Source organism: Nocardia sp. NPDC049737, assembly GCF_040674755.1.
Lineage (GTDB): Bacteria > Actinomycetota > Actinomycetes > Mycobacteriales > Mycobacteriaceae > Nocardia.
On record NZ_JBFANH010000027.1, the window covers coordinates 1 to 82,034 of the forward strand.

Annotated in this window: 81 protein-coding genes, 2 pseudogenes and 2 riboswitches; of the genes and pseudogenes, 37 read left to right on the top strand and 46 right to left on the bottom strand. The window is 65.1% G+C overall.

The annotated features are described in order from the left end of the window. The first annotated feature begins 305 nt into the window (after window positions 1–305). The 4 genes from mhuD to AB0J47_RS30735 all read left to right on the top strand — a co-directional run bounded on the left by mhuD (window position 306) and on the right by AB0J47_RS30735 (window position 2,374). On the top strand, window positions 306–620 hold the full coding sequence (gene mhuD / locus AB0J47_RS30720; protein WP_040686177.1) for a mycobilin-forming heme oxygenase MhuD: 315 nt from the start codon (window positions 306–308) through the stop codon (window positions 618–620). A gap of 65 nt (window positions 621–685) precedes the next feature. Next, window positions 686–839, top strand: a riboswitch (cobalamin riboswitch). Between the two features lie 30 nt (window positions 840–869). Continuing rightward, the gene (locus AB0J47_RS30725; protein ID WP_040686176.1) at window positions 870–1,064 is read left to right on the top strand and encodes a CbtB-domain containing protein; all 195 of its coding nucleotides are present in this window, start codon (window positions 870–872) and stop codon (window positions 1,062–1,064) included. Further along, window positions 1,055–1,843 (top strand): CbtA family protein, encoded by a 789-nt coding sequence (locus tag AB0J47_RS30730; protein ID WP_364353867.1) that lies wholly within the window; start codon window positions 1,055–1,057, stop codon window positions 1,841–1,843. Before AB0J47_RS30725 ends, AB0J47_RS30730 begins: the two co-directional genes overlap by 10 nt. 36 nt (window positions 1,844–1,879) lie before the next feature. Then, complete coding sequence (locus AB0J47_RS30735; protein WP_364353870.1) at window positions 1,880–2,374, top strand: hypothetical protein; 495 nt, start codon at window positions 1,880–1,882, stop codon at window positions 2,372–2,374. A gap of 39 nt (window positions 2,375–2,413) precedes the next feature. Here AB0J47_RS30735 and AB0J47_RS30740 read toward each other — a convergent pair whose 3' ends face one another. Then, window positions 2,414–3,109 carry a response regulator transcription factor gene (locus tag AB0J47_RS30740; protein ID WP_364353873.1) on the bottom strand — a complete coding sequence of 232 codons (696 nt, stop codon included), beginning with the start codon at window positions 3,107–3,109 and terminating at the stop codon, window positions 2,414–2,416. Beyond that, a complete protein-coding gene (locus AB0J47_RS30745; protein ID WP_364353876.1) occupies window positions 3,106–4,410 on the bottom strand; it encodes a histidine kinase in 1,305 nt (434 codons plus the stop codon). The genes AB0J47_RS30740 and AB0J47_RS30745 overlap by 4 nt, the downstream gene beginning before the upstream one ends. A 351-nt stretch (window positions 4,411–4,761) precedes the next feature. Between AB0J47_RS30745 and AB0J47_RS30750 the strand changes: the two genes are divergently transcribed. Beyond that, a complete protein-coding gene (locus AB0J47_RS30750; protein ID WP_364353879.1) occupies window positions 4,762–5,664 on the top strand; it encodes an ABC transporter ATP-binding protein in 903 nt (300 codons plus the stop codon). 14 nt (window positions 5,665–5,678) lie between these two features. Continuing rightward, on the top strand, window positions 5,679–6,515 hold the full coding sequence (locus AB0J47_RS30755; RefSeq protein WP_364353882.1) for an ABC transporter permease: 837 nt from the start codon (window positions 5,679–5,681) through the stop codon (window positions 6,513–6,515). A 38-nt stretch (window positions 6,516–6,553) separates the two neighbouring features. Here AB0J47_RS30755 and AB0J47_RS30760 read toward each other — a convergent pair whose 3' ends face one another. Then, window positions 6,554–7,165 carry a helix-turn-helix domain-containing protein gene (locus tag AB0J47_RS30760; protein WP_364353885.1) on the bottom strand — a complete coding sequence of 204 codons (612 nt, stop codon included), beginning with the start codon at window positions 7,163–7,165 and terminating at the stop codon, window positions 6,554–6,556. A 103-nt stretch (window positions 7,166–7,268) separates the two neighbouring features. Between AB0J47_RS30760 and AB0J47_RS30765 the strand changes: the two genes are divergently transcribed. From AB0J47_RS30765 to AB0J47_RS30790, 6 genes are all read left to right on the top strand, one after another. Then, window positions 7,269–7,916: an NAD(P)H-dependent oxidoreductase gene (locus AB0J47_RS30765; RefSeq protein ID WP_364353888.1), complete on the top strand. Its 648-nt coding sequence runs from the start codon at window positions 7,269–7,271 to the stop codon at window positions 7,914–7,916. Continuing rightward, window positions 7,916–8,236, top strand: coding sequence for a multidrug efflux SMR transporter (locus AB0J47_RS30770; protein WP_364353891.1), 321 nt, complete (start codon window positions 7,916–7,918; stop codon window positions 8,234–8,236). Before AB0J47_RS30765 ends, AB0J47_RS30770 begins: the two co-directional genes overlap by 1 nt. Before the next feature lie 26 nt (window positions 8,237–8,262). Then, complete coding sequence (locus AB0J47_RS30775) at window positions 8,263–8,715, top strand: SRPBCC domain-containing protein (protein ID WP_364353894.1); 453 nt, start codon at window positions 8,263–8,265, stop codon at window positions 8,713–8,715. Between the two features lie 110 nt (window positions 8,716–8,825). Continuing rightward, window positions 8,826–9,266: an OsmC family peroxiredoxin gene (locus AB0J47_RS30780; protein ID WP_040686169.1), complete on the top strand. Its 441-nt coding sequence runs from the start codon at window positions 8,826–8,828 to the stop codon at window positions 9,264–9,266. 244 nt (window positions 9,267–9,510) lie between these two features. Continuing rightward, window positions 9,511–9,795, top strand: coding sequence for an SHOCT domain-containing protein (locus AB0J47_RS30785; protein WP_364353897.1), 285 nt, complete (start codon window positions 9,511–9,513; stop codon window positions 9,793–9,795). Between the two features lie 52 nt (window positions 9,796–9,847). After that, window positions 9,848–10,645 (top strand): LLM class flavin-dependent oxidoreductase, encoded by a 798-nt coding sequence (locus tag AB0J47_RS30790; protein ID WP_364353900.1) that lies wholly within the window; start codon window positions 9,848–9,850, stop codon window positions 10,643–10,645. A gap of 56 nt (window positions 10,646–10,701) precedes the next feature. Here AB0J47_RS30790 and AB0J47_RS30795 read toward each other — a convergent pair whose 3' ends face one another. From AB0J47_RS30795 to ftsH, 20 genes and pseudogenes are all read right to left on the bottom strand, one after another. Beyond that, window positions 10,702–13,260 (bottom strand): ATP-dependent Clp protease ATP-binding subunit, encoded by a 2,559-nt coding sequence (locus AB0J47_RS30795; RefSeq protein ID WP_364353903.1) that lies wholly within the window; start codon window positions 13,258–13,260, stop codon window positions 10,702–10,704. A gap of 249 nt (window positions 13,261–13,509) precedes the next feature. Beyond that, window positions 13,510–14,448 carry an alpha/beta fold hydrolase gene (locus AB0J47_RS30800; RefSeq protein WP_364353906.1) on the bottom strand — a complete coding sequence of 313 codons (939 nt, stop codon included), beginning with the start codon at window positions 14,446–14,448 and terminating at the stop codon, window positions 13,510–13,512. A 645-nt stretch (window positions 14,449–15,093) separates the two neighbouring features. After that, on the bottom strand, window positions 15,094–15,762 hold the full coding sequence (locus AB0J47_RS30805; protein WP_364353909.1) for an anthrone oxygenase family protein: 669 nt from the start codon (window positions 15,760–15,762) through the stop codon (window positions 15,094–15,096). A gap of 137 nt (window positions 15,763–15,899) precedes the next feature. Next, window positions 15,900–16,460 (bottom strand): FHA domain-containing protein, encoded by a 561-nt coding sequence (locus tag AB0J47_RS30810; protein ID WP_364354203.1) that lies wholly within the window; start codon window positions 16,458–16,460, stop codon window positions 15,900–15,902. A gap of 250 nt (window positions 16,461–16,710) precedes the next feature. Beyond that, on the bottom strand, window positions 16,711–17,070 hold the full coding sequence (locus AB0J47_RS30815; protein WP_040686163.1) for an Lsr2 family protein: 360 nt from the start codon (window positions 17,068–17,070) through the stop codon (window positions 16,711–16,713). Between the two features lie 115 nt (window positions 17,071–17,185). Further along, complete coding sequence (gene lysS, locus AB0J47_RS30820) at window positions 17,186–18,652, bottom strand: lysine--tRNA ligase (protein WP_364354206.1); 1,467 nt, start codon at window positions 18,650–18,652, stop codon at window positions 17,186–17,188. A gap of 310 nt (window positions 18,653–18,962) precedes the next feature. Next, window positions 18,963–19,385, bottom strand: a complete 423-nt coding sequence (locus AB0J47_RS30825; protein WP_364354209.1) for a rhodanese-like domain-containing protein — start codon at window positions 19,383–19,385, stop codon at window positions 18,963–18,965. Between the two features lie 8 nt (window positions 19,386–19,393). Beyond that, a pseudogene (locus AB0J47_RS30830) lies at window positions 19,394–19,519 on the bottom strand (cysteine dioxygenase); the annotation flags it as partial. A 174-nt stretch (window positions 19,520–19,693) separates the two neighbouring features. Next, window positions 19,694–20,134, bottom strand: a pseudogene (locus AB0J47_RS30835) (cysteine dioxygenase); the annotation flags it as partial. 179 nt (window positions 20,135–20,313) lie between these two features. Next, the gene (locus AB0J47_RS30840; protein ID WP_364353913.1) at window positions 20,314–21,108 is read right to left on the bottom strand and encodes a type III pantothenate kinase; all 795 of its coding nucleotides are present in this window, start codon (window positions 21,106–21,108) and stop codon (window positions 20,314–20,316) included. A 4-nt stretch (window positions 21,109–21,112) separates the two neighbouring features. Beyond that, window positions 21,113–21,601, bottom strand: coding sequence for an aspartate 1-decarboxylase (gene panD / locus AB0J47_RS30845; protein WP_364353916.1), 489 nt, complete (start codon window positions 21,599–21,601; stop codon window positions 21,113–21,115). A 14-nt stretch (window positions 21,602–21,615) separates the two neighbouring features. Then, window positions 21,616–22,674: a pantoate--beta-alanine ligase gene (gene panC / locus AB0J47_RS30850; protein WP_364353919.1), complete on the bottom strand. Its 1,059-nt coding sequence runs from the start codon at window positions 22,672–22,674 to the stop codon at window positions 21,616–21,618. Between the two features lie 48 nt (window positions 22,675–22,722). Beyond that, window positions 22,723–23,667: a DUF2520 domain-containing protein gene (locus AB0J47_RS30855; protein ID WP_364353922.1), complete on the bottom strand. Its 945-nt coding sequence runs from the start codon at window positions 23,665–23,667 to the stop codon at window positions 22,723–22,725. A gap of 204 nt (window positions 23,668–23,871) precedes the next feature. Further along, on the bottom strand, window positions 23,872–24,942 hold the full coding sequence (locus AB0J47_RS30860) for a DUF6779 domain-containing protein (protein ID WP_364353925.1): 1,071 nt from the start codon (window positions 24,940–24,942) through the stop codon (window positions 23,872–23,874). A 70-nt stretch (window positions 24,943–25,012) separates the two neighbouring features. Then, window positions 25,013–25,483: a DUF3180 domain-containing protein gene (locus AB0J47_RS30865; RefSeq protein WP_364354212.1), complete on the bottom strand. Its 471-nt coding sequence runs from the start codon at window positions 25,481–25,483 to the stop codon at window positions 25,013–25,015. 2 nt (window positions 25,484–25,485) lie between these two features. Then, a complete protein-coding gene (folK, locus tag AB0J47_RS30870) occupies window positions 25,486–26,022 on the bottom strand; it encodes a 2-amino-4-hydroxy-6-hydroxymethyldihydropteridine diphosphokinase (RefSeq protein WP_364353928.1) in 537 nt (178 codons plus the stop codon). Next, window positions 26,019–26,423, bottom strand: coding sequence for a dihydroneopterin aldolase (gene folB, locus AB0J47_RS30875; RefSeq protein WP_364354215.1), 405 nt, complete (start codon window positions 26,421–26,423; stop codon window positions 26,019–26,021). The genes folK and folB overlap by 4 nt, the downstream gene beginning before the upstream one ends. Before the next feature lie 23 nt (window positions 26,424–26,446). Next, window positions 26,447–27,274 (bottom strand): dihydropteroate synthase, encoded by an 828-nt coding sequence (gene folP / locus AB0J47_RS30880; RefSeq protein WP_364353931.1) that lies wholly within the window; start codon window positions 27,272–27,274, stop codon window positions 26,447–26,449. 116 nt (window positions 27,275–27,390) lie between these two features. Further along, the gene (folE, locus tag AB0J47_RS30885) at window positions 27,391–27,981 is read right to left on the bottom strand and encodes a GTP cyclohydrolase I FolE (RefSeq protein ID WP_364354218.1); all 591 of its coding nucleotides are present in this window, start codon (window positions 27,979–27,981) and stop codon (window positions 27,391–27,393) included. Window positions 27,982–28,177: 196 nt separating this feature from the next. After that, window positions 28,178–30,556, bottom strand: coding sequence for an ATP-dependent zinc metalloprotease FtsH (ftsH, locus tag AB0J47_RS30890; RefSeq protein WP_364353934.1), 2,379 nt, complete (start codon window positions 30,554–30,556; stop codon window positions 28,178–28,180). 278 nt (window positions 30,557–30,834) lie between these two features. Between ftsH and AB0J47_RS30895 the strand changes: the two genes are divergently transcribed. Further along, complete coding sequence (locus AB0J47_RS30895) at window positions 30,835–31,782, top strand: hypothetical protein (RefSeq protein ID WP_364353937.1); 948 nt, start codon at window positions 30,835–30,837, stop codon at window positions 31,780–31,782. On the opposite strand, the gene AB0J47_RS30900 is transcribed toward AB0J47_RS30895, so the two are convergent. Beyond that, window positions 31,762–32,595 (bottom strand): DUF1266 domain-containing protein, encoded by an 834-nt coding sequence (locus AB0J47_RS30900; protein WP_364353940.1) that lies wholly within the window; start codon window positions 32,593–32,595, stop codon window positions 31,762–31,764. The genes AB0J47_RS30895 and AB0J47_RS30900 overlap by 21 nt on opposite strands. 109 nt (window positions 32,596–32,704) lie before the next feature. Here AB0J47_RS30900 and AB0J47_RS30905 point away from each other — a divergent pair, with 109 nt between their 5' ends. After that, window positions 32,705–32,965 carry a DUF2277 domain-containing protein gene (locus tag AB0J47_RS30905; RefSeq protein ID WP_364353942.1) on the top strand — a complete coding sequence of 87 codons (261 nt, stop codon included), beginning with the start codon at window positions 32,705–32,707 and terminating at the stop codon, window positions 32,963–32,965. Window positions 32,966–32,976: 11 nt separating this feature from the next. On the opposite strand, the gene AB0J47_RS30910 is transcribed toward AB0J47_RS30905, so the two are convergent. Beyond that, the gene (locus AB0J47_RS30910) at window positions 32,977–34,260 is read right to left on the bottom strand and encodes a helix-turn-helix domain-containing protein (RefSeq protein WP_364353944.1); all 1,284 of its coding nucleotides are present in this window, start codon (window positions 34,258–34,260) and stop codon (window positions 32,977–32,979) included. 215 nt (window positions 34,261–34,475) lie between these two features. Between AB0J47_RS30910 and AB0J47_RS30915 the strand changes: the two genes are divergently transcribed. The 3 genes from AB0J47_RS30915 to AB0J47_RS30925 all read left to right on the top strand — a co-directional run bounded on the left by AB0J47_RS30915 (window position 34,476) and on the right by AB0J47_RS30925 (window position 38,167). Beyond that, on the top strand, window positions 34,476–36,014 hold the full coding sequence (locus AB0J47_RS30915) for an aldehyde dehydrogenase family protein (protein ID WP_364354221.1): 1,539 nt from the start codon (window positions 34,476–34,478) through the stop codon (window positions 36,012–36,014). Further along, window positions 36,011–36,853, top strand: a complete 843-nt coding sequence (locus tag AB0J47_RS30920; RefSeq protein ID WP_364353947.1) for an SDR family oxidoreductase — start codon at window positions 36,011–36,013, stop codon at window positions 36,851–36,853. Before AB0J47_RS30915 ends, AB0J47_RS30920 begins: the two co-directional genes overlap by 4 nt. Before the next feature lie 423 nt (window positions 36,854–37,276). Then, window positions 37,277–38,167, top strand: a complete 891-nt coding sequence (locus tag AB0J47_RS30925; protein ID WP_364353950.1) for a LysR substrate-binding domain-containing protein — start codon at window positions 37,277–37,279, stop codon at window positions 38,165–38,167. 209 nt (window positions 38,168–38,376) lie between these two features. On the opposite strand, the gene AB0J47_RS30930 is transcribed toward AB0J47_RS30925, so the two are convergent. Further along, window positions 38,377–39,741 (bottom strand): amidase family protein, encoded by a 1,365-nt coding sequence (locus AB0J47_RS30930; protein ID WP_364354224.1) that lies wholly within the window; start codon window positions 39,739–39,741, stop codon window positions 38,377–38,379. A 407-nt stretch (window positions 39,742–40,148) separates the two neighbouring features. Here AB0J47_RS30930 and AB0J47_RS30935 point away from each other — a divergent pair, with 407 nt between their 5' ends. The 4 genes from AB0J47_RS30935 to AB0J47_RS30950 are packed head-to-tail and all read left to right on the top strand — an operon-like array spanning window position 40,149 to window position 46,202. Next, entirely contained in the window at window positions 40,149–42,788 is a 2,640-nt protein-coding gene (locus tag AB0J47_RS30935) for a serine/threonine-protein kinase (protein WP_364353953.1), read from the top strand. Then, window positions 42,785–45,037, top strand: coding sequence for a serine/threonine-protein kinase (locus AB0J47_RS30940; RefSeq protein ID WP_364353956.1), 2,253 nt, complete (start codon window positions 42,785–42,787; stop codon window positions 45,035–45,037). The genes AB0J47_RS30935 and AB0J47_RS30940 overlap by 4 nt, the downstream gene beginning before the upstream one ends. Further along, window positions 45,027–45,434, top strand: a complete 408-nt coding sequence (locus AB0J47_RS30945; RefSeq protein WP_364353959.1) for a hypothetical protein — start codon at window positions 45,027–45,029, stop codon at window positions 45,432–45,434. The genes AB0J47_RS30940 and AB0J47_RS30945 overlap by 11 nt, the downstream gene beginning before the upstream one ends. 57 nt (window positions 45,435–45,491) lie before the next feature. Further along, window positions 45,492–46,202, top strand: a complete 711-nt coding sequence (locus tag AB0J47_RS30950) for a cyclase family protein (protein ID WP_364353962.1) — start codon at window positions 45,492–45,494, stop codon at window positions 46,200–46,202. Here the strand turns inward: AB0J47_RS30950 and hpt are convergent, their stop codons facing one another. The 4 genes from hpt to dacB form a co-directional block, all read right to left on the bottom strand. Continuing rightward, a complete protein-coding gene (hpt, locus tag AB0J47_RS30955) occupies window positions 46,203–46,760 on the bottom strand; it encodes a hypoxanthine phosphoribosyltransferase (protein WP_063042806.1) in 558 nt (185 codons plus the stop codon). A gap of 125 nt (window positions 46,761–46,885) precedes the next feature. Then, a complete protein-coding gene (gene tilS, locus AB0J47_RS30960) occupies window positions 46,886–47,884 on the bottom strand; it encodes a tRNA lysidine(34) synthetase TilS (protein WP_364354227.1) in 999 nt (332 codons plus the stop codon). A 311-nt stretch (window positions 47,885–48,195) separates the two neighbouring features. Continuing rightward, window positions 48,196–49,311, bottom strand: a complete 1,116-nt coding sequence (locus tag AB0J47_RS30965) for a zinc-dependent metalloprotease (protein WP_364353966.1) — start codon at window positions 49,309–49,311, stop codon at window positions 48,196–48,198. Window positions 49,312–49,324: 13 nt separating this feature from the next. Continuing rightward, window positions 49,325–50,710 carry a D-alanyl-D-alanine carboxypeptidase/D-alanyl-D-alanine-endopeptidase gene (gene dacB, locus AB0J47_RS30970; protein ID WP_364354230.1) on the bottom strand — a complete coding sequence of 462 codons (1,386 nt, stop codon included), beginning with the start codon at window positions 50,708–50,710 and terminating at the stop codon, window positions 49,325–49,327. A 267-nt stretch (window positions 50,711–50,977) separates the two neighbouring features. Between dacB and AB0J47_RS30975 the strand changes: the two genes are divergently transcribed. After that, window positions 50,978–51,469, top strand: coding sequence for an inorganic diphosphatase (locus tag AB0J47_RS30975; protein ID WP_364353969.1), 492 nt, complete (start codon window positions 50,978–50,980; stop codon window positions 51,467–51,469). Window positions 51,470–51,593: 124 nt separating this feature from the next. Here the strand turns inward: AB0J47_RS30975 and AB0J47_RS30980 are convergent, their stop codons facing one another. The 8 genes from AB0J47_RS30980 to AB0J47_RS31015 all read right to left on the bottom strand — a co-directional run bounded on the left by AB0J47_RS30980 (window position 51,594) and on the right by AB0J47_RS31015 (window position 56,144). Further along, window positions 51,594–52,142, bottom strand: coding sequence for a hypothetical protein (locus tag AB0J47_RS30980; protein ID WP_364353972.1), 549 nt, complete (start codon window positions 52,140–52,142; stop codon window positions 51,594–51,596). Further along, window positions 52,127–52,975: a hypothetical protein gene (locus AB0J47_RS30985; RefSeq protein ID WP_364353975.1), complete on the bottom strand. Its 849-nt coding sequence runs from the start codon at window positions 52,973–52,975 to the stop codon at window positions 52,127–52,129. The genes AB0J47_RS30980 and AB0J47_RS30985 overlap by 16 nt, the downstream gene beginning before the upstream one ends. Beyond that, window positions 52,975–53,289 (bottom strand): hypothetical protein, encoded by a 315-nt coding sequence (locus AB0J47_RS30990; protein WP_364353978.1) that lies wholly within the window; start codon window positions 53,287–53,289, stop codon window positions 52,975–52,977. The genes AB0J47_RS30985 and AB0J47_RS30990 overlap by 1 nt, the downstream gene beginning before the upstream one ends. Further along, window positions 53,289–53,906, bottom strand: coding sequence for a hypothetical protein (locus AB0J47_RS30995; protein ID WP_364353981.1), 618 nt, complete (start codon window positions 53,904–53,906; stop codon window positions 53,289–53,291). The genes AB0J47_RS30990 and AB0J47_RS30995 overlap by 1 nt, the downstream gene beginning before the upstream one ends. Before the next feature lie 289 nt (window positions 53,907–54,195). Continuing rightward, entirely contained in the window at window positions 54,196–54,495 is a 300-nt protein-coding gene (locus AB0J47_RS31000) for a hypothetical protein (protein ID WP_364353984.1), read from the bottom strand. Between the two features lie 251 nt (window positions 54,496–54,746). Next, window positions 54,747–54,965: a hypothetical protein gene (locus AB0J47_RS31005; protein WP_364353987.1), complete on the bottom strand. Its 219-nt coding sequence runs from the start codon at window positions 54,963–54,965 to the stop codon at window positions 54,747–54,749. A gap of 166 nt (window positions 54,966–55,131) precedes the next feature. Next, a complete protein-coding gene (locus AB0J47_RS31010) occupies window positions 55,132–55,506 on the bottom strand; it encodes a hypothetical protein (protein WP_364354269.1) in 375 nt (124 codons plus the stop codon). 200 nt (window positions 55,507–55,706) lie between these two features. Beyond that, complete coding sequence (locus AB0J47_RS31015) at window positions 55,707–56,144, bottom strand: DUF4254 domain-containing protein (protein WP_364353990.1); 438 nt, start codon at window positions 56,142–56,144, stop codon at window positions 55,707–55,709. Between the two features lie 517 nt (window positions 56,145–56,661). Between AB0J47_RS31015 and AB0J47_RS31020 the strand changes: the two genes are divergently transcribed. From AB0J47_RS31020 to AB0J47_RS31045, 6 genes are all read left to right on the top strand, one after another. Continuing rightward, window positions 56,662–57,543: a helix-turn-helix transcriptional regulator gene (locus AB0J47_RS31020; RefSeq protein ID WP_364353993.1), complete on the top strand. Its 882-nt coding sequence runs from the start codon at window positions 56,662–56,664 to the stop codon at window positions 57,541–57,543. Further along, window positions 57,540–57,752: a DUF397 domain-containing protein gene (locus AB0J47_RS31025; protein WP_364353996.1), complete on the top strand. Its 213-nt coding sequence runs from the start codon at window positions 57,540–57,542 to the stop codon at window positions 57,750–57,752. Before AB0J47_RS31020 ends, AB0J47_RS31025 begins: the two co-directional genes overlap by 4 nt. A 188-nt stretch (window positions 57,753–57,940) precedes the next feature. Further along, window positions 57,941–58,510, top strand: coding sequence for a DUF3558 domain-containing protein (locus AB0J47_RS31030; protein WP_364354233.1), 570 nt, complete (start codon window positions 57,941–57,943; stop codon window positions 58,508–58,510). A 9-nt stretch (window positions 58,511–58,519) separates the two neighbouring features. Then, window positions 58,520–58,897 (top strand): hypothetical protein, encoded by a 378-nt coding sequence (locus tag AB0J47_RS31035; protein WP_364353999.1) that lies wholly within the window; start codon window positions 58,520–58,522, stop codon window positions 58,895–58,897. Then, window positions 58,894–60,183: a hypothetical protein gene (locus tag AB0J47_RS31040; protein WP_364354002.1), complete on the top strand. Its 1,290-nt coding sequence runs from the start codon at window positions 58,894–58,896 to the stop codon at window positions 60,181–60,183. Before AB0J47_RS31035 ends, AB0J47_RS31040 begins: the two co-directional genes overlap by 4 nt. Before the next feature lie 237 nt (window positions 60,184–60,420). Further along, complete coding sequence (locus tag AB0J47_RS31045) at window positions 60,421–61,266, top strand: ESX secretion-associated protein EspG (RefSeq protein WP_364354005.1); 846 nt, start codon at window positions 60,421–60,423, stop codon at window positions 61,264–61,266. A gap of 31 nt (window positions 61,267–61,297) precedes the next feature. On the opposite strand, the gene AB0J47_RS31050 is transcribed toward AB0J47_RS31045, so the two are convergent. Then, window positions 61,298–62,053 carry a maleylpyruvate isomerase family mycothiol-dependent enzyme gene (locus AB0J47_RS31050; protein ID WP_364354008.1) on the bottom strand — a complete coding sequence of 252 codons (756 nt, stop codon included), beginning with the start codon at window positions 62,051–62,053 and terminating at the stop codon, window positions 61,298–61,300. Window positions 62,054–62,659: 606 nt separating this feature from the next. Here AB0J47_RS31050 and AB0J47_RS31055 point away from each other — a divergent pair. Continuing rightward, window positions 62,660–63,904, top strand: a complete 1,245-nt coding sequence (locus tag AB0J47_RS31055) for a hypothetical protein (protein ID WP_364354011.1) — start codon at window positions 62,660–62,662, stop codon at window positions 63,902–63,904. A 253-nt stretch (window positions 63,905–64,157) separates the two neighbouring features. Here the strand turns inward: AB0J47_RS31055 and AB0J47_RS31060 are convergent, their stop codons facing one another. The 3 genes from AB0J47_RS31060 to AB0J47_RS31070 form a co-directional block, all read right to left on the bottom strand. Continuing rightward, on the bottom strand, window positions 64,158–65,921 hold the full coding sequence (locus tag AB0J47_RS31060; protein ID WP_364354236.1) for an MDR family MFS transporter: 1,764 nt from the start codon (window positions 65,919–65,921) through the stop codon (window positions 64,158–64,160). Window positions 65,922–65,980: 59 nt separating this feature from the next. Beyond that, a complete protein-coding gene (locus AB0J47_RS31065; protein WP_364354014.1) occupies window positions 65,981–66,487 on the bottom strand; it encodes a MarR family transcriptional regulator in 507 nt (168 codons plus the stop codon). A 91-nt stretch (window positions 66,488–66,578) separates the two neighbouring features. Further along, window positions 66,579–67,400, bottom strand: coding sequence for a crotonase/enoyl-CoA hydratase family protein (locus AB0J47_RS31070; protein WP_364354017.1), 822 nt, complete (start codon window positions 67,398–67,400; stop codon window positions 66,579–66,581). A 163-nt stretch (window positions 67,401–67,563) separates the two neighbouring features. Here AB0J47_RS31070 and AB0J47_RS31075 point away from each other — a divergent pair, with 163 nt between their 5' ends. Then, window positions 67,564–68,037: a YbaK/EbsC family protein gene (locus AB0J47_RS31075; protein ID WP_364354020.1), complete on the top strand. Its 474-nt coding sequence runs from the start codon at window positions 67,564–67,566 to the stop codon at window positions 68,035–68,037. Window positions 68,038–68,138: 101 nt separating this feature from the next. Further along, a complete protein-coding gene (locus AB0J47_RS31080; protein ID WP_364354023.1) occupies window positions 68,139–68,690 on the top strand; it encodes a flavin reductase family protein in 552 nt (183 codons plus the stop codon). Window positions 68,691–68,747: 57 nt separating this feature from the next. On the opposite strand, the gene AB0J47_RS31085 is transcribed toward AB0J47_RS31080, so the two are convergent. Further along, complete coding sequence (locus AB0J47_RS31085) at window positions 68,748–70,070, bottom strand: aminotransferase class V-fold PLP-dependent enzyme (RefSeq protein WP_364354026.1); 1,323 nt, start codon at window positions 70,068–70,070, stop codon at window positions 68,748–68,750. A gap of 46 nt (window positions 70,071–70,116) precedes the next feature. Continuing rightward, window positions 70,117–70,230, bottom strand: a riboswitch (SAM riboswitch). Window positions 70,231–70,343: 113 nt separating this feature from the next. On the opposite strand from AB0J47_RS31085, the gene AB0J47_RS31090 reads away from it, so the two are divergent. Beyond that, a complete protein-coding gene (locus tag AB0J47_RS31090) occupies window positions 70,344–70,970 on the top strand; it encodes a LysE family translocator (RefSeq protein WP_364354029.1) in 627 nt (208 codons plus the stop codon). A gap of 38 nt (window positions 70,971–71,008) precedes the next feature. Here the strand turns inward: AB0J47_RS31090 and AB0J47_RS31095 are convergent, their stop codons facing one another. Continuing rightward, entirely contained in the window at window positions 71,009–72,430 is a 1,422-nt protein-coding gene (locus AB0J47_RS31095; RefSeq protein ID WP_364354032.1) for a DHA2 family efflux MFS transporter permease subunit, read from the bottom strand. An 81-nt stretch (window positions 72,431–72,511) separates the two neighbouring features. Here AB0J47_RS31095 and AB0J47_RS31100 point away from each other — a divergent pair, with 81 nt between their 5' ends. The 3 genes from AB0J47_RS31100 (at window position 72,512) to AB0J47_RS31110 (ending at window position 78,435) form a co-directional block, all read left to right on the top strand. Then, window positions 72,512–72,934 (top strand): MarR family transcriptional regulator, encoded by a 423-nt coding sequence (locus AB0J47_RS31100; RefSeq protein ID WP_364354035.1) that lies wholly within the window; start codon window positions 72,512–72,514, stop codon window positions 72,932–72,934. A gap of 99 nt (window positions 72,935–73,033) precedes the next feature. Further along, the gene (locus AB0J47_RS31105) at window positions 73,034–77,080 is read left to right on the top strand and encodes a Pls/PosA family non-ribosomal peptide synthetase (RefSeq protein WP_364354038.1); all 4,047 of its coding nucleotides are present in this window, start codon (window positions 73,034–73,036) and stop codon (window positions 77,078–77,080) included. Continuing rightward, on the top strand, window positions 77,080–78,435 hold the full coding sequence (locus tag AB0J47_RS31110) for a M1 family metallopeptidase (RefSeq protein WP_364354041.1): 1,356 nt from the start codon (window positions 77,080–77,082) through the stop codon (window positions 78,433–78,435). The genes AB0J47_RS31105 and AB0J47_RS31110 overlap by 1 nt, the downstream gene beginning before the upstream one ends. Here the strand turns inward: AB0J47_RS31110 and AB0J47_RS31115 are convergent. Further along, window positions 78,432–78,620: a hypothetical protein gene (locus AB0J47_RS31115; protein ID WP_364354044.1), complete on the bottom strand. Its 189-nt coding sequence runs from the start codon at window positions 78,618–78,620 to the stop codon at window positions 78,432–78,434. The genes AB0J47_RS31110 and AB0J47_RS31115 overlap by 4 nt on opposite strands. Before the next feature lie 24 nt (window positions 78,621–78,644). Beyond that, a complete protein-coding gene (locus AB0J47_RS31120; RefSeq protein WP_364354239.1) occupies window positions 78,645–79,097 on the bottom strand; it encodes a DUF2752 domain-containing protein in 453 nt (150 codons plus the stop codon). Between the two features lie 556 nt (window positions 79,098–79,653). Here AB0J47_RS31120 and AB0J47_RS31125 point away from each other — a divergent pair. Beyond that, a complete protein-coding gene (locus tag AB0J47_RS31125; RefSeq protein ID WP_364354047.1) occupies window positions 79,654–80,709 on the top strand; it encodes an alpha/beta fold hydrolase in 1,056 nt (351 codons plus the stop codon). Between the two features lie 227 nt (window positions 80,710–80,936). Then, a partial coding sequence (gene trpS / locus AB0J47_RS31130) for a tryptophan--tRNA ligase (RefSeq protein ID WP_364354050.1) occupies window positions 80,937–82,034 on the top strand: 1,098 nt, incomplete at its 3' end.

Consider the following 82,034-nt stretch of genomic DNA (forward strand, 5'->3'; position numbering starts at 1 on the left):
ACTCGCGACTTCGTCGCATGCGCTTCGACGGCTCGGACGCGAGACGGGCCGCGAACGGGTCGCTCGTAAGACTCGCTCCGTGGTGGTTGGTGATGGCGGGGCCGTTCGGCACCCGGTGCACGCATGCGGGAAGGCGAGTCCCGTGACTTCGTCGCATGCGGTTCGACGGCTCGGACGCGAGACGGGCCGCGAGCTCCTCGCTCGTAAGAGCCGTCATTGCAGAGTCTCGCAATCGACTCGCCTTCGATGGTCTGCCCCGTATGCGCTGCGGGGTGCCCGGTTGGCACGGACGTATCGTCGGAGCCATGGCTGTTGTGAAGATCAATGCGATCGAGGTTCCGGAGGGCGCGGGCCCCGAGTTGGAGAAGCGATTCGCCCATCGCGCACATGCGGTCGAGGGCTCGCCGGGCTTCCTCGGCTTCCAATTGCTGCGGCCGGTGGCCGGGGAGAACCGGTACTTCGTTGTCACCCAGTGGGATTCGGAGGAGTCGTTCGCGGCGTGGCGGGACGGGCCCGCGCGCGAGGCGCACGCCGGCGAGCGGCAGAAGCCGGTTTCGACGGGTGCCTCGCTGCTGGAGTTCGAGGTCGTACTGGACGTCGCGGCCAAGTCCGCTTCCTGAAACCGCTGGACAGACGCGGCGCGCGACTCGCCCATCCCGGCCTGGGCAAGTTGCCCGCCGTGTTGACGGCGAGTGCGAGGGGATGTCACAGTTCGAAATGACAAACGCGAGGGTGACGCGGTAATTCGGTGAAATTCCGAAGCGGTCGCGCCACTGTGTTCTTGCACCGAGTCCTTGGTGCCGGAAAGCCAGACACCGGCACCTTCGCACCGAACAACTCACGGGACGCGCATCCCTAGGAGGACTCGAATGGCTATCGCGCATTCACCGAGTCGGGCAACTGATTCACTCGGCACGCTGCTCATCGCAGTAGGCGTCGTTCTTCTCGCATTGCTCACGCTGTACCTGGTCGGCTTCGATCAGGGCGTCATCTCGCGCAGCGGGATGTATCTGCATGAGCTCATGCACGACGGACGCCACCTGCTCGGTGTGCCGTGCCATTGATCGGATCGCTCAAGACCCTGCTGCTCCGTGGCCTGCTGGTCGGCCTCATCGCCGGCCTGCTGGCTGCGACAGTGGGCTACTTCGTCGGCGAACCCAAGATCGACACCGCCATTTCTATCGAAGAAGCCAATTCCGCTAAAGAACAGGCCGCCGAGCACGCCCAGGAACCAGCCGGGCATACACACGGCGACGAGGAAGAACCGCTGGTCAGCCGTTCCGGACAGAAGTTCGGGCAGTTCCTTGCCCTCGGACTTGCCGGGCTCGCGTTCGGGGCGATCTTCGCTTCGGTCGCGTCTTTCGCGCGCCGATACACCACCTTGTCCGGACCGAAGCTCGCGCTCGGATTGGCATTGGCAGGTTGGACCGCGATCGTAGCGGTGCCGTTCTTCAAGTACCCGGCCAATCCGCCCGCCGTGGGTGAACCGGACACAATCAACCAGCGCACCCTGCTGTGGTTGGCGGCGGTGCTACTCGGACTGGCTGCGGTCGGCATCGGGCTGTACGTCTACAAACTGCTTGCCGCGCAACTCGGTACGATCCGGCTGATCGCCGGGGTCGCGGCGTTCGTGCTCATCGTCGTGCTCGGGTACATCCTGTTGCCCGGCGTCAACGAGGTGAACGACGACTTCCCGGCCGTTCTGCTGTGGCAGTTCCGTGCGACATCGCTCGGCGAGACGGCCACGCTGTGGGCCTGCCTCGGTCTCGGATTCGCGGCACTCACCGAATTCGCCACGCGCGATAGCACTCCGGTACGAGAAACGGCTGCTACCGCAGGCTGATCCGGAGTTCGGAACGCGAAAGGCAGTGTCGGTTGTATGACCGGCACTGCCTTTTCCGCACAGCCACGAACCGACCCACCGCGCTCGATTTCCGTGGCATTCATCGGACTCGTAGTAGCGCTGCTGTGCGGCGTCGGCGAGGCCATCACATACATCGCTGTGCAATTGGACCGCCCGAACGCCGATATCGGCTCGCTCGCAACAGGTCTAGCTATTCGCGGCGGCATCTATCTGGTGGTTCTCGGCGTTGCCGTCCAGATGGCGCGCGGTGCCCGCTGGGCCAAGACGGTACTCACCTTGGGCATCGGTGTGATCGGCCTGGCCTCGTTGATCATCGAACCACTGGCAGCCACGTTGTCCGCCAAGCAAATCGGCGACCTGTTCGACAACCTCACCGCATCCGCGGTGATCACCGGAACCTTCCGCACCGGGCATATCCTCGCCGTCCTGATCGCCATCCCCGCCATGTACCACCCGAGTGCCCGCCGCTACTTCCGAGGGGAAGCGAGGCAATTGGTGTCGCATAGGTAGTGGCTATCGCGCACAGGCTATTCGGTATGTGCGACAGCATTATTGCCAGCCGGGGCGGACCAGGCCGGATTCGTAGGCCATGACTACGAGTTGGGTGCGGTCTCGCGCGTCCAGCTTCATGAGGATGCGGCTGACGTGGGTGCGGGCGGTGGCGGGGCTCATAAACAGGCGCTCGCCGATTTCGGCATTGGTGAGACCCTCCGCCACCAGGGTCATCACCTCGCGCTCGCGGTCGGTCAGTTCGGTGAAGGCGGCGGGTGGGGGCTGTTTGGCATGGGCGGAGAATTCGGCGATGAGGCGGCGCGTGACACCGGGCGAGAGCAGGGCATCACCCGCGGCGACAACTCGGATAGCACGGACGAGATCAGCGGGCTCGGTGTGTTTGACCAGGAATCCCGTTGCCCCCGCGCGCATGGCCTCGAAGACGTATTCGTCGAGTTCGAAGGTGGTCAGGACGACCACCCGCACATCGGCGAGTTTCGGATCCGCAGCGATCATTCGGGTGGCGGCAAGTCCATCCAGAACGGGCATTCTGATATCCATCAGGACCACGTCGGGGGTCAGACTGCGGGTCATGCGGACGGCTTGTTCACCGTTATCGGCCTCACCCACCACCTGGATGTCGTCCTGTGCCTCGAGCAGTGCGACGAAACCGCCGCGCACAAGTGCCTGATCGTCGGCAACAAGCACCCGAACAGGCCCACCTGTCGAATTGCCGCGGGATCCCGCGTTCATCGCGCCTCCTCCTGAGCCCCCATCTGGGACGGTAGCCGAGCCACCACGCGGTATCCGCCACTCGGCCGAGGGCCGGCGATGAGCTGTCCGCCGAGGGCGTGTGCGCGCTCGCGCATGCCGAGAATGCCATTGCCGCCGCTGGCTCCGGACTTCGATTGTGTGCCGGTGGCGCGAGCATTGTCGATGGTGATCTCGACCGAATCGGCGGCATACCGGATGGTCACCGCGGCCGGCGCGCCGGGCGCGTGGCGGACCACATTGGTCAGCGATTCCTGGATGATGCGCGCCGCCGCCACATCGACGACGCTGGGCAGCTTGTGTGCGGTGCCGATAATGCGGGTGTCGACCGTGAGACCGGCCGCACGGGTGCGCTGCAGCAATGCGTCCAGGTCCTCGATGCTCGGGGCGGGACTACGTGGGGCGGGCGGGCGGGTCTCGAGGCCGTGGGCAACCGAATTGTCTTGGACCCGTTGGAATTGCGCAGGCGTGGATTCGGGGCCAGGCGCGAGGTCCGAGTCGCGCACTTCGGCCGCACCGAGCGTCGGGCCGCCGCTGCGGATCGCGTGCAGCAACGTATGCACCTCGGCCAACGCATCCTTACTCGCCGTCTTGATCGCCGCGAGCGCCGATTCGGCCTGCTCCGGCTTCTTGTCGAAGAGCTCCAGCGCCACCGACGACTGCACATTGATCAGCGAAAGACTGTGCGCCAGTACATCGTGCAGCTCACGGGCGATCGCGAGCCGCTCCTCGCTGGCCCGCCGTTCTCGCTGCGCCTCCTCATCACGACGCGCCGCCTCGGCCCGCTGTCTGCGCGCGACCAGCACTGCCTTGCGTTGGCGGATCCCCTCCGCGATCGCGACCAGTATCCCCAGCCAGGCGATCATGCCGAATGCCAGCCACGGGTCGGCCGGATGCCCGATCAGCGCGGGCAGCGGCCAGAGCAGCACGAGATAGCCGATCGGTGCGAGCGGATATGTCCACCAGCGTGATCCGACGATCGCGGCGCTGATGAATGCGATCACCAGCGAGATGAAAATCGGGCCGTAGCCGTAGCCGCACAGCAGATACACCGCACAGGTCGTGACCGTAACGAGCAGCGCGGGCAGCGGGTAGGAACGGCGTAGCAATAGCGCCACCGGTCCGATGAGCAACAGCACATAGCCGAGCCAGTCGAGCGAGTGCACTCCGGTCTGGCGCAGGTTGGCATTGCGGCCCCCGGCGACCTGGATCACCGCGACGACGAGCGCGAGTACCCAGTCCTGGACGGCCGGGCCACGTTTCGATTCCCCTAGCGCTGTCACATGTGCAGCCTATTAGCCCGGACGCGTCACGACGTCCGCCGCGCTACGTATGCTCGTCCTCCTCCCCGAATATATTTCCGATCGCGGCTGCCCACATGGTCACCTCACGGGCCGTCAGTCGAGGTGACGCCCAGGATTTGGGCATTCCCGAACCCCCTCGCTCCGCGACATTGGCGGCGCATACGCCGCGCTGGTGCTCATCGTCGGCGCCGCTGCGGTGACCGGAGCATATGCTGGGCGACATCAATCCTCGCGGCCGCTTTCACCGTCTGTTCGTATGCCGCCGTACGTACGCCGAGCATCGCCGCTCGACGGATGTGTCACCCCTGGTCGGTGGCGGATTCTCGGTGCATGACAGATTCCATCGTGGTCACCGCAGGGCTGACCAAACGCTACGGCACCCACGCAGCCGTCGACCGCGTGCATATGAATGTCGCGCCCGGCGAAATCTACGGCTTCCTCGGCCCGAACGGTGCGGGTAAGACGACCACGCTGCGAATGCTGGTCGGTTTGATCCGCCCCACCGAGGGCACCGCCACCGTTCTCGGACATACCCCCGGCGATCCGGCCGTGGTCCGCCGCATCGGCGTCCTCATCGAGGGACCCGGCTTCTATCCCTATCTCACCGGCCGCGACAACCTGCGGGTGCTCGCGAAATACCGCGGCCTCGACCGCGCCGATGTGGCGGATGCACTCGACCGCGTCGGCCTCGCCAATCGCGCCGACGATAAATTCCGCACCTACTCCCTCGGCATGAAGCAGCGCCTCGGCGTCGGCGCGGCCCTGCTCGGCCGTCCCGATCTGCTGATTCTGGACGAGCCGACCAATGGCCTCGACCCGCAGGGCATGGCCGAAATGCGGGAGCTCATTACAACTCTCGCCGGGGACGGTCACACGGTGCTGTTGTCCAGCCACATGCTCAGCGAGGTCCAGGAGATCTGCGATCGCGTCGGGGTGATCTCCGGCGGACAACTGCTCACCGAATCCACCGTCGCCGAATTACGCGGCGCCTCTTCGCTTTTACTGCGCGCCGAACCGCTGGAGGTGGCATTTCCCGCGGTACGCCGCGTGGTCGGCGAGCGCTCGGCCATGTTGACCGCGGGTGGAATTCGAATCGAGGCGGGTGCTGCCAACGCCCCGGTGGTCGCGCGTGCGGTCGTCGAATCGGGCGCGGACCTGCTGGAACTGCGGACCGACGAAAAGTCCCTGGAAGAAGTGTTCTTCGAAATGACCCGATTGGAGCCGGTGAAATGATTGGGAAAGACCTGTTGGCAAGCACGCAAGCGGAAATGCTGCGACTGCGCAAGTGGCCCGCATTCTGGATCATTCTCGGCACCTGGATCCTGCTGAATCTCACCTTTTCCTACCTCTTCAACTACCTCGCCTACTCCTCCGGCGATATGAAGACGATGTCGAACGGTGTGCCCAAAGACGTGCTGCTGCACCAGATGTTGCCCGCCGCGGTGCCGGAGGTCTTCACCCAGGGCATGGCAATGTTCGGTGGCGCGCTGATGCTCATTCTCGGCGCATTGACCATCGGTAGCGGTTACGGCTGGGGCACTTGGAAAACCGTGCTCACCCAGGGTCCGTCGCGAAACAACGCCATCGGCGGTGCGCTGGTCAGCCTGGCGGTCACGGTAATCGGGCTGGTGTGCGTCGCATTCGTGGCGGATGTCGGGGTCGCGTCGACAATCGCGATGACCCAATCGCAGTCGCTCGCACTGCCCGGCCTGGGGCAGGCGGCGAACGGAATCATCACCGGCACAGCGATTCTCGGCATGTGGACGCTGGCCGGTGCGCTGATCGGCGCGATCGCGCGCGGTCCGGCCCTGGCTGTCGGGCTCGGACTGGTTTGGGTGCTGGTGGTGGAGAATCTGCTGCGCGGCGTGGCGGCGATCTTCAGTCCGATCAAGGTGCTCACCGATCATCTGCCGGGTACGGCGGCGGGCTCGATGGCCGGTGCGATGCGGACCGTCGACGGGCCTTCGACGCCGGGTGTGCTCGATATCCTGCCGCGGGCTCAGTCGCTCGTCGCGCTGCTGGCGTACGTGGCACTGTTCGCGGCGGGCACGATGTGGCTGGTGCGGCGGCGCGATATGGCCTGATTTTCAGTAGCCGAAAACCGTTGGTGGACAGCAGTTCGTCAACGGTTCGGCGCATTCTCCGACAGTGCGGAACGGGCCAATTCGGCCAGCGCCGCCGCGATCTGCGCGGAGGTGAGGCCCCGTGTCCGCTGCTGCTGATAGACCTCGGCAGCCAACGGCGCGAGCAGCGAATCGACCATGGCGTCCGGTTGACCGACACCGGCTGCAACCAAGAGCGACCGGACGTGCGCGAACCAGAAGCCGTAGGCGCCTGTCGCGAATCGTGCGCCGCCGGTCTCGGCACCGAGCACCAAATCCGCGTGCTGGTCCAATAATTCGACCATGGCGGCATAGAACGCAGCGAGTCGTTCGGCGGGTGGCGCGCCGGGACCGAGCGGCGGCGCACCGCGCAACAACTGCTCCTGCAGTGTGCGTTCGTGTTCGTCGAGCAGTGCGACGGCGATCGAATTCGTATCCGGATAGCGGCGATACAGCGTGCCGCGCCCGACCCCCGCCGCCTTGGCGATGTCGTCCATCGTGACGGTGCGCGGATCCCGCGTTGCGAACAGTTCGGCGGCCGCGGCGAGCACCTTGGCCCGGTTGCGGGCCGCGTCCGCGCGCTCGGTCGGCGCCGCCGGATGCCCGCTGAGCAGGTCCATATCGCTGTTCATGATCCCGACTGTACTCGACATTCCATGTAACTGGACATTGTGTCCGGTTGTCCGTTACCGTATCAACCGGACAAAGTGTCCAGTTATATCTACGGGAGAAATCATGAGCACGTTGTTGCATCTCGATGCCAGCGCCCGACGTTGTTCCATCAGCCGGGAACTGAGCGCGGCATTCGCCAAGGCATGGCGCGCCGAGAATCCGGACGGCAGCTACATCTATCGCGATTTGGCTGCCGAGCCCGTGCCGTTCATCGACGAGGCATGGACCGAACTATGCGATGCCGTCCTCGCCCAACCCGGCACCGACCTGCATCGCCTCACCGAACTGATCCGCACGCCGGAACAGACCGCCGCGTGGGCGATCGTGGAGCCACTGCTGACCGAGTTGCTGGCCGCCGACGTGATTCTCATCGGCACCCCGATGTACAACTACTCGATCCCGGCCGCACTCAAGGCTTGGCTCGATCAGGTCACCTTCCCGCGGATGTCATTGGGCGACAAGCGTTTTGTCGTCGTCTCGGCGCGTGGGGGCTCCTACGCACCCGGCGCCCCGAAGGCCGCCTTCGACCACCAAGAGCGCTACCTGCGCGATTTCTTCGCGGGCCATTTCGCCGTCACCGACACCGTTTTCGTCAATGCGGAACTCGCCAACTCGAGGCAGGACCCGGCATTAGCACATCTGCGCCGCAAGCATGACGAGTCCTATTCGGCCGCAATGGAATCCGCGCGCGAGCTGGCCAAGGGGCACTGATGAACTGGATAATTCTCGGCATCGCCGGACTGGTGGAGATCATCTGGTCACAGAGCATCAAACCGACGCAGAACTTCACCCGCCCGGTCCCGACCCTCATCTGCTTCGTGCTCGGTGCGGTCGCGGTGTACCTGCTCTCGCGGGCCATGCAGACGCTGCCGGTCGGCACGGCGTACGCGGTATTCACCGGAATCGGCGCAGTCGGGGCGATCAGCCTAGGTGTGGTGATCAACAAAGATCCGATGAGCGCCGGACGGCTGCTGGCGCTGACGCTGATCCTCGGCGGCATCGTGCTGGCGCGCGTCACCAATCCGGAGTGAGCAGGTCCGGCGGTACAGTCCGAAGCATGTTCGAACCAGTGCGGGTACCCGATCTATCGTCGCGCCCCTTCAGGCTCGAGGTCGAGCGCACGATGGCCGCGCTGCCACCGGCGCTGTACCTGGCCTGGACCGAGCGGTTCGACCACTGGTTCGCGGCCCCCGGCTCGGTCCTCATGCGCCCAGTCGTGAACGCGCCGTTCTTCTTCGAGACCGACCACCAGGGCATGCGCAGCCCGCACTACGGACGGTTCATTCGTCTGATTCCGGACCAGATCGTCGAGCTGACCTGGGTGACCGGGGCCGGTGGCACCGAGGGCGCGGAAACCATGGTGACGGTCGAGCTCATGCCGATCGACTCCGGCACTCGACTTCGCTTGGCGCACGCGGGATTTGCCGATGAAGCTGCCCGCGACCGGCACTCACAGGCCTGGCCGCTGGTACTCGAGCAACTCGATCAGCACACCGACGAGCCCGCCTGACCACTGTCCACCGAGGCGCTCGATTCGGGCTGGCCTTCGCACGCGCCGCTGGGGCGGCGGGGGTAGGTTCGACTGCGAATTGTGATTCACACATCTTCGAAAGGATCGTGATGCCCACACGTACCGCGCGCACCGCTTGGACCGGAGGCCTCCAGGACGGCTCCGGACAGGTCGAGCTGGCCAGTTCCGGTGTCGGCAAGTACGACGTCTCCTTCCCCAAGCGCGCCGCCGACGATGCCGACGGCACCACCAGCCCCGAGGAACTGATCGCGGCCGCGCACTCCTCCTGCTTCGCCATGGCCCTCTCGGCCCAGATCGGCAATGCCGGCGGCACGCCCGAGAGCCTGGACGTCACCGCCGATGTGACCCTCGGCCCGGATCCGGACGGCGGCTTCCGCATCAGCGCCATCAAGCTCACCGTCCGCGGCCGGGTCTCCGGTCTGGACGCCGACGGCTTCGCAGCTGCCGCGGCCGCCGCCAAGGCGGGCTGTCCGGTCAGCAAGGCCCTCGCCGGGGTGGACAACATCACCCTCGACGCCGCCCTCGCCTGACTTCCCGGCTCCTCGCACCGCAGGTGCGAGGAGCCCAGTGGTTATGCGAGCGCATGCATACCGCCCCAGCGCATCCGGTATCGCAACCGCACACCCCACATGAGTGTGTGAGCCTGCGACAAGGGGCGCATGCTCACCAACCGTTTCGACACCCTGTAGTCCTGGCTTGTACGCACGTAGGCGTATGGCGAATGCCGTCGACAGGCCGATGTACGGGTGGGGGTATCAGGAGCAGGGTTGCGGCATGAACATTCTTACTCAACCCGAGGCCATCACCTTTTGGGCCGATCACTATGACGGCGGATGGCATCCCTGGCCGTTCTTCTGGATCTTCCCACTGCTGTTCTGGGCCGCCATCATCGTCTTCTTCGTCGCGCGGCGGCGGTTCTGGGGTCACCAGAGCGGAATCGGCGTGCTGCGTACCGCATTCGCGCGCGGCGAGATCACCGAGCAGCAATATCGGAGTCGACTTGCGGTGCTGCGCGAACGCGGAGGAAAGCCGCGCGGCGGTGAAACTCCCACCACTTGAGCCGCATTCCGCCCCAACGACCATCCGACCCGATTCACGGGAGACCACAACCATGAGCATGACCTTCGGCATCGTCATCACACCGCGTTCCGGCGCCGAATGGGCCCGCGCGGCCCAGCGCGCCGAGCAACAGGGCTACCGGACGATCCTGCTTCCGGACACCCTGAACACCCCATCCCCATTCCCGACACTCGCGGCCGCCGCCGCAGTGACCACCACCGTCCGGCTGCGTCCGAACGTCCTGGCCGCGCCCCTGCGCAATCCGGCGGTCACCGTGCGGGAAACCGCCGCACTGCAACTGCTTTCGGACGGACGATTCGAACTCGGCATCGGGTCGGGGCGACCCGATGCGAGCGCCGAGGCCGAACGGCTCGGTATGCCTTGGGGTTCGGCCGCCGAACGTCGCGAGCAACTCATCGCCACCGTGCATGCGGTTCGCGAACAGGTCGACCCGGCGCCGCCGATCATCGTCGCCGCGAATGGTCCTCGAATGCTCACTGTCGCAGCGGATTTCGCTGATCGCGTGCTGCTGGCCGCCGGACCGGACGCCACCGAATCCGATCTCGCCGAGATGGTCCGGATCGTGCGCGACAATACCGATCGCGATGTGCGCTTCACCCATCAAATGGTCGGCATCGGTGACGAACTGCCGTTCTGGTTGAGCAAGCGGCTCGGACTCACCGCGCACGGCCTGCGCGCAGCCGGCTCGGCGGGTGTGCTCGACGGCGATCCGGCCACCATCACCGAGGTGCTCGAATACCGCAGGGAGAAGTACGGCATCGATGAACTGATCGTCCCCGGCGAACTGGCCGAAGCCTTCGCCCCGGCGCTGGCCCGGTTCACGAGCTGATACGAAAAATGCCGCCCACCGGAATCCGGTGGGCGGCATCTTCTAGCCGTTGCGACTTACTCGCCAGCTGCTTCGGCCGCGGTGCCTTCGCCCGCACCCGTGAGCACGACTTCTGGCTTCTCCTCGGTCGCTGCCGCCTTGGTCAGCTTCGCCTTGCCGGTGAAGGTGAACTTGGCATTCTCGCCGGAGCCCTCCCCGTCCCAGCCTTCGACGTCGACCACGATGGTCTGACCCGCACCGATCTCGCCGAAGAGGATCTTCTCCGACAACTGGTCCTCGATCTCGCGCTGGATGGTCCGGCGCAGCGGCCGAGCGCCGAGCACCGGATCGAAGCCGCGCTTGGCAAGCAGTGCCTTGCCCTGCGGGGACAGCTCGATCTCCATGTCCTTGTTCCTCAGCTGCGTAGCGACGCGGCCGATCATCAGATCCACCATCTCCACGATCTGATCCGTGGTGAGCTGGTGGAAGACGATCACGTCGTCGATGCGGTTGAGGAACTCGGGCCGGAAGTGCTTCTTCAGCTCGTCGTTGACCTTGAGCTTCATCCGCTCGTAGTTCGAACCCTCGGCGTTGGACTGGGTGAAGCCCAGGCCGACCGCCTTGGAGATGTCCGAGGTACCCAGGTTCGAGGTGAAGATCAGCACGGTGTTCTTGAAGTCGACCGTACGACCCTGGCCGTCGGTGAGACGACCGTCCTCGAGGACCTGCAACAGGGTGTTGTAGATCTCCTGATGTGCCTTTTCGATCTCGTCGAACAAAACGACCGAGAACGGCTTGCGGCGCACCTTTTCGGTGAGCTGGCCACCCTCTTCGTAGCCCACGTACCCGGGCGGGGCACCGAAGAGCCGCGATGCGGTGAAGCGGTCGTGGAACTCGCCCATATCGATCTGGATGAGCGCGTCGTCATCGCCGAACAGGAAGTTCGCCAGCGCCTTGGACAGCTCGGTCTTACCGACACCGGACGGACCGGCGAAGATGAACGAGCCCGAGGGCCGCTTGGGATCCTTCAGACCGGCGCGTGTACGGCGGATCGCCTTGGAGACGGCCCGGACCGCATCCTCTTGGCCGATGATCCGCTTGTGCAGCTCGTCCTCCATGCGGAGCAGACGGGTCGTCTCCTCCTCAGTGAGCTTGAACACCGGAATACCGGTCCAGTTGGCGAGCACCTCTGCAATCTGCTCGTCGTCGACCTCGGCCACGACGTCCAGATCACCGGAGCGCCATTGCTTCTCACGCTCGGCGCGCTTGGCGACCAGCTGCTTTTCCTTATCGCGCAGCCGCGCCGCCTTCTCGAAGTCCTGCGCGTCGATGGCGCTTTCCTTCTCCCGGCGCGCATCGGCGATCTTGTCGTCGAATTCGCGCAGGTCCGGCGGGGCGGTCATGCGACGGATACGCATGCGAGCACCGGCCTCGTCGATCAGGTCGATCGCCTTGTCCGGCAGGAACCGGTCGTTGATGTAGCGGTCGGCCAGCGTCGCGGCGGCAACCAGCGCGCCATCGGTGATGGAGACCCGGTGATGCGCCTCGTAGCGGTCACGCAGACCCTTGAGGATATTGATGGTGTGCTCGACCGTCGGCTCGCCGACCTGCACCGGCTGGAACCGGCGCTCCAGGGCGGCATCCTTCTCGATGTACTTGCGGTACTCGTCGAGAGTGGTCGCACCGATGGTCTGCAGCTCACCGCGGGCCAGCTTCGGCTTCAGGATGGAAGCGGCGTCGATCGCGCCCTCGGCGGCACCCGCGCCGACGAGCGTGTGCAGCTCGTCGATGAACAGGATGATGTCGCCGCGGGTGTTGATCTCCTTGAGCACCTTCTTCAGGCGCTCTTCGAAGTCACCGCGGTAGCGGCTGCCCGCGACCAGGGAACCCAGGTCGAGGGTGTAGAGCTGCTTATCCTTCAGCGTCTCGGGGACCTCACCGTTGACGATGGCCTGCGCCAGACCCTCGACCACGGCGGTCTTACCGACACCGGGCTCGCCGATGAGGACCGGGTTGTTCTTGGTGCGGCGGCTCAGCACCTGCATGACGCGCTCGATTTCCTTCGAGCGGCCGATGACCGGGTCGAGCTTGCCTTCGAGGGCGGCCTGGGTCAGATTCCGACCGAACTGGTCCAGCACCAGCGAGGTGGACGGTGTCCCGGCCTCGCCGCGTGAACCGGATTCGACCGGCTCTTTGCCCTGATATCCGGACAGCAACTGGATGACCTGCTGGCGCACCCGGTTGAGATCGGCACCCAGCTTCACCAGCACCTGCGCCGCGACACCCTCACCTTCACGGATCAGGCCGAGCAGAATGTGCTCGGTGCCGATGTAGTTGTGGCCGAGCTGCAGCGCCTCGCGCAGACTCAGCTCCAGCACCTTCTTGGCACGCGGGGTGAACGGGATATGACCGGACGGGGCCTGCTGGCCCTGGCCGATGATCTCCTCCACCTGGCTACGCACACCCTCCAGCGAAATACCAAGGGATTCCAGCGACTTCGCCGCTACGCCCTCGCCCTCGTGGATCAACCCAAGCAGGATGTGCTCGGTGCCGATGTAGTTGTGGTTAAGCATCCGGGCCTCTTCTTGGGCCAGGACAACGACGCGCCTCGCGCGGTCGGTGAACCTCTCGAACATCGCTCCCTCACTCTCCTGCTCCGACATTCTGGCGTCCGACGCTTCTGTGGCGTCAGCCTGCCATGAAGCCCGGGGGTTGCGGCCCCGGACTCCACTCTAGTTGGCCGGGGATTACGCCGCCTCCAGTCCACCCTATTGGGGACCAGCGACAGCACGGTCATTCACTCATAACGTGCTTGTTGCGGGATACGTTTCCGCTCGGGTTTTGCCCTCAGCGAAATCGCCGGTCGTCGCTTCCCAGTCGTGGTGTCAGCCGGTGAACGGCGGGACGAACTCGCACGGCACCTCGCGCGCATGCCCCGGATCGAGGGCGTTGAGCACGAAGCGGGCGGTGCGGGGACTGCCCGCGATGGCCAGATGTTCGGAGTAGTCGGACGCGCAGCCGTCCTGGACGACGATATTCGTGGCATTCGGCCCGGGCACGAAGCCCGAGTCGTAGGGGACGACGATCTCGTCGAGGCTGCCCATGATGTTGGTGTAGGTGATGCCGGGAACGTAGACGCCGTCGCTGTTGAGATCCCGCAGGAAGGCCGAGTCGCGCAACAGCTCGGTGCAGGCTTCGCACAGCGAACCCGCCGCCGCGTGGAAGTAGGCCCCGGCGCCGAGCCGGTCGGCGAACGCGGCCACATCCGCACCGCCGCCCGCATTGGTACCGCGCCAGGCCGGTGCGATCGATACATATTTATCGATCTTGTCCGCCCCGCCGAGCCGCTTGGCGTAATAGTTCGGCATTACCGTGCCCTGCGAATGCCCGACCACATCCACCTTGCTCGCCCCGGTTGCCGCGAGGACCCGATCCACGAACGCACCGAACTGCACCGCGCTCTGCTCGATCGGCAGCATCCCGCCCACCGCGGAGATCGGCCACGGCAGATCGTATGCGCCATAGGTCAGCGAGAAGACGCAGTAACCTTCGTTCGCGAGCAGCGGTGCGTAGAGTCCCCAATTCGTCTGTGCCCCACCACCCGTACCGTGCGCGAGCACAACGGGATTGGGATGCTCCGCGCTGGGCCGGCACCCCCAATCATTCGAACCCGGCAGCGAGCCACCATGATTCACCAGCTCGTTCGGAATTCCGGCAAAGAAGTTGTAGTCGACCGGATACTCCGCCTGCGCAATGCCACCCGCGCCAATCCACAGCACAGCCAGCACGGCAACGACGAGCGCGGAACCGGAAACACTCCGCATGAAGACCTCCAAATCTGGAACGTGTTCCAGAACGTAGCGCAACTTATCCTCACCCGGAGGGCAGTTCGCGCAAGTCAGCCGCGAATCCAGTTCCCCTCCCGATACTCACCAGCTATGCGCCCGACAGTGTTTCGACCGCTCGCAGGGTGCGAGTTACCGGCGTCGATTCCGGAGGCGTACGGCCCTCGCGGCGAGGAGGCCTTACTGGAACACGTTGCCGTATTGGCGGGCGAGCCGACTTGACGGTGGCTCGCGGCATGCTGGTCCCGCGCTCGCGCAATTGCCGCGACCGAACCGCGCCGGCCGGTGAGCCGGCGTGCTGCCCGCCAGCCGCGCAGCAGTGCCCGATTGCCGTCCTGGTTACCGCACGGCAGGCCCGCCAGCGTCCGGTAAGGGGCCGAACTCAAAAGCACCGTTTTCGGCCCGCAGACGGCCCGTCAGGCGGTTCCCGCCGGCGCTGCGGCATCGCCCCTCCGGCGCGTGGCCCGCAGTGCGGAATTGGATGTGCCTGCCGCGTAATCGTTCGCGAGAATGTAGTCCGACCTGGCGGATTCGCAGTTCGCATACCGAAACCGCCGTCGACGAGCCGATTGCTGATCGACCCGCCGACGGCGGCATAGAACTAGCAGTTACTGCGGTCGATTCCTATGCGAGGGGATGCACACCAGTCCGCTGCGCACCGAACTGCCCGAATCCATGCTGCTGGGCCATGATCGGCGCCCGGTAGTACTGACCGGCGGTCTGCGGGCCGCTGCCCGGCACCGACTGAACGGGTGAAACCTGCTGTGCGCCAACCGAACCCGCGGCATGCGCGCGGCCGTGCTGGATGCCCGCCACGAAGAGCGCCCCGGTCAGCACCAAAAATGCCAATGTGTGCAGAATCGCACGGAGGATATTCCAACGGACCCAAGCGGATTCGAAATCGGCACGCACCTTTGCCAGATCACCGATCTGGCCCGGATCGCCCGCGGCGGCCAGTTGATCGTTCAGAGGAACATTCAATCCGGAGGTGACCGCGAAGGCGATCACATTCAGTGCCAAGGCCACACCGAGCCAGATCAAGATGGTGCGGTGTTCCTTGCCCAGGTGCAGCGCCGCCGCGAGGAAGGTGAAACCGACGGTGCCGAGGAATCCGAGCATGAACCACGGGTTGATGATGACCACATTGATCTTCTGCATCACATCGATCATCGCGCGATCATCGGTGCGGTTCAGCGCGGGCATCACCGATATCGCATAAGCGTAGAAAACGCCCGCGATCAAGCCGGTTGCGAGCGTGGCCGCCACCAGCGCGGCGAGTCGTAGCGCGAACATGAATTTCTCCTGCCTCGAAACCCGGACCTGGTCCGATTTACTCGGTCCGGCGATGTTTCAAGTACACCGGTAGCCGTCGCGACCATCCATGGTTCAAGCGCTCGGCCACCTAAGCGAGAGTCCACGCCGCTACGGCGTCACAAGTCGCGGTCGGAGATCAACCCACTCTGCATGGCCAAACCGGCCAGTCGGACTCTTTTCTGATTCTGCGGCAGATTTTCCACACCGAACTTGGCGAACAGTGCCCGCAGATGAGTCTTGATCGCATCGACGCTCAGGAACAATTCCTCGGCGATCTGTTGATTCGAAGCCGGCGACGCGAAACCAGCACCGTTCTTATATGGGCGGCACAGCGCGACCAGCACCGCGCGCTGGGTATCGGTCAGCGAGCGCAGCGTGGGAATAGTGCCGGTCGAGGTCCGCGTCGCGTCATCGACCACACCACCGAAATCGTGAAACGACACCAGCGAGGTGCCGACCCGGATCCGATCGCCCGCCATCAGCCGCCGCCGCCCGACCAGTCGTTCTCCGTTGACGAAGGTGCCGTTGCGGGACAGGCCGTCATCGACGATCGTCCAGTGCGCACCCAGATATTCGACCGCCGCATGCAGCCGCGAGACCTCCGCGTCCCAGCGCAGCGCCAGATCGGCCTGCGGGGAACGCCCGATGGTGACGCGCTGCTGGTCCGGGGTGAGCATGAACTCCTGCTGCCGACCCGAGTCATCAGTGAATCGCAACAGCGATCCGACGAAACCAGTCACTGCGCCGATACCTCATCTCTCCATACCGCCAGTGACGCTCTTCGCACAGTTCCATGGTGCCGCGTCCTGGTACCGCGAGCAAGATCGAGTCGACTGCAGACCTTCCTCATATCGAAGGCCTATCACAAACGACCGCCGCCCGGGCGTCGCACGATTCGCCCGGGCGGCAGCCCAATAAAATAAGAACTCAGCCCTTCGCGGCCTTGTTGTACGCATCGGTGATGTCGGCCGAGATACGACCCCGCGCGGACACCTTGTGTCCATTCCGGCGCGCCCACTCGCGAATTGCCGCGCTTTGTTCACGATCGATCGAGACCCGGCTCTTTGCGGCTCCGGGAGCAGCAACCGCCGCCTTGACCCGCCGCCGGCCACTCACTCGCCGAGCACTCGAAACCCACTCTTCCAGGCCGTCGCGCAGCTTCGCCGCATTTGCCGACGACAGGTCGATCTCGTACGACACACCGTCGATCGCAAACTCAATGGTCTCGTCCGCGATGGACTCACCATCGACATCGTCGATCAGGCTAACGGTGACCTTCTTTGCCATGAGATGAACGTCCTCTCGAAATCGTGCGACCCGCATACTAGGCCGATTACCCGAGGCAAGAATACCCCGAATTCGAAAAATTCCAAGACGAGGGCCGAGCTATGCAATCCGATCGTCAGCGAGCGACTGGACGCACAATTGGGAACAGTATCGTTTCCCGGATTCCCAATCCCGTGAGTGCCATCAACAACCGATCGATTCCCATACCGGTACCCGTTGTCGGAGGCATGCCGTGCTCCATCGCCGCGAGGAAGTCCTCGTCGAGTGCCATCGCCTCGTCATCACCTTGTGCGGCAAGCCGCGCTTGATCCACGAACCGCTCGCGTTGGATCACCGGATCGACCAACTCCGAATAGCCAGTTGCCAACTCGAAGCCGCGCACATAGAGGTCCCACTTCTCGGTAACTCCGGGATTGCTGCGATGCTGTCGGGTCAGCGGTGATGTCTCCACCGGGAAGTCACGCACGAAAGTCGGGGCGTAGAGCTTGTCACCGTACTGGTGTTCCCAGAGTTCTTCGACAAGTTTGCCGTGGCCGTAGCCCTTGTCCTCGGGAATTTCCAGTCCGACCCGATCGGCGAGTGCACGCAATTCCTCGATCGAAGTTTCCGGAGTCACCGAAACACCAAGTGCATCGGACAGCGACGGGTACATCTCGACCGTGGTCCACTCGCCGCGGAGATCGTATTCGGTGCCATCGGCAAGGGTTACCACCTGCGTGCCGAAGACCTCCTCGGCAACTTCCTGCACCAATTCCCGAATCATCCGCGCGGAGTCATCATAGGTGCCGTATGCCTCATAGGTTTCCAACATTGCGAACTCCGGGGAATGCGTGGAGTCCGACCCCTCGTTACGGAAGTTCCGGTTGATCTCGAAGACCTGTTCCAGCCCACCGACCACACATCGCTTGAGGAACAGCTCGGGCGCAATTCGCAGGTAGAGATCAATATCGAGGGCATTGGAATGGGTGACGAACGGCCGCGCCGCCGCACCACCGTGCAGCGTCTGCAGCATCGGCGTCTCCACCTCGAGGAAGCCCCGGCGTTCGAGCGCATTGCGCAGCGCGCGCACCACCGCGACCCTGGTCCTGGCCATTTCCCTGGCCTCGGGACGCACGATCAGATCGACATAGCGCTGCCGTACCCGCGACTCCTCGTTCATCTCCTTGTGCGCCACCGGCAGCGGCCGCAGGGCCTTGGCCGACATGGCCCAGGAATCGGCCATGACGCTCAATTCACCGGTCCGTGAGGAGATCACCTCACCGCGCACGAAAACGAAGTCTCCGAGGTCTACATCGGCCTTCCAGGCCGCCAGCGCGTCGGCTCCGACACCGTTGAGGCTGATCATCGCCTGCAGTTTGGTGCCGTCGCCCTCCTGCAGCGTCGCGAAACACAGCTTGCCGGTATTGCGCAGGAAAATGACGCGCCCGACGACACCGACCCGCAGACCGGTCTGGGTGTCGGGCTCGAGCTCCGGATAGGCGCCCCGAATTTCGCCGAGAGTATGTGTGCGCGGCACCACCACCGGATAGGCCTCACCGCCATCGGCGATCAACCGCTCGCGCTTCTCGCGCCGAATCCGCATCTGCTCCGGAACGTCGTCCGCGGCGGGCGCGGGACGGTTGGCTTGCCCCGCAGGAACCGAACCCGCGGAGCGACCGGATGAAGGCGTGTTCGGGTTGCTCACGTTCAACAACACTAGCGGGCACCGGAAATCGATTTGCGGCCCGCCCGGGCACGACCGACCGCTAACGAATCAGCCGCGCCCGGAACTGTCCTTCATGTCCTGTTTCGCGGCCTTCTCCGACACCACGAATAGCGGGCGCGCTCCGGCAATCCTACGAAAGCCATTGCGCACCCGTATGTTTCGAGATGGAAGTGGTTCGGCCAGAAATTTACAGTGTCGCCAGTGCCTCGACCTCGCGGGCGAAGTGCGGCGCGCGGACCCCGACACCGAGCAGGCCGGCCGCCTTCAATGCCTGATAGCCACCGATCACATCGGTGGCCCGATGCAGACCGAGTTCCTGCAGCGCGGCCGCGGCGAGACTGGAGGTATAGCCCTCCGAGCAGACGATGATCCATTCCACATCGTGATCGGTGGCCAGCGCCAGCCGGGCCGAACTCGACGGATCCAGCCGCCATTCCAGGACATTGCGTTCGATCACCAGTGCGCCCGGCAGTGCGCCCTCACGTGCGCGCTGCGCCTGCGGCCGGATATCGACCAGAATCGCGCCCCGATCCAGCGCCTGCGGCGTTTCGAAGGCATAGATCCGATTCAGGCGGGCCCGCGCGTTCTGGAGCATCTGATCGATGGTCAAACGGGTCATCACATATCACCTTCGGGCTGGTCGGTGAGGACTGTTCGGGAGCGCCGCAGGGTGCCGTGGCCGGTCACCTCGTAATAGGACATCGCGGTGAGCGGCGGTGAATAGGCGTGCACGCTGAGCGTCGGATCGAGCGGCCCGACGGATTCCACGGCAGTGCCGTTTCGAGCGACCTGCAAGCAGTCGCTAGCGGCGCCGTTTCGAGCGACCTGCAAGCAGTCGCTAGCGGCGCCGTTTCGAGCGACCTGCAAGCAGTCGCTAGCGGCGCCGTTTCGAGCGACCTGCAAGCAGTCGCCAGCGGCCGGTGCGCGCATCACATCGTGCACCCAGCCGATCGGGAACGAGGCCTGATCCCCCGCGGTCAGGGTGCGTCGGCGCAGTTCCGTTCCGTTCCAGCGGAATTCCGAAAGCGCGCCGCTGAGCACGGTCAATGCGCCGAGCGAGCCGGCGTGATCGTGCAATTCGGTGGATTTGCCGGGCGTCCAGCTGATCAGCCAGACATCGACCTCGTCGTCGGAAAGCAGCCGGGTGGCCCAGCGCTCATCGGTCGGCCAAATTCCATTGGCGGGCAACAGATGGTCGTAACGTCCCGCGAGTACGTCTTCGGCGCCCTCGTCGGTCAGCCGCAGCAGATCGGCGGGACGCAGGCGGGTGGGTAATGCAGAAGAGACGGCACGATCCAGCGGCGGGGTAGCCGAAAGGGCATTACGTGCGGAATTGAGCGAAAGAACGGAAGAACGCATCAGCGAATCTCCAGGAGTATGTCAACGGTCGAGGGACTTGGTCAGCCTCGAACGGTCGAGGCAGGTCAGCCTCGACAACACTCCTGGGTGCTCACGCGGGAATACACGGGAGCGAGTGTAGCAGTGCCGAAACCGGCGGCAAAGTGGCCGGTCATGCGCGAGCACCCCGGGCAGGCATATCAAGCGCCCTTACGGCGCTGATTGCGCTCGTAGACCAGGCGCAACCCGGTCAATGTGAGATGCGGCTCGTGGTGGTCGATGGTCTCCGATTCCGGCACGATCAACGGCGCGGTGTGGCCGGTCGCGACCACCGCGACATCGTCACCGGCGAATGCGTCGAATTCATCGCGAATCCGATCGATCAGGCCGTCCACCAAACCGGCGAAGCCGAATATCGCACCGGATTGGATGGCCTCGACGGTGTTCTTGCCGACCACCGAACGCGGCCGCGCCAACTCGACCCGGCGCAATGCGGCGCGCTCGATGAGCGCCTCGCCGGAGATCTCCACACCCGGCGCGAGCACACCACCGAGAAACTCGCCCTTGGCCGATACCAGATCGACGGTGGTGGCCGTACCGAAATCCACGACAATCGCGGCCGTACCGAAACGATGATGGGCGGCAAGGGTGTTCACGATGCGGTCCGCGCCGATTTCCTTGGGATTGTCCACAAGTAGCGGAATACCGGTTCGCACACCGGGTTCCACCACCACATGCGGCACGTGATCCCAATAGCGAGTGAGCATCGATCTGATCTCGCGCAGTACCGGCGGCACGGTGGACAACGCCGAAACCCCGACGATCTCCTCCACCTGCTCACCGACCAATCCGCGCACCTGCATGGCGAATTCGTCCGCGGTCAGCAGCGGATTGGTATGTATCCGCCAGTGCCGCACCAACTTCGCGTGATTACCACTGCCCGAGAACAATCCGAGCTCAATGCTCGTATTCCGGACATCGATGGTCAGCAGCATCGGCTCAGGCGTGAGCGACGGACACGGCGGCGGCAGCCCGCGTAACCACGGAGGGCCCCGGGAACGCCGCATCGGGCACAGCGGTCAGCGAGCGCGGGGTGACCAGACCGGAACCCTCCGGGGCATGCGCCGGATCGGAACCGAGATCGGTCGCACGATTGTGCTCGTCGACGAATACGACCTTCGGGGCGTATTCCTTCAGCTCCGCCTCGTCCATCATGCCGTAGGCGATCAGGATGACCAGATCACCGGGATGCACGAGATGGGCGGCGGCGCCATTGATTCCGATGACACCCGAACCGCGCTCACCGGCGATCACATAAGTCTCCAAGCGGGCGCCGTTATCGATATCGACAATGCAGACCTGCTCACCCTCGAGCAGATCGGCGGCGTCGAGCAGATCCTGGTCGACGGTCACCGAACCGACATAGTGCAGATCGGCATGGGTCACCGTGGCGCGGTGGATCTTCGACTTCATCATGGTGCGCAACATCGCTGTCGCCCTTCCTAAATATTGGCCTGGGCAGGCTGGGAGTCGGTCGCGGCGGTGCGCGAATCGGGGAGTGTGGGGCCGCCAGCGACTGCTTGCAGGTCGCTCGAAACAACGTCGCTCGACACAACGTCGCTCGACACAACGTCGCTCGACACAACACCGCCACCATCGACGGGCGCGCCGAGTGCGACGGCGGTGTTGTCGATCAAGCGGGTCGAGCCGACCTTGGCGGCGACGAGCAGGCGCGCATTGCCGTTCGCGGGGGCGGGGCCGAGTGCGGACGAGCGCAATTCGAGATAGTCGACATCGACACCGGGAGCCGCGTCGAGCACTGCGCGGGCCGCGGCCAGCACGGCATCCGCACCGAGCGCGCCGGCATGCCGACCCGCGGCCAGCGCCGCCGACAGGGCCAGTGCCGATTCCCGTTGTGCCGCATCGAGATACCGATTGCGGGAAGACAGTGCGAGGCCGTCGTGTTCGCGAACCGTCGGCAACGGGACGATCTTGACGTCCATATTCAGATCGCGCACCATCTGGCGGATCAGGGTGAGCTGCTGATAGTCCTTCTCTCCGAAGAATGCCTCGGTCGGGCGCGCGATATTCAGCAGCTTGGCGACCACGGTCAGCATGCCCGCGAAATGCGTCGGGCGGCTGGCACCTTCGAGCTCGGCGCCGATCGGACCGGGATGCACGGTGGTGCGCGGGCCGTCCGGATACATATCCGAGGCGCTCGGCGCGAATACCAGCTCCACGCCCTCCTTGCGCAGCAATTCGACGTCTGCGTCGAGGGTTCGCGGGTATTTGTCCAGATCCTCGTTTGCGCCGAACTGCAGCGGATTCACGAAAATCGAGACGATGACCACCTGATTGGTCCGCTTGGCCCGGCGCACGATCTCGAGATGCCCCTCGTGCAGTGCGCCCATGGTTGGTACCAGGCCGACGGTACGTCCGACGCCGCGCAGGGCCTTGGAGACCGCGGCGATCACCTCGGGATCGTGGTGCACCGTCAGCTCGCCGCGCCGATACGCGCTCTGCTCGATATGGCGCTCTCCGGGCCCTCCGTGGTTACGCACGCCGCCTCCTCCGGGCCCGTCGATCGCGCCGGGAAAACTTCGGATCCATCATCGGCCTCCCTCCAGCAGCTCGATCAGAGCCGGATTGGTCTTGGCGCGCTCGGCCGTGCGCAGCGACATGGCGCGATAGCCCGCGGCCAAGCGGGTATCGACGGCGGCCATGGCGCTCAGATGTGCGGCAACGGCATCCGCATCACCACGCGCCACCGGACCGGTCAGCGCGGACTGACCGCGGCGCAGGGCGTTGTCGAGGGCGGCCGAGGCCAATGGGGCGAGCAGACGTTCAGCCAGACCGTTCGGTTGATCGTCGACGATCTGCTGGCCGAGCAGGCCGGGGCCAGCGAGTGCGGCGCGTAATGCGTCGACCGCGTCCAGCACCACCGTGACCAGGTGATTACTGCCGTGTGCGAGTGCGGCGTGATAGAGCTGGCGATTCTCTTCCTGCACCCGAACCGGCTCGCCGCCCATCTCGATCACCAGCGATTGCGCGATGGCGAAGCCGATTTCGTCGGCGGCGGTAATGCCGAAGCAGGCATTGCCGAGCCGGGCGACGTCCTCGTCGTGTCCGGTGAAGGTCATGGCCGGATGGATGGCCAGCGGCAATACGCCACGCTCGGCCAGTGGAGCAAGCACGCCCACACCATTGGCGCCAGAGGTATGCGCGACGATGGTGCCGGCGCGGACCACATCCGCGGATACGAGCCCGCGCACCAGCCCGGGTAGTTCGGCATCGGGTACCGCGAGCAGCAGCAATTCGCTGCGTGCGGCCACCTCCTCGACCGGCAGGATTTCGGATTCGGGTAGTCGCGTGCGGGCCCGATGCACCGAGGCATCGGAAATGGCAGCCACGCCGAACACCACGTGTCCGGCGCGCTCGAGCGCCGCGCCGAGTGCGGAACCGACGCGTCCCGCCGAGACGATTCCCACCGTCAAGCGTGCAGGCGCGGGGTCACCCGAAGCAGCGTTGTCAGGGTTGACGCTTCTCGAGGTCAACGTTGTCCTCTCGATGTCGTTCCAGTCCCGGACAGCCGGGTACCAGACGTTACGCACCGAGAATATCGGCCCATCCTTCGCCGATGCCACGGGGCACCCGCGTGATTTACACCGCAGTGTTGGATTTGCTCTGTCTTTTGGCAGCGCCTTCGGCGCCGCGTGTTCGCAGCCAGGGAGTGCGTGGCCCTCACCGCTCGCGCCGGATCAGCGTCCGGTACGGCGTCCGTTTTCTTCCGACTGCAGGTTGGCCATGATCTCGGCCACCGAAAGTCGACGCGACGAATTGCCGGAGTCGGCTTCCGGATCGACGCGGCGACGGCGGCGGGAGGTGGCGGTGCCCGGCGGCGGGACCGTGGTCGTCGGGCGTGGGGCGGGCTCCGGATTCGGGGTCGGCTCCGGTGCCGAGAAGTCCTGCTCGGCTTCGGACGCGGTCGGCTCGGGCTCCGGCAAACGCGGCGGCACGGTGTACTCGAGCGGCTGTAGCCGCGGCGGAACACCGGTCTTATCCGGATCCTCGGTGAACGCGTCGGCCCAGCCGCCAGTGGTGGCCAGCGGGCCGGTGTCGTGCATATCGTCGACCTCGGCGTCGGTGATCTCTGAATCGACCAGATCGTCGAGATCGTCGATCTGGACGATAGCGGTCTCCGCGGTCACCGGATCGTCGAAGGGACTCGCGAAGCGTGGAGGCTCCGGATGATCCGAGTCGAAGACAGGGGTGAAGGTGCTAGGAGATTGCTGAAACGCCATGTCCAGCCAGCTGTCGGCATTCGCCGAGCTATTGTTGGCCGAATTTCCGGATGCGCTCGGCAACTCCTGAATCCGGGTCGCATCGGCGCGCAATGCGGGTCGATCCATCGGCAGATCACCGTCGAAGAGCCGCTGCAGGCTCTCCCGGAGCACGGTGAGTTCGGCGCGCAGGGCGGCCATTTCGGTCGCATCGGCACCCACTTCCGCGCGCACCCGCGCCTCGACGCCGAGCTCGTATTCGCGTCGGGCGGTCACCTCGCGTTCCAACTGGAGTTCGTACACCGTCTGCAGGTCACGGACCTTGGCCTTATCGATCGTGGCTTCCTTGCGGTACCGCGTCGCGGCCAAAGCGCCGATCACGGCCGCCCACAGCGCCGCCACCAAGCCGATCCGAACAAACTGCAGACGGTCACTGAAAACCAGGAAAACGCTGGCAACCAGACCGAGCAGAATCAATACGCCGATGAACAATTTTCCCGCGTCGTCCCGCCGTCGACGAGAGGTGCTGCTACGGGAGGGTGAAACCATGCACGCCAGGGTAGCTTGATCAGCCAGCCGCGCCCAGATTCTCGCGCAGTGATTCCGCCAGGATTATTTGCTATGTAGTTGCCGGATCATCTGAAGGATCCTCCGGAGCCCGACAGCAGTACTCCAGCCACAGTGCCGCAGCTACCAAAGCCACCCCCGCCAGCATCCCGACAATTGCGCCGGGGCTATCCGCCCCCGCCGCATTCAAGGTGTCGCGCTGTGGATAAACCCACAAAAGGAAACCCAGCCATACCCCGGCAGCAAGCGAGCCGACTTGCGCGGACGCCTTGGCCAATGCGACCGCGCGGGCCGCGGTGATCGGATGCAGCTGATGGCTGCCGTCACCGATCTGATGTTCATTGACCCGCGCGCGGATTACGAAACCGAGTGCCACTTCGATCGCGGCGACCGGATAAAGCGATGCGCCCGCGTAAATCGAGATCGGCGGGAAACTGCCATAGGCCATCCGCGTGAGCAACCACGCGATGAGGGCCGCGACGACGACATTCGCGATGAGATCGAAAATCCGGGTCGGCTTCAGTTTCACGACGCCGATCCCTCCGCGGCTGCCGGCAGCACGAATTCGGTCGGTCGGACACCCGCGCGTTCGGCCGCGTCTAGTTCGGCGAGCCAGTCGCGCACCAGCCGCACGGTGCCATCGACCTCGAGTTCCGCGTCCGGCTGCACATCCAGCCACGGGATCAGTACGAAGGCCCGCTTGTGCGCCTGCGGATGCGGCAGGGTCAATTCCGGATCGTCACTGCGACTGACCGCGCCGTCCTCGGCACACCACACCACATCGACATCGAGAGTGCGCGCGCCCCAACGCACTTCGCGCACCCGACCGGCGGCCTGCTCCAACTGCTGGCCGAAGCGCAACCAATCGTGCGGGCCGAATTGCGGATCACCGACCAGCACAATGGCATTGAGATAGTCGTCCTGTTCGACACCGCCCCACGGCGCGGTCGAGTACACCGGCGACACCGCCACCACCCGCTCCCCCAGCCCGTCGACGACGCTGCGCAGATGCGCGAGCCGATCGCCCAGATTCGAGCCGATCGACAAGACGGCGTGACTCATGCCACCACTCCCCGCTGCCGCGAGGTGACCACGCGGACATCGGCGAAGGTATGCGGAATGGGCGCGGACGGTTTGTGCACGACGACCTCGACCGACTGGATGCGTGGATCGGTCATCACATCGTCGGCGATATCGGCGACCACCTTTTCGATGAGATTGCGCGGCGGCCCCTGGATGATCTGCACGGCCCGCTCGGCGAGGGCGCCGTAGTCGATGGTGTTCGCGAGGTCATCGGTGGCCGCGGCGGCGGCGAAATCGGTCCATACCGTCAGATCGACCAGGAATTCCTGGCCGTCGCGGCGTTCATAGTCGAAGCAGCCGTGATAGCCATACGCGCGCAGGCCGCGCAGCTCGATCCGGTCGGGCTGGTGCCCACCAGCCTCCCGGCCGCTATCCCTCATCGAATCGCTGCGCGATGCTGCGGTCATAGAACGGCTCCTCGGGGGCTCTGCCTCGCAGCGCGCTGCCAGGCATCGGTCACGGCAATGGCATCGAGCGAGGCACGCACATCGTGGACGCGGACACCCCAGGCCCCGTGCAGGGCGGCCAGCGCCGACACCGTCGCGGTGGCGGTCTCCCGGCCGTCGGGCGGCCGCGGGCCGGTGGCATCGGCGAGCAGGGAGCCGAGGAAACGTTTACGAGAGGCGCCGATAAGTATCGGCAGCCCGCGGCCGACCAATTCGGGCAGCGCGCCGAGCAGCGCCCAATTGTGTTCGGCATTCTTGGCGAAACCGAGGCCGGGATCGAGCACCAACCGGGACCGGTCGACACCGGCCGCGACGGCCAGTTCCACCTGCGCGGTCAATTCGGCGAGCACCTCGGCGACCACGTCGTCGTAGTGGTCGGCCGGACCGGTGTGCCGATAGTCCGCACCCGCCCGCCAGTGCATGAGGATCCACGGAACCTCAGCCGCCGCAATGACTTTCACCATATCCGGATCGGCGCGACCACCGGAGACGTCGTTGACGACCGAAACTCCGGCCGCGATCGCCGCCTCGGCGACACCGGCCCGCATAGTGTCAACACTGGTCGGCACACCCGCGGCAACCAAACCGCGAATGACCGGAACCACCCGCGCGGCCTCGGTTTCCGGATCGATCCGCACTGCACCGGGCCGGGTCGACTCGCCACCGATATCGATGATGTCGGCGCCCGCCTCGAACAGCTCGATGCCGTGTGCGATGGCCAGACTCGGATCCAGATAGCGGCCGCCGTCGGAGAACGAATCACTGGTGACGTTCACGACCCCCATCACCACACAGGAGCGGTCACCGCTAGCGATTGCTTGCAGGTCGCTCGAAACGACACCGCGCGGCGCGACACTGCTCCGGACGGCATCGGGGGCGTGGGTCGACACCGCGCGGGGCCTCACTTCCGCAGGATCAGATCGAGGGCCTCGGCCCGCGAGGCGGCGTTGGACTGCAGCAGACCGCGCACGGCGGAGGTGGTGGTGCTGGCACCGGGCTTGCGAATACCGCGCATGGCCATGCACAGATGCTCGGCCTCGATCACGACAATGGCACCGCGCGGATCCAGCTTGCGCATGACCGCATCGGCGATCTGGCTGGTCAGCCGCTCCTGCACCTGCGGACGCTTGGCGTACAGATCGACCAGCCTGGCCAGTTTGGACAGTCCGGTCACCCGGCCGTGCGGGCCGGGAATATAGCCGACGTGCGCGACGCCGTGGAAGGACACCAGATGGTGTTCACAGGTCGAGTACAGCGGGATATCGCGAACCAGCACCAATTCCTGGTGCCCCTCGTCGAAGGTGGTGTTCAGCACCGCATCCGGCTCGGTGTAGAGCCCGGCGAACATCTCCCGATAGGCGCGGGCCACCCGCGCGGGCGTATCGATCAGGCCGGGCCGGTCCGGATTCTCGCCGACCGCGATCAGCAGTTCTCGGATCGCGGCCTCGGCTCGGGGCTGATCGAATGGGCGGCCGCTCTCCAGTGCGATCAGGTCCGGCTCGGGGCCCGCACCGTTGTACTTGACCGGTTCGTCGAACTCGTCGAAATTGCTGGCATTCGCAACGGCACCGCCGCTCCCATGCCCGGGGCCACCGACGTGATTGTTGGCCGACAATCGAGGACACCTCCAAAATCTCGGGTACGAGCAATCACCCCGCACCCAGATGGTCGAGCCTAATCGGCACGTGTCAGTGCCGACCGTTCGGTCCATCCCAATCGTGGTTCTCGCCCTCGTTATTCCCGGTGCCGTTGGCGGGCTCGTCATAGCCGTCGTTGCCCCGGCCCGGCTGACCCCATGGCTGTTGCGGCTGCGGGTAGCCGTGGCGCGGCTGCGGCTCACCCTGCCAGCCGCCGTAGCCCGGCTGACCCGACTGCTGCTGCTCGTCGCGCGGCGGCCACCCCGGGGCCGACCAACCGGCCGGAGCACCATAATCCGGCCGTGAGCCGTGCGTCGCGCCCTGTCGCGGATAAGCCGGGGAGGGGGCCTGCGGCAACGGGTAACCGGGCGCGGGCTGCTCGGGGTGACCGCCGCCGTAGCGCGGTTCCTGATAACCACCGTCCGGGTAGCCATTGGCCACGGCGGGTTCACGCTGCGGCAGCTTCGGCAGCGCCGGCGCCTGCGGGGGCCACGGCTCGCCGCGCTCGGCGGCCAGTTCGCCCGGGGTCTTCACCGGCGGCTTATCCGATGGCACGCGCTCGCCGAAATCGTTGAACGCCGTGATGCGCGGCCGCTTCTGCACCGCGGCGAGGATCTCCTCGAGATCCTTGCGGTGCAAGGTCTCCCGCTCCAGCAGTGCCGTGGCGAGCACATCGAGCACATCGCGGTACTCGTTGAGGATTGCCCACGCCTCGGTGTGCGCGGCCTCGATCAGGTTGCGCACCTCCTCATCGATGGCGCCGGCGACCTCGTGCGAGTAATCCGAACCCATGCCCATCGAGCGCCCGAGGAACGGGTCGCCCTGCTCTTGGCCGTAGCGCACCGCGCCCAGACGTGCGCTCATGCCGTATTCGGTGACCATCGCGCGCGCGATCTTGGTGGCCTGGTCGATATCCGAGGACGCACCGGTGGTCGGCTCGTGGAACACCAGTTCCTCGGCCGCGCGGCCGCCCATCGCCATGACCAGGCGGGCGATCATCTCCGAGCGGGTCATCAGGCCCTTGTCGTCCTCGGGCACCGTCATGGCGTGGCCGCCGGTGCGACCGCGGGCCAGGATGGTCACCTTGTAGACCGGCTCGATATCCGGCATCGCCCAGGCGGCCAGGGTGTGGCCGCCCTCGTGGTAGGCGGTGATCTTCTTCTCGTGCTCGCTGATGATGCGGCTCTTACGGCGCGGACCACCGACGACGCGGTCCACCGACTCCTCGAGTTGCTCGCCGGTGATCACCGCGCCGTTCTCACGGGCGGTGAGCAGTGCGGCCTCGTTGACGACATTGGCCAGATCCGCGCCGGACATGCCGACGGTGCGCTTGGCCAGACCGTCGAGATCGGCCTCCGGCGAGATCGGCTTGCCCTGCGAATGCACCCGCAGGATGGCACGACGCCCGGCCAGGTCCGGATTGCTGACCGGGATCTGCCGGTCGAACCGGCCCGGACGCAGCAAGGCCGGATCGAGGATGTCGGGGCGATTGGTCGCGGCGATCAGGATGACGCCGGTGCGATCGCCGAAGCCGTCCATCTCGACGAGCAACTGGTTCAGCGTCTGCTCACGCTCGTCGTGACCACCGCCGAGTCCGGCGCCGCGCTGGCGGCCGACCGCGTCGATCTCGTCGACGAAGATGATGCACGGGCTGTTCTGCTTGGCCTGCTCGAACAGGTCGCGCACGCGGGAGGCGCCGACACCGACGAACATCTCGACGAAGTCCGAACCGGAGATGGTGAAGAACGGCACCCCGGCCTCACCCGCGACGGCACGCGCCAGCAGGGTCTTACCGGTACCGGGCGGGCCGTAGAGCAGCACGCCCTTCGGGATCTTCGCGCCCAGCGCCTGGTAGCGCACCGGGTTCTGCAGGAAGTCCTTGATTTCGTAGAGCTCTTCGACGGCCTCGTCGGCGCCGGCCACATCCGCGAAGGTGGTCTTGGGCATGTCCTTGGACAGCTGTTTGGCCTTGGACTTGCCGAAGCCCATCATGCCGCCGCGACCACCGCCCTGCATGCGCGACATCACAAAGATGAACAGGCCCAACAAGATCACCATCGGCAGCACGAACAACAGGATCTGGGTGAACCAGCTGTCCTGTTTGACCACGGTGTTGAATGGTGCGCCGGACTTCTGTACGGCATCGAAGACCTGGTTGGAGGTCTCACTGCCACCGGGATACTTGGCGATGACCTTCTTCGAGCCCGAGGTGGCGTCGTTCCCGTTGTTCAGCTCGATGCGCAGCTGCTGCTCGCGATCGTCGATCTGGACGTTCTTGACGTTGCTCTTGTCGTTCAGCTGACTCAACGCCACCGAGGTATCGACGCTCTTCCAGCCGCGCGTGTCATTGCCGAAATAGCTGAACGCATAAATCACGAGCAAAATGCCCGAGACTATGGCCAGGGTGCGAAACACAGTCTTGCGGTTCATAGAGCTTAGGCCGGGCGGCCAGTCCTTTCCGGGTGTCTCCGGTGCATGCCTAGCGTGGCGTCGGGCGCGTCCCGTCCGGTGTTCGGATGCGGACATGCCACGTTACCGCGTACGGTCTAGTCGATACATCGCGCAGTTCGGCAGCTGGTGTAGTTCGACAGGTAAACGGTCGGGGAACGTCCGTGGTTCCCGAAGTCTCCGGTCGGGTTACGCCAAGTGGTCACAATCATGTCATGTTCGGCCTATCGTGAGCGACGACACATAAGAGCGCAGGGGGTATGGACATAGTTGAGCTACGGACACCCACAGCGATAGTGCGGCACGGCCGAGGACGACTTATCGTTCTACGCCCGGGCAGCGAGGGCGAGCGCGTCCTGGATGTGCCGGTCACCGACCTGCTCAAAGTTAGGCTGAACCGCCGGGCCGACGATGCGGTCGTCATCGAGATCTATCTGCGTTATCCCACGCCGGTGCTCACCGGCGTCCCCGCCGACCGCACACCATTACCGGTATTGATAGCCGAACACGATTTCCCCGCGGCCGCCGAAATCGTCGAGCGCATCAACGATCAGATCCGGGCCAGCCAGCGCATCGATGTGGCCGCACCCGATCTACAACCGCCCGCCCCGCAGTGGGGTAAGAGCGGGCCGACCCGAGCCGATGTCGATCGAGCCGTGCGGCGGATGGCGCCCAAGCGCGAAGCCAAGGCCGCGATAGCCGCGCTGCATCGCTACGTCACCATCGACGAATACGTGCTGGAGACCGCCATCGTGGTGGCCCATTCGCCCGCGGGCAGCGGTCCTGGCCTGCTGGCCGCGACCACCGGACGGCTGCTGTTCATCTCCATCGGCCCCGGTGACAGGTACGCGCACGAGCTACCCATCCCGGTCGTGATGTGGGCGCGCACCACCGACGGCGCGTTGACCACGCCCGGTGAGATCGGCTCGGTGCGCGGTGAGACCGGCATCGATGTGCACGACGGAAACGTCACGTTGCATTTCACCGGCACCGATCGGGCCGATACCGAGCGCGTCACCTGCGCGGTGAATTTCGCCGTCCGGCGCGATTCGGCCGACGGTGCGGCCGGTCCGTCCGATCCGGGTGTCGCCCAGCTCTATTCCGAGTGGGAATTACTGGTGGAGCGACACTCCCTTGGCATGGTCGATGACGGACAGTTCCAGCGCTACGGGCGCGGGATCCTGCGCTCACTCCCCGACGGGCACTGATTGCAATGTGATCCGCCGCCACGGGCTGGTCGGACGCAACCACAGGCGCAGCAGTTCCATGCGCCGATCCACGCCGCCGTTCTTGAGTTCGGCCAGATCCTCACAGGCCTGCCAATAGGTCCAGCCGGTCAGGTAGGCATCACCGAATTGGCGCCAATTCTGGTATTTGCGCTGGGCCAGCGGCAGTGCCCGCATCAGATAGTCCCAGGCCATCTCGGCGTCGAGATAGCCCGCGGTGAAGGCCATTCGGGCCACCGCGACCACCCGGGCCAGATCCCAGGCATGGATATCGCTGGGCAGCGGGCGGGCCAGATGTTCGGTGAAACCGATTTTGATCGCCTGCGACCAGATGTCGTAATCGCGGACCAGCGCCTCCGGATTGTCCATCCCCCGGAACGAACCGACCTGCCGCAGGAAGGCCCGATGTCGATCGGCCCGCTCACCGAACCGGTCGCGCTCACTGGCATTGATCGATGCCATTACCAACGGGTGCACCATCGCGTACAGCGGCGCGTGCATCCCTTCGAGCAGCTGCTCCATGGAGGCCTGCGCCTCGGTGCCGTCGGTGATGCCCCACGCGCCGGTGAGCGTGTCGATGGCGAGTTCGCGCCGGTCACCGAGCGGATGATCGCGCTCTGGGCCGAGCAGCAGCGCATCGTGGAAGGCATCCCAGCGCGCCGAATAGAACCCGCCGAGTGCGAGCGCGCGCAGCTCGTCATCCGATACCGCCGCGCCGGACCAGTGGTCCTCTTCCCGCTTGTCGAGCTCGTCGTAGGGGAATGTTGTCAAGGTCGGTACACCGCGGGCAGGCATACCCCCGATTGTTCACTATGGATCTTGGATGGACCTGTGTAATCGCTCGGCTTCATCGGATCTGTTTCTTGGCCTGCCTTACCTCGACAATGGGCAGTAGTGTGCTCCCATGAGTAGCAACATCACCCTCCTTCGTGGCCTGGATCCTGCGCCTACCGAGCAGGAAATCTATGCTGCCGCACTGCAGTACGTGCGTACGGTCGGTGGCGTGTCCGGCCTGAGCACCACAACCAAGGCGGCCGTGGACAAGGCGGTGAACGCCATCGCGGCAGCGACCACGCAATTGCTCGCGGATCTACCGGATGTGCGGGTCGCACCGGCCACCGAACCGCCGCTACGCCGCGATCGCGCGGTCGCGGAGAGGGAGTAGTTCGTAGCGTTTCAAGGTAGGGCGTCTGCGCCGTAGGTGGCGACGCAGGCCAGTGCGATCTCCAGCGGCAGACTGCGCGCTTCGATCGGATGGCCGAGCAGTTCCTCGATCCGCTGGATCCGATAGCGGACCGTGTTCTTGTGCACACCGAGTAATTTCGCCGTGGCCTCCGGGCTGCGATGGCTTTTCAGATATGCGTGCAGTGTTTCGCGCAGCCGTGTGGCATTGACATCACGGCCAGCCAGCGCGCGAATTTCGCGCCCGATCAGACCGCGCATGGCCGCGTCGTCAGCGCCCACCAGGTAGGCGATCTCCACCTCGCGATATGCGGTGACCCGCGCTCGATCCGCCGGAGCGCGCTCGGCGACGTGCCTGGCCGCGACGGCCTCATGATGGCTGCGCCGGAACCCGGCGGTCTGCGGCGCGGGCACCCCGAACGCGGCCCGCACCGGCGACTGCACCTGACCGAGCACCATTCGCTCGATCTCCCCCGGCACCGCCAATTCGGCGGCATGCGCGTCGTCGTCCAAACCCACCCAGGCCCACATGCCGCTCGCGCCGGAAGCGACCGAGAGCACCTGGTTACTGCCGAGCGCGGTGCCCAATCGTGTCGCCACCCGATCCAGCAAGCCGCTCGACTCACTGTCCGGCTCGCCGGTGGTCTCATCGGTCCACAGCACAAATGCCAAGTGCTGCTTGGCAAGTCGGTAGCCGAGCCGGACCGAAGCCTGGTCGATATCGAGTTCGTCACCGGCGAGCAGCGCACGCACGATTTCGGTGCGGCGGTTGAGGGCGGCGCGCATTACGCGCTCGCGTTCCTCCATGTAGGTATCGGTGAGCGTCTCCACGGAAATGCTGACCCATCGGGTGGAACGCTCGAACAGCCGCAGCATTACCGCCCGCTCGATTTCGGGTGGCGGCTGGCGTTCGTCGACGGCGTCGGTCATGTAGTCGAGCACTGCCTCCTGCCCGACATGATAAGTCCGCAGTAGTAGCCGAAGGTCGTAGCCGCGCCGGGCGAGGGTTCTGGCGAAGGCGTGCGCCTCCTCCGGCAGGGCGAATTCGATGGTGTCGCTGGTGAGGTTGGCCAGCACCACCCTGGCATGTGCGCGGGTGCTGGCGGCCAGGTCGCGACGCATATCGCGATCGGCGAGTTCCGGGATGTGCGCAATGATCGCGTTGTCGAGGCGGTCGACGACCTGTTCGAGGGCCTGGGTGCGCATGGTCTCGTAGACGTATTGGGCCAGCCAGTCGCGGACCACTGCGCTATTGGGGCTGATCCGGCCGGTGCTCATGCAATCTCCGAATTGTGCTTCGAGAACAAAAACGGCCTCATTCGTTGACAAATCGGGCCAAGAAAGTCCACCAACCTTGTGTCACGATCATAGGTCAGTGAACTGATTCACAGCGATCAGCGGTGCACAGCACAACGTAGTGGGAGAACAGCGTGACCGATACCGTGCCCGGCGCGGCCGAGAAGAAAACTGCGCGCAAGACAGCGGCCGAGAAAGTGGATCCGGAACTCATCGAGGTGCGCAACCCGGGCACCGGCGCGGTGGTCGGCACCGTGCCGAACGAGAGCGCCGCCGCCGTCGCGGCCAAGATTCGCGAATTGCGCCTGTTCCAGCCGGAGTGGGAGGCCATCGGTCCCGACGGGCGCAAGAAATGGCTGCTCGCGCTGCAGGACTGGATCATCGACAACACCGAGCACCTGGCGGATGTGCTGCAGGCCGAGGCGGGCAAACCACGGGTGGACGCGCTGATCGACCCGGCCTTCTCCACTGATCTGATCGGCTACTACGCGCGCCGGGCGGGCAAATTCCTCGCGGATGACCACCCCTCGCCGCACAGCCCGCTGGCCCGGGTCAAGAAGTTGACCACGGTGTACAAGCCGTACCCGGTGGTCGGCGTGATCACGCCGTGGAACTTCCCGCTAGCCATGCCGGTCATCGACGTGATTCCGGCGCTGGCCGCGGGTGCCGCGGTGATTCTCAAGCCGTCGGAGGTGACTCCGCTTTCCGCGGTCGAATTGGCAAGAGGCTGGGCCGAAATCGGTGCGCCGCCGGTTTTCGCGGTGGTCACCGGTGCGGGCGCGACGGGTGCGGCAGTGGTCGAGAATGCCGACTACATCCAGTTCACCGGTTCGACCACGACCGGGCGCAGGATCGCCGCCGCCTGTGTCGAGCGGTTGATTCCCTACAGCCTGGAATTGGGCGGTAAGGATCCGGCGATTGTGCTGGCCGACGCCGATTTGGATCGGGCCGCGCACGGCATCGCCTTCGGCGGCATGTTCAATTCGGGCCAGGTCTGCATTTCGGTGGAGCGGGTGTATGTCGAGGCTCCGGTCTACGACGAATTCGTCGCCAAGCTCACCGACGCGGTCAAGAATCTGCGGCAGGGTCTCGACGGGCGCGAGTCCAAATACGACGTGGGCGCGCTGGCCAATGAGAACCAGGTCCAGATCGTGCAGCGGCATGTCGACGAGGCCGTCGCGGCGGGTGCCAGGGTGACCACCGGCGGTAAGCGCACCGGTGTCGGCACCCTGTTCGAACCGACCGTGCTGGTCGATGTCGACCACACCATGTCCTGTATTACCGAGGAGACCTTCGGCCCGACCCTGCCGGTGATCAAGGTCGCCGATGAGGCGGAAGCCGTTCGGCTGGCCAATGATTCGATCTATGGCCTGTCGGCCTCGGTGTGGACCGGCGATAAGGAACGCGGCGAGCGGGTGGCCCGTGCCCTCGAGGCCGGTGCGGTGAATATCAACGACGTCTTCGTCAATCTGTTCAGCTTCGCGCTGCCGATGGGCGGCTGGGGGCAGTCCGGTGTGGGTGCACGTTGGGGCGGCGCGAACGGGGTCCGCAAATACTGCAGGCAGAAGGCGATCACCACGCCGATCCTGCCGACCCAGCAGAAGGAACTGCTGTGGTTCCCGTACCAGATGCCGAAGGTGCTGTTCGGGCTCGGCGCCATGCGTGCCGCCGGCGCTCGCGGACTGCGGCGCATCGATATCGCGGCAATCCTGAAACTCAAGGGAGACAACAAGTGACCGGGGACCGAGACGCGGCGAAGATTCGCGGCAAGGTCGTCGTCATCACCGGCGGCGCGCGCGGCATCGGACTGGCCACGGCGACCGCGCTGCAGGCGCTCGGCGCCAAGATCGCGATCGGCGATATCGACGAAACCACGGTCAAGGAATCCGGCACCGCGCGCGATTTCGAGCTCTACGGGCGGCTCGATGTCACCGACCCCACCTCGTTCGAGAGTTTCCTCGACGAGGTCGAGCGCACCATCGGCCCGATCGACGTGCTGATCAACAATGCGGGCATCATGCCGACCGGCAAATTCGCCGATGAGCCGGATCAGATCACCCGCCGGATCCTGGATATCAATGTCTACGGCGTCATCCTTGGCTCCAAACTCGGACTGACGCGCATGCTGGCGCGCAAAAGCGGGCACATCATCAACATCGCCTCGCTCGCGGGCGAGACGCATATTCCGGGCCTGGCGACCTATAACGCCAGCAAGCATGCGGTGCTCGGCTTCACCGACACCCTGCGTGAGGAGTACCGGGGTTCGGGTGTCGCGTTCTCGTCGGTACTGCCGACGCTGACGAATACCGAACTCGGCTCCGGTGTGAGCGGCCCGAAGCTACTGCGTCCGGCCGAGCCGGAGGAGATCGCCGATGCGATCGCCGCGCTGATCGCCGCGCCGAAATCCAAGGTCCGGGTCACGGCGGTGGCCGGATTCCTGTCGCAGCTGGTGAATCTGCTGCCGGAGCCGGTGGCCGATGGGCTGGCCAGGGCGCTGGGTTCGAGCAATGCCTTCCTCGAGGACGTGGACGCGGCCAAGCGCCAGGCCTACGAGGATCGGGCACGCAGTCTCTGAGCGATCGATGAAGGCGCCGTGGTCGGGTCATCGACCACGGCGCCTTCGCGTTGAACGGCCTCGGGACGGCGGTTTCCGAGCCGATCGAACGAGATGGCAAACATAACAGTGACGAACATCACTATCTGCCCCGGTAGCAGCAGCACCCCCGTTGCGGGCCGGTTTCTCGACAGTGACCGACCACACTTCAGCACTCGCACGAACACATTCAGCGCCACATCGTTGCTGGTCATACGCCCAATTAACTTTGCACGCCGCGGCGCTAGTCCAGGGTGCCGGAGATTCGCCGAGTCGATGATGCAAATGACCATGACAAGCCATATGCTGTGTCTAACAAACCTGCCGACTGTTTCGGCTGCCATATCCAGACTTTCCGGCCTTAATAGGCTGGAAATTCAGGACCGATTCTGATAGCAAGGGGCTATGGACCCGCATTTGCGCGACCTGCGGTATTTCGTCGCCGTCGCTGAGGAACTGCACTTCACCAACGCCGCCCAGCGGCTGCACATCGCTCAACCCACCCTCTCGCGTCAGATTCGTCAGCTGGAACGCCAGCTCGACGTGGTCCTGTTCGACCGCAACCAGCGCAGTGTCGCGCTGACCGTCGCGGGTAAGGAACTGCTCGAAGGCGCCCGCAAGATCCTGGAGCTCTGGGAGGTCACCAACGTCTCGCTGCAGGAAGCGGGCGAGGTGCTGCGCGTCGGCATCCAGTCCGCGCTCGGCCGCGGGCTGCTCAACGATCTGGAGAGCGCGAGCGGACACCGCCTCGCACTGCACGCCGCCTCCTGGACCGACCCGTCCAGCGGTCTGGCCGGCCGACAGGCCGACCTGGCATTGGTCTGGCTTCCGCTACCCGACTCGAACCGCTACCGCTGGCAGGTGCTGCGCACCGAGCCGCGGTGGGTGCTGCTGCCGGAGAACCATCCACTGGCCGAGAACGAGACCATCGACTTCGCCGACCTGCTGGACGAGCCGTTCATCGCACTGCCCACCGAGGCCGGTGCGGTGCGCGACTTCTGGCTCGGCAACGATGCTCGCAACGGCCGTCAGCCAAAGATCGGCGCCGAGGCAGCGACGCCCGAGGACAAGCTGGAGGCCGTGAGTCTGGGCCTCGGCGTCTGCCTGCTGGCCGAGAACAATGTGCCGATGTACCGCTGGCCGGGTCTGACCGCCCGCCCCCTCGCCGGACTCGCCCCGTGCGAACTGGCAGTGGCCTGGCGCGCCGACGACAACCGACCGACCATCCTCGAATTCGCCGCGCGCGCGGTGGACGGTGGTTTCGCGGTGCAGCATCAGCCCGCGGTCGCGAGTTAGTCGCTCGTCCCGTTCACACTCCTCCCAGCCCGACGGAGCGAGCTTACGAGCGACGTTCGCGGCCCGTCTCGCGTCCGAGCCGTCGAAGCGCATGCGACGAAGTCGCGAGTCTCGACGGCCTTCGCTAGCGACTGCTTGCAGGTCGCTCGAAAGGGTCGGACGCGCGACACCAGGGGGCCGCGAACACGCAGCGCCGCAGGCGATGCAAATCAGACACAGTCGTTTACCGTTCGCTTCCAGGGGTGAATCGACTCGAGTTGCGCCGCGAGGCGCAGCAGAATCGATTCACTGCCGGGCGGTGCCGTGAGTTGAGCGGCGACCGGAGTTTTGGATCTGGGGTGCATGCCCATCGGGATCGACGCGGCGGGCCAGCCGACCAGATTCCACAGCGGTGTGAACGGTGAATACCGAGCGCTGATAACAACATTCGCGAGCCAACCCAGCATGTGCCAAGCCCTGGCCCGCGGTGGTGGCGCGGCGAGCGTCGGGGTGATCACCACGTGGTAGCGCTCGAAGAAATCCAGCAGTCGCGCCTCGACCCGGTCCACCTGGGCCGGGCGCACCAGCCGAAACCGCTGGACGAGCCGACCGAGTGCGACGTGACGGCGGGTGCGCCGCTGCAGACGTTCGGGGCGGACGAGATTCGCCGCCTCACGCGCAGCGAATGCCAACCAGCGCAGGCCGACCGAGACGAGCGATTCGCCGTAGGGCAGTGTCACCGATTCCACCAGGTGCCCTGCCGCGGCGGCGGCCGAAGCAGCGGTACGGGCCGCCGCGGTCCAGTGCCGATCGACCCGGAACAACCGGGACGGGGGCGCAACGGCCAGCCCGATGCGTAGTCGGCCCGGCGGTTCCAACTCGGCTAGGTCCGGGCGCGCGGCCAGCACGGACAGCGCGAGCGCGGCATCGCCAACCGTCGTTGCGAGCACACCGTTTTCGACCATCCCGGACCAGGAATCGACGCCTACCTCGGCGGGCACGGTATACCGTCCGGGCTTGATCCCGAAGACCCCGCAGCAGGCCGCGGGAATGCGCACCGAACCGAGACCGTCGTCGCCGTGCGCCACCGGTACCAATCCGGCCGCCACGGCCGCGGCCGAACCGCCGGAGGAGCCACCAGGGCTGCGCGCGGGATTCCATGGGTTCCGGGTGATGCGGCCCTCGCTCTCGGTCGTGCCCCACAGGCCCAGTTCGGGGACCGCCGTCAGCCCGACCACCACCGCGCCCGCGGCCCGCAGTCTGCGCACCACCGGATGGTCGGCGGTTGCCGGGCGGGTATCGGTCGCGGTGGAACCGGCGAGCGGCGCTTCACCCTCGACCGCGATGTTGTGTTTTATCGCGATGGGCACACCCGCAAGCGGCAGCAGATCCAGATCGGAACGCTGTTCGAGCGCGAGCGCCTCGGCCCGTGCCTTAGCGGAGCGGACGACCGTGAACGCATTCGTCTTTCGGTTCCCGGCGGCGATCAAATCCAGGGCAATATCGACGGATTCGATCGGCGTCAGCGAGCCATCGCGGACACTCGCCGCGATTGCCGCCGCCGGACCTCGTGACAGGCCGGATTCGCGTGGCATGCTGGAGTCCATCGAAGCATGTACGGCGTCGGTCTCGCCCACCGCAACCCCATGGGCGGCCTGCACCTCCGGGGCTTCAGCAGCCTCCGGAGCGGTGGAATCCGTCGGCGTCGGCTCCGTGGCCGCGACGCCACCGGTCGTCACGGTATTCGATTTACGGCGCTCCCGGGTCGTTCCGTGGTCGCGCTCTGCCACTTCAGCGCCCGCTACTCGCGCCGTGTTGTTCATGTGCTGGTTCTCCCCCGTCGCATGGTTGTCGAATTCGGGTGATCCGCTGTTGTGGCGCAAGTTATCATTTCGATTACTGCTCGGGGGACGATGTCGTCGGGTGTGGCGGAAATTCACGGGCACATCCACCGAACGGCCACTGCGGATACTCGACATCCGCTCAGTAGCTAGGTCCGAAAATGAGTGCTGATCCCGAAAATACGCACCGAACCGATCTCGACGCCGAGCCGACCAGAGACTGGGGTGGACCGTTGTCGCGCACCGAGAACGACGTGGTCGGGGCCTTCTCGACCGCATGGGAATCGTCGCGGCGACCACCGGAGATCGGCGACTTTCTCCCGGATGCCGAATCCTTGCGCCGGGCCGCCCTGATCGAATTGATCCGCGTCGACCTGCGACATCGCTGGATCCGCCGAGCGCCTGCGGCGCGAGCGACGGACGCGGAGGCGGTAGCGGAGCATGACCACGAAGCGCCCCGGGAGCGCCGCGAATCCAATACTGCGGCGGCGCCGCGTAAACGGCTTTTCGACTACTGCGCCGAGTTTCCGGAACTCGAACCGAGCGGCATTCCGGCCGGTTTGGTGTACGAAGAGTTCGTCATCCGACGGCACAGTGGTGAACGGGTCGATCCCAAGGATTGTCTGCGGGAATATCCGGAACAAGCGACGGAATTGCGTGTGCTGCTCAATGCCGACGATCTCGACCAGAGCACCCGCCGAGCGGCGCTCGAGGATTCGGTGCTGACGGAGTTCGCCAATACCCGCGCGGCGGCCGAACTGAGCCGAACGGTGCGAGCCGATCAAACCGTCGGACTGAACCAAACCCGGGAGTCCGATCGTAATACTGATGTGACTCGCGCCACCGTCGATGCAACCGAGGCCGCGACCGCCATTCCGACCACGATCGGTACCGGTCCGGGGAAATTCGACGCCCTCGACCGGATCGAGGTCGGCCAGTCCATCGACGATTTCGACCTGCTCACCGGACTCGGCAGCGGCGCCTTCGCCCGGGTGTTCCTGGCCAGGCAGCGATCAATGCAGCGCTTGGTGGCGGTGAAAATCTCCGCCGACCACGGCACCGAACCGCAGACCCTGGCCCAGCTCGACCACGACTACATCGTGCGCGTCTTCGATCAGCGGCTGCTCGGCTCCGATGACGCGCGCGATCCGGCCATGCGCCGACTCCGGCTGCTGTACATGCAGTTCCTGCCCGGCGGCACCCTGCTCGGGGTGCTGCGCTGGGTGCGCTCGACCCCACCGGCCGAACGCAGCGGACAACTGCTGCTCGACGCGGTCGACGCGGCCATGGAGGAGAAGGGCGAAATCCGTCCGACCGATTCCAGCGTGCGCGCCGAGATCGCCGGACTCAGCTGGCCGGAAACCGTGGCCTGGCTGGGCCGCAGAGTGGCCGAGGCGCTGGAATACGCCTCCGCGCACGGCGTGCTGCACCGCGATGTGAAACCGGCCAATATCCTGCTCACCGCCGAGGCGGTACCGAAACTGGCCGATTTCAATATCAGCTTCAGCCGCAATGTGGCCGGCACCAGTCCGGTGGCCTATTTCGGCGGCTCGCTGGCGTATATGTCGCCCGAACAGTTGGAGGCTTGCCATCCCGGCCGCGAGCGCACGGCCGAGGATTTGGATACCCGTTCCGATATCTACGCCCTCGGCGTAGTGCTGTGGGAATTGCTCACCGGTGCGAAGCCGTTCGACGATTCCACCGCGACCGACCACGGCGACGATACGGCGCTGGAGGGCATGCTGGAACGTCGCACCTCCGGGGTGGATGACGCTGCGCTGCAACGAGTTCCGGCGAACTGTCCGGCGGCTTTGCGGCGGGTGCTGCTGACCTGTCTGGAGTCGGATCGGACACTGCGCTGGGCCAATGGCGGGGTGCTGGCCAAGCAGTTCGACCTGTGCATGGACCCGAGGGCCAGGGATCTGGTCGACCCGCCGCCCGGCAGTTGGCGGCTGAAGTTGCGGTCGTGGCGGCTGGTGATCGTGTCGCTGGCCATCGGCATCCCGAATATCCTCGCCTCGGCATACAACATCCAGCACAACCAGCATCTGATCGTGGACCGGCTCCCCGAGGACGCCGGACGCACCTTCATGATCATCACCACCGTGGTGAACGGAATCTTCTTCCCGCTCGGGGCGACGCTGATCCTCTATCTGTCCCGAAGAATGCTCACGGTGCCGCACGGGCTGCGCCGCCACCGCCGCTACGATGCCGAGACGCTGCGGCTGGCCAGAGCGGATTCCCTGCTGTTCGGCGACCGAGCGGTGTGGGTGGTCTTCTCGCTGTGGGTGATCGCCGGATTCACCTTCCCGATCGCGCTGCAATTGGCGGCCGGGGACGTGCCCGCCCGCGCGGTGGTGCACTTCCTCACCTCGATCGTGGTGTGCGGCGCGATCGCGATGGCGTACCCGTTCTTCCTGGTGTGCTTCTTCATGGTCCGCTGCATCTATCCGATCTTCCTGCGGCACGGGGAGATCAGCACCGAGGACGCGGTATGGCTGCGCGGCCTGGATCGCCGCGCCAACGGATATCTGGCGGTCGCGGCCTCGGTGCCGCTGCTCGCGGTGGCGGGCGTCACCTTCCTGCCGCCCGAGGATATTTCGATGGTGATCGCCGCGGTGCGGGTGCTCTGTGTAGGCGGCATCGTCGCGTTCATCGGCTCCTACCTGCTCTTCCGGGCGCTGGAGGCCGATCTGCGTGCACTGGAGCGGGTGGTCGCGCCGGTGGATTCCCTCGACCGCGAACACATTTCTGCGGACCGGGAGCGCGGTAAGCCCGCCGTGCCGGAGCCGCGATCGTGACAGTTGCCGATTTCGCGGATCGAGGCGAGACCGACCCCATAACCAGATTTACCGAAGATTGGCAGCACTGCCTGCGTGGCGAACGGACCGACCCACCTCCGATCGCCGAGTACATCCCCGACGGCACCCAGGTGCGGCTGGCGGTACTCACCGATCTTGTCCGCATCGACCTGCGCCACCGCTGGGATCGCGAGGGCCTCGGCAAACGCATCGCCGAGTATCGCAAGGAATTCCCCGAGGTCGAGCAGAGTGCGGAACTGGTCGATCTGCTCTGCGAGGAGTTCCTGGCCCGACGCCGGTACGGCCCGCTGGAACTCACGGATTTCCTCGCCGAATATCCGGAGCTGGCGCAGCAGGTGCGCGCGCGGCTGACGGTCTACACCGACGATGACGATTCGGCCGATACCGAACGCGCCGCCGCGCTGGTCGCCGGGCTGACGCCGGGTCATCGGATCGATGACTTCGATCTGCTCACCGATCTGGGTACCGGCGCACTCGGGCGGGTCTTCCTCGCCAAGCAGCGGTCCATGCAACGCCTCGTCGCCGTGCGCCTTTCGGCCGGTTGGTCGGCCAGTGGGCACAGCATGGCGAAACTGGACCACCCAAATGTGGTGCGGGTTTTCGACCAGCGACTGGTCACCGCCACACCCGCCACGGCACCGGAGGCCATCGCATCGACCCGTCTGGTCTACATGCAGTATCTGCCCGGCGGCACGGCAGCCGGCGTGCTCGCACAGCGTCGGCGCGGCACTGCAGCCGACGGCGGCGCCCTGCTGTCGCGCGCGATCGATACGGCCATGGAGGCGAAGGGCGAGATCCGTCCGGCCGATTCGAGTGTGCGTCGCGAAATCGCTGCGCTCAGCTGGCCGGAGACGGTGGCCTGGATCGGCAGGCGACTGGCGGACGCGCTCGATTACGCCGAGCAGCATGGCGTACTGCACCGGGAAATCAAACCCGCCAATGTGCTGTTCACCGCTGAGGGCATACCCAAACTCGCCGATTTCGCCGTGCGTACGGCCGCGCCGCGATCGCTGACGAATACGATTGCGGTAGACCCGGATTCGCTGCCGTACCGCTCCCCCGAACAACTGGCCCAACTGCTCGACCCGGCTGCCCCCGCGCCGGGCCCGCGCAGCGATATCTTTTCCCTCGGCGCATTGCTGTGGGAACTGCTCACCGGCGCAGCGCCTTTCGACGATCCGCCGATGCCTACCGATCCGGACGCCCGCGCCGAAACCTTCGCGACCATGGTGCGCCTGCGCGAACACAGCATCACCGACGCGACGCTGGCGCGACTGCCCGCGGACACCCCCAGCGCCCTGCGCCGGGTGCTGCTCGGATGTCTGCAGGCGGATCCGCATCAACGCTGGAGCAACGGCAAAGTACTGGCACAGCAGTTGGATCTGTGCCTGGATCAGCGAGCCCGCGACCTCATCGACCCGCCACCCGGGAGCTGGCGGCAACGGCTGCGCGCATGGCGTATCCCGCTCGTCGTGTTGGCCGTTCTGGTGCCGAATGTGCTTGCCTCGCTTTACAATATCCAGCACTCGCGGCAGTTGATCACCAACCGGCTATCCGGGAGCGGCCAGCATCACCTCGACATCGGTACCGGAGTGGTGAACTTCGTCGGCTTCCCACTGGCCGCAGTGGTGCTGGGGTACCTCGGCCGATATCTGATCACCGTCCCACATGGGTTGTATCGCGGTGTCGATTACCCGCCGCAGACGCTGCGCCATGCCCGCACTGACACAATCCTGTTCGGTCACTGGGTGGTGCTCGTGACATTCACCTTGTGGATGCTCGCGGGGATCAGCTTCCCGGTAGTGCTGTACGGCTCCGCCGACAATGTCACCGCCGCTGATTACGCCCATTTCGTGGCCGCGCACGCGGTGTGTGGCGCAATCGCCGTGACCTACCCTTTCTTCCTGGTCACTTTTTATGGCATCCGGTGCCTCTATCCGATGTTCTTGCGGTACGGCGAGGTCGGCGATGCGGATGTGCTGCGTTTACGCCGAGTGCGGCGTCGGTGCGGCCAATATCTGACCGTTGCAGCGTCGATCCCGCTACTTGCGGTCGCGGGTGCGACGCTGCTGCCCCCCAGCGAGCTTGCACAGATCATCGTTCAGGTGCGCGTTCTGTCCATCGGCAGCATCATCGCGTTTGTCATCAGCTACCTGCTGTTCCGGGCAATGGAACGCGACTTGGATGCCTTGGAGCGGGTGATGACACCGAGCAACGTTGAGCCGTAAGAGATTCCACTCGCCGCCTGCACCACCGACCGCCGAAATCGGCGACGCGAGAGTCAACCTCACCTTCGGCTCCATCATCTTCATGCTCGAATGCCAAGCGCGGTACATCGCCGCACTGCTCACCCGAGCGGCACCGCGGGAAGCCGACACAGTCGAAGTGCGCCGAGAAATAGCGGACAGATTCGACGAGTGGCTACGCGGCCGTCTCGCCGACTCGGTCTGGTCGCGCGTCCGGAGCCCGTATCGAGATGCTTCCGGATCGGTGACCGCGCTCTGGCCTGCCACGATGACGCGCTATCTGGCGTTGACCCGGCGGCCACGGACCGGCGACTACCTGTGGAATACCCTGCCGAGCCGATCCCGCCGGTCCGCCGCGGAAGGCATGCGAACGGTATGAGAACACTCATGGGCGCTCGGTCGGCTGATACCTACGGTTTGCGACTACTCTTCCTGGATGACCGCACGGCCATTCGGACGCCTGGTGAGCCTGTCACACGTACACGACCCAGCTACTACGCCGCTGTTTCCCGGTGATCCCGAATTCCGGACCGATATTGTCGCGACCGTCGCGAACGACGGTTATTACCTGCGCTATATCCAGCAGGGCGAGCACACCGGAACCCATTGGGGCGCACCGATCCACTTCCATGCCGACGGACTGGCCGCCGACGAATTGGACCTCGACGATCTGCTGCTGCCCGCGGTGAAGATCGACGTGCGTGACCAATGTGCGAACGATCGGGATTACGCGATCGATATCGCTGATCTGCGGGAGTGGGAGGGTAGACACGGGCGGATACCCGACGGGTCGGCGGTGGTGGCCTGGACCGGGTGGGACGAGAAATGGGGTACGCCGGAATTCATCGGAACCGGCGAGAGTGCCGATCATCAACCGGGATTCGCGGTCGAGACGGTCAAATGGCTATTGCGGACCGGGCGGCTGGGGCGCCGTGGCGCGCTCGGCATCGATACGTTCGGACCCGATTTGGGGACCGACAACACCTATGAGGTGTCCAAGCTGCTGTATCGCGAGCATCGGATCAGCTTGGAATGTCTGGCCAACCTCGCCGAACTGCCCGCCACCGGCGCCTGGGTGCTGGTCGGCAGTGCGCTCTACAGCGGTGGATCCGGTTCGCCCGCAACGATATTCGCAATGCTGCCCTGATTACGCGCCGCCGTAGACCTTCGGGTCGAGGGTGCCGATGTAGGGCAGGTCACGGTATCGCTCGGCGTAGTCGAGACCGTAGCCGACGACGAATTCGTTCGGAATATCGAAGCCGACGTGCGCGACTTCCACATGGGTGCGTAGCGCGTCCGGCTTGCGTAGCAAGGTGACGACCTCGAGTGAGGCCGGATTGCGGGTGGACAGATTGCGCTTGAGCCACGACAGCGTGAGACCGGAGTCGATGATGTCCTCGACGATCAGCACATTGCGGCCCGCGATGTCCTTGTCCAGGTCCTTCATGATGCGCACGACACCGGAGGACGAGGTGGACGAGCCGTAGGAGGAGACGGCCATGAATTCCATCTGGGTGGGAATCGGCAGCGCCTTGGCGAGGTCGGTCATGAAGAAGATGGCGCCCTTGAGCACGCCGACCAGCAACAGATCGCCCTCGGGGGCGTCGGCCGGATAACGCTTGGCAATCAGCTCGGCCAGCTCCTGGGTCTTGGCCGCGATCTGTTCCTCGGTGATCAGCACCGACGCGATATCGCCCTCGTACACGTCAGTTGGTTTCCCTTCCGGTGTTGTCCGCGGCGCTCCCGGGACCCTTCGTGGTCACGCTTCGCTACCGCCTTCGGGCCCGTCGCTCGCGCCGCGGGTGCCTCCCCCGGCCGATCCATTATGTGTCATCGGCTCCCTTGTAGACGCAAAGTCAGCCTGCCATGTTCGCGCGCGGCGACCAACCTGTGTCCCGGTGTTGCGCCGCCCACCGCGACACCGCCCTGCCCGCGCCATGCGGTAATCAATTCGTCAACCGCCTGTAAATGCTTGTTGGTCAGGGCTTTAGCGCCACCGGCCAGCAACCAGGCACGGATTGCGCGGCGACGCAAGGCCGCGGGGGCAGTGGCGAGGGTCTCTATCGAGAGGGTCGGGTCATCACTCGCCGGACCGGAACTCGCGGCTCGCAATAGCTCGTCGGCCAGCGCATCCAGTACCGCACCGTCGTCGCGCAACTGTTCGGCCGTGCGCGCCAACGCCCTCGCGACCCCGCCCCCGAGCACGTCCTCCAGCAGCGGCAGAACTTCATTGCGCAACCGCACCCTGGTGAACTCCGCCGCCGAATTATGCGGATCCTCGAACGGCGTCGTACCGATATCGACACACAACTGCCTGGTCACCGCCCGCCGCACCCGCAGCAGCGGCCGCCCCCACGGATCCGCGAACGCCGCCATCCCCTGAATCGACCGTCCGCCCGAACCCCGCCCCAACCCCAACAAAACGGTCTCGGCCTGATCATCGAGCGTGTGCCCGAGCAGCACCGGCAATCCGCCCCGCGCAGCGTCGAGCGCCGCATACCGAGCTGCCCGCGCCGCCGCCTCCATCCCCCCGTCCGCACCGACCTCGACCGCCAGGACATGTGCCGACCGACACCCCAGCGCCAACGCCGCAGCCGCTGCCTCAGCCGCCACCCTGTCTGATCCCGACTGCAACTGATGATCGACAACAAGCGCGTCGACCTGATCCGCCTCCACCACGGCAGCGGCGGTCAATGCCAACGAATCCGCGCCCCCGGACAACGCGACCGCCACATCACCTGTCGGGTAATCGGCCAGCCACCCCCGCACCGCCCGCCGCACCTCGAGCACCGCCTCGGTTTCCGGCAGCCGCCGCGCATTCCCGGGCATCGCTCCCGCCGTACGGCTCATATCCGGAGACTACCGATGACCAGTGCGCTCGATCCGCCCGGCAAGCGGCCCGGCACAGCCGCCTGACCGCCACCACCACATTTCCGCACTCGCCCAGGCGACCCGTGCCGCCGCCATTGATCGCCTCGCAAAGGTTGTGTGACTTGTGCGAGGCGCTCACTGGGTATGCGACGCCGCATCGACCGAAGGTTGAGTTCATCGCCAGGGCCTTCGCGTTTGCTCGAGACGCCGACTGGTGCGAACCGAGGACCTTCGGGCGCAACGCATAGACGATCGAGAACCGCTGCGAACTATCCGAGAACGCGAGCCACCCAGCGCTCAGGGGCCTCGATTTCCGTTGCGAGAGGCAGGGTCTCGGGATTGGTCCAGATGGTGTTGAACTGGGCCATGCCGACTTGGGCCACCACGGCGTCGACGAATTTCTTGCCCCGGACGTACTGGGCAACCTTGGCATCAACGCCGAGCAGAGCGCGCAGCAGGCGTTGGAGAGGATTGGTGGGGCGTTTGCGGCGCTTATCGAAGGCGGCGCGGATTTGTTCGACGGTGGGGATGACGGCCGGGCCGACGGCGTCCATGACGTGGTCGGCGTGGCCTTCCAGCAGGGTGCCGAGCATCAGCAGGCGGTCAAGGGCCTCGCGTTGCGGTGGGGCCTGGGTGGCGCGCAGTAAGCCGACGACGCCACGGGAATTCGGGTCCGCGGGGCCGGCGCCGCGACGGCGGTCGCGCACCTCTTCGACGAGGCGGCCGAGCATATCGGCGAGCGGTTCGTCGCCGACCTCGCCGAGGGTGTCGACATTGGCGCGCATGTAATCGGCCAGCCACGGCGCGGAGGAGAACTGCACCCGGTGGGTCACCTCATGCAGGCAGACCCAGAAGCGGAAGTCGGTCGGCGAGACGCCGAGTGCGCGCTCGACGGCCATGATGTTCGGCGCGACCAGCAGCAGCGTCCCATCGGGTCCGGTGAACGGGTCGTATTGGCCGAGGATCGCGGTGGACAGGAACGCCAGCATCGCGCCCGCTTGCACGCCCGCGGGTTTGCCCGCCAGCAGGCCCTTGTCCGATGCCGGTCCGGTGCCGGTCAACTGGGCCATGGAATCGGCGGCCGCGTTGATCCAACCGGGCCGGTCTACGATCAGGGCCGATGGCACCGGCTGATCGTCGAGCAGACCGCTCACCTCGCGAACCGGCCGCTCCGCCCGCACCGATGCCTCGGCCAACTCGCTCACTACCTGCTCAGCCGAATATCGCGAGGTCCGCGGGCCGGACGGCACCAGCGCGGCACCGGTGCGCGCGGCAAGGCGCCAATCGACGGCACCGGAAAATCCGGAGCGTCTGCGCTCGGCCGGAGCGTCCGCACCCGAATTCACGGCGGGCGCGGCGCCCGATTTATCAGTGCCTTCGAACATGGTCAACCACCCGTCACGAGCATCCACAGTTACGCAGCGTGCCGGCGATGGCGTCCAATGCGGGCCGGCTCAGCTCCGGTGGCCGATCGTTCGACATCAATGCGAAGGTCAATACCCGCCCGTCGCTGTCCAGCACATAACCGACCAACGTGCTTGCCACCGAGAGAGTTCCGGTCTTGGCCCGCACCCATCCCGCGCCGCCCCGGTTCTGCGTAACATAACGGCTGCTCAGCGACCCCGTCGCACCCGCGATCGGCAAATCATCGAGCAGCGGCGCCAGCGTGGTCGCGACTCGGTCGGTTTCCGGCCTGGCCTTGGTGTTGCTCGGCTGCACGGCATTGGCGCCGCTCGGCTTCGCCGCGGTCGCGATGATCTTGTCGAGCAGTCGGGCAGGCACCCGGTCCTCGGTCGACAGGCCGCTGTTATCGCGCATCGAAAGACCGGTGAGATCGAATCCGCCCTTGCCGAGCGCGGTTTCAAGGGCGGCGACGGCCCCGGTGAACGATGCCTCGTTGCCGGACGCGACCGCGATCTCGCGGCCGATGGCCTCGGCGAGCACATTGTCGGAATGGACCATGGTGTCGCGCAGCCGGTCCCGCAGCGGCGCGGATTGCACGCTCGCCACCTCCATCGCATCGGCGGCGGCATTGCCGATCCGCACCTTGGCAGGATCGAGTCCGAGTTCGATGGCCAGGCGCTGCCCAGTCGCCAGGGCCGGAGTCGGGGTGCGCGGCGAGTACTCCACCAACGGGTCGAGGCGGCCGCCGTCGAGCATTACCGGATCCATCGGCGCGATCGAACCCTCACCGATATCGACCGGATCCCAGCCGGGCGCCATGGGCGGGCCGGAATACGCGGAAGTGTCGACCACGATGGTGTCGGCGATCCGGCCGGAGTCCTTGATTTGCGACACCAGATCCGACAGGCGCGGCCCGTTCGGGTAGTACCCCTTGCCGTCGGGCTGCGCGGTCAACGTCGGATCGCCGCCGCCGACCAGCACCAACTCATTGGGCGCGGAACCGGCGACGACGCGGGTGGTCACCCGATGATCGGAGGGCAAGGTGAGCAAGGCGGCCGCAGTGGTGAGGGTCTTGGCGGTGGACGACGGGATCATCGGCTTATCGGATTCGGCGCCCCACAGCACGGTCGCGGAGTCCGCGTCGGTCACCTCACCGGCGAACGCACCGAGATCGGGATTGGCGACCACCCCCGCGAGCGCGGCGGCGACACCGGCCGGAGTCGGCGCGGGCGCATTCGACGGCGCGGGCTCAACCTGTGGAAGCGGTTTCACCGGCGCGGGCGGTGCGGCAATGGTGAGCCCGCGGTGCCGGAATGCCTCGGTCCACGGCTTGACCGCGATCACTACACCTACCCCGGTACCGAGCAACACGGCCAGCATGAACGCGACGCCGATCCAGATAAAGCGGCGTCGCTTGGCGGCCGAGCCACCGATATTCCTGTTGCTGCCACCCACCACGTGCCCGCCGTCCTCCGTCTCGTTTCGCCCGACCGTCGCACAGTCGCCGGGGCGACCCACCTACCGCACCCAAGTGCCCGCGGACCACACTATCCTCGTTCCGGCACCGTTCCCCCCGAACACCTGTCGAGTCGGCGTTCCGACGACCGCACGGCGACAGTCCCACAGAAGCATCAGTAAGGAGATGGCGTGGAGTTCGACGTCACCATCGAGATCCCCAAGGGTTCTCGGAACAAGTACGAGGTCGATCACGAGACCGGTCGGGTCCGGCTCGACCGCTTCCTTTACACGTCCATGGCCTACCCGGCCGACTACGGCTACATCGAGAACACCCTCGGTGAGGACGGCGACCCGCTGGACGCGCTGGTCCTGCTGCCGGAGCCGGTATTTCCGGGCTGCCTGATCGAGGTCCGTCCGGTCGCGATGTACAAGATGGTCGACGAGGCCGGCGGCGACGACAAGGTGCTGTGCGTGCCCGCGGGCGATAAGCGCTGGGACCACATCCAGGATCTGGCCGATGTGCCCGAATTCGAACTGGCCGCGATCAAGCACTTCTTCGAGCGCTATAAGGATCTGGAGCCCGGCAAGTACGTCAAGGGCTCGGAGTGGGTCGGTCGCGCCGAGGCCGAGGCCGAGATCGAGGCCTCGCTCAAGCGGCTGCAGGAAAACGGCGGCCACTGAGTCTCGTTGAGGTGGTGGGTGATTCGGCCCACTACCGACGAAAGCGGGAAGTCCGGGTGTTCGGACTTCCCGCTTTTTGTTGTGACGGACTTGCGTTGCGGATCGCGACGGTTTGTCCAGCCGATCAAGCACCCTTCAAAGTGCGAATCATGTTCACAAGCACTGGCGCGGCCGCTTGCGTCCCCTGTTCATCACCCCCTGCGAATTCGAGTTCCCCCTCCCATCCGTCGATACGGGCAGTCAGTTTGTAGGAGGGGCGCGAAGTGGCGGGATCCTTAAACGAGTCCAACGGCTCCACAACTTCAGAGACAGCCACACCGTCGACAGTCACGACCCGGGATGCGGGATAGTGGGTTTTAGAGTCTGTCGCACCCTCGAACAAAGAAATATATCCAAGATATTTCCCTTCGGGATTACGATAGTCGCAGCCATTTCCACCGTCGATCTTGTCGGTCATCGGCTTGGTGGCCCCCAGACCAACTTTAAGACTTGTCGCATTATATCGAGCGGAGAAGAACTGCTTAGGAAAGTCGCACAACTCCTGGAGCGTATGAACACTTAAATGCGCTGTTGGATCCTCGGGATGAGTGCGCGTCGACAACCCGCAGCCCGCGAGAAGTATCGCGAGAACAGGAATAGTGGCGAGCATTCGTCGATTCACGTCGCCTGCCATTCGGTTGAGTTCGGGTTATTGATGTTGAAGGCGTCAGATCTGCTATCCGGCCAGCGGTCGTCGTGGAAACCCTTGGCATTCTCCGTGGCCGAAACTATTGTGTTGATATTACGTTTTTCGGTAAGCAGAGCACTGGCGAGGTTTTTGCTGTAATCAACCGCGTTCTTGATAATCTTGGCTAGGAGATCGATAGCGTCTGAAATCCCAAATGGAGTTGCCACTCCGGTCGCAATCTTCCCCAAAGCAGCGGCGAAGTCAACCAGAAATCCCGCTATATCGTTGACGATGTCAGAATAGAAGTCCCAAGCGGAATTCGATACCGCGCCAAGACTGTCACTCAATTTGTCGCAGATTGATTTAGCCGTATCCATGGCGGTGTCCTGAAGGGTGCGTGCCGCCGTGTATTTGAGGGCTGCAGCCCCCGCCCAGTAGCCGGTCAAGCTCCCATTGACCACTTCATTGTTCTGAGCCTCACCGATCTTTGATTTTAGTTTCAGCCAGTCCTCGCTGGTCTGCAAGAATGCGATAGGTGCCTTCAGGCCGTCTACCGCGTTCTGCAGCTTCTCCAACAGCTCTTGGATCTTCTTCTTGATTTCTTCTTTGTGATCCTGCAGGTAGCCGGTCATGTCGTCTTCGGTCATCGAGCCGTAAGCTGCGCCGACTGCCGCGCCGATGATGCCGAACACGGACCCACCTTCGGCCGCCGACATCGCTATGGCCGCCTGGTTGAATTTCTTCTCTACCTCGTCGGGCTGAGTCCTGATCTGCTCAATCTGCTGCGAGAACTGACCGAGTACATCGTTGAGCTCGTCGAGAGTTTTTGTGGCGCCCATCAATATCCTTCGTCAAGTTTGATCACGGCATTGGCAAAGTTCTGATCTTGCTCTTGATAAACTTTGGCAACATGTTCGAGGACCGCTCCGATCGAATCCGTTTCAGTGGCCCCCTCGGTAAGTCGGTTGTACATGTATTGCGCGGCTGCCACCTGAGCATCCCAAGCGTCCTGAAACACTGCCCAGACAACCTCTTTATTGCTGTTCTGGATGTTCTGCGCCTTTGTCGCGGCCTCGCCCAGGCTGTCGGACGCATGACCCCATGCCCGCGCAGCGGAAATCAATTCATTCAGATCTACCGAATAATTGGCCATTACGATTTCCTCATCAGGTAGTCTTTGTATTCCGCGAGTTCGTACTCGAGTTCTTCGTCGGATCGGGCCGCCCATGACCCGTCTTCATGAAAAGGCGGGCGCTGCTGGCGAACCTGGTTCGCGCAATCCACGATATCGTAGGCCAGATAAGAGGGGTCGACCGTTGCCGCCCATCGTGGATTGATATTGATATCACTGATCCGCGCGATACTCGCCGTGACAGTGACCGAGGGCGTGCCGAAATCGGTGATGGGTCCTCGACCGACGAATTCGTCACGCAGATGCAGTGCTCGTTCGACTGCCTCGAATTCGGCGAGCGACTGCGTATCGAGAAGTCTGATCAATTCGGCACGGCGGGACGGAGACGTGCTCAGCGCGGCCCAGTTCCCGGATTTGATGATCGGCGCGTCGTGACGCCACAGCGCGACATAGTATCCGGTCATTGCCGCTACCGAGAAATCTTGCGGATCCAAGCGATTATGGAGATTACGGTTCACGTCGATATTTACCGGAAGGCGACCATCGTCGAGATTCATCTCGAATAGTCCCACCCCGATCAATCCAGTAGTCACTCGCTCATTCACTTTCTTTGTTTTCCACGAAGCATCTTTGTGCACGGCGTAGCCGGTCGCGAATGAAGCACCATCGATTTATTACCGCCGACTACTCGACGGACTTCCGCGACGATATCTAGAGTGATACCCCCTGTTTTGCTGATTCCCCTGCACAGTCGTTGCGCACCAAACACATTCGGCATTTGGCTACCCCGACTGTCGTCTGAGCAAACCCTACCGTCCGGTGCACACCCCGGCAAGCCAAAGCAAAGCGGGAAGTTCGAACACCGGACTTCCCGCTTTGCGTTCTATTACGGTGCGGTGCCGCCGATTTCAGTTATCGGCGGATCGGTCAGTAGTAGATGTGGAGATCCCAGCCGCGGTAGGTTTTCGACGCGCTGCCAGTAGTAGCCGCCGGGGGCGGCCACCGCTGAGTGCCCTCCCCCTGCCAGTTGCGGGCCGCGCGGCCGAAGTCGCTGCCGGACTGTGGAACGCGCGCCTCAGCGACGCCTTCCAGGCCGAGCCCACCGCGCTGGACGCCATCCGATGGTGCCGCGACCTCCCGTGCGACGAACTGTCCGGAATCATCGGCCCTGACACACCCGAAGAGGATGCCGCTAGCCTCAGCGACCTCGAGGAACTCGCCCGACATTGAATCGCCACGTGGGCGATCTGTCTGCTCAGCCGTCTTGACGACGACTGGATGGAAGTCCGGGACCCGACTCGACGAGGCCCATCGGCAAGGTTTGCGGCCGACGGATGCGGTGGAGCACCGGATCGGCGCGCCCGAAGATCCGGTCGGCGGTCACTGAGCACAACGAAAAGCGGGAAGTCCGGTGTGTTCGGACTTCCCGCTTTCGATTACGCTGCGGTGCCGCTGCTTTCGGTTAGCGGCGGATCGGCTCAGTAGTAGATGTAGAGATCCCAGCCGCTGTAGGTTTCGACGCACTCGTAGTAGTAGCCGCCGGTGGTGGGTGAGGCGCCGTCCGCGGCACATGCGGCGGAGGTGGCATAGGTGCCGTAGTAGTAGCTGGTGGCTGCGGACGCGGTTGCTGCCGTCGACACCCCGGCGACGGCAGCGGTGGCGAGAAGACCGGCCGCGATGAAGGACTTGATTCGCATTTCACTGCTCCTGAAAGCGAGTTGATTGATTACCTCGCTTACGTTAAGGACGATTCGCGCCCTGAACAGCCAACCCTAGGGCTCGAAGGATCGCCCCCTTGGGCAATACCACCTTCCCCACCCGTGTCCGTTCGGCGGTGTGCCCGAAGGATTTTCGGCGAACCCATCATTCGGCGATCGGTATCGGAATGCCAGCCAGCCCGGGTGGCACGATCGACTCGCCATCGATTCCGCACGGCCTTCGACAGCCCAAACCCACCAGCACACGAACACTCAGCAGCGGCAAGGCAGATCCACCCGCCACCAGACAAGCAACACAAATCAGCCGCAGTCCATCCTGCGCGCGCCCCTCGACAGCCGAAACAGCATTGGTACCGGTGTCGGCGTCGGCGATGGGGAAGACGTTGAGGGCGTTGATCTCCTCGCGCCGCTGCTGCAGGCCTTCGAGGCGGATTCGGCCCCAGCGCAGTAGACCCGTGCCGTTCAGCTCATTCGGCCCGGCAACGGCAGGCAGTCCCGCGTCGGGGCCATCACCCATCATGTCCCCGCACTCCGGGCACCGCCACCTCTCTCCGCGATCGTTCACACCGCCATCCCACCCGGACCCAAGCGACTGCTGGAAGTACGGGCACTAGTCGTCCGGCGACGCGCCCGTCCGGATAGTAATTTGGCGTCTCCGCTGCGGAATTCAGCGAGCCCGCAATCGCTCGGCCCGCGGAGTTCGAGAGTGGTGGGATATCGTCATGGGCTGCCGGGGAGTCGGCGGCGGCCCGCAGTGACCTCGGCTGCCAAATCTTCGTAACCGATCGACAATTCGGCCAGCGACTCCCAAGCGTCGCCGAGGGCGTCGTCCGTGGCGCTTGCCAGGGCGGCGTAGGCGGTGGCGGTGTATTGGGCGAGGCGGTCGAGTACCGCGCCCAGCGTTTCGGTGTGCACCGAGGCGCTGCCGTGCGCGGGCGGCAGGTGCGCGTGCACCCAATGATTGATCTCGCGCACCAATTTCGCTCTCCGGCAATCGATGTCATCGGTACGGCCGCCGTCGGCGAGTCGACTCTCGTGCAGGCAAGTGAGTTCGTAGGCCGCGTGTAGCAGCGGGTGCGCGGCGTGCTCGACGCCGCGGCACGCCCGCAGCACCGCACCCTTCGTCGGCAGCGGTTCGATCAGCAAGGTCGCGTACACAACTGGGCCGCGGCGGCGACCGCGATGTGGTCCATGAGATTTCCGATTCGCCCAAGGCCCGCTTCGAAGTCCCTCTCCGAGGCCACCATCCGGCGTCGAGCCGCGCCGAAAGGCGGTTCCGGACAGTGCGCGGTACCACCATTCGACTCGACTCGATGGACGCCCGCCACTTCGAGACAAGACCTTTGTGTTTTCGGATGCGCCCGGCCGAAGCTCGGGATGCATCGCCATCCCCGTTGATCCATCGACTGCCTCGATTCGTCTCGGTGAATTCGAAAGCGCCCGGCCGAAACTGCGGATACGCGGCAATCCGTTGTGATCCAATAGGTTTCTCGAGTTTCCTACGGCTCTCCGACCGGGCGCGGCAACAGCACAGCACGCGACAGGCGGAGGAGTCAGCGTCTACATGGGGTCTGCATTCGAATCGCGCCGAAAGGCGAGGACAAGTTCCGTGTCCGCGGATCGGTACATCCGCGGACACTTCACACTCGTTTCCGAAAAACTGAGGTAGGGGGCCATGACGGATTCAGGAAGTACGGTGCCGCGACGACAACTGGGGCGCCATCTGCGTGACCTGCGCTTACAGGCCGGGATGACCATGCCCGAGGCGGCGCAGTTGATCGAACGCGGTAAGACGACCTTGCAGCGGTTGGAGACCGGGCAGGCGAATCGGATACGGCTGCTCGATATTCGAGAGCTGTGTGCGGTTTATGACGCGGAAGAGGTGGTGACGGCGGGGCTGCTGGGGTTGGCGCAGCAGGCGTCTGGGAAGTGTTGGTGGCATGAGTATGGGAGGTTGATCCCTGAAGACTTCGATGTGTACGTGGGATTGGAGACGGCGGCGCGACGGTTGACGTCGTATGCGCCGGATGTCGTATTGGGGTTGTTGCAGACTCCCGACTATGCGCGCATATTGGCCCGCACTGCCAGCCCGACCGACACCAATGAGGAGATCGAACGGCGGGTGCAGCTGAAGCGACGCCGGCAAAGCATTCTGACTCGCAAGCGACATCCAACCGAGCTCAGGGTCGTGCTGCTCGAGTGTGCGTTACGCCGGATGGTCGGGGGCCGCAAAGTTATGGCCGTGCAGTTGAGGCACCTTGCAGACATGTCGACGCTGCCGAACATCACACTCCAAGTGCTGCCGTACGCGGCAGGCATCCCGTTGGGCGATCCAATTGGGCTGTTCACCATCGCCGAATTCAGACTGGACAAGAAGAAGGAGCCGATCGAACCACCGGTGGTCTATCTTGAAAACTTCACTGGGGACTTGTATTTGGAGTCGCAGAGTCATGTCTCGCGCTACCATGTGGCTCATGAAGCGCTCCGGCGCGCCGCGCTGGATGAGACGGCAAGCAGGAACATGCTTCGCCAACTAGCTAGGGAGTATGCCGCGTGAGCGACAAGTACGGCGTCAACCTTTCGGGAGCCCGATGGTTCAAGAGCACCCGCAGCTCTGGCACCAAGGACTGTGTAGAGGTGGCCTTCCTTTCCAGCTCATTTGTCGGCATGCGGGACTCGAAGAATCCGGGCGGACCGGCACTGGTGTTCACCCCCGATCAGTGGGATGCCTTCACCACCGCCGTCGCCGATGGGCAGTTCAACTAGTCCTGAGTGATCGATACGAATCCTCCCGCACGATGTGAGTGCGGGAGGTTTTCGTTGTTTGATCACTACCTAGTGTCATTGCCGGTATCCCGAGCCAGACGGTAGGGTTGCTGAGCAGCGGGGGATGTTTGTGGCCCCTTGTGACGGGTGGCAGCGAAGGGGTTTCGCGGATGGTCGGTACAGCGAAGATGCCGCGCGCTGCGGCCCTGATCCTCGGCGCAGCGTTGGCGCTTGCCGGATGCAACAACAATTCAGGGGATAGCGTGCCGACGCCGAGCAGCGCGAAAGCATCGGCAAGTACGACGACAGCAGCCTCTACATCGAAAGACCCCGAAGCTGCGATCTGGAATCCGTGCGACATACCCGATTCCGCGATATCCGCACTCGGGCTGAACACCGCCAGCAAGGACACGACTGTCGCGGGAGTCGACTTCACCGGGTGGAAGACTTGTAGCTGGCTATCGATGCCGAAGACTTACAACCTCGCGATCTTGTCGTCGGAGCACACGCTCGAGGAGAGCAGGCAACGCACCGACTACACGGACTACGTGACGACAAGTGTGGGTTCGCATCGAGCGCTTCAGTTTCGCAAGGTCGGCAGTTCTCATGACGACGGATGCTGGCTCAGTGTCGAGGTGCCGCACGGGATAGTCGATTTCAGGGTGTTGAACCGGTACGGGGTTGCCGGAGCCGGGGAACCATGCAGCGAGTTGCGCCGTCTCGCGGATGCCTTGGCCGAGTATCTACCTGCACGTTGAGGAGGGGGAATGATCAGCGGTATCGATCCGAGTGAATGGAAGCGATTACTCGACTCTGCCAATGCTGGTGAGCTGTCTATTGATCCGGAGGTCGGTAAGGGGTTGGACCAGGTCTGTGATGACCACATCGACCGACTGAGGACGGTGCTCGAGAAAATCGATGTCATCAGCCGCGTCACAGGGTTCGGCACCTTCGATTCGAGTCAGATTCTGGAGAAGAAGTTCTCTGAGACCGCCTCTGGGACCGATCGCTCCCTAGACACCGTGATCAAACAACACATCGATTCTGTCGAAACGGTGAAACAGGTTGTGGCACAGGCTATTGCGAACTTCGTAGCCCAAGACCAACACCGCGCCTACCAGTTCGGGCAGGTGACGCCAGGATGACCTACGAGGACTACCAACGCCGGGTAATCGAAGCCCAGGAGCAGTGGAACCGAGACCGTGACTGGATCTACAAAACCGAGTCTGGCTACAACGGTTTCGACGTCGAAACGCAGCCACCCCACATCACGACCCCCGACAGCTACGACCACCTCACTCTCGAACAAATGCAGACTGCAGTCTCGGCGATGAAGCCGAAACTGGTCGATGACGCGGTCACTGCGTGGGCGAATATCGGCGCGGACCTAACCGGCACCTTCGAGGTCTTCAAGCGCGAATTCGGTCGCACCATCACCGGTCAGAACGGCCACACCGGATGGACCGGTGCCGCAGCGCAGGCAGCCTCCACGGCAGTGAACAACTACTACGACAAGTCCGTTCCGCTCGCGCAGGCAGCCACGCTGACCAGCCTGAAGCTCGCGGAAATGAAGACCGGCTTGGAGCAGACCCAGGCGTTGATGCCGGGTCTGACCGAACGCCCGGATATCGCGGGAAAGACGCTGCCCAAAGATGGCGTCATGAAGACCGACGAATACACCAGCACCGAGGCCGAGCAGGAGGGGCGCAGAATCCTGCGCACGGTTTACGGTCAGGTCGCGGGGCAGACCGATGTCGGCCTCCCCTACATGCCCACCGCGCCGACGATCGTCGACGGCCCCGGCCCGGTCACGCCAGGCCGCGATGCCGGTGGTGCGCAAGGATCTTCGGGTCCCGACGACGGCTCCTCGGGTACCGGTGGCGACGGTTCGGACGGCTCGGGCAACCAGGGCCAGGATTCGGGCAAACCGACAGGCACCGAACAATCCACGACCCCGTCGACGACAACACCGGATGCCACCACCCCCGCCAGCACCATCCCTCAAAGCACAACCGCGACAACGCCATCCGCTTCCACCACCACCGCGACCCCGAGCTCATCCACCCCGAGCACATCCACCCCGAGCCTCAACACACCCGGCATCGGAACCAGCACCGGCCGCCCGACCAGTACCGGCCTCCCCGGCACCACTCAGGGCAGCCCCGGCCGCACCGTCGCAGGCACACCCGCGACCACCACAACCACGGCCGCCGCGACCACCCGCCAGAGCACCGGAACAACGGGCCGCTCCGGCATGTCGGGCATGGGTGCGCCCGGGCAGAGCAAGGGCAACGACGACGACCGCAAGAAGGGCGTCCCCGACTACCTCATCACCGCCGAACACGGCGAAGAACTCACCGGCCTGAACTCCCACCCCAAAACCGTCCCCCCAGTAATCGGCGAACCCCCCACCAGTGACCCCGCCTACTAACCCCGCCCCACCAACAACGCACCCAATACCCCACCGCCGCGCACCAATTCGCACGCCACGCACGAATTCGCCAGGCAAAACATGCGCGCCACACAAACCGGTGCGCACCAGCAGCCCAACCCAGACAACACGCGCGCCGCACGCGTCCGTGCGCGGCAGCGGCCCATGCGCGGCAAACGGATCGATGCGCGCGATGAGCGTGAGCGAGGCTGAGCAGTGGAGGGGTGAGCGCAGAGAATGACAATTGATGAAGGCGGCGGAGTGGGTATGGGCAGCGGGACGGCGGGCGGGCGTGTGGATGGGACGGGTAGTCACAGGCTCACGGGTCTGGAGTTCGAAATCCTCTGGGCCGCATACGGTCGCGACCGCTTGCCCTATCCGCTGCACTATCGCACCGACATCGCCGACTTCGATGAGCTGAAGCGGCACCGCGAGGCCGCCGTCGATTCCCTGCTGGCCAAGTACGCGCCCGAGCTCGAACGTGCCGTCGAGGTTCTGCTCGAGCCGGATGTCCGTGTCGAGTCGAAGGGTTTCGGAGGTGTCGATGTTTTGCGTGCCTACCGGTTCCACGGCGCGGTCCGCGCTCAGGCCGGGGCAGCGCTGCAACAATTCCCCGGCTCGAGTCCGGACACCGGCGGCGATATTCTCGTAACCTATTGCGCCGCAGAGCGCGTCGCCCGACTCGCGGTGGCCGCGCTACCGGCGTGCGGACCCGGCGCCCACCCACCGCTGGAGATCCGCCGCGCGGAAATCGCCGCCGAGCGCGAGCGCCACATCCGCCGCGCCCACGACGTCGGCCCCATCGACCAACTGGACCGCATCTTCCAGCGCCCCCGCTCCGCCTTCGGCGAAATAACCATCTGCCCCGGCCCGGCCCTCGACGCCCGCCCCACCCCGTCCCGCGGTTTCTGGTGGATGGACTACCCCGACGGCCGCTACTACGTGAAAACCGGCGACCCCATCGTCGCCAAACCCATCGAACCTCATGCCATGGCCGCCGAAATCCACCGCCTCACCACCCTCACCCAGCGCTATCACCGCGAAGACCGCGAACACGACGAATACCTCCGCACCCGCCACTGAACATCCCCACAACCGGCACCCGCGGCCAGGTTCAGAATTTGATGCGTTCGAGCCAGGTCGCGAGCACGGACAGGTCTCCGGAGGTCTCGAGCCGTGGGCTGTCGGCTGGGATCCGGCGCAGCAACAGGAGATACAGATCCACGGCGGTGCCCTTCACCGTCAACGATGCCGGTGCCTCGCTGTCGCCGCTGGTGATCGTGTCGCCGGATCGGAGGATCGTCCAGGCGTCATCGGTATCGACGGCGCGCAATCGCAGGCTGGTGCCTTCGTCGAGCGGTGTTTCGAAGCGCGGGCCTCGCTCGACGATCTCGAGAAACTCCGACAGTCCATCGCCGCCGAGTTCGGGGGCGATGGCCACCTCGCGGTCCAGGGCGAGCAGGGCGTCGGCGCGGTGCGCGGTCGCCTCGTGCAGGCGTCGGCGCACCCACCATTCGGCCGGGCGCGGGGAGCCGAACGGCGTCCAGACCGGGACATCGGAACCGACTGTGTCGATGTTGTCGATCACCGCTCGGGCGCCGGCTCGCAGCCAGCGGTCTGCCTCGTCCAAGTCACGTGGCCGACGGATATCGGGAACCTGCTGGAATTCCAGGAATTCGGTGGCCCGGTCGGCAATCATCGCTGCGGCCCAACGGTTTCCACCGCCGACGTGCGCGATCAGGTTCGACAGGGTCCAGTCCGGGCAGGTCGGTATCGGCGTCTTCGGGTCGGCGGACCGGTAAAGGTCGGCGAGCAGATCGGTCTCAGTCAGCAATGCTTTGCGCAGCGCCGATGTGTCGAGCGAGGTCACGAATTCGACTCTAACTCAGCGCAACTCGATTCGATGGGCACGCTGAGCTTCGATGACTTGGAATACGACATCATCACCTCGACGCAGGGGCGATTGGTGGTGAACAAACGATGTTGCGAGGTGGTTCGCCGAGGTGTTCGACGACATCGACGGGCGCACGAGGGCGTCGAGCGCGAGAGGGCATACCGAGCACCGCGACTCGACCATCGACCTACACCTCGGCGTCGCTGAATCGTCGGAGAGCACACAGATCGAGACGCGCGGCTCACGGCGGATGTCGGCGCGCCCGGAGGTAGGTGGAAACGACGATTCGCACTGCTGATCCGGTCCGCAGGTTACCGGCCGCGGGCTGCCATCGGCATGGACGGTGACGAGTGCCCCGTGGTGGCGGGAATCAGGAAGTAGGGCGGCGCGGTCGACGATAGTGGCGCTGGGCTGACGCGACATCAAAATGTCACCAGTCGACACTGCCTTCGGGACCAGCGAATGGGCCACATCGAGAGGAAATAGCTTTACGCTATGAAAGGCTCGCGTGCTCGGTTGAGTGCCCGGCCCTTCTCAGTCCAGTGAATCCGCGTGTCAATCGACCAGTCGAGGAGCAGGACGATGCCTGTTGTGAACATCTGGGGTTCGCTCAGTCCCGCGGCGCGCGCCGCGTATCCCACGCCGCAGGAGCCAGACGATGAGTGGCCCCTCCGCGGTGGAACCGCATGGGTCTACTACAGCCCGCTGAACCAGCGGCAACTCACCAAACCGGTCATCCTCGCCGACGGGTTCTCGCTGGGCGCGAGTGACCTCGGCGAGCTCTGGGCCGGTCTGGAGAATAACGGGCGATACCGCTTCATCAGCGAGTTGCACGCGATCGGCCGGGATGTGATCGTGCTGGGCTACGACAACCGGGCGGCGTCGATCCCGGACAACGCGAACACAGCCATCGAGTGCATCCAGACCGCCATTCGCAGGCGTGCCGGTAAAGCGAAACTGGCGGTGGGTGGTTTCAGTATGGGCGGGATGGTGACCCGCTACGCGTTGGCCAAGATGCAGCACGATCCGGACCTGCCCGACCCCGAGACCAGCATGTACCTGTCCTACGACACCCCGCATCGTGGTGCATGGCTGCCGATCTCGATGCAGGCTTTCGCGCATTTCCTCAAGGACAAGTGGGGTGCGACTTCGCCCATCTTCGGCCAGTTCTCCGACCTGATCAACAGCCCGGCCGCGCGGCAGATGTCTCGCTGGCACCTCAGCAAGATCGGCGACCAACCGGACCAGGCGTTGGAACGACGCACCTTCCTGCAGCAGTTGGATGCGGTGGGTGGATGGCCGCAGGGTATCCGCAAGATCGGTGTCGCCAACGGGGTCAGGACCGGTAACGGAAACGGGATCGGTCCCGCGCTGACGGCGGTGAGCGGTGGCGGCGACCTGCTGATCGACGCCACACTGCGCACCCAGGCACCGGGTCAGCAGGCCGTGGCCACCCTGCACGGGGCAGATCAGCCCCCGATCGAGATCCGCACCGACGGACTGCCCGATATCGATGGCGCTCCCGGCGGCCTGTTCCCCGAGAACCCGGTATTGCCGGGCAACCCAGCCAGTTTCGGGATGGCCGCCATACTTATGGGGTTGCTCGGATCCGAGGTCGAGTTGCAGTTCAACACCTCGTGTTTCATTCCCTCCATCAGCGCCGTCGCCGCAGGCGAGATCGACAACCGTGACGCGCTGTACAGCGAGATCCGCGACGGCGGTAGCGAACTCGACGCTTTCGCCTGCGCCAGCAGGAACGAGGGACATACCACTATGACCCAGGAACTGGGCACGTGGCTCGTGAACGAGATCGACGCTCATTCCTGAGGGCACGGTGAGCAGATCCACCCACCGCTGAACGTGGCAGCCGCACCGATACGCATCACGGTGCGGCTGCTCCGTCTCCACCATGGATCTTCATTCTCGAACGCCATGCCCGCAACTTCCTCGGCGCGGTACGGGTCGTTCCGGGCGAGGCCACCGGACTACCCCGCTGCCTGGCGAACGCTTCTATCCAGACCGTGAAACGGGTCGCGCCCGGCCCCGGCAAGTGCCGGAACCGGGCGCGATTCGGCCGGGTTCACGCGGAACCGGCACCGCCGGTCCTCGGTCCGGCACCGTTGGTCGAACCGGCCGTGCCCGGCACGGATTTCGCCAGCTCATCCAAAGCGTCCTGAGATGGGCTCACCGCCTCGCCGCCCGCGGTCAACAGGCCCGTGCGCTCCACGACATCGGGTCCGGCACCATTGGCCGCCGCCGCACCCTTGGCCGCCTCGATTCCGCCGACCGTCCGCAACGGCACTTCCTTCCAGAACAGCACCAGGATCAGACCGAGCAGCGCGAGACCGGTCACCCAAAGGAACACCGTCGACATCGACTCGGCGAACCCGACCTTGAACGGCCGCGCCAGCTCCGGACTCAGCTGCTGCACGATCGAGCTGTCCTTCAGCACCCCGCTGGCTGCCGAAGTATCCTGCGCGAGCAGGCCTTTCGCGAGCGCGGCATCAGCGGGATTGCTGCTGTGCGCGGCCTCGACCACGGCGTGTTGGAACGCCGGATCGGTGGCCGCGGACTTCATCTCCGTGGAGATATTCGGCGTCAACTGCGCGAAGAGGATCGAGAGGAATACCGCGACACCCATCGTGCCGCCGATCTGCCGGAAGAATGTGGCCGCGGCGGTGGAGACGCCCATATCCTTGGGCGGCAACGCATTCTGCACCGCTATGGTGAGCGGCTGCATGAGATTGCCGAGTCCGAATCCGGTGCAGGCCATGAAGATCATCGCGACCCACAGTGGGCTGTCGGCATTCACGAAGTGCAGCAGGAACAGGCCCAGCGTCAACATGCTCGCGCCGATGAGCGGGAAGATCCGGTAACGACCGGTACGCGAGATCAGCTGACCGGATACGATCGAGCCGGTCATCATCCCGAGCACCATCGGCAGCATCTGCAGACCCGCCAGCGTCGGACTGGATCCGCGCACCACCTGTAGGTACTGCGGCAGCAGCGAAATACCGCCGAACATCGCCGAGCCGACCACGACCGAGATCACCACGCCGAGCGCGAAGGTCTTATTGGCGAACATCCGCAGCGGAATCAGCGCCTTATCCTTCATCGACTTCTCGACCAGCACGAAACCGATGACACCGAGCAGTCCGATCACATAACAGAGGATGGAACGTCCACTGCCCCAACCCCATTCGCGACCCTGTTCGGCAACGATGAGCAGCGGCACCAGGCCGATCGCCAGCACGAGCACACCCCACCAGTCGACCCGGTCGGTGGAATGCGGCCGCTTCGGCAGCTTGAGCACCTTGGAGACGACGCCGAGCGCGATCAGGCCGATCGGCACGTTGACGAGGAAGACCCAGCGCCAGCCGCTGATCCCGAGGATGCTGTCCTGTCCGGCCAGCACACCGCCGAGCACCGGGCCGATCACACTGGAGGTGCCGAATACCGCGAGGAAGTAGCCCTGATACTTGGCGCGTTCACGCGGGCTGACGATATCGCCGAGGATGGTCAGCGCCAGCGACATCAAGCCGCCCGCACCGAGTCCCTGGAATGCGCGGAACGCCGCGAGCTCGTACATCGACTGCGCCATCGTGCACAGCAGCGAACCGACCACGAAGATCGAGATCGCGGCCATGAAGAAGGGCTTGCGGCCGAACATGTCGGACAACTTGCCGTACAGCGGTGTCGCGAGCGTCGCGGTGATCAAGTAGGCGGTGGTCGCCCACGCCTGCATCGAATAGCCGTCGAGATCATCGGCGATGGTGCGGATCGCGGTGGAGACGATCGTCTGGTCCAACGCCGCGAGCAGCATGCCGAGCAGCAGACCACTCATGATGGTCAGGATCTGTCTGTGGGTGAAACCCGTGGGCTCCGCCACGGTGGCCGGTGCGGTCACGAATCGTTCTCCGTATCGAGGTCGAATTGGTGCTGGTCCTGGCGGATTGCCGCGACCATCGCGGGCTTGGCCCGCTCGAAGTCGTCGACGAACTGCCGCAGCAGTTCGGCGAATGCGGCACGGTCCTGCGGAGTCCAGGCCGCCATCACCCGGGTCAGGTTCTCGCGCCTGCGCCTGCGTATCCGCTCGGCGATCTCGCGGCCTCGTTCGGTGACGACGAGCACGGTGGCGCGGCCGTCGTTGCGATCGGCTTGCCGTTCCACCAAATGTCGGTCGACGAGGTGGGCGACATGCCGACTGACCGTCGACGCGTCCGAATGCACCGCCTCGGCGAGCGCGCCCGAACGCATCGGTCCGTCACAGAGCAGCCGGAACAGGACCGCGAACGCCGCTGGATCCACGCCGTCCTTGCTCCGCATTTGCGCCGCGGTCCGCTCCCGGATCCGTTGCAGCCGGGTGAGCTGCATCGCGATCGCGTCGACCGACAGCTCGTCCTCATCCACTCGACTCGCACCTTTACTTGCGTCAATCAATTAGTTGCGTGATACAAGTATGTGCGCGGACCAAAGGCTAGGGCAAGTGAATAACCGGCCTTTACCGGCCCTTGAACTCCGGAGCTCGCTTCTCGAACACCGACTGGATGGCCTCGGTGAGATCCTCCGACGGCAGGAATGCGGAGTTCCACGCCGAGACATAGCGCAGCCCGGCCGCCACCTGGTCCTTGGTGCGCTGCTCGAGCACATCCTTGGCACCCTGCACCACCAGCGGCGGATTCGCGGCAATCTCGCGCGCGATGGCGTGCGCCGCGTCCAGCGTCGCCTCCTGATCGGCGAATACGTCGTTGACCAGGCCGATCTTCTCGGCACGCGCCGCGTCGATGTCCTTACCGGTGTAGGCGAGTTCGCGCAGATGCCCCTCGCCGATAATGCCGGGCAGCCGGTGCAGCGAGCCGATATCGGCGACGATCGCGACCTTCGCCTCGCGCAGGCTGAACTTCGCATCCGCGCTCGCGTAGCGGATATCCGCGGCGGCGATCAGGTCCAGCCCGCCGCCGATGCACCAGCCGGAGACCGCGGCGATGACCGGCTTGCGGCAATCGGCCACCGCGGTCACCGCGGCCTGCATCCGGCGCACCTCATAGAGGAAGTCGGTACGCGGCGCGGCCAACGCTTTATCCGCCATCAACGGACCAAAGGTCCCGGCCATCGCGGGCAGGTCCAGTCCGTAGGAGAAATGTTTCCCGGAACCGGTGAGCACAATCGCACGAACCTCGGGATCGGCATCCAGTTCCCGGAAGATCTCCGGCAGCTCCCGCCAGAAATCCGGACCCATAGCATTGCCCTTGCCCGGGCCGGTCAGCGTGACCTGCGCGATGTGATCCTTGGTTTCGACGGTGAAAGCCTGCCAATCAGTCATTCGTCCAGCGTAAAGCAGGTGTGAGCAAGCCAGCCGACCAGTCTGTGCCACACGCAAATGCCGTGCAAAGTCGGTGCGCCGCACCGGTTCTCCCCTCCGGCTTTCCGACCACTGACTGAGAACTCGACCGGCATACGGCCCGCAATCGCTCTACTCTGGTTCCATGCGCAGGTCGCTTCCACCAGTCGCATGCCGGGTCGCGGATACCCTGATCGCGCGCGGCCACCATGGTGTCATCGTCACTCAGCCCGCCCCCACGCCCACCGCCGCCGATGCCGCACGTGCACTCGGCATCGATGTGGGCGCCATCACGAAATCACTGGTGTTCCTCCTGGATGATGATCCGGTGCTGCTGCTGGTTTCCGGCGCACACCAGGTCGACCTCGGGCGCACCGGCGAACGGCTGGAAGGCAAACTCACCCGCGCGCCCGCCGAGATGGTGCAGGAAGTGACCGGTCAGCCCATCGGCGGCATCGCACCCGTCGGCCATCCCACCAACCTGCCGACCTGGGTGGATAACGCGCTGTCCACACACCGGGAGGTCTGGGCCGCGGGCGGACATCCGAATACCGTGTTCCGCACCTCGTTTCGCGAACTCGTGCGCATCACCGCCGGGCTACCCATTGATGTGGATTGAACGCCACACCGGCACACGGCGTAGTTTCGTCATGTGAGCGCGCGAACCATCAACACCGCACCAACGGTCGCAGCGCAGCCGAGCGCTAGCGAGGCGCAGCTGTGACCGAAGCTCGACCCCCCGCTACGGATATCCAGATTCCCGATGATCTGAGCGGTATCACCGCCGAGCTGTACCGCGCTTCCATGCGGCACTATCCGGCGGGCGTCACCGTTGTCACCCTGGGCTCCGCGAACGGCCCGGTCGGCTTCACCGCGACCTCCTTCGCCTCGTTGTCCCTCGAACCCCCGTTGATCTCCTTCAATATCGCCCACACTTCGTCGAGCCTGACGGCATTGCAGGCGGCCGACTCCGTGGTGATCCATTTCCTCGGCGAACATCAGCACGAGCTGGCCAAGCGCTTCGCCCGCACCGCCGATCAACGCTTCAGCGATCGCTCACTTTGGACCACCCTGGACACCGGCGAGCCCGTGCTGCACGGCACGCCCATCTGGATCCGCGCCACCATCCAACAGCTGATCCCCATCGGCGATCACACCTTCGTCGTCGGGTTGGTCACCCGGGTCCACGACAGAACCGACGAACAGCCCAGCGCCGCTCCGCTGCTCTACTACCGCGGCCGCTACTACCGCCCGACCTCGCTCGAAGACTGAGCGCGGCCGGGCGGATTCGCCTGCCCGGCAACGCTGCGAAGTCCGAGGGGGATCCGATCAGCCGATCGAGCAGGGCGCGGCACCATCTGTGGAATCGGGGCGGGCGAAGGGGCGGGTCTCGGGTGTCGGATTCCAAACTCCGTCGGTGCTGGCGTAATTCCACGACGCACCCTTGTCGACCAGAGTCGCGATGGCCTCGACCAGCCGATCCACATCGTCGGAGCTGGTGCCGAGGCCGATGCTGGCGCGCAGGGCACCGTCGAGGCCTAGGCGCTCGAGCAGCGGGTGGGCGCAGAAGCGGCCGTCGCGAATGCCGATTCCGTGTTCGGCGGAGAGGTAGGCCGCGACGTGGCCGGGGATGAATCCGTCCAGGGTGAAGGCGACAATGCCGACGGTGTCGGGGCTGTCGTCCCAGATGCGCAGCAGGTTGACACCGGGAATTTCGGACAGCCCGGCGCGCAGGCGATCAGCGAGCCGTCGCTCGTGCACGGCAAGGGTTTTCGGATCGATCGCGCACAGTGCGTCACATGCGGCGGCGAGTGCGGCCGCACCCAGGACATTCGGCGAACCGGCCTCGTGACGCTGCGGCGCGGCCGCCCATTCCGCATTGGTGGTGGTGACCTCGCGGACCGCACCGCCGCCCGCCAGATACGGTTCGGCGGCATCGAGCCAATCCCGGCGTCCGACAAGCACTCCAGCGCCGAACGGTGCGTAGAGCTTGTGGCCGGAAAAAGCGAGGTAGTCGATTCCGGTGGAGCGCAGACTGATTCGACGGTGCGGTGCCAGCTGCGCGGCATCTACCAGGATACGGGCACCGCACTGGTGTGCGATGGTGGCCAGGCGCTCGAGCGGCAGCACCTCACCGGTCACATTGGAAGCACCGGTCACCGCGAGCAATGCGGCTGGCTTACTGCACAATTCGGCGATCAGCTGGCGGATCGTCTCGTCGACGGTCGCCGCGGCCTTGACGACGCGACGGCCGTGGCGGGTCCAGGGCAGGAAGTTCGCATGATGTTCGATATCCAGCACCACGGTGTCGCCGGGTACGCAGGCGGCGAGCAGATTCAGCGAATCGGTGGTGTTGCGGGTGAACACCACGACCTGGTCGTCGGCGGCGTCGAGGAACCGGGTGACCGAACCGCGCGCGGCCTCATAGCACTCGGTGGAGATCCGCGAAGCGTAACCGGCACCTCGGTGCACGCTCGCGTAGAACGGCAGCAACTGCTGCACCCGATCGGTGACCTGCGCCAATGCCGGTGCGCTTGCGGCATAGTCGAAGTTCGCGTAGGTGGTCTTTCCGCCCTGTACGAGCGGCACCTGGAGGTCGTCGCCGGAGACCCGGGCGAGGGCGGCACAGCTCTGATCGATTACAGCGGTCATCACAAAATCCCATCGGCTTTGGGACCCGAAATCCGGTGATCATCCGAGTCCGCGCTTGCCGCACCCGGTCGGGCTGCGGCCCGGTCGTCACCCGGAGCACCCCACCGCGGAGGAGGGTTGCCGACCAGCTAGCCGGGGCTTGACGCTGGTACTCATGACCTGAACCGAGATTGGCAGATGTCCCACCGCCCTGTCAACCACGTCTTGGCTGCATATACATGCAGTAGAATAAATAACCTTGCAATGCCGAGTGATGTGCGGTCTGATCGAGAGGTGACGCTTTCCCTGTTGCTCAGCTTTGTCGGCCTGTGCATCCTGCTGTCGATTACGCCCGGCCCGGATTCGTTCCTGGTGCTGCGATTCTCGATCGTGGACGCGCGACCCGGCATCGCCGCGGCGATCGGCTCGGCACTGGGCGGGATCGTGTGGGCGGTCGTGGTCGCGGCCGGCGTCGCCGCACTGCTGGAGCAATCCGCGACGGCCTACCGGACGCTCAAGGTCATCGGCGGAATCTATTTGGTGTACTTGGGAATTCGGGCGCTGATCGATCACCGCAGGCAAGACGCCGCCGCGACGTCCGGACAGTCGGCCACACAGGCTCCGACCTCGATTCGCTCAGCATTCGCCGCTGGCTTGGTGTCGTGCATGTTCAACCCGAAGGTCGGACTGTTCTACCTGGCAGTACTGCCGCAATTCCTCACCGATGTCACGTTTTTGAACACCCTCGCGCTCGGGGCCATCGAATGCTCCATTGCCGCCGTCGAAATGATCCTGCTGGCCCTGCTGGCGTCCCGGGCGGTTGCCATGTTGCGGCGCCCCCGGGTTCGCGATCGGCTCGAGCAGATCAGCGCGGCCATCCTCGCCACGCTCGGCATCGGGACCGCCGCCTCGGCCGCGTAACGCGCCGGGCCGGATAACCACCGACCCGGCGCACAGCATCACAGCTTCGGCTGAATCTCCTTGCGCCACAGTAATAATGACGCGACCAACGAAATGACGGAGGCGGCGGTGAGCCACCAGAACGCCTGCCGGAATCCGGCATCCACCGACAATCCGGCATCGGCCGCACGGTACAGCACCACCGCGAGCAATGCCGCTCCGATCGACCCGCCGACCCGCTGCAGAATATTCACGAACGCTGCCGCATCGGGCAACTGCTCGGGCCGCGCCGAGGCGTAAGCCGCGGCGACGATCGGCACCCCGGTCAACCCGGTCGCCATGCCGCGGATCAACAGAAGCACCTGTACGACAACAGGATTCATAGAGGCATCGCCGAGCGCGAACGGCACCGTGACCGCTACGGTTACCGCACTGCCGACCACCGCGACCACTCCCCCGCCGTACCGATCTGTCAACCGACCGCCGACGGGCAGCGCGATGATGCCACCGATCCCGAAGGACATGAGCAGCAACCCCGTCGCGATGAGACCGTCATGATGCAGTACCTGAAAGTACAACGGCAGCAACAGCATTGACCCGAAAAGTGACGCACCAGCGAAGGAATTCGCCATATTCGCCGTCGCGAATACCGGATGCCGGAACAGTCCCACATCGAGCAGGCTTCCACCGCGCACCGACCGTGCCACGAACAGCCCGAGCGCCAGCACCCCGACCACCACCGACACCCACACCGTCGGCGCGGAAATGCTACCGCGACTACCGAATTCACCCAGTCCATAGACCAACGCCGACAGCCCGACCCCGATCAATGCGAACCCGATGGCATCGAATCTGCCGCCATTGCCCGACGCCTGCGCCCGCGGCAATACCCGACGCCCCAGCACGAACGCCACCAGCCCGAACGGGATATTGATCAGGAACAACCACTCCCAATCCAGATTCGCCAGCATGACACCGCCGATGGTCGGCCCGATCGCGGGTGCGGCGACCACCGCGATACCGACCACACTCATCACCCGGCCCAGCCGCTGCGGTCCCGCGACCTGACCGAGCAGCGTCTGCCCAGCGGGCACCAATAGCCCCGCCGTCAGGCCCTGCGCGATCCGAAAACCGATGAGCCAGCCGATATTCGGAGCCAGCGCACACAGTCCGGATGTCACCGTGAACCCGGCGAGCGCGGTCAACCAGACCCGGTCCATTCCGAACTGCCGCCCCAGCCAACCGCACAGCGGCAGCGTGACGGCGAGTGCGAGCAGATAGCCGCTCGCGATCCACTGGGCACTGTCCAGTGCCGCACCGAGATCCGTCGCGATCGAGTTCAGCCCGATATTCACCAGCGACGTGTCCAACATGCTCATGACGGCGCCGAAGACCACCACACCGGCCACCCGCCATACCCGCGCGGGAATGGGTTCGAGTGCGGGTGCGGTGGCGGCGACGGCCGTTCGAGTATCCGACATGGATCCTCCGCTATTTGTAGACAACCTAGATTGCGGAGGTTATCAACAATCTGGCACCTCAACAATAGATATAATTACCGAATGCCCGCTGACCACATTTACCCTCGCGGCCTGCTCCGCTTCCCGACGTACGCGCTCGGCAAGCTGCACAAGGCCGTTCACGCCGAGATGGGCACGTCATTGCGCGAACACTGGGTGCTGGTCTGCCTGGAGGAGTTCGACGATCTGTCCCAGCAGCAGGTCTCCACCGCTCTCGGCATCGACCGCAGCGAGGTGGTCCGGCTCATCGACGGCCTGGAGGAGGCCGGATTCGTCATCCGCACCCGCGATTCGATGGACCGGCGCAAATACCGGCTGTCTATCACCCAGTCCGGGCGCGCCGAGCGCCGCAAGACCGATGAGCTCATCGAAAAGGCCGCCGAGCGGGTGCTGTACCGACTCGACGAGGACGAGCGGCGCACGCTGCACCGCCTGGCACTGAAGGCGCTCGGCGAAGAGGTTTGAGGCGATAGGGCGCAGGTACCGTAGACAGTTGGTCACCGTGGCGTTTGCCCACTGGTAACCCTGCTGTGAAACAACAACGAGGAAGCGCTAGGCAGGTCTATGAGAGGTGGGCACGACGTGATGCTGCGGCCGCAGGTCGACACCGCGGCGGGCACGGACCCCGTGAACGGGCTCCGCACACCCGATCCCTTGCTGTGCGGCGCACTCGCGCCGCAGGCCAGGACCCTTGTCGACATCCTGAACAGCACCGCGGCGGCCCATCCGGAGGCGCCCGCCATCGATGACGGTCGGGTAGTGCTCAGCTACACCGAATTGCTGACCGAAATCGACGCCGGAGTCGTGCGCTTGACCGCGGCGGGTGTGCGCCCCGGCGACCGCGTCGGCGTGCGCCTGCCGTCCGGCACACATGAGCTTTACGTCACTATTCTGGCCATTCTTTTCGCCGGTGCGGCCTACGTCCCGGTGGACGCCGATGACCCGGAGGAACGCGCCCGACTCGTCTTCGGTGAGGCCCGCGTCACCGCGATCGTGACCGCGGCAGGCATCGAGCCGATAGCCGTCGAACGGCCCGAGTCCCGCGAGGCATCGACCGTTCGTCCCACACCCAACGACGATGCCTGGATCATCTTCACCTCCGGATCCACCGGAACCCCGAAGGGCGTCGCCGTCACCCACCGCAATGCCGCCGCCTTCGTCGACGCGGAAGCGCGCCTGTTCCTGCCGGATGCCCCGATCGGTCCGGACGACCGGGTCCTGGCCGGACTCTCGGTCGCCTTCGATGCTTCGTGTGAGGAAATGTGGCTGGCCTGGCGCAATGGCGCCTGCCTGGTCCCGGCACCGCGCGCCCTGGTCCGCACCGGCGCGGATCTCGGTCCCTGGCTGGTCCGACACGAAATCAGCGTCGTCTCGACGGTCCCCACCCTTGCCGCGACCTGGCCCGCCGAGGCACTCGAGCCGGTCCGGCTGCTGATCTTCGGCGGCGAGGCGGTACCGCCCGAACTCGCCGAACGCCTTGCCGGAAGCCCCGCGGCGCGAGCGCCGGGCCCGGAGGAGGTAGCGGAGCGTGACCACATAGGGCCCCGCGAACGCCGCGAATCAGATACCGAACGTGAGGTCTGGAATACCTACGGCCCCACCGAGGCGACAGTCGTTGCTTGTGCGGCACTGCTGGACGGCAGCTTCCCGGTCCGGATCGGACTGCCGCTGCACGGCTGGGATCTGGCCGTTGTCGACGCCGCCGGAAACCCGGTGGACGAGGGCGAATCCGGTGAACTCGTGATCGGCGGAGTCGGCCTGGCCCGCTACCTCGATCCGGCCAAGGACGCCGAAAAATACGCTCCACTACCGTCACTCGGTTGGGACCGCGCCTACCGAAGCGGCGATCTGGTGCGCAAAGACAGCGCTGGTCTCATCTTCCTCGGCCGCGCCGACGATCAGATCAAACTCGGCGGCCGCCGCATCGAACTCGGCGAACTCGACAATGCCCTACAGCACCTACCCGGCGTCACCGGGGCCGCGGCCGCGATCCGAACCACCAAGGCGGGCAACAAAGTCCTGCTGGGCTACCTGACCGGCACCGCACCCGATTTCGACCTCAGGGCCGCGAGAGCTCAACTCGCCGAACAACTTCCGGCACCGCTGGTTCCCCGACTCGCCATCGTCTCGGACCTGCCCACCCGCACCTCGGGCAAGGTCGACCGCGATGCCCTGCCGTGGCCGCTGCCGAACACCTCCGAAACCGACACCGTGACCGGCGAACTCACCGAAACCGAGCAATGGATTGCCGGACTGTGGGATTCGATCCTGGGTGCCGAGGTCACCGGTCCGGATATCGACTTCTTCGACCTCGGCGGCGGCTCGCTCTCGGCGGCACAGCTGGTCACCGCACTGCGCGAACGTTATCCGCGCATTACCGTCGCCGATCTCTACGACCATCCACGTCTCGGCGCGCTGGCCGAACTGCTCGATGAGACCTCGCCGAGCGCCGCTGTCGAGGAACGGATCGTGCGCCCGACGCCACTGCGCGCCCAATGGGCCCAGGTGTTGGCCACCGTCCCACTCACCACGCTCACCGGCCTACAGTGGCTCACCTGGTTGGCCATCGTCGGCAATATCGCGGGCTGGTCCGGCTCGCTGCCCTGGCTGCCACATCTGTCCTGGTGGTGGACGCTGGTCGCCTTCCTGATCTTCATCTCACCGCCCGGTCGCATGGTGATCTGCGCGAGCGGCGCTCGGATTCTGCTGCGCGGCGTGCGGCCCGGCAGTTACGCGCGCGGCGGATCGGAACACCTACGACTGTGGGCGGCGGTCCGGCTCTCGGAGGCCAGCGGTGCGGAGAGTCTCTCCGGTGCACCGTGGATGGTGCCCTTCGCGCGGGCACTCGGCGCGAAGATCGGCAAGGGCGTCGATCTGCATAGCCTGCCGCCGGTCACCGGCATGCTCGAACTCGGCGACGGCTGCAGTGTCGAGCCCGAGGTCGACCTGTCGGGCTACTGGATCGATGGCGATGTGGTGCACATCGGCCCGATCACCATTGGTGCGGGCGCGGTGATCGGTGCGCGCTCGATCCTGTTACCCGGCAGCAAAATCGGCAAGAATGCGGAGATCGCGGCCGGATCGTCGGTATCGGGCAAGGTGAAGGCCGAACAGGAGTGGGCCGGCTCGCCCGCCACGAAAGTCGGTAAGGCCCAGCATCGTTGGCCCGCACACACTCCCGCGAGGGCCGCGCACTGGGTCGCGATTTTCGGCGTGACCTCGATGGCATTGGCGGCCATGCCCATTCTCGGTTTGGCCGCGGGCGGTGCATTCATTGCCTGGTTCATTCGCGATGCCCGCACACTCGCGGGTGCACTCGCAGAGGGTTTCGCCATCCTGCCCGTCGCAACGCTGCTCAGCCTCGCCGTCTACACCGTGGCCACCCTCATCGCAGTCCGGCTGCTCAGCATTGGACTCATCGAAGGACATCATCCCGTCCGCAGCCGGGTCGGCTGGCAGGCCTGGGCCACCGAGCGGCTGCTGGATTCGGCGCGCACCTTCCTGTTCCCGCTCTACGCCAGCCTGCTGACCCCGGTGTGGCTGCGCCTGCTCGGCGCGAAGGTCGGTAAGAGCGTCGAGGCGTCCACGGTGCTGCTGCTACCGAAATTCACCACGGTCGCCGACGGTGCATTCCTCGCCGACGACACCATGATCGCCAGCTACGAACTCGGCGGCGGCTGGCTGCACATCGGTGATGCAAAGGTCGGCAAGCGCGCCTTCCTCGGCAATTCCGGTATGACCGCACCCGGTCGACGAGTGCCGAAAAACGGCCTGGTCGCGGTGCTTTCGGCGGCACCGTCCAAGGCCAAGGCCGGTTCGTCCTGGCTCGGCAGCCCCCCGGTGCGACTGCGCCGCGCCTCCGAAACCGGCGATACCGAACGCACCTTCGAGCCACCGCTGCGGCTGAAGGTGTTCCGCGGCATCGTGGAAACCTGCCGACTGCTCCCGGTGCTCGTGACCTTCGCCATCGGCCTCGGCGTGCTGTTCACGCTGGCCTGGATCGCGGAATCGGCCGGATACTTTGTCGCCGGACTGCTCTGCGGTCTGGTGCTGATGGCCGCCGGTGCGATCGCGGGGGCAAGTGCGGTCACCGCGAAGTGGTTGCTTGTCGGGCGAATTCGCGCCGAGGAGCATCCACTGTGGAGTTCGTTCGTATGGCGCAACGAGGTTGCCGACACCTTCGTCGAAACCGTTGCCGCGCCGTGGTTCGCGCGCGCCGCGACCGGCACCCCCGTACTGAATCTGTGGCTTCGTGGACTCGGCGCCAAGATCGGCCGCGGGGTATGGTGCGAGTCCTATTGGCTACCGGAGGCGGACCTGGTGACACTCGGTGACGGCGCGACCGTGGAACGCGGCTGCGTGGTGCAGACCCACCTTTTCCACGATCGAATCATGGCCATGGACACCGTGATCCTGGACGCGGGCGCTACCCTCGGACCGCACTGCGTCGCCCTGCCCGCCGCGAGCATCGGCGCCGGCGCGACCATCGGCCCTGCCTCGCTGGTCATGCGCGGTGACACCGTGCCGCCGTCCACCCGCTGGTGGGGCAATCCGATCGCGCCGTGGTCCAGTCCGGTGCCGAGGCCGAGCGAGGCCGGAGCGGCCAACTGATGCGGGCCAAGTTCTACGAAGAGCCCATCGACGAATACCTACCGCAGAACGGAAATCGCGGCTATCGGGTATCGCGGTACGAACTGGAGCTGACCTACAAGCTCGCCAGCAACCGACTGGCGGGCCGCGCCGAGATCACCGCGGTGACTACCGCCGTCCGAGAGCGTTTCGCATTCGACCTGTCCCAGTCGCTCACCGTCGCCAAGGTCTTCGTCAACGGGAGCAAGGCCGCGAAGTACACCCATCAACACGGCAAACTCGTGATCACCCCGCAGCAGCGGATTCCGGCGGGCGGGGTACTCGGCCTGGTCATCCAGTACGCGGGCATACCGAAGCCGGTGCGCGGGCCGTGGGGCGAGGTCGGCTGGGAGGAACTGACCGAGGGTGCCTTGGTCGCCAGTCAGCCCAATGGCGCCGCATCCTGGTTCCCCTGTGACGATCACCCGAGTTCCAAAGCCAGCTACCGGATTTCGATAACCACCGACACCCCGTACTACGCGCTGGCCAACGGCACCCTGCTGCGCAAGCAGACCAAGGCCAGCCAGACCACCTGGGTCTACGAACAGCCCGAACCGATGTCGAGCTATCTGGCCACCATACAAATCGGGCCGTACCGCAAACACCGCATCGGCAGCCCGCGCGGTTCGGTGCCGATGCAGGCCGTGGTCCCGCCGCGACTGCGCGCGAATTTCGAACACGACTTCGAGCGCCAGCCGAAGATGATGGAGCTGTTCACCGAGAAGTTCGGCCCATACCCGTTCGAGGCCTACACCGTCGTGATCACCGATGACGAGCTGGAGATCCCGATCGAAGCGCAGGGCATTTCCATCTTCGGCGCCAACCACTGCGACGGCCGCCGCGGCGCGGAACGCCTGGTCGCACATGAACTCGCGCACCAGTGGTTCGGCAATAGCCTGACCATCCGGCAATGGCGTGATATCTGGCTGCACGAGGGCTTCGCCTGCTATGCCGAGTGGATCTGGTCGGAGGCAGCGGGCGGGCCGACCGCCGATCAGCTGGCGCGCGCTGCCCGGCACAATCTGTTCCGGCAGCCGCAGGACATCATCGTGGGTGATCCGGGCACGCAGCGCATGTTCGACGATCGCGTCTACAAGCGCGGCGCGCTCACCCTGCATGCGCTGCGGTTGGAGATCGGGGAGCTTGCCTTCTGGGATCTATTGCGCGAGTGGACGATTCGCTATCGGCACGCGTCGGTGAGCACCGAGGAGTTCACCGATCTGGCCGGCCATTACAGTCTGGTGCCGCTACGGTCGCTGTGGGACGCATGGTTGCTTTCCGAGCCGCTGCCGCAATTGCCGCCCTCCGGTGGGCAGGCTAATTCGACCTCGCGTTAGAAAACCAGGTAGCGCGCCGCGAGTTCTTCGACCAGCGGATCGTCTTCGGCGACGCTGTCGAGTGCGTCCAGATCGGCACCGACCGAGATCTCGCGCGGGTCGTCCTGCTCTTGGTCCCGGATGCCGTCCTCTTCGAGCTGGCGCAATAGTTTCGCCCGCACGCGTTCCTTCAACGAATCACTCATATATGAAGCCTTCCTGAAAAACGGCTAGACCGGCGTGAGCCAGGTCCCCCACGGCGTATTTCGCAGCACCGAATACCCGATGAGCAGCGCGAAGAAAAGCCACATCGTGGTGCGGCTGATCCGAGGTAGTCGCATCCGTTCGCCGCGCCAGGCGCGGATCGACCAGTCACCGATCCACAGCACGAAGGCCAGCACCAGCGGCAGCACGAGCAGATTGCTGTGTACCGCATCGAGAATTCGGCCGTCGGTCAGATTGTGCATGCCGCGCATGCCGCCGCAGCCGGGGCAATACAACCCCGTCAGCGCGTACACCGGGCAGATTCCGTAGGAGCCTTCGCCGTGCGGATCGCGGAAATGCAGCAGGGTCGCGACTCCGATACCGACGCCCGCCGCCACCAGCGGCCACCCCATGGCGCGCAGCCCGATACGCCTCGGCTGTTCCGGTCCTTGATGTGCGACCGATACCGCATGCCTCATCTCCACAAGCACCAACGGTAGCCGCGGCCGCCCCACCCCCGCCACAGCTCGTCCCCGCTACACGGTGGACCGCTGGTACGCCGGACAGCGATTTCTCCGGCTCGGTCGCGGTCGAAATGGACGCCGGAGACCGTTCATCCGTGGTCGTTTTCGTTCGCGCTCCCAATCGCCGCGATGTCCCGGAGATTTCCACCCGGACGATCCGGTCCGCCTGGTGATGCCCGAGGTTATCGCCGGCTTCCTCGCCTCCAGCCGAGCTTCGGCCGCCGCAGGCTGGCGCCAGCTGCACCCGTCGTCGACGCCCGAGAACCGGCGACCGTGGGTCGGACCGCGATTGGGGGCGACAGGGCACGACGGCGTGGGTAACGGGCGGCTCGGGCACCGGCGATATCCAAGAAGAAGCGGCTCGTGCTCATGTTTCTTCACGACAGACTATTGGCCGACCTAATTTCGGGTATCCACCCGATAGAGCCAGGATTCCGCCACTGGGAGCGCTAGCAGTAGCAAGCACTCAGCTTGCACTGTACTGTGGCGGCAGACACAAAGGAGTGCTCAAATGCTGGTCAAGTCGATGAGGACGCTGGCTGAAGTGCGCGGAGACGAACCGTTGACCGCCGCCTACCGTGCCGGACTTCGGTCCCGGACATACCGGACCGCGTCGCTCAACAAGCCCGCCGCCACCCCCGAGATAATCCCGGTAACCACCGTGGACGGGGCCAAACTCAGGGTCCATGCCTACGGTCCCGCCGACGGCGATGTCATCGTCTTGATCCACGGCTGGAGCTGCTGCATCGAGTACTGGAATCCGCAGATCAACGCCTTCGCCGACCGCTACCGCGTGCTCGCCTACGATCAGCGCGGCCACGGCGAGAGCACCCTCGGCAGCACCGGCCCGGGCGCACAGACGCTGGCCGACGACCTCGAAGCCGTGCTCGAGGCAGCTGTCCCACTCGGCAAGCGCGCCGTCCTCGTCGGGCACAGCATGGGTGGAATCACCTTGCAGGCGTGGGCATCTCGCTATCCGGAACAGGTCACTCGACGCGCCTGCGCCGTCGTCATGGCTAACACCGCGGCCAGCGATATCCGCTACGAAACCGATCTGCTGCCGCTGTTCAACAAGCCGCTCATGGTGGCCAAGCGGCCGTTGACCGTACTCGGGGCCAGCGTCCGCGTGCCGCTCGTTATCGCGGAAACCGCACTCAGCGCGCCGATTCCGCTGCCGGGCGGCTGGCCGGTCAGCGCGGTCTTCAAGGCCCGGGTGATGTCCAAGCCCGCCACCCGTGACGAGGTTGACTTCGCGCTCGGCATCGTCCGCTCGTGTCGCCCGCTCACCCGCGGCCTGCACGCCGCCGCCATCGGCAGCCTGGACCTGGGCGACGCCGCGAAGCACCTGACGGTGCCGACCACGGTCATCGCGGGCGCGGAGGATCACCTGCTGCCCGAACGCATGTCCCGCCCGATCGTCGAGGCCCTGTCCGAAGCGGGTCATCTCGCCGACTACCAGGTCTGGCCGACCGGCCACCTCGGCAATATCGAGGCCGCCGACCGCTTCAATACCCTGCTCGCCGACGTGGTCCAGCGCGCCAACCCACGCACGGCCGCCGCGGGCTGACCCGAACCTCTGCTGGGGCTGGTCAACGGCGCCCGGCCCCAGCAGAAAATTCCTTGAACGCCACTGGTCACGGTTGTTATCTTCGACGGGTGATCACCATTCGACGGATCTGGCGTCGGCTGCCTCAGCAGCCCTGATCAACCATGTCCACGGGCTGTACGCGGCCCGTGAATGTTCCTGCGCGGAACGAGGTTTCGTACGGCCCTCGATCGTCCAGGAGCCCCACGTTGAATTCCTACTCCGCCACCCGCGACCGCAGTGACGCACTCGCAGACGCCATCGCGGCCAATCCCAGCCGATACCGGGTCCTCACCGGCGAACGACCAACCGGCCCGCTGCATCTCGGCCACTACTTCGGGACGATCGCCGAACGAGTACGGCTGCACAATCTCGGCGTCGATACCTTCGTCATCCTCGCCGACTACCAGGTCATCACCGACCGCGACGGCATCGGCCCCGTCCGCGACAACGTCTACAACGCCGTTCTCGACTACCTCGCCGCAGGCGTCGACCCGAACCGCGCGACGATCTTCACCCATTCGGCAGTCCCCGCACTCAACCAGCTGATGTTGCCCTTCCTGAGTCTGGTCACCGAGGCCGAACTACATCGAAATCCCACGGTCAAGGCCGAACACGCCGCGGCAGGGCGCGCATTGAGCGGACTACTGCTGACCTACCCGGTCCATCAGGCCGCCGACATCCTGTTCTGCAAGGGAAATCTGGTCCCCGTCGGCAAGGACAACCTGCCGCACATCGAATTGACCAGGGTGATCGCCCGCCGCTTCAACGAACGCTACGGCCACACCTTCCCGCAGCCGCAACCTCTGCTGACCGCGACTCCCGAAATTCCGGGCCTCGACGGACGAAAGATGTCGAAAAGCTACGGCAATGCGATCGCCCTCTCGATGACCGCCGACCAAACCGCCGCCGTCATCCGCCGCACCCAGACCGACGCCGACCGGACTATCACCTTCGACCCCGAACACCGCCCCGGCATCTGCGCCCTACTGACCACCGCGGCACGCTGCACCGGCATCGACGAACAAACCCTCGCCGCCGATATCGGCGATGCCGGAGCCGGAGCCCTCAAGAAATTCACCACCGACGCGGTCAACGACTACTTCGCCGCACACCGCCGACGTCGCGCAGACCTCGCCCGCGACCCGGAGTTCGTCCGCACCGTCCTGCGCGCCGGAAACGAACGCGCGAACGAAATCGCAAACCACACCCTCGACGAGGTCCGCGCCGCAACGGCAACAACTACTGACGCACAACCACCGACATGCCCACGCCCGAAACGAACACGCCAACGAAATCGCAAACCA

Excerpts from the sequence above, each read along its gene's own strand:
- mhuD (WP_040686177.1), top strand. The coding sequence starts at position 306 with ATGGCTGTTGTGAAGATCAATGCGATCGAGGTTCCGGAGGGCGCGGGC.
- AB0J47_RS30725 (WP_040686176.1), top strand. The coding sequence starts at position 870 with ATGGCTATCGCGCATTCACCGAGTCGGGCAACTGATTCACTCGGCACG.
- AB0J47_RS30735 (WP_364353870.1), top strand. The coding sequence starts at position 1,880 with ATGACCGGCACTGCCTTTTCCGCACAGCCACGAACCGACCCACCGCGC.
- AB0J47_RS30740 (WP_364353873.1), bottom strand. The coding sequence starts at position 3,109 with ATGAACGCGGGATCCCGCGGCAATTCGACAGGTGGGCCTGTTCGGGTG.
- AB0J47_RS30750 (WP_364353879.1), top strand. The coding sequence starts at position 4,762 with ATGACAGATTCCATCGTGGTCACCGCAGGGCTGACCAAACGCTACGGC.
- AB0J47_RS30760 (WP_364353885.1), bottom strand. The coding sequence starts at position 7,165 with ATGAACAGCGATATGGACCTGCTCAGCGGGCATCCGGCGGCGCCGACC.
- AB0J47_RS30765 (WP_364353888.1), top strand. The coding sequence starts at position 7,269 with ATGAGCACGTTGTTGCATCTCGATGCCAGCGCCCGACGTTGTTCCATC.
- AB0J47_RS30770 (WP_364353891.1), top strand. The coding sequence starts at position 7,916 with ATGAACTGGATAATTCTCGGCATCGCCGGACTGGTGGAGATCATCTGG.
- AB0J47_RS30775 (WP_364353894.1), top strand. The coding sequence starts at position 8,263 with ATGTTCGAACCAGTGCGGGTACCCGATCTATCGTCGCGCCCCTTCAGG.
- AB0J47_RS30780 (WP_040686169.1), top strand. The coding sequence starts at position 8,826 with ATGCCCACACGTACCGCGCGCACCGCTTGGACCGGAGGCCTCCAGGAC.
- AB0J47_RS30785 (WP_364353897.1), top strand. The coding sequence starts at position 9,511 with ATGAACATTCTTACTCAACCCGAGGCCATCACCTTTTGGGCCGATCAC.
- AB0J47_RS30790 (WP_364353900.1), top strand. The coding sequence starts at position 9,848 with ATGAGCATGACCTTCGGCATCGTCATCACACCGCGTTCCGGCGCCGAA.
- AB0J47_RS30795 (WP_364353903.1), bottom strand. The coding sequence starts at position 13,260 with ATGTTCGAGAGGTTCACCGACCGCGCGAGGCGCGTCGTTGTCCTGGCC.
- AB0J47_RS30800 (WP_364353906.1), bottom strand. The coding sequence starts at position 14,448 with ATGCGGAGTGTTTCCGGTTCCGCGCTCGTCGTTGCCGTGCTGGCTGTG.
- AB0J47_RS30805 (WP_364353909.1), bottom strand. The coding sequence starts at position 15,762 with ATGTTCGCGCTACGACTCGCCGCGCTGGTGGCGGCCACGCTCGCAACC.
- AB0J47_RS30810 (WP_364354203.1), bottom strand. The coding sequence starts at position 16,460 with ATGCTCACCCCGGACCAGCAGCGCGTCACCATCGGGCGTTCCCCGCAG.
- AB0J47_RS30815 (WP_040686163.1), bottom strand. The coding sequence starts at position 17,070 with ATGGCAAAGAAGGTCACCGTTAGCCTGATCGACGATGTCGATGGTGAG.
- lysS (WP_364354206.1), bottom strand. The coding sequence starts at position 18,652 with ATGCGGATTCGGCGCGAGAAGCGCGAGCGGTTGATCGCCGATGGCGGT.
- AB0J47_RS30840 (WP_364353913.1), bottom strand. The coding sequence starts at position 21,108 with ATGCTGCTGACCATCGATGTCCGGAATACGAGCATTGAGCTCGGATTG.
- panD (WP_364353916.1), bottom strand. The coding sequence starts at position 21,601 with ATGTTGCGCACCATGATGAAGTCGAAGATCCACCGCGCCACGGTGACC.
- AB0J47_RS30860 (WP_364353925.1), bottom strand. The coding sequence starts at position 24,942 with ATGGTTTCACCCTCCCGTAGCAGCACCTCTCGTCGACGGCGGGACGAC.
- folK (WP_364353928.1), bottom strand. The coding sequence starts at position 26,022 with ATGAGTCACGCCGTCTTGTCGATCGGCTCGAATCTGGGCGATCGGCTC.
- folB (WP_364354215.1), bottom strand. The coding sequence starts at position 26,423 with ATGAGGGATAGCGGCCGGGAGGCTGGTGGGCACCAGCCCGACCGGATC.
- folP (WP_364353931.1), bottom strand. The coding sequence starts at position 27,274 with ATGGGGGTCGTGAACGTCACCAGTGATTCGTTCTCCGACGGCGGCCGC.
- ftsH (WP_364353934.1), bottom strand. The coding sequence starts at position 30,556 with ATGAACCGCAAGACTGTGTTTCGCACCCTGGCCATAGTCTCGGGCATT.
- AB0J47_RS30895 (WP_364353937.1), top strand. The coding sequence starts at position 30,835 with ATGGACATAGTTGAGCTACGGACACCCACAGCGATAGTGCGGCACGGC.
- AB0J47_RS30900 (WP_364353940.1), bottom strand. The coding sequence starts at position 32,595 with ATGCCTGCCCGCGGTGTACCGACCTTGACAACATTCCCCTACGACGAG.
- AB0J47_RS30905 (WP_364353942.1), top strand. The coding sequence starts at position 32,705 with ATGAGTAGCAACATCACCCTCCTTCGTGGCCTGGATCCTGCGCCTACC.
- AB0J47_RS30910 (WP_364353944.1), bottom strand. The coding sequence starts at position 34,260 with ATGAGCACCGGCCGGATCAGCCCCAATAGCGCAGTGGTCCGCGACTGG.
- AB0J47_RS30925 (WP_364353950.1), top strand. The coding sequence starts at position 37,277 with ATGGACCCGCATTTGCGCGACCTGCGGTATTTCGTCGCCGTCGCTGAG.
- AB0J47_RS30930 (WP_364354224.1), bottom strand. The coding sequence starts at position 39,741 with ATGCCACGCGAATCCGGCCTGTCACGAGGTCCGGCGGCGGCAATCGCG.
- AB0J47_RS30935 (WP_364353953.1), top strand. The coding sequence starts at position 40,149 with ATGAGTGCTGATCCCGAAAATACGCACCGAACCGATCTCGACGCCGAG.
- AB0J47_RS30950 (WP_364353962.1), top strand. The coding sequence starts at position 45,492 with ATGACCGCACGGCCATTCGGACGCCTGGTGAGCCTGTCACACGTACAC.
- tilS (WP_364354227.1), bottom strand. The coding sequence starts at position 47,884 with ATGCCCGGGAATGCGCGGCGGCTGCCGGAAACCGAGGCGGTGCTCGAG.
- AB0J47_RS30965 (WP_364353966.1), bottom strand. The coding sequence starts at position 49,311 with ATGTTCGAAGGCACTGATAAATCGGGCGCCGCGCCCGCCGTGAATTCG.
- dacB (WP_364354230.1), bottom strand. The coding sequence starts at position 50,710 with ATGCTGGCCGTGTTGCTCGGTACCGGGGTAGGTGTAGTGATCGCGGTC.
- AB0J47_RS30980 (WP_364353972.1), bottom strand. The coding sequence starts at position 52,142 with ATGGCAGGCGACGTGAATCGACGAATGCTCGCCACTATTCCTGTTCTC.
- AB0J47_RS30985 (WP_364353975.1), bottom strand. The coding sequence starts at position 52,975 with ATGGGCGCCACAAAAACTCTCGACGAGCTCAACGATGTACTCGGTCAG.
- AB0J47_RS30990 (WP_364353978.1), bottom strand. The coding sequence starts at position 53,289 with ATGGCCAATTATTCGGTAGATCTGAATGAATTGATTTCCGCTGCGCGG.
- AB0J47_RS31000 (WP_364353984.1), bottom strand. The coding sequence starts at position 54,495 with ATGTCGGGCGAGTTCCTCGAGGTCGCTGAGGCTAGCGGCATCCTCTTC.
- AB0J47_RS31005 (WP_364353987.1), bottom strand. The coding sequence starts at position 54,965 with ATGCGAATCAAGTCCTTCATCGCGGCCGGTCTTCTCGCCACCGCTGCC.
- AB0J47_RS31010 (WP_364354269.1), bottom strand. The coding sequence starts at position 55,506 with ATGATGGGTGATGGCCCCGACGCGGGACTGCCTGCCGTTGCCGGGCCG.
- AB0J47_RS31020 (WP_364353993.1), top strand. The coding sequence starts at position 56,662 with ATGACGGATTCAGGAAGTACGGTGCCGCGACGACAACTGGGGCGCCAT.
- AB0J47_RS31030 (WP_364354233.1), top strand. The coding sequence starts at position 57,941 with ATGCCGCGCGCTGCGGCCCTGATCCTCGGCGCAGCGTTGGCGCTTGCC.
- AB0J47_RS31035 (WP_364353999.1), top strand. The coding sequence starts at position 58,520 with ATGATCAGCGGTATCGATCCGAGTGAATGGAAGCGATTACTCGACTCT.
- AB0J47_RS31040 (WP_364354002.1), top strand. The coding sequence starts at position 58,894 with ATGACCTACGAGGACTACCAACGCCGGGTAATCGAAGCCCAGGAGCAG.
- AB0J47_RS31045 (WP_364354005.1), top strand. The coding sequence starts at position 60,421 with ATGACAATTGATGAAGGCGGCGGAGTGGGTATGGGCAGCGGGACGGCG.
- AB0J47_RS31055 (WP_364354011.1), top strand. The coding sequence starts at position 62,660 with ATGCCTGTTGTGAACATCTGGGGTTCGCTCAGTCCCGCGGCGCGCGCC.
- AB0J47_RS31060 (WP_364354236.1), bottom strand. The coding sequence starts at position 65,921 with ATGAGTGGTCTGCTGCTCGGCATGCTGCTCGCGGCGTTGGACCAGACG.
- AB0J47_RS31070 (WP_364354017.1), bottom strand. The coding sequence starts at position 67,400 with ATGACTGATTGGCAGGCTTTCACCGTCGAAACCAAGGATCACATCGCG.
- AB0J47_RS31075 (WP_364354020.1), top strand. The coding sequence starts at position 67,564 with ATGCGCAGGTCGCTTCCACCAGTCGCATGCCGGGTCGCGGATACCCTG.
- AB0J47_RS31085 (WP_364354026.1), bottom strand. The coding sequence starts at position 70,070 with ATGACCGCTGTAATCGATCAGAGCTGTGCCGCCCTCGCCCGGGTCTCC.
- AB0J47_RS31095 (WP_364354032.1), bottom strand. The coding sequence starts at position 72,430 with ATGTCGGATACTCGAACGGCCGTCGCCGCCACCGCACCCGCACTCGAA.
- AB0J47_RS31100 (WP_364354035.1), top strand. The coding sequence starts at position 72,512 with ATGCCCGCTGACCACATTTACCCTCGCGGCCTGCTCCGCTTCCCGACG.
- AB0J47_RS31105 (WP_364354038.1), top strand. The coding sequence starts at position 73,034 with ATGAGAGGTGGGCACGACGTGATGCTGCGGCCGCAGGTCGACACCGCG.
- AB0J47_RS31110 (WP_364354041.1), top strand. The coding sequence starts at position 77,080 with ATGCGGGCCAAGTTCTACGAAGAGCCCATCGACGAATACCTACCGCAG.
- AB0J47_RS31115 (WP_364354044.1), bottom strand. The coding sequence starts at position 78,620 with ATGAGTGATTCGTTGAAGGAACGCGTGCGGGCGAAACTATTGCGCCAG.
- AB0J47_RS31120 (WP_364354239.1), bottom strand. The coding sequence starts at position 79,097 with ATGAGGCATGCGGTATCGGTCGCACATCAAGGACCGGAACAGCCGAGG.
- AB0J47_RS31125 (WP_364354047.1), top strand. The coding sequence starts at position 79,654 with ATGCTGGTCAAGTCGATGAGGACGCTGGCTGAAGTGCGCGGAGACGAA.